Source organism: Acidovorax sp. ACV01, from assembly GCF_014851495.1.
GTDB classification, from domain to species: domain Bacteria; phylum Pseudomonadota; class Gammaproteobacteria; order Burkholderiales; family Burkholderiaceae_C; genus Acidovorax; species Acidovorax radicis.
This window is the reverse complement of the sequence record NZ_JACUZT010000010.1, coordinates 55,737-169,721: the sequence shown is the minus strand read 5'-3', so window position 1 is coordinate 169,721 and position 113,985 is coordinate 55,737. Positions and strand designations below refer to the sequence as shown.

At 65.2% G+C, this 113,985-nt stretch carries 102 protein-coding genes, 1 pseudogene and 1 riboswitch (2 of these 104 running past the window's edge); of the genes and pseudogenes, 66 read left to right on the top strand and 37 right to left on the bottom strand.

From position 1 onward, the window contains the following. The 3 genes from IB243_RS24215 to IB243_RS24205 all read right to left on the bottom strand — a co-directional run. Positions 1-157 carry the start of a hybrid sensor histidine kinase/response regulator gene (locus IB243_RS24215; RefSeq protein ID WP_192429736.1) on the bottom strand. Its footprint begins 1,634 nt before the window's first position, so the window shows 157 of its 1,791 coding nt (coding positions 1-157); its start codon is at positions 155-157; its stop codon lies beyond the left edge, outside the window. Positions 158-245: 88 nt separating this feature from the next. Next, positions 246-905 (bottom strand): response regulator transcription factor, encoded by a 660-nt coding sequence (locus IB243_RS24210; RefSeq protein ID WP_192429735.1) that lies wholly within the window; start codon positions 903-905, stop codon positions 246-248. A gap of 131 nt (positions 906-1,036) precedes the next feature. After that, positions 1,037-1,747, bottom strand: a complete 711-nt coding sequence (locus IB243_RS24205; RefSeq protein ID WP_225585301.1) for a TetR/AcrR family transcriptional regulator — start codon at positions 1,745-1,747, stop codon at positions 1,037-1,039. Between the two features lie 127 nt (positions 1,748-1,874). On the opposite strand from IB243_RS24205, the gene IB243_RS24200 reads away from it, so the two are divergent. From IB243_RS24200 to IB243_RS24165, 8 genes are all read left to right on the top strand, one after another. Then, complete coding sequence (locus IB243_RS24200) at positions 1,875-2,303, top strand: DUF2147 domain-containing protein (protein WP_057225884.1); 429 nt, start codon at positions 1,875-1,877, stop codon at positions 2,301-2,303. Between the two features lie 74 nt (positions 2,304-2,377). Then, positions 2,378-3,259 carry a TorF family putative porin gene (locus IB243_RS24195; protein ID WP_192429733.1) on the top strand — a complete coding sequence of 294 codons (882 nt, stop codon included), beginning with the start codon at positions 2,378-2,380 and terminating at the stop codon, positions 3,257-3,259. Between the two features lies 1 nt (position 3,260). After that, on the top strand, positions 3,261-4,880 hold the full coding sequence (locus IB243_RS24190; protein WP_192429732.1) for an FGGY-family carbohydrate kinase: 1,620 nt from the start codon (positions 3,261-3,263) through the stop codon (positions 4,878-4,880). After that, complete coding sequence (locus IB243_RS24185; RefSeq protein WP_192429731.1) at positions 4,877-5,518, top strand: class II aldolase/adducin family protein; 642 nt, start codon at positions 4,877-4,879, stop codon at positions 5,516-5,518. Before IB243_RS24190 ends, IB243_RS24185 begins: the two co-directional genes overlap by 4 nt. A 62-nt stretch (positions 5,519-5,580) precedes the next feature. Continuing rightward, positions 5,581-7,068, top strand: coding sequence for an aspartate aminotransferase family protein (locus tag IB243_RS24180; RefSeq protein ID WP_192429730.1), 1,488 nt, complete (start codon positions 5,581-5,583; stop codon positions 7,066-7,068). Between the two features lie 4 nt (positions 7,069-7,072). Then, positions 7,073-7,705, top strand: a complete 633-nt coding sequence (locus tag IB243_RS24175) for a hypothetical protein (protein WP_192429729.1) — start codon at positions 7,073-7,075, stop codon at positions 7,703-7,705. Positions 7,706-7,727: 22 nt separating this feature from the next. Beyond that, a complete protein-coding gene (locus tag IB243_RS24170) occupies positions 7,728-8,897 on the top strand; it encodes an MFS transporter (RefSeq protein WP_192429728.1) in 1,170 nt (389 codons plus the stop codon). 107 nt (positions 8,898-9,004) lie between these two features. After that, on the top strand, positions 9,005-10,069 hold the full coding sequence (locus IB243_RS24165; protein ID WP_192429727.1) for a hypothetical protein: 1,065 nt from the start codon (positions 9,005-9,007) through the stop codon (positions 10,067-10,069). Positions 10,070-10,092: 23 nt separating this feature from the next. Here IB243_RS24165 and IB243_RS24160 read toward each other — a convergent pair whose 3' ends face one another. Beyond that, positions 10,093-10,566: a DUF421 domain-containing protein gene (locus tag IB243_RS24160; protein ID WP_010466759.1), complete on the bottom strand. Its 474-nt coding sequence runs from the start codon at positions 10,564-10,566 to the stop codon at positions 10,093-10,095. A 130-nt stretch (positions 10,567-10,696) separates the two neighbouring features. On the opposite strand from IB243_RS24160, the gene IB243_RS24155 reads away from it, so the two are divergent. From IB243_RS24155 to IB243_RS24140, 4 genes are all read left to right on the top strand, one after another. Further along, positions 10,697-11,395: a DUF4197 domain-containing protein gene (locus IB243_RS24155; RefSeq protein ID WP_192429726.1), complete on the top strand. Its 699-nt coding sequence runs from the start codon at positions 10,697-10,699 to the stop codon at positions 11,393-11,395. A 20-nt stretch (positions 11,396-11,415) separates the two neighbouring features. Continuing rightward, complete coding sequence (locus tag IB243_RS24150; protein ID WP_192429725.1) at positions 11,416-11,856, top strand: YchJ family protein; 441 nt, start codon at positions 11,416-11,418, stop codon at positions 11,854-11,856. A 51-nt stretch (positions 11,857-11,907) separates the two neighbouring features. Beyond that, positions 11,908-12,561: an HAD family phosphatase gene (locus IB243_RS24145; protein ID WP_057270426.1), complete on the top strand. Its 654-nt coding sequence runs from the start codon at positions 11,908-11,910 to the stop codon at positions 12,559-12,561. A gap of 66 nt (positions 12,562-12,627) precedes the next feature. Next, positions 12,628-14,040 carry a patatin-like phospholipase family protein gene (locus IB243_RS24140; protein ID WP_225585300.1) on the top strand — a complete coding sequence of 471 codons (1,413 nt, stop codon included), beginning with the start codon at positions 12,628-12,630 and terminating at the stop codon, positions 14,038-14,040. 36 nt (positions 14,041-14,076) lie between these two features. Here IB243_RS24140 and IB243_RS24135 read toward each other — a convergent pair whose 3' ends face one another. Both IB243_RS24135 and IB243_RS24130 read right to left on the bottom strand, forming a co-directional pair. Then, a complete protein-coding gene (locus IB243_RS24135; RefSeq protein ID WP_057225912.1) occupies positions 14,077-14,763 on the bottom strand; it encodes a glutathione S-transferase family protein in 687 nt (228 codons plus the stop codon). Positions 14,764-14,897: 134 nt separating this feature from the next. Further along, positions 14,898-16,010, bottom strand: a complete 1,113-nt coding sequence (locus tag IB243_RS24130; RefSeq protein WP_225585299.1) for an AraC family transcriptional regulator — start codon at positions 16,008-16,010, stop codon at positions 14,898-14,900. A 101-nt stretch (positions 16,011-16,111) separates the two neighbouring features. On the opposite strand from IB243_RS24130, the gene IB243_RS24125 reads away from it, so the two are divergent. The 8 genes from IB243_RS24125 (at position 16,112) to IB243_RS24090 (ending at position 25,172) form a co-directional block, all read left to right on the top strand. Beyond that, positions 16,112-17,845 (top strand): AMP-binding protein, encoded by a 1,734-nt coding sequence (locus tag IB243_RS24125; RefSeq protein ID WP_192429723.1) that lies wholly within the window; start codon positions 16,112-16,114, stop codon positions 17,843-17,845. A gap of 14 nt (positions 17,846-17,859) precedes the next feature. Then, positions 17,860-19,467, top strand: coding sequence for a carboxyl transferase domain-containing protein (locus IB243_RS24120; protein WP_192429722.1), 1,608 nt, complete (start codon positions 17,860-17,862; stop codon positions 19,465-19,467). Positions 19,468-19,484: 17 nt separating this feature from the next. After that, positions 19,485-19,994: a DinB family protein gene (locus IB243_RS24115; RefSeq protein WP_192429721.1), complete on the top strand. Its 510-nt coding sequence runs from the start codon at positions 19,485-19,487 to the stop codon at positions 19,992-19,994. Continuing rightward, positions 19,991-20,776, top strand: a complete 786-nt coding sequence (locus IB243_RS24110; RefSeq protein ID WP_192429720.1) for an enoyl-CoA hydratase/isomerase family protein — start codon at positions 19,991-19,993, stop codon at positions 20,774-20,776. The genes IB243_RS24115 and IB243_RS24110 overlap by 4 nt, the downstream gene beginning before the upstream one ends. Positions 20,777-20,795: 19 nt before the next feature. Then, positions 20,796-21,515: a DUF4126 domain-containing protein gene (locus IB243_RS24105; protein ID WP_192429719.1), complete on the top strand. Its 720-nt coding sequence runs from the start codon at positions 20,796-20,798 to the stop codon at positions 21,513-21,515. Further along, a complete protein-coding gene (locus tag IB243_RS24100; protein WP_192429718.1) occupies positions 21,516-23,543 on the top strand; it encodes an acetyl/propionyl/methylcrotonyl-CoA carboxylase subunit alpha in 2,028 nt (675 codons plus the stop codon). A 207-nt stretch (positions 23,544-23,750) separates the two neighbouring features. Then, entirely contained in the window at positions 23,751-24,671 is a 921-nt protein-coding gene (locus IB243_RS24095; RefSeq protein WP_192429717.1) for a glyoxylate/hydroxypyruvate reductase A, read from the top strand. Between the two features lie 42 nt (positions 24,672-24,713). Further along, positions 24,714-25,172, top strand: a complete 459-nt coding sequence (locus IB243_RS24090; RefSeq protein ID WP_192429716.1) for a DUF3592 domain-containing protein — start codon at positions 24,714-24,716, stop codon at positions 25,170-25,172. A gap of 16 nt (positions 25,173-25,188) precedes the next feature. Here IB243_RS24090 and IB243_RS24085 read toward each other — a convergent pair whose 3' ends face one another. The 3 genes from IB243_RS24085 to IB243_RS24075 all read right to left on the bottom strand — a co-directional run bounded on the left by IB243_RS24085 (position 25,189) and on the right by IB243_RS24075 (position 28,170). Next, on the bottom strand, positions 25,189-26,241 hold the full coding sequence (locus IB243_RS24085) for a tripartite tricarboxylate transporter substrate binding protein (RefSeq protein WP_192429715.1): 1,053 nt from the start codon (positions 26,239-26,241) through the stop codon (positions 25,189-25,191). Between the two features lie 88 nt (positions 26,242-26,329). After that, on the bottom strand, positions 26,330-27,193 hold the full coding sequence (locus tag IB243_RS24080; RefSeq protein WP_192429714.1) for a 3-keto-5-aminohexanoate cleavage protein: 864 nt from the start codon (positions 27,191-27,193) through the stop codon (positions 26,330-26,332). Continuing rightward, positions 27,190-28,170 carry a 3-hydroxyacyl-CoA dehydrogenase family protein gene (locus IB243_RS24075; protein WP_192429713.1) on the bottom strand — a complete coding sequence of 327 codons (981 nt, stop codon included), beginning with the start codon at positions 28,168-28,170 and terminating at the stop codon, positions 27,190-27,192. Before IB243_RS24075 ends, IB243_RS24080 begins: the two co-directional genes overlap by 4 nt. Positions 28,171-28,258: 88 nt before the next feature. Here IB243_RS24075 and IB243_RS24070 point away from each other — a divergent pair, with 88 nt between their 5' ends. The 7 genes from IB243_RS24070 to IB243_RS24040 all read left to right on the top strand — a co-directional run bounded on the left by IB243_RS24070 (position 28,259) and on the right by IB243_RS24040 (position 33,910). After that, the gene (locus IB243_RS24070) at positions 28,259-29,170 is read left to right on the top strand and encodes a LysR family transcriptional regulator (protein ID WP_192429712.1); all 912 of its coding nucleotides are present in this window, start codon (positions 28,259-28,261) and stop codon (positions 29,168-29,170) included. Positions 29,171-29,361: 191 nt separating this feature from the next. Beyond that, positions 29,362-30,270: a hydroxymethylglutaryl-CoA lyase gene (locus tag IB243_RS24065; RefSeq protein WP_192429711.1), complete on the top strand. Its 909-nt coding sequence runs from the start codon at positions 29,362-29,364 to the stop codon at positions 30,268-30,270. Positions 30,271-30,296: 26 nt separating this feature from the next. Further along, positions 30,297-30,815: a YbaK/EbsC family protein gene (locus IB243_RS24060; RefSeq protein ID WP_029414366.1), complete on the top strand. Its 519-nt coding sequence runs from the start codon at positions 30,297-30,299 to the stop codon at positions 30,813-30,815. Continuing rightward, on the top strand, positions 30,812-31,078 hold the full coding sequence (locus tag IB243_RS24055) for a DUF1289 domain-containing protein (protein ID WP_192429710.1): 267 nt from the start codon (positions 30,812-30,814) through the stop codon (positions 31,076-31,078). The genes IB243_RS24060 and IB243_RS24055 overlap by 4 nt, the downstream gene beginning before the upstream one ends. After that, complete coding sequence (locus IB243_RS24050) at positions 31,075-31,728, top strand: 2-hydroxychromene-2-carboxylate isomerase (protein ID WP_192429709.1); 654 nt, start codon at positions 31,075-31,077, stop codon at positions 31,726-31,728. Before IB243_RS24055 ends, IB243_RS24050 begins: the two co-directional genes overlap by 4 nt. A 174-nt stretch (positions 31,729-31,902) precedes the next feature. After that, positions 31,903-33,564: an MFS transporter gene (locus tag IB243_RS24045; RefSeq protein ID WP_029414364.1), complete on the top strand. Its 1,662-nt coding sequence runs from the start codon at positions 31,903-31,905 to the stop codon at positions 33,562-33,564. A gap of 154 nt (positions 33,565-33,718) precedes the next feature. After that, on the top strand, positions 33,719-33,910 hold the full coding sequence (locus tag IB243_RS24040) for a hypothetical protein (RefSeq protein WP_057270410.1): 192 nt from the start codon (positions 33,719-33,721) through the stop codon (positions 33,908-33,910). Positions 33,911-34,087: 177 nt separating this feature from the next. Here the strand turns inward: IB243_RS24040 and IB243_RS24035 are convergent, their stop codons facing one another. Together IB243_RS24035 and IB243_RS24030 are read right to left on the bottom strand one after the other, a co-directional pair. Next, positions 34,088-35,209: an ABC transporter substrate-binding protein gene (locus tag IB243_RS24035; protein WP_192429708.1), complete on the bottom strand. Its 1,122-nt coding sequence runs from the start codon at positions 35,207-35,209 to the stop codon at positions 34,088-34,090. 130 nt (positions 35,210-35,339) lie between these two features. Beyond that, positions 35,340-36,455: an ABC transporter substrate-binding protein gene (locus IB243_RS24030; RefSeq protein ID WP_192429707.1), complete on the bottom strand. Its 1,116-nt coding sequence runs from the start codon at positions 36,453-36,455 to the stop codon at positions 35,340-35,342. Positions 36,456-36,639: 184 nt separating this feature from the next. On the opposite strand from IB243_RS24030, the gene uvrA reads away from it, so the two are divergent. The 6 genes from uvrA to IB243_RS24000 all read left to right on the top strand — a co-directional run bounded on the left by uvrA (position 36,640) and on the right by IB243_RS24000 (position 48,729). Further along, entirely contained in the window at positions 36,640-42,513 is a 5,874-nt protein-coding gene (gene uvrA, locus IB243_RS24025; protein WP_192429706.1) for an excinuclease ABC subunit UvrA, read from the top strand. A 200-nt stretch (positions 42,514-42,713) separates the two neighbouring features. Beyond that, on the top strand, positions 42,714-43,220 hold the full coding sequence (locus IB243_RS24020) for a hypothetical protein (RefSeq protein ID WP_057270406.1): 507 nt from the start codon (positions 42,714-42,716) through the stop codon (positions 43,218-43,220). Positions 43,221-43,547: 327 nt separating this feature from the next. After that, on the top strand, positions 43,548-44,732 hold the full coding sequence (locus IB243_RS24015) for a sigma-54-dependent Fis family transcriptional regulator (RefSeq protein ID WP_225585295.1): 1,185 nt from the start codon (positions 43,548-43,550) through the stop codon (positions 44,730-44,732). Between the two features lie 71 nt (positions 44,733-44,803). Further along, positions 44,804-46,606 (top strand): twin-arginine translocation pathway signal protein, encoded by a 1,803-nt coding sequence (locus tag IB243_RS24010; protein ID WP_192429705.1) that lies wholly within the window; start codon positions 44,804-44,806, stop codon positions 46,604-46,606. Positions 46,607-46,702: 96 nt separating this feature from the next. Beyond that, positions 46,703-48,358, top strand: a complete 1,656-nt coding sequence (locus IB243_RS24005) for an FAD-dependent oxidoreductase (RefSeq protein ID WP_192429704.1) — start codon at positions 46,703-46,705, stop codon at positions 48,356-48,358. Further along, positions 48,355-48,729 (top strand): ferredoxin family protein, encoded by a 375-nt coding sequence (locus IB243_RS24000; RefSeq protein ID WP_010466695.1) that lies wholly within the window; start codon positions 48,355-48,357, stop codon positions 48,727-48,729. Before IB243_RS24005 ends, IB243_RS24000 begins: the two co-directional genes overlap by 4 nt. Positions 48,730-48,970: 241 nt before the next feature. On the opposite strand, the gene IB243_RS23995 is transcribed toward IB243_RS24000, so the two are convergent. Genes IB243_RS23995 through IB243_RS23985 form a run of 3 tightly spaced genes read right to left on the bottom strand, consistent with a single transcriptional unit; the run spans position 48,971 to position 51,742 of the window. Next, positions 48,971-49,831: an ABC transporter permease gene (locus IB243_RS23995; RefSeq protein ID WP_192429703.1), complete on the bottom strand. Its 861-nt coding sequence runs from the start codon at positions 49,829-49,831 to the stop codon at positions 48,971-48,973. After that, positions 49,824-50,723, bottom strand: coding sequence for an ABC transporter ATP-binding protein (locus IB243_RS23990; RefSeq protein ID WP_192429702.1), 900 nt, complete (start codon positions 50,721-50,723; stop codon positions 49,824-49,826). The genes IB243_RS23995 and IB243_RS23990 overlap by 8 nt, the downstream gene beginning before the upstream one ends. Continuing rightward, the gene (locus IB243_RS23985; protein ID WP_056162776.1) at positions 50,720-51,742 is read right to left on the bottom strand and encodes an ABC transporter substrate-binding protein; all 1,023 of its coding nucleotides are present in this window, start codon (positions 51,740-51,742) and stop codon (positions 50,720-50,722) included. Before IB243_RS23985 ends, IB243_RS23990 begins: the two co-directional genes overlap by 4 nt. 417 nt (positions 51,743-52,159) lie before the next feature. On the opposite strand from IB243_RS23985, the gene IB243_RS23980 reads away from it, so the two are divergent. After that, complete coding sequence (locus IB243_RS23980; RefSeq protein ID WP_192429701.1) at positions 52,160-52,504, top strand: hypothetical protein; 345 nt, start codon at positions 52,160-52,162, stop codon at positions 52,502-52,504. 201 nt (positions 52,505-52,705) lie between these two features. On the opposite strand, the gene ctlX is transcribed toward IB243_RS23980, so the two are convergent. Next, entirely contained in the window at positions 52,706-53,662 is a 957-nt protein-coding gene (gene ctlX / locus IB243_RS23975; RefSeq protein WP_192429700.1) for a citrulline utilization hydrolase CtlX, read from the bottom strand. A 132-nt stretch (positions 53,663-53,794) separates the two neighbouring features. Here ctlX and IB243_RS23970 point away from each other — a divergent pair, with 132 nt between their 5' ends. The 3 genes from IB243_RS23970 to IB243_RS23960 all read left to right on the top strand — a co-directional run bounded on the left by IB243_RS23970 (position 53,795) and on the right by IB243_RS23960 (position 56,935). Further along, positions 53,795-54,226: an Lrp/AsnC family transcriptional regulator gene (locus IB243_RS23970; protein ID WP_057225953.1), complete on the top strand. Its 432-nt coding sequence runs from the start codon at positions 53,795-53,797 to the stop codon at positions 54,224-54,226. A 190-nt stretch (positions 54,227-54,416) separates the two neighbouring features. Beyond that, entirely contained in the window at positions 54,417-55,379 is a 963-nt protein-coding gene (locus tag IB243_RS23965; protein ID WP_192429699.1) for a tripartite tricarboxylate transporter substrate binding protein, read from the top strand. Positions 55,380-55,456: 77 nt separating this feature from the next. After that, on the top strand, positions 55,457-56,935 hold the full coding sequence (locus IB243_RS23960) for an NYN domain-containing protein (RefSeq protein ID WP_192429698.1): 1,479 nt from the start codon (positions 55,457-55,459) through the stop codon (positions 56,933-56,935). Between the two features lie 3 nt (positions 56,936-56,938). Here the strand turns inward: IB243_RS23960 and IB243_RS23955 are convergent, their stop codons facing one another. Then, complete coding sequence (locus IB243_RS23955; protein WP_192429697.1) at positions 56,939-57,997, bottom strand: PfkB family carbohydrate kinase; 1,059 nt, start codon at positions 57,995-57,997, stop codon at positions 56,939-56,941. A gap of 134 nt (positions 57,998-58,131) precedes the next feature. Between IB243_RS23955 and IB243_RS23950 the strand changes: the two genes are divergently transcribed. The 5 genes from IB243_RS23950 to IB243_RS23930 all read left to right on the top strand — a co-directional run bounded on the left by IB243_RS23950 (position 58,132) and on the right by IB243_RS23930 (position 62,706). Continuing rightward, the gene (locus tag IB243_RS23950; protein ID WP_010466676.1) at positions 58,132-59,145 is read left to right on the top strand and encodes a sugar ABC transporter substrate-binding protein; all 1,014 of its coding nucleotides are present in this window, start codon (positions 58,132-58,134) and stop codon (positions 59,143-59,145) included. Between the two features lie 81 nt (positions 59,146-59,226). Continuing rightward, positions 59,227-60,186, top strand: coding sequence for an ABC transporter permease (locus IB243_RS23945; protein ID WP_192429696.1), 960 nt, complete (start codon positions 59,227-59,229; stop codon positions 60,184-60,186). 2 nt (positions 60,187-60,188) lie between these two features. Then, on the top strand, positions 60,189-60,995 hold the full coding sequence (locus IB243_RS23940; protein ID WP_192429695.1) for an ATP-binding cassette domain-containing protein: 807 nt from the start codon (positions 60,189-60,191) through the stop codon (positions 60,993-60,995). A 3-nt stretch (positions 60,996-60,998) separates the two neighbouring features. After that, on the top strand, positions 60,999-61,451 hold the full coding sequence (locus tag IB243_RS23935; RefSeq protein ID WP_192429694.1) for an RbsD/FucU family protein: 453 nt from the start codon (positions 60,999-61,001) through the stop codon (positions 61,449-61,451). A gap of 13 nt (positions 61,452-61,464) precedes the next feature. Then, positions 61,465-62,706: an ROK family transcriptional regulator gene (locus tag IB243_RS23930; RefSeq protein WP_192429693.1), complete on the top strand. Its 1,242-nt coding sequence runs from the start codon at positions 61,465-61,467 to the stop codon at positions 62,704-62,706. Between the two features lie 107 nt (positions 62,707-62,813). Here IB243_RS23930 and IB243_RS23925 read toward each other — a convergent pair whose 3' ends face one another. The 7 genes from IB243_RS23925 to IB243_RS23895 all read right to left on the bottom strand — a co-directional run bounded on the left by IB243_RS23925 (position 62,814) and on the right by IB243_RS23895 (position 69,896). After that, on the bottom strand, positions 62,814-63,623 hold the full coding sequence (locus tag IB243_RS23925) for an HAD-IIB family hydrolase (RefSeq protein WP_192429745.1): 810 nt from the start codon (positions 63,621-63,623) through the stop codon (positions 62,814-62,816). Positions 63,624-63,729: 106 nt separating this feature from the next. Beyond that, positions 63,730-65,193, bottom strand: coding sequence for a hypothetical protein (locus tag IB243_RS23920; RefSeq protein WP_192429692.1), 1,464 nt, complete (start codon positions 65,191-65,193; stop codon positions 63,730-63,732). After that, complete coding sequence (locus IB243_RS23915) at positions 65,175-65,567, bottom strand: GtrA family protein (protein ID WP_081474705.1); 393 nt, start codon at positions 65,565-65,567, stop codon at positions 65,175-65,177. The genes IB243_RS23920 and IB243_RS23915 overlap by 19 nt, the downstream gene beginning before the upstream one ends. Beyond that, positions 65,545-66,510, bottom strand: a complete 966-nt coding sequence (locus IB243_RS23910) for a glycosyltransferase family 2 protein (protein WP_057225973.1) — start codon at positions 66,508-66,510, stop codon at positions 65,545-65,547. Before IB243_RS23910 ends, IB243_RS23915 begins: the two co-directional genes overlap by 23 nt. 81 nt (positions 66,511-66,591) lie before the next feature. After that, entirely contained in the window at positions 66,592-68,217 is a 1,626-nt protein-coding gene (locus tag IB243_RS23905; RefSeq protein WP_192429691.1) for a peptide chain release factor 3, read from the bottom strand. 150 nt (positions 68,218-68,367) lie between these two features. Further along, positions 68,368-69,150 carry an SDR family oxidoreductase gene (locus IB243_RS23900; protein ID WP_192429690.1) on the bottom strand — a complete coding sequence of 261 codons (783 nt, stop codon included), beginning with the start codon at positions 69,148-69,150 and terminating at the stop codon, positions 68,368-68,370. Positions 69,151-69,233: 83 nt separating this feature from the next. Then, a complete protein-coding gene (locus tag IB243_RS23895) occupies positions 69,234-69,896 on the bottom strand; it encodes a TetR/AcrR family transcriptional regulator (protein ID WP_192429689.1) in 663 nt (220 codons plus the stop codon). Positions 69,897-69,974: 78 nt separating this feature from the next. Between IB243_RS23895 and IB243_RS23890 the strand changes: the two genes are divergently transcribed. The 5 genes from IB243_RS23890 (at position 69,975) to IB243_RS23870 (ending at position 75,259) form a co-directional block, all read left to right on the top strand. Further along, a complete protein-coding gene (locus IB243_RS23890; RefSeq protein WP_192429688.1) occupies positions 69,975-71,072 on the top strand; it encodes a DUF2855 family protein in 1,098 nt (365 codons plus the stop codon). Between the two features lie 62 nt (positions 71,073-71,134). Further along, positions 71,135-71,214, top strand: a riboswitch (S-adenosyl-L-homocysteine riboswitch). Positions 71,215-71,282: 68 nt separating this feature from the next. Continuing rightward, positions 71,283-72,716 carry an adenosylhomocysteinase gene (gene ahcY, locus IB243_RS23885; protein ID WP_010466652.1) on the top strand — a complete coding sequence of 478 codons (1,434 nt, stop codon included), beginning with the start codon at positions 71,283-71,285 and terminating at the stop codon, positions 72,714-72,716. Positions 72,717-72,825: 109 nt separating this feature from the next. Next, complete coding sequence (locus IB243_RS23880; protein ID WP_192429687.1) at positions 72,826-73,824, top strand: TlyA family RNA methyltransferase; 999 nt, start codon at positions 72,826-72,828, stop codon at positions 73,822-73,824. Beyond that, a complete protein-coding gene (metF, locus tag IB243_RS23875) occupies positions 73,821-74,672 on the top strand; it encodes a methylenetetrahydrofolate reductase [NAD(P)H] (protein WP_192429686.1) in 852 nt (283 codons plus the stop codon). The genes IB243_RS23880 and metF overlap by 4 nt, the downstream gene beginning before the upstream one ends. After that, positions 74,672-75,259 (top strand): septal ring lytic transglycosylase RlpA family protein, encoded by a 588-nt coding sequence (locus IB243_RS23870; protein WP_192429685.1) that lies wholly within the window; start codon positions 74,672-74,674, stop codon positions 75,257-75,259. The genes metF and IB243_RS23870 overlap by 1 nt, the downstream gene beginning before the upstream one ends. A gap of 15 nt (positions 75,260-75,274) precedes the next feature. On the opposite strand, the gene IB243_RS23865 is transcribed toward IB243_RS23870, so the two are convergent. Continuing rightward, positions 75,275-76,162 carry a 23S rRNA (adenine(2030)-N(6))-methyltransferase RlmJ gene (locus IB243_RS23865; RefSeq protein WP_057225983.1) on the bottom strand — a complete coding sequence of 296 codons (888 nt, stop codon included), beginning with the start codon at positions 76,160-76,162 and terminating at the stop codon, positions 75,275-75,277. A 302-nt stretch (positions 76,163-76,464) separates the two neighbouring features. Here IB243_RS23865 and IB243_RS23860 point away from each other — a divergent pair, with 302 nt between their 5' ends. The 7 genes from IB243_RS23860 to mdtD all read left to right on the top strand — a co-directional run bounded on the left by IB243_RS23860 (position 76,465) and on the right by mdtD (position 82,844). Beyond that, entirely contained in the window at positions 76,465-78,417 is a 1,953-nt protein-coding gene (locus IB243_RS23860) for a serine/threonine-protein kinase (protein ID WP_192429684.1), read from the top strand. Positions 78,418-78,620: 203 nt separating this feature from the next. After that, positions 78,621-79,052 (top strand): 50S ribosomal protein L13, encoded by a 432-nt coding sequence (gene rplM / locus IB243_RS23855; RefSeq protein WP_008907237.1) that lies wholly within the window; start codon positions 78,621-78,623, stop codon positions 79,050-79,052. An 11-nt stretch (positions 79,053-79,063) separates the two neighbouring features. Beyond that, complete coding sequence (rpsI, locus tag IB243_RS23850) at positions 79,064-79,456, top strand: 30S ribosomal protein S9 (RefSeq protein ID WP_005798582.1); 393 nt, start codon at positions 79,064-79,066, stop codon at positions 79,454-79,456. A 162-nt stretch (positions 79,457-79,618) separates the two neighbouring features. Continuing rightward, positions 79,619-80,329, top strand: a complete 711-nt coding sequence (locus IB243_RS23845) for a DUF6776 family protein (RefSeq protein ID WP_010466642.1) — start codon at positions 79,619-79,621, stop codon at positions 80,327-80,329. Positions 80,330-80,484: 155 nt separating this feature from the next. Then, positions 80,485-80,883 carry a polymer-forming cytoskeletal protein gene (locus IB243_RS23840; protein WP_029414357.1) on the top strand — a complete coding sequence of 133 codons (399 nt, stop codon included), beginning with the start codon at positions 80,485-80,487 and terminating at the stop codon, positions 80,881-80,883. 60 nt (positions 80,884-80,943) lie between these two features. Further along, positions 80,944-81,309 carry an iron-sulfur cluster insertion protein ErpA gene (erpA, locus tag IB243_RS23835; RefSeq protein ID WP_192429683.1) on the top strand — a complete coding sequence of 122 codons (366 nt, stop codon included), beginning with the start codon at positions 80,944-80,946 and terminating at the stop codon, positions 81,307-81,309. A gap of 113 nt (positions 81,310-81,422) precedes the next feature. Then, complete coding sequence (gene mdtD, locus IB243_RS23830; RefSeq protein WP_192429682.1) at positions 81,423-82,844, top strand: multidrug transporter subunit MdtD; 1,422 nt, start codon at positions 81,423-81,425, stop codon at positions 82,842-82,844. A gap of 38 nt (positions 82,845-82,882) precedes the next feature. Here mdtD and IB243_RS23825 read toward each other — a convergent pair whose 3' ends face one another. Together IB243_RS23825 and IB243_RS23820 are read right to left on the bottom strand one after the other, a co-directional pair. Further along, positions 82,883-83,998: an anhydro-N-acetylmuramic acid kinase gene (locus IB243_RS23825; RefSeq protein WP_370540384.1), complete on the bottom strand. Its 1,116-nt coding sequence runs from the start codon at positions 83,996-83,998 to the stop codon at positions 82,883-82,885. 198 nt (positions 83,999-84,196) lie between these two features. Further along, complete coding sequence (locus IB243_RS23820) at positions 84,197-85,567, bottom strand: M23 family metallopeptidase (RefSeq protein ID WP_192429681.1); 1,371 nt, start codon at positions 85,565-85,567, stop codon at positions 84,197-84,199. Between the two features lie 205 nt (positions 85,568-85,772). Here IB243_RS23820 and tyrS point away from each other — a divergent pair, with 205 nt between their 5' ends. After that, positions 85,773-87,005, top strand: a complete 1,233-nt coding sequence (tyrS, locus tag IB243_RS23815) for a tyrosine--tRNA ligase (protein ID WP_192429680.1) — start codon at positions 85,773-85,775, stop codon at positions 87,003-87,005. Positions 87,006-87,103: 98 nt separating this feature from the next. Here tyrS and IB243_RS23810 read toward each other — a convergent pair whose 3' ends face one another. After that, positions 87,104-88,099, bottom strand: coding sequence for a LysR substrate-binding domain-containing protein (locus IB243_RS23810; RefSeq protein WP_057270382.1), 996 nt, complete (start codon positions 88,097-88,099; stop codon positions 87,104-87,106). A 131-nt stretch (positions 88,100-88,230) separates the two neighbouring features. On the opposite strand from IB243_RS23810, the gene IB243_RS23805 reads away from it, so the two are divergent. Then, positions 88,231-88,770 carry a DUF2917 domain-containing protein gene (locus IB243_RS23805; protein WP_192429679.1) on the top strand — a complete coding sequence of 180 codons (540 nt, stop codon included), beginning with the start codon at positions 88,231-88,233 and terminating at the stop codon, positions 88,768-88,770. Between the two features lie 105 nt (positions 88,771-88,875). Then, the gene (locus IB243_RS23800) at positions 88,876-89,253 is read left to right on the top strand and encodes a DUF2917 domain-containing protein (protein ID WP_192429678.1); all 378 of its coding nucleotides are present in this window, start codon (positions 88,876-88,878) and stop codon (positions 89,251-89,253) included. 161 nt (positions 89,254-89,414) lie between these two features. Here the strand turns inward: IB243_RS23800 and IB243_RS23795 are convergent, their stop codons facing one another. Beyond that, positions 89,415-90,023 (bottom strand): TetR/AcrR family transcriptional regulator, encoded by a 609-nt coding sequence (locus IB243_RS23795; RefSeq protein WP_010466633.1) that lies wholly within the window; start codon positions 90,021-90,023, stop codon positions 89,415-89,417. Positions 90,024-90,252: 229 nt separating this feature from the next. On the opposite strand from IB243_RS23795, the gene fabF reads away from it, so the two are divergent. Continuing rightward, positions 90,253-91,527 carry a beta-ketoacyl-ACP synthase II gene (fabF, locus tag IB243_RS23790; RefSeq protein ID WP_192429677.1) on the top strand — a complete coding sequence of 425 codons (1,275 nt, stop codon included), beginning with the start codon at positions 90,253-90,255 and terminating at the stop codon, positions 91,525-91,527. Between the two features lie 15 nt (positions 91,528-91,542). Here fabF and IB243_RS23785 read toward each other — a convergent pair whose 3' ends face one another. Next, positions 91,543-91,941, bottom strand: coding sequence for a BLUF domain-containing protein (locus IB243_RS23785; protein WP_192429676.1), 399 nt, complete (start codon positions 91,939-91,941; stop codon positions 91,543-91,545). A gap of 125 nt (positions 91,942-92,066) precedes the next feature. Between IB243_RS23785 and IB243_RS23780 the strand changes: the two genes are divergently transcribed. From IB243_RS23780 to IB243_RS23770, 3 genes are all read left to right on the top strand, one after another. Continuing rightward, positions 92,067-92,822 carry a Crp/Fnr family transcriptional regulator gene (locus IB243_RS23780; RefSeq protein ID WP_010466630.1) on the top strand — a complete coding sequence of 252 codons (756 nt, stop codon included), beginning with the start codon at positions 92,067-92,069 and terminating at the stop codon, positions 92,820-92,822. Positions 92,823-92,987: 165 nt separating this feature from the next. After that, positions 92,988-94,418 (top strand): bifunctional UDP-N-acetylglucosamine diphosphorylase/glucosamine-1-phosphate N-acetyltransferase GlmU, encoded by a 1,431-nt coding sequence (gene glmU / locus IB243_RS23775; protein ID WP_192429675.1) that lies wholly within the window; start codon positions 92,988-92,990, stop codon positions 94,416-94,418. After that, on the top strand, positions 94,415-95,251 hold the full coding sequence (locus IB243_RS23770) for an ATP-binding protein (RefSeq protein ID WP_192429674.1): 837 nt from the start codon (positions 94,415-94,417) through the stop codon (positions 95,249-95,251). Before glmU ends, IB243_RS23770 begins: the two co-directional genes overlap by 4 nt. A gap of 21 nt (positions 95,252-95,272) precedes the next feature. On the opposite strand, the gene IB243_RS23765 is transcribed toward IB243_RS23770, so the two are convergent. Next, positions 95,273-96,325, bottom strand: coding sequence for a GGDEF domain-containing protein (locus tag IB243_RS23765; RefSeq protein ID WP_192429673.1), 1,053 nt, complete (start codon positions 96,323-96,325; stop codon positions 95,273-95,275). 220 nt (positions 96,326-96,545) lie between these two features. Beyond that, entirely contained in the window at positions 96,546-97,034 is a 489-nt protein-coding gene (locus IB243_RS23760; protein ID WP_192429672.1) for an Lrp/AsnC family transcriptional regulator, read from the bottom strand. A gap of 137 nt (positions 97,035-97,171) precedes the next feature. On the opposite strand from IB243_RS23760, the gene glmS reads away from it, so the two are divergent. Then, positions 97,172-99,106: a glutamine--fructose-6-phosphate transaminase (isomerizing) gene (gene glmS, locus IB243_RS23755; protein WP_057270377.1), complete on the top strand. Its 1,935-nt coding sequence runs from the start codon at positions 97,172-97,174 to the stop codon at positions 99,104-99,106. Between the two features lie 635 nt (positions 99,107-99,741). Here the strand turns inward: glmS and IB243_RS23750 are convergent. From IB243_RS23750 to IB243_RS23735, 4 genes and pseudogenes are all read right to left on the bottom strand, one after another. Continuing rightward, positions 99,742-99,867: pseudogene (locus tag IB243_RS23750) on the bottom strand (IS3 family transposase); the annotation flags it as partial. Positions 99,868-100,290: 423 nt separating this feature from the next. Then, on the bottom strand, positions 100,291-101,205 hold the full coding sequence (locus IB243_RS23745; protein ID WP_192429671.1) for an HNH endonuclease: 915 nt from the start codon (positions 101,203-101,205) through the stop codon (positions 100,291-100,293). Beyond that, positions 101,192-103,411, bottom strand: a complete 2,220-nt coding sequence (locus tag IB243_RS23740; protein WP_225585293.1) for an AAA family ATPase — start codon at positions 103,409-103,411, stop codon at positions 101,192-101,194. The genes IB243_RS23745 and IB243_RS23740 overlap by 14 nt, the downstream gene beginning before the upstream one ends. Before the next feature lie 34 nt (positions 103,412-103,445). Then, positions 103,446-104,657 carry a hypothetical protein gene (locus IB243_RS23735; protein ID WP_192429669.1) on the bottom strand — a complete coding sequence of 404 codons (1,212 nt, stop codon included), beginning with the start codon at positions 104,655-104,657 and terminating at the stop codon, positions 103,446-103,448. Positions 104,658-105,170: 513 nt separating this feature from the next. Between IB243_RS23735 and IB243_RS23730 the strand changes: the two genes are divergently transcribed. The 4 genes from IB243_RS23730 (at position 105,171) to IB243_RS27510 (ending at position 111,591) form a co-directional block, all read left to right on the top strand. Continuing rightward, positions 105,171-106,202 (top strand): patatin-like phospholipase family protein, encoded by a 1,032-nt coding sequence (locus tag IB243_RS23730; RefSeq protein ID WP_192429668.1) that lies wholly within the window; start codon positions 105,171-105,173, stop codon positions 106,200-106,202. 61 nt (positions 106,203-106,263) lie between these two features. Continuing rightward, complete coding sequence (locus tag IB243_RS23725) at positions 106,264-108,132, top strand: hypothetical protein (RefSeq protein ID WP_225585291.1); 1,869 nt, start codon at positions 106,264-106,266, stop codon at positions 108,130-108,132. Further along, positions 108,129-109,508: an MBL fold metallo-hydrolase gene (locus tag IB243_RS23720; RefSeq protein WP_192429667.1), complete on the top strand. Its 1,380-nt coding sequence runs from the start codon at positions 108,129-108,131 to the stop codon at positions 109,506-109,508. The genes IB243_RS23725 and IB243_RS23720 overlap by 4 nt, the downstream gene beginning before the upstream one ends. 55 nt (positions 109,509-109,563) lie before the next feature. Further along, positions 109,564-111,591 (top strand): DUF2779 domain-containing protein, encoded by a 2,028-nt coding sequence (locus IB243_RS27510; protein WP_192429666.1) that lies wholly within the window; start codon positions 109,564-109,566, stop codon positions 111,589-111,591. A 187-nt stretch (positions 111,592-111,778) separates the two neighbouring features. Here IB243_RS27510 and IB243_RS23710 read toward each other — a convergent pair whose 3' ends face one another. Both IB243_RS23710 and IB243_RS23705 read right to left on the bottom strand, forming a co-directional pair. Continuing rightward, entirely contained in the window at positions 111,779-113,314 is a 1,536-nt protein-coding gene (locus IB243_RS23710; RefSeq protein WP_192429665.1) for an SAVED domain-containing protein, read from the bottom strand. A 29-nt stretch (positions 113,315-113,343) separates the two neighbouring features. Then, positions 113,344-113,985 carry the 3' portion of a CBASS oligonucleotide cyclase gene (locus IB243_RS23705; protein ID WP_192429664.1) on the bottom strand. 261 nt of this gene lie beyond the right edge of the window, so only the last 642 of its 903 coding nucleotides appear in the window; its start codon lies beyond the right edge, outside the window; the stop codon is at positions 113,344-113,346.

Sequence of the window (113,985 nt, the reverse complement as noted above, 5' to 3'; positions counted from 1 at the left end):
CCTCCCAGCCCAGCAGCAGGCCAAACAGCAGCCCCATGCTGGGCATCACCGTCATGCCCAGCCGCAGGCGCGCAAAAGAGGCTTCGAGCAGCAGCAGCCAGCCTTGTGTGCTGGGAGCGTCCTGGGCGCTGGTCGGGTCGGTGGCGGGCGCGGTCATGCCGGGGCGTGCGGGGCCCCACCGCGTTCCAGTGGGTGCAGCGTGGGGGGGTGGAATGCCATGCCACGCGGCACTGCGGTGTGCCCGATCACGGCGGCGGTGGCTGCTGCGGCAGCACCAGCAGGCGCCCGCGCAGCCGCGTGATGGCCTCCACCCGGGTGCGTGCGCCCAGGCGCTGCAGGATGGCGGTCATGTGCTCCTTGACCGTGCTCTCCGACAGCGCATATTGCTGGGCGATGCGCTTGTTGGGCTGCCCCTGCAGCACCAGCGCCAGGATCTCGCCCTGGCGCACCGACAGGCCCAGCTCGGCCGGGGTCACGGGCAACTCCCGGCTGCGCACCGGGCGCTGTGTGTTGGCGCCAGGAGTGAACCAGGCCAGGCCCCCCACCAGTGCCTCTATCGCCTGGGCAAACGTCTCTGGCGGCTCCTGCTTGTGGATGAAGCCGTGGGCGCCTGCGGCGCGCACCTGATCGATCACGGCGAGGTCGTCATCGCCGCTCATCACCGCCACGGCGGTGGCGGGGCACCGCGTGCGGATGCGGGCAATGAGGCTGAGCGCGGCGCCGTCGGCCAGCCAGAAGTCGATGAGCGCTATGGCCGGCGCTCCACGCGCCTCGATCAGTGGCTCCACATCGTCCGCATGCTCTGCGACTGCCACCTCCATGTGCGGCAGCCGCGAGCGCAGAAACTCGGCCACGCCGCGTGCTACGAGCGGGTGGTCGTCCAGGATGAGGGCGTAGGGTGACATGGCAGGCCAGTGGCGCTGCGGCCCCGGGCGCCGGGCGCCAGGATGCAGCGGGCAAATTCTGCCAAGTTTGGCGCAGCCGCGGTGGCGCGCAAACCCTACTGAGGTAGGGTTTGCCGCACCTCCACGGTTGATCAGGCCGCGCCAGGCTTTGGCCGGGTGCCGCCGGGCTTGGCGGGTGTGTGGGGTGGCTGCCCACTGTCCTGCGGCCGGACACGGGTGAGGTGGCTGGCGATCATGCCCGCCACGGTGCGGGCTACGGCTTTCACATCCAGCGGCTCGTCAAAAATCATCTCGACGGTGGCGTAGATCAGTTCCACCACGATGCGGCTGACCAGTTGCAGCTCGGCCGCATCGGCTTCGGGCAGGGCCTGGGCGAGCAGGCGGGTTTGTTCTTGCGTGACCGTGGCGTGGGAGGCCAGCCGCACCTGCTGCAAGGCGGGCACCGCACGCAGCGCCCGCATGATCCAGACCCCGCCCACGGTCTGTACCGTCGCTTCGTAGGTGTCAATGATCAGACCCTCGATCGCCAGCTCCAGGCTTTCCACGCCCCCGTTGAACACCTCCAGCGTGATCCAGCGGTCCACACGCGCGTTCTGGGCCTGCATCAGGCGCTGCCCCAGCTCGGACAGCAGCGCGTATTTGTTGGGGAAATAGCGATAGAGCGCGGGCGGCGTGAGCCCGGCGCGTTCGCACACCAGGTTGGTGGACAGCCGCTCGATGCCGACGTCGGCCAATGTCTGCGCCGTCACCTCCAGGATGCGCTCATAGGTCTCGGTGGCGCGCTGCTGTGCAGGCTGCTTCTTGGTGGCCAGCGAGGGTTGGGGGCTTCGGGTGGAGGGCATCGGACGGAGCAGCTGCGGCATCAGGGATTGTCCCAGTAAATTTTTTGGCATAAAAAAGTAGTCATAACTATATACTAGCCATGACTATCCAAATGGTTCTTGTCCTGGCCCAAGAAAGGCGTGCTTCATGAAGACCCTGACCCGCTTGCTGGCCCTTGTCTGTTGCTCGGTGACTGTGTCGGCGCAAGCCGCCGGGCCCGATGACGCCAAGGGCTTGTGGATCACTCCCGAGAACGACGCGGTGATCCGGTTCGCGCCCTGTGCCGATGCGCCCGGTGCGCTGTGCGGAACCATCGTCTGGGACAAGGACGCCGGCACGCCTGCCAGCACCTGCAATGTGCGGGTTGCACAGCTTGGCCGCTACGAAAAAGAGGCTTGGCGCGAAGGCTGGGTCTACGACCCGCGCGAAAACAAAAAGTACAAGGGCGTTGTGCGCGCCAATGCCGACGAGCTGCGCATCCGCGCCTTCGTGGGGGTGGAAGTCCTGGGCCAGACGGAGCAGCTCAAGCGCGTGCCCGCCTTGCCGGTCGCGCCGTCGTGCGAACCCGTTTCCTGATCCGCTTCCCACCCACCCATCTTTCGGACAAGACGATTTGTGAGCCTTCCATTCCTCGAACCAAGGAGCACTCCATGCACTTCACCCGCCCCATTCCCTGGGCCATCGCCGCCACCGTGCTGGCGAGCGCCGCGACGCCTTCGCTTGCCGAAGAGACCGCCAGCTTTTCGGTCAACACAGAAGTGAAGTTCACCACCGACCAGCGCAGCCGGGGTGTGTCGGACTCGTTGAACGGCCCCGGCATGAAGCTCAGCGTGCAAGCCGTCCACGAAAGTGGCTTGGTCGGGCTGGCTGAATTCGCCACGGTCAGCAGGAAGCAGTTTCTGGACGGAGCGGGCCTTGGGGTTACTCTGGCGGGGGGGTATCGTTTCGGGGACCCCGAGGGTTGGCACTATGGTGCGGGCCTGGCCGCCGAGTTGTTTCCGGGCGCGAAATTTCAGGCTCCCCATGGTTTTGACATGGGCACTGGCGCGCCCACGGACTGGCGCAGCACCAAATACGACAGCGCATTCGCCGTGGCCGAAATTGGCTACGGGGCGTTGGAGGCGCGGGTCATGAATGTGATCTCCAAGACCTACCGGGGGGCGAACACCGGTGGGGTTTGCGGCACCATGGTGTCGTTGATGGCCGATCCCACGCCAGGGTTGGCCTGCTATGCGCGTGGCGATCACAACTCGCGCGGCAGCTGGCTGTTTGACCTGGGCTACAAATACGCGCTGAACCCGACCACCACAGTGAACCTGCATGCCGGCTACCAGAAGATCGCCAACTTCAAGGAGGCGGACTTCTCGGACTATTCCATCGGGGTCACCCACAAGCGCTGGGGCTTCCACTGGAGCGCCGAGTGGATGACCACTCGCACCAGGGTGCGCGAACTCTATATCGCGCTGGATGGCACCCGACTGCGTGCCACCGACAACAACCGCCTTGTGGTTTCCGTCTCGCGCAGCTTCTGAGATGGGCCCACCCTTGGATACCGTGCCCGAGCAGGCCGATGGGCGGCTGGTGCTGGCCGTGGACCTGGGAACCTCAGGCTGCAAATGTGCCCTGGTATCGCTGGACGGCACGGTGCACGCCTGGGCCTTCCATGCGGTCCCGCTGCACGTGCAGGGCGCGTTGGCCGAGCAGGCCCCGCAGGATTGGTGGGCTGCGTTCCTGCACAGTGCAGGGGAGGCTCTTGGCGCGGAGACCAGCTTGAGGCAGCGTGTGGTGGCCGTTTGTTGCTCGACCCAGACGGAAGGCACCGTGTGTGTGGACCGCCAAGGCCAGCCGCTGGGGCGTGCGCTGACCTGGCTGGATTCGCGCGGTGCGGCCGCCATGGCACGCCGGGTGCGCGGGCGGGGGCCACGCATCGAAGGCTACGCGCCGCTCAAGCTGTGGCGCTGGCTGCGGCTGACTGGTGGGGCTCCTTCTCTGTCGGGGCGGGACTCGGCGGGACACATGGCCTACATCCGCGACGAAGAGCCCGAACGCTACGAGCGCACCTACAAGTTCCTCAACGTGCTCGACTACCTGAACCTGCGCCTGTCCGGCCGGTTCTGTGCCACGCAGGATTCTGCGGTGACTTCCTGGGTCACCGACAACCGCAATCCGCACCAGGTCCGTTACGACGCAGGCCTCATCCGCCTGCTCGGTATCGACGCGGCCAAGCTGCCGGAGATCGTGCACTCCACCGACGTTCTGGGGCCGCTGCTGCCGGACGTCGTGCAGGCCCTGGGGCTGAATCCCGGGACCCTGGTCGTCGCGGGCGCCGTGGACACCTCTGCGGTGGCGGTGGGTGCGGCCGTGGCCGATTTCGAGACCCATCTGTACCTGGGCACCTCATCGTGGCTGGGGGCGCACGTGCCCTTCATGAAAACCGATGTGCGCCACAAAATTGCGGCCGTGCCCAGCGCGGTGGATGGGCGCTACCTGGCCATGGCGCTGCAGTCCACGGCTGGTGCCAACCTGTCGTTCCTGCGCGACCGCATCCTGTACCACCCCGATGAACTCGCCAGCGACGAAGAGCATCCCGCCGTCTACGAGGTGCTGAACCGCATTGCCGCGCGTGTGCCTCCGGGCGCGCGGGGCCTGATCTACACCCCATGGCTGCTGGGTGAGCGCACACCGGTGGACGACCCGCGCCTGCGTGCCGGGTTGCTCAACATGTCGCTGGAGCACACCCGTGAGGACATCTTTCGCGCGTTTCTGGAAGGCGTGGCGCTGAACACGCGCTGGATGCTCGAACCCTTCGCGCGTCTGCTCGGGCGCAACGCGGGCACCGTCACGGCCGTGGGCGGCGGCGCGCAGTCTGACGTGTGGTGCCAGATCATGGCCGACGTGACGGGCCAGCCGATCCGCCAGCTGGAGAACCCCATCCAGACCAATGCCATTGGAGCCGCCTTCATCGCCGGAGTGGGCATGGGCGCGCTGTCGTTTGCCGACCTGGGCCCCCTGCGGCGGACGCGGACCATCTACGAACCCTCCAGCGCGCTGCGCCGCCTGTATGGCGACCAGTTCGAAACCTTCAAGGAAGTGCGCACCCGCCTGGCGCCGCTATACCACCGCATCAACGCACCCCAAGGAGCCGCTGCATGAACACGCAGAACATCCGCCAGACTGTCGTCGAACTGTGTGTCGAACTTTCGCGCCGGGGCCACTTCTCGGGCACCGGCGGCAACATCGCGCTGCGCATCGACGCAGCGCACATCGCCGTCACCCCCTCGGCGACCGACTACCTGACGATGACCGCGGCCGATGTGTGTGTGCTGCGCCTGGCGGACCTGCAGCAGGTGGAAGGTGAACGCACGCCCTCGGTCGAAAGTGGCCTGCATGCCCGCGTGCTGCGCGCGCGGCCCGACGTGCAGGCGAGCATCCACACCCACCAGCCCGTGGCCAGCGCCTGCGCATTGCTCGGACAGGCGCTCACGGTGCCGGCCGGGCCAATGCAGCGCTCGCTGGGCCGCCGCATTCCTGTGGTCGGCTATGCCCCCTCGGGCAGCGGCTGGCTATCGTCTCGGCTGGCGCGCGCGCTGCGCCCCGACACCAACGCCTACCTCATGCTCAACCACGGCGTGCTGTGCTGCGCCGCGACCACCTGGGCCGCCCTGCAGGCGGTCGAAGACCTCGAAGCCCTGTCGAAGACCTTGTTGCTGCACGCGATCTCTGCCCGTGCGGAGCGGGAGCCTCTCGCGCAACCGGCCCTGCAGCGCATCGTTGACGCGCTGGCAGCCTGACCCAACCCCCCGAACCTCAGCTACCCAGCTACCCAGCTACCCAGCTACCCAGCCACCAAGCCATGAGCAACCTTGCCTCTGTTCACACCGCCGCATCGGCCACCGCGCCTCGCCCCGCCATTTCGGCCTGGCCCGATGTCGGCCATCTCTATCGCCGCTTCGACGAGCTGGTCAAGCAGCCGATGCGGCCCATCCGCGCAGACAAGATGCCGCAGGTGATGCGGTATTTCGATGAGCGCTGCCAGGGGTCGCGGCGGTTGTCCGAACGTGCCAAGACCGTGATTCCCGGTGGTGTGCAGCACAACCTGGCTTTCAATCACCCGTTCCCGCTGGCCGTCGCACAGGCTGAGGGCGCCCACATGACCGATGTGGACGGCAACCGCTACATCGATTTCCTGCAGGCCGGTGGTCCCACGCTACTCGGCTCCAACCATCCGGTGGTGCGTCAGAAAGTGAACGAGGTGCTGGACTCCTGCGGCCCGGTCACCGGCCTGCTGCACGAATACGAAGTCAAGCTGGCCGAGCTGGTGTGCCAGTCCATGCCGGCGGTGGACATGGTGCGCCTGCTGGGCTCGGGCACCGAGGCCGTGATGGGCGCCGTGCGCCTGGCACGTGCCTACACCGGCAAGAAGTGGGTCATCAAGGTCGGCGGTGCCTACCATGGCTGGAGCGACCAGGTCGTCTATGGCATGCGCCTGCCCAAGACTGGCCGCATGGAAGCCGTGGGCATCCCGCGTGGCGCCACCGGCAGCACCCAGGAATGCAACCCGAACGACCTGGATGCGCTGCGCAGCAAACTGCAGATCAACCGCCTGCGCGGTGGCACCGCTGCCGTGCTGCTGGAGCCGCTGGGCCCCGAGAGCGGCACACGCCCGGTGCACCCCGACTACAACCGCCAGGTGCGCAAGCTGTGCGACGAGTTCGGCGCGCTGATGATCTTTGACGAGGTGGTCACGGGTTTCCGGCTGGGGGCAGGTGGTGCGCAGGCCTACTTTGACGTCCAGCCCGACCTCACCGTGCTCGGCAAGTGCCTCACCGGTGGCTACCCGATGGCGGGCGCCATCGGCGGGCGCCGGGACATCATGATGATGCTGGTGGGGGGCATCGGTACCACTGCCAAGCGTGCTTTTGTCGGCGGCACCTTGTCGGCCAACCCGCTGTCGTGCGTGGCCGGGTACTTCGCGCTGCTGGAGGCGCAGCGCACCGATGCCGCGGGTGTGGCAGGCCGCGCGGGCGACCGGCTGCGCCAGGGCCTGGAGGAAATCATCCACCGCCTCGGCCTGCCCTACGTGACCTACAACATGGGATCCATCGTGCACCTGCAGACCTCGGGCGTGTTGCTGCTGGACACCAGCAGCCTGTGGAAGCTGTTCAAGGTCAAGGACGAAGCCAAGCGCCGCAAGCACATGATGGAAGAGATGGGTGCGGCCTACACCGCGCATGGCCTCATCACGCTGGCTGGTAGCCGCATCTACACCAGCCTGGCCGACACCGACGAGGTGATCGATGATGCGCTGAACCGTTTCGAAGATGTCTTCAAGCTGGTCTGACACCATGGATTTCGAAGAGAACGTGCGCGCGCAGTGGCTCCCGCTGCGCGAGAGGCTGCAAGCCAAGCGTTTGCTGGACAGCGAGGGCGCGAGTTTGTCGCTGCGCATACCGGGCAGCGACGCGATGTGGTTTGGGCTCGCGTCCGGCGCCACGCCCCAACGTGTGCCTTGGCGGACCGCGCCGCACGACGCCCAGGTGCATGCCGCCGCCTACGCCAAACGCGGCGATGTGGGCGCCATTGCTGTCGGCGGAGGGGCTTTCGGACGCTGCCTGGCGGACTTTGGTGGCGCGATGCCGCAGGTGTTCGACGAACAGGCGCGCCACCTGGGCCCCATGGGACCGGCCAGCGCAGACATGGGCGATGCAGCGGCGGTCTTGCAGGGGCAAGGCAATGTGCTGCTGGTGCGAGGGCTACCGGTGTGCCTTGGCATGACCGCCACGCGCCTGGCGCTCAATGCCGAACTGTTCGAGAAGTGTGCCAAGGCCTACGTGCTGGCCGTGGCCGGGGGCGGGCGCGTGCGTGCCTTGCCCTGGATCGTGCGCTGGGTCGCCAACCGGCGACTTGCGAAAGATGAGCAGCGCGCGTTGGCGCGGTTCCTGCAGGGTCAGCTGCCCGAGGAAAGCAAAGGCTACTGACCCCCCACAGAAAGGGCTTCCCATGTCCTCCAATCACGATGTAAAGATGTCCGCAGCGCAGGTGGTTTCCGCGCTGGCGGTCGGCACCATTGCCGTGCTTATGGTGGGCGTGCAGCCCATTCTCCTGGGCGAACTTGTCGAAGCCCGGCAGGTCAGTCTGGAGGGCGTGGGCATTGTGGCCATGGCCGAGATCATCATGCTGGGCCTCGGCGTGGTGCTCGGCGACGCGCTATTGCCGGGTGCGCGGTTGCGGTCGATCACCCTCGTTGCCGGGGTGTGCGCAGCGGGCCTGGATCTGCTCACGCTGCTGGCCACGGGCGACGGCGCCCTGACGGGCGTGCGAGCGGCTGCTGGCCTGGCCGAAGGTGTGCTGATCTGGGGCACCACCGGCGTGGTCGTGCGCACCGCCAACCCGGCGCGCGTGGGCGGCATCTTCTTCGTTGCGCAGACCCTGGCACAGGCGTTGCTGGGCGTGGTGTTGGCCAATGCCATCATTCCCCACTGGGGCTGGCGTGGCGGTTTCGTGGCGCTGGGCTTGCTGGCGCTGCAGCCCTGTCTGCTGGCGTTTGTGCAACCGGCGCGCCTCTCGCCGCTGGCGCCGCCTGCGGTGTCGGGGTTTCGCTGGTCGGCGGCCACCCTTCAGCCATTGGCCGTGGTGTTTCTGCAGCTGGCCACGCTGGGTTCGTTCTGGGCGTACCTGGAGCCCTTGGGCAAGGCCGCTGGTTACGATGCGCGCAGCGCGCAGACCCTGGTCGCCGCCGTGCTGGCCATGCAGGTGGTGGGAGGCAGCCTGGCCGCGCTGGCCGTGAGGCGCCTGCCCGTGGTGTCCACGCTGGTGGCCTGCTCCGTGCTGCTCGCCATCGTCACCACTGCCGCTCACCAGTTGCCCAGTGGCAACACACGGGACTTTGCCCTGGCCTGTGCCTTGTTCGGTTTTGTTTGGCTTTTCATGCTGCCGTTTCATATTGGCCTGGCGTTCCGTGCCGACCCCAGCGGGCGCCTGGCCGGGCTGGTGCCTGCAGCACAACTGCTGGGCAGTGCATTCGGTCCGCTCACGGCCTCGTTCATTGTCGAAGGTGAAAACGCCAGTGCCGTGCCGTTGCTCAGCGCGGGTTTCGCCCTTGCAGCGGCTGCGCTGGTGCTGGTGGGGCGAGCGCCGCGCAGTGCGCCGGCGCTGAGGTCGCTGCCATGAGCGCCTTTCACCGGGTCATGGGGGTCACCCTACCAGGGTAGGGTTTCGCAAGGCGCGGTGCGCTGCACAGAATCCGTCCTCCATTCATCATCTGGAGGTTTCTGTACATGACCATAACAAGCGCCCCGGGCAGCTGGCACCACGCACGGCCCACTTTCCGCTGGACTTCTCTGGGATTGGCCGCCGTGCTGCTGGCGGGCTGCGGGGGCGGAGATGACGACAACGGCACGTCGCCACCGCCTTCGGCAGGGGTTTTCTCGGTGGGGGGCGTCGTAAGTGGCCTGGGCACGGGCAAGACGTTGACCCTGCAGAACCTTGGCATCGACGACCTGACCCTGAGTGCCAACGGCAATTTCGTGTTCGTCACCCGCACGGACAGTGGCGTGGCCTATGCCGTCACGGTCAAGACGCAGCCCAATGGTCAGCGCTGCACCGTGACGCAGGGCACCGGCACCGCTACCGCCAACGTGAGCACTGTGCAGGTGCGTTGCGAGAACCTGGCGGCAGCCACCTTCACGGTGGGTGGTTCGGTCTCTGGCCTGGCAAGTGGCACCCTGGTGCTGCAGAACAACGCTGGCGACGATCTTTCGCTCGCCAGCAACGGCGGTTTTACCTTTGGTACGGCGGTGGCGGGGGGCGCGGCATATGCAGTCACCGTGCGCACGCAGCCCGCGGGGCAGAGCTGCTCGGTGCGCAATGGCGCGGGCACGGTGGCATCGGCTAACGTGGGCTCGGTCGAGGTGAGCTGTGGTGCCGTGGTGGCCTTGCCCGAAGGCGACTGGAAGCAGGAGCTGTGTGTGCCGGTGCGCCCTGGCCAGTGGGGCCGCGCGCTGTGGCGCATCACGCGGCAGGCCGACAACCGGGTGACGGGGCAGATCGGCGTGGCCACCTACGCCGATGCCAACTGCACGGGCACTGGCACCGCGGCGGGGCCGCTGTCCGACGTGGGCAATCTGCTGTTCGACCGCAACGCGAGCACCGCCACCTTGACCGCGTTCTGGGGTCTGTGGAGCCAGCCTTCGGGCCTGAACTCGCGCATCGTCTGGGCCCGCAAGGGAACGCGCCTGTGCATGCTGGGCGACCAGACACCCACGGTGTTTCCTACAGCGGCCAGCGTGGAAAACTACGCCAACACCATCATTCCCAACAAGATCTGCTACACGCAGAACTAGTTTGGGCTGGGCGCCGGGGTGCCTCAGCCACCCCGGCGCCGCAGCACCACGGTGATCTGGCCGTTGGTTTCGATGGTGGCTCGCTCCACCTCGTGCAGGTCCAGGCAGCCGCTGGCGCGCAGCGCGGCTTCCAGGTCGTCGGTCGAGAGCAGCTCCTTGCGCATGAGTTCGGCGTTCACCTGGCCCTGCTGCACCAGCACCTGCGGGGTGCCGTCTATCAACCGCTCCATCCACGCAAACCGGAACGTCAGCTGTGCCAGCACCACATGGCAGCCGATGAGCGTGACCGCTGAGATGAGCCCGCCCACCAGCGAGTTGTCACCCGCGTTCATCGAGTTCTGCACCGCGTTGGACAGGATCAGCAGCAGCACCAGGTCAAACGGCGCGTACTGGCCGGTCTGGCGCTTGCCCGTCAGGCGCAGGAACACCAGCAGAAACACGTAGACCACCACGCCGCGCAGCACGAATTCCCACCACGGCACATTCATTTCCCACATTGCAGGGCTCCTTGTTGGAGGGTTGTGTCGAACACCAGTCTACGGTGCTGAGCGAAAATCCCCTGTGCTTGTTGCCTGCCTGCGTACCCGCCAGGCAGCGCCCCCCCTCTCCACCGAAAGAAAACGCTCGATGCAACGTCGCCAATTTCACCAAGCCAGCGTCCTGGCTGCCCTGCTGTGCGCCACCGGTCAGCAGGCCTGGGCCCTGTCGCTCGGGGATCTCTCCAACGCCGATGCCTCCGGTGGCCTCAAGGCCGCGCTCGGCCAGGGCGCCCAGGCGGCGGTCGCGCTGCTGGGGCGGCCCGATGGTTTTCTGGGCAACCCTCAGGTGCGCATTGGCCTGCCGGGCTACCTGGAAGACGCGGCCAAGGTCATGAAGTCGCTAGGGCAGGGCCGGCGCATCGATGAGCTCGTCACCTCCATCAACCGCGCGGCAGAGGCCGCCGTGCCCATGGGGAAGGATCTGCTGGTGGGCGCCGTGCAGAACATGACAGTGACCGATGCCAAGAACATCCTGACCGGTGGCAGCACCTCGGTCACGGCCTTTTTTGCCGAAAAGACACGCACCCCGCTCTCCGAGCGCTTCCTGCCTGTGGTGAATCAGGCCACCGAAAAGGTGGGCTTGACCCAGAAGTACAACACCTTCGCCGGCAAGGCCGCAGGGTTTGGACTGCTCAAGCCCGAGGAGGCCAACCTCGCGCAGTACGTCACCGGAAAGACGCTCGATGGCCTGTACTTCATGATCGGCGAGGAAGAGCGCCGTATCCGCCAGAACCCCGCTGGTGCGGGCAGTGCCATCGCCCGCAAGGTGTTTGGAACGCTGCGCTGATTTGCGCCCGTGTGAAACGCATGCCCTCCGTGTCTCTGACGAACTCCGAACCCTGCCCTTGCGGTCGTAACCAGGCCAAGCCCGGCAAAAGCGCCAAGGCTGCGGCGTTGTCCTATGGGGACTGCTGCGGCCGCTACCTCGACCACTGGGACGACGCTGCCGCGCCCGATGCCGAGAGCCTCATGCGGTCACGCTACACCGCCTTTGTCCTCGAACGTGGCGACTACCTGCAGGCCACCTGGCACACCAGCACCCGACCAGCGGCCCTCGATTTCGACACCGGCACGAAGTGGCTGGGCCTGGAGGTGCGCAGCCACCGCACCACGGGCGAAGACCGGGCCGAGGTGGAGTTTGTCGCGCGCTACCGCGTGGGCGGGCGTGCCGTGCGCCTGCATGAGACCAGCCGCTTTGTGCGCGAAGGCGGGCGCTGGTTCTATGTGGATGGTGACATCCACAGCTGAAATTTTGAATAAAAATGAACTCCAGCGCTTTACCCATAAGCGCTAATAGCTATGAAATTTGAAGCAATCTTGTTTGACTGCGATGGCGTGCTGGTAGACAGCGAGCCCATCACCAACGGTGTGCTGCGCGACATGCTCAACGAGGCGGGCTGGGCCATCACGCACGAAGAATGCATGGACTATTTCATCGGCCGGACGGTGCGCAGCGCCACCGTCCGCATTGAGGCCGAGACCGGTCGGCCACTCACCGACGAGTGGATGGCCAGCTTCTATGCGCGGCGCAATGCCGAACTGGATCGGCGCCTGGTGGCCATCGCGCACATCCACCCCGCCATCGAACGTGTACATGCCCACCATGGCGGGCGCATTGCCTGCGCCTCGGGAGCCGATCGCTTCAAGGTGGAGATGCAACTGGCCAAGGTGGGGCTCATGCGCTTCTTTGAAGGCCGCATCTTCAGCGGCCACGAGGTGCCCCAGACCAAACCGGCGCCCGACGTGTACCTGGCCGCCGCTGCCGCTCTGCAGGCCGATCCGGCGCGCTGCGCCGTGGTGGAGGATTCGACCATCGGCGTCCGTGCAGGCGTGGCCGCCGGGGCCACGGTGTTTGCCTATGCGCCGCTGGACGATGGCGAGGCCCTGCGTGCCGCAGGCGCATCGCAGGTGTTTCGCAGCATGGCCGAGCTGCCCGCACTGCTGGGCTGCTGACGCTGGCAAGGCGAGCCTGAAAGAAAAGCCTGCAACCCTGGGAGGAGCGCGATGCCGGTATTTCGCATGAAGCAGAGGATGTGGCGGTGCGCCGTGGTGGCCGCCCTGGTCTTGCTGGGGGGCTGCTCGTCGGTGCGGCCCTGGATCAACGAGCCCTTGAAGCCCGAGGACCAGGGCATCCCCGAGCGCAAGTCCGAGCGCGATCCCTCCATCCTTGTTGCCGTGACACTCTCTGGCGGCGGTGCGCGGGCGGCGGCCTTCGGCTTTGGCGTGCTGACCGAGATGCAGGCCACGCGCTTTGACTGGAACGGGCGCCCCACCACGCTGCTCGATGCCACCGATGTGATCAGCGGCGTCTCGGGCGGCAGCATCGTGGCCGCGTACCTGGCGGCGCACGGCATCGATGGGCTGCCGCGTTTCGAGCACGAGTTTCTGCGCCAGAACTTCCAGAACAGCCTGATCACGCAGGCGCTGCGCCCGGGCAACCTGGTGGACCTCACATCGCCCTGGCTCGGCCGCACCCACCTGCTGGCGCGGCGGCTGGATGAGCTTTATGGCGGGCTCACGTTTGGCGATGTGGCACGGCGCCCGCGCCACCCGCAGCTGTTCATCACGGCCACGGACATGTCACTGGGCTCGGGCTTCGAGTTCACCTGGGAGCAGTTCGCGCTGATCTGCTCAGACCTGCGCAAGGTGCCGCTGTCGTTTGCCGTGGCGTCATCATCGGCCGTGCCGTTGCTGCTGAGCCCGATGACGCTCAAGAACTACTCCGACCAGTGCGCGGAGCACAAGACGGTGTCCCGCGCGGGCACTCTGGCCGCAGGCGGCGACTACCGTGCCCGGCTGTACCGCGCGCACGAACTGAGCTACCTGGACGCGCAGCGCAGGCCCTACATCCACCTGGTGGACGGGGGCCTGGCCGACAACCTGGGTGTGCAGCGGCTGCTTGACCGAGCCCTCGCCGGCGGCGGGCTGCGCGAGACCTTCAGCGAGGTGGGCATTCCGCCGGGCACCATCCGCAAGCTGGTGCTGGTCACCGTGAATGCCGAGCGCGATCCGTCGGTCAACATCGACATGAGTGACGAGGTGCCCAACATGGTGCAGGTGGTGGACTCCCTGCTTTTTGGCACGGGCGGGCGCGCCACGCGCGAGACGCAGGAGTTCTTGCGCGACATCACGCAGCAGTGGCGCCAGTCGCTGGCCGCAGGCTCGACGGGCAGCAACGACGCCTTTGCGCCGGGTGCCGAGATCCACGTCATTCCCGTCAACCTGCGCGACGCCCCTGACGACGTGGCGCGCCGTCGCCTGCTGCAGGTGCCCACGGCGTTCTCGATTGCGCCCGATGAAGTGACCGACCTCATCGAGGCGGGCGGCAGCGTGCTGCGCCATTCGCCCGAGTTCCGCGCGCTGGTGCAATCGCTGGCCCGGCAGGCCCCGCCTTCACCTGCGCCTGTGCCCGTGCCGACAAAGACCGAGTAGCCGCGCGGGCCCGGCTGTCTGCCGGGCTCCACCGCATCACGGTCTTGTGTCGGGTGCCGGGGTGGTGGGCACGTCCTGGTCTTGGGCTGCCTCCATCTGCGCCGCCATGGCCCTTTGGTAGCCGGGGCGTTGTTGCAGGCGCTGCCAATAGGCCTGCGTGGCGGGGCCAAACTGAGGGGCCAGGTCCAGATGCTCGGCCAGCAGCAGGGCATAGCCCACCGATACATCTGCCGCCGTGAAGCGGCCCGCGCACAGATAGTCGCTGTGGTTGTGGGTCAGGGCGGTTTCCACGGCGCGCAGCCGGGCCAGGAACCAGCGGCTGTAATCTTCCACCACCTGGGGCTGCCGGCGTTCGGCAGGCTCGAACCGGCCATAACGCAGCACCAGCGTCTGCGGAAAGGTGAGTGTGGCTTCGCCCAAATGCAGCCAGTTCAGGTAGGCGCCAAAGGCCGGGTCGGGTGGGCGCACGTCCAGCCCCGCATCGGGGTGTGCGGCGGCCAGGTACTGGCAGATGGCGGCGGATTCGGTCATGCGCACCTGGTGTGGCGCCTTGCCCTGCACCAGCAGCGGCACGGTGCCCAGCGGGTTCTCTTCCAGGAACCAGCGCGCATGGGCCCGGGGCGGGAACGGCAGCATGTGCAGGGTGTAGGGCAGTTGCAGCTCTTCCAGCATCCACAGGGGCCGGAAGGAGCGCGCGCTCACGCAGTGGTACAGATGGATCATGGCGGGAAGGGGGCGAAAGGGCGGGGCGGTGGTGGGAGCGTGGGCCAGTGTAGTGGCGGGTGGCTGGGGGCGGCCCTCCTCTGGCGGCCATGCAGGGTGCAGATCGCGCCACCAAGCCATCCGCTATCACACCCTCAGGCTTGGCGGGCGTGGCGCCGGAACTCCGCAGGTGAATGGCCTGTCCAGCCCCGAAAGGCGCGGATGAAGCTTTTTTCGTTCACAAAGCCTGCGGCCTCGGCCACCTGCTTGATGGGACGGTCGGTGCGGTGCAGCAATTCCACCGCGCGGCTCTGGCGCACCTCGTCCTTGAGGCCCTGCAGCGTGGCGCCTTCTTCCTTGAGCTGCCGGTGCAGCGTGCGGGGCGACACATGCAGCAGGCTGGCCAGCGACTCGGCGCTGTGCTGGGGCAGGGCGTGCGCCAGTTGCCCTGCCACCGGAGCGCCCAGCAGCTGGCGCACGCGCTGCACCAGCAGCCGGTCGCGCCGGTACTGCAGCACCGTGAGCGGCAGGGCGTGCTGCAGCATCTGGCGCAGTGCCTGCTCGTCGCGCCGCAGGGGCAGGCTGAGGTAGCGGGCATCAAAGTGAATGGCCGTGCGCGGGGCGCCAAAGGTGACCGGCCCGCGAAACAGCACGGCATACGCCTCCGCATGGGGCGGCGCATCGAATGCGAACTCGGCGGCGATGAGGGGGATGCGCGAATCCACCAGCCAGCACGCCAGCCCCAGCGCATTGCGCAGCACCGACACCAGGCAGAACTCGCGCAAGGCGCCCAGGTCGCGCGCCTCTTCGATGGCCAGTGTGGTGGTGTCGCCCCGGGTGGCCAGGCGCAGGGCAATATCGTCGGCCAGAAGCCCGTGGTGGCGGCACCAGCGGGCCAGCGCCACCTGCAGGTTGGGCGAGCTGATGGACGCGCGTGCCAACATGCCGTAGCTGCCCCAGGGCAGGCGGCGGCTGAACCAGCCCAGGGCCTCGTCGTCCAGCTCCTGCATGGCGGCGTCGGAGATCTGCTCCATCTGCCAGGCGGTGATGCGGGCGTGGTCGTCCTGCAGCAGCTGCGGCGCAATCTGTGCCTGCGCCAGGGCGCGCTCGGGGCGCATGCCGCGCCGCTCGTACGCCAGAACAATGGCGCGTACAAAGGCGATGGGCGTGGCGGCGGGGGCGGACGTGGCCGAAGGGGGGCGGTCGGCGGTGGGGGTGGGTGGTTTCACGCCGCAGAGTGTGCCAGCCGTGGCACGATTTGCAACCATTGTGTCCACCCCCAGGGGGCGCAGGCTTCTATGCTTACGGATCGCCGCCCGCATATCCCAGTGGAGCAGGGCCGCATGACAAAGCCGAGGAGACAACACCCGTGACGAGTGCAGCCGCAACGAACTCCGCACCGCTGGTGGACAGCTACGCCCGTGGCGCCACCGACGTTCCCCTGATCGAACAGACCCTCGGCGCCTTTTTTGCCGACATGGTGGCCCGCCAGCCCGACCGCGAGGCGCTGGTCAGCGTGCACCAGGGCCGCCGCTACACCTATGCGCAGCTGCAGGCCGAAGCGCAGCGCCTGGCCAGCGCGCTGCTGGGCCAGGGCCTGGTGCCCGGCGACCGGGTGGGCATCTGGTCGCACAACAACGCCGAATGGGTGCTGATGCAACTGGCCACCGCGCAGGTGGGCCTGGTGCTGGTCAACATCAACCCGGCCTACCGCACGTCCGAGGTCGAATACGCGCTCAACAAGGTGGGCTGCCGGCTGCTGGTGAGCATGGCGCGCTTCAAGACCAGCGACTACCTGGGCATGCTGCGCGAGCTGGCGCCCGAGTGGCAGCACCAGCAACCCGACCAGCTGGGCGCTGTGAAGCTGCCGCACCTGAACACCGTGGTGTGGATCGACGACGGGGCGGGGCAGGGCGCCGACGAGCCCGGCCTGCTGCGGTTTTCCGACCTGCTGGCGCGCGGCGATGCACAGGATGCGCGCCTGGCGCAGATCGCCGCCACCCTCAAGGCCACCGACCCCATCAACATCCAGTTCACCAGCGGCACCACGGGCTTCCCGAAGGGCGCCACGCTCACGCACCGCAACATCCTGAACAACGGCTTCTTCATCGGCGAATGCATGAAGCTCACGCCCGAAGACCGCCTGTGCATCCCCGTGCCGCTGTACCACTGCTTCGGCATGGTGCTGGGCAACCTGGCGTGCTTCACGCATGGGGCCACCATCGTCTACCCCAACGATGGGTTCGACCCGCTCACCGTGCTGCAGACGGTGCAGGACGAGCGCTGCACCGGCCTGCACGGCGTGCCCACCATGTTCATCGCCGAACTGGACCACCCGCGGTTCGCCGAGTTCGACCTGTCCACCCTGCGCACCGGCATCATGGCCGGCTCGCCATGCCCCACCGAGGTCATGAAGCGCGTGGTGGAGCAGATGAATCTGCGCGAAATCACCATCGCCTACGGCATGACCGAGACCAGCCCGGTCAGTTGCCAGAGCAGCACCGATACGCCGCTGGCCAAACGCGTCTCCACCGTGGGCCAGGTTCAGCCGCACCTGGAGGTCAAGATCGTGGACCCCGACACTGGCGCCGTGGTGCCCATCGGCCAGCGCGGCGAGTTCTGCACCCGGGGCTATTCGGTGATGCACGGCTACTGGGGCGACGAAGCCAAGACCCACGAGGCCATCGACACCGAAGGCTGGATGCACACCGGCGACCTGGCCACCATGGACGACGAAGGCTACGTGAACATCGTCGGCCGCATCAAGGACATGGTGATCCGCGGCGGCGAGAACATCTACCCGCGCGAGATCGAAGAGTTTTTGTACCGCCACCCGCAGGTGCAGGACGTGCAGGTGGTGGGCGTGCCCGACCAGAAGTACGGCGAAGAACTCTGTGCCTGGATCATTGCCAAGCCCGGCACGCGGCCCACCGAGGACGACATCCGCGCCTTCTGCAAGGGCCAGATTGCGCACTACAAGGTGCCGCGCTACATCCGCTTTGTCACCAGCTTTCCAATGACGGTGACGGGCAAGATCCAGAAGTTCAAGATCCGCGACGAGATGAAGGACCAGCTGGGCCTGGAAGAACAGAAAACCGCTTGAAAGAGCCACAACGTATGACCATTCTCGACACCCAACTCAACGCCCGCTCGGCGGACTTCCTGGCCAATGCCGCCGCCATGCGCACGCTGGTGGACGACCTGCGCGCCCAGCTCGACAAGGTCGCCCAGGGCGGCGGCGAGGCCGCCCGCGCCAAGCACACCGCGCGCGGCAAGCTGCTGCCGCGCGAGCGCGTGCAGATGCTGCTGGACCCGGGCACGCCGTTTCTGGAGCTGGCGCCGCTGGCCGCGCTCAACATGTACAACAACGATGCGCCCAGCTCCGGCCTTATCGCCGGCATCGGCCGCGTGAGCGGCGTGGACTGCATGATCGTGTGCAACGACGCCACGGTGAAGGGCGGCACCTACTACCCGCTCACCGTCAAGAAGCACCTGCGCGCGCAGGAAGTGGCGCAGCAGAACCACCTGACCTGCATCTACCTGGTGGACTCCGGCGGCGCCAACCTGCCCAACCAGGACGAGGTCTTTCCGGACCGCGACCATTTCGGCCGCATCTTCTTCAACCAGGCCAACATGAGCGCGATGGGCATCTCGCAGATCGCCGTGGTCATGGGCAGCTGCACGGCGGGCGGCGCCTACGTGCCCGCAATGAGCGATGAATCGATCATCGTCAAGAACCAGGGCACTATCTTTTTGGGTGGCCCACCGCTGGTCAAGGCCGCCACGGGCGAGGTCGTCACGGCCGAGGACCTGGGCGGTGGCGACGTGCACACGCGCCTGTCGGGCGTGGCCGACCACCTGGCGCAAAACGACCTGCATGCGCTGCAGCTGGCACGCAATGCAGTGCGCAATTTGAATAAAAACAAGACTCCGGCGCTTGCTGATCAAGCGCCAATAGCTCCTAAATTTGTAGCAGAAGAGCTGTACGGCGTGATCCCGGTGGACACGCGCAAGCCTTTCGACGTGCGCGAGATCATCGCCCGCATCGTCGATGGCAGCGAGTTCGACGAGTTCAAGGCCCGCTACGGCACCACGCTGGTCACGGGCTTTGCGCGCATCGAAGGAATGATGGTCGGCATCATCGCCAACAACGGCATTTTGTTCAGCGAGTCGGCGCTCAAGGGCGCGCACTTCATCGAGCTGTGCTGCCAGCGCAAGATCCCGCTGGTGTTCCTGCAGAACATCACCGGCTTCATGGTCGGCCGCAAGTACGAGAACGAGGGCATCGCGCGCAACGGCGCCAAGATGGTCACGGCCGTCGCCACGGCGAGTGTTCCGAAGTTCACCATCATCATCGGCGGCAGCTTTGGCGCCGGCAACTACGGCATGTGCGGCCGCGCGTACTCGCCCCGCTTCCTGTGGATGTGGCCCAACGCGCGCATCAGCGTCATGGGCGGCGACCAGGCTGCGGGCGTGCTGGCCACCGTCAAGCGCGACGGCATCGAGGCCAAGGGTGGGCAGTGGAGCATGGAGGAGGAAGAAGCCTTCAAGGCCCCCATCCGCCGCCAGTACGAAGACCAGGGCCACCCCTACTACGCCACCGCGCGCCTGTGGGACGACGGCGTGATCGACCCGGCCGACACCCGCCGCGTGCTGGCGCTGGGCCTGGCGGCCACGCGCAATGCGCCCATCGAAGACACGAAATTCGGCCTGTTCCGCATGTGACCGGGCCGGGAGCCGCCATGGACGCCGTCGCCCACTTCACACAGCTCGCACGCTACAACGTGTGGGCCACTGCGCGCCTGCTCGATGCCGTGCGGGCGCTGCCTGAAGAGGCCTACCGGCGCGATGTGGGCCTGTTCTTTAAAAGCATTCACGGCACGCTCAACCACCTGCTGGTGGGCGAGCATCATCTGTGGTTTGTGCGGTTTGCCGAAGGCACCTCGCCCAAGGTGGCGCTGGACGCCGAGCTGGAGAGTGACCGCGCGCAGCTCGATGCCCGCTTGCGCGCGGGGGCTGCCCGCTGGGCACCGCTGATCGCGTCATTGTCTGCAGACCGCTGGGACGGCACGCTCGACTACACCACCATGCGGGGCACGGCGGCATCGTTGCCGTTTGCCGCCACGCTGGCGCATGTGTTCAACCACGGCACGCACCACCGGGGTCAGATCACCGCCGCATTGACCGCCCTGGGCCAGTCCAGCCCTGAGCTGGACCTTGTCTACTTCCTGCAAAACCCGCCCACGCCATGAGCCAGAACCTGTCCATCACCCACACCGGCGCCGTGGCGCGCATCACGCTCACGCAGCCCGAGATCCGCAACGCTTTCAGCGATGAGGTCATCGCCGAGCTGACGGCGGCCTTCACCGAAGTGGGCGCGCGCGCCAATGTGTGCGCGGTGGTGCTCGCCGCAGAGGGCCCCGCATTCTGCGCAGGCGCCAACCTGAACTGGATGCGCCGCATGGCCGACTACACGCGGGACGAGAACGTGGCAGACGCCGGCAAGCTGGCCGAGATGCTGCGCGTGATCTACGCATGCGAGAAGCCGACGATTGCCCGCGTGCAGGGCGATGTGTACGCCGGTGGCATGGGCCTGGTGGCCGCGTGCGACATGGCCGTGGCGGTAGACACGGCGGGCTTTTGCCTGAGCGAAGTGAAGCTGGGCCTCATCCCCGCCACCATCAGCCCCTACGTGATCCGCGCCATGGGGCCCCGCGCCGCGCACCGCTACTTCCTGACGGCCGAGCGCTTTGATGCCGTCGAGGCGCTCCGCGTCGGCTTCGTTCACGAGGTGGTGGCTGCAGACCAGCTCGACGCCAAGGTCGACGAGCTGCTCAAGGCCTTGACCAGCGCCAGCCCGAACGCCGTGCGCGCCTGCAAGAAGCTGGTGCTGGACGTGGCCGAGCGCGAGATCAACGCGGATCTGATCGCTGCCACCGTGCAGGGCATCGCCGACATCCGCGCCAGCGACGAAGGCAAGGAGGGCGTGCAATCCTTCCTGAACAAGCGCAAGCCTTCCTGGCTTCTGGGTTGATGGGCTGAAGGCACGCACCATGGACCAACTTTGGCTCAACATCGTGCAGTGGCTCCACACGCTGGGGCTCCACGGGGATGGCGGCACGGCGCGCGCCGTGGGCGATGCGGCGGCCACGGCCACCGCGCGGCTCGATATGCCCAGCCTGCTGGCGCTCGCCGCCGCGCTGGGCTGGGCCAGCGGATTCCGTCTGTACGCAGTCGTCTTCATCGTCGGCGGCATGGGGGCCATGGGCTGGATGCCCTTGCCCCCCGGTCTGCACGTGCTGCAGAACCCGCTGGTGCTGCTGGTGGCGGGCGGCCTGATGCTGGTCGAATTCTTTGCCGACAAGGTCCCGTGGATCGACAGCGCCTGGGACGCCGTGCACACCGTCATCCGCGTGCCCGGCGGTGCCCTGCTGGCCGCGGGCGTGTTCGGTGCCGATAACGCGACCATGGGCGTGGTGGCGGGCTTGCTGGGCGGGTCGCTGGCCGCCACGTCGATGGCCACCAAGATGACCACGCGCGCAGCGGCCAACACCTCGCCCGAGCCGTTCTCCAACTGGCTGCTGTCCTTCTTCGAAGACGGCCTGGTGGTGGCCGTGGTGTGGCTGGCCACGCAGCACCCGGTGGCCTTCGGCATCGCACTGGTGCTGATGGTGGCCGTGTCGGTGCTGCTGCTGGTGGTGCTGTTCAAGTTTCTGCGCGCCGTGGTGCGGCGCCTTTCCTCTTTCTTTTCTGGTTCTGCCAAGGTGGCCTAAATGTTCAAAAAAATCTTGATCGCCAATCGCGGAGAGATCGCCTGCCGTGTAGCGGCGACCGCTAAACGTCTGGGCGTGAAGACCGTTGCCGTGTACTCCGATGCCGACGCCCAGGCCAAACACGTGGCCGTGTGCGACGAAGCCGTGCACATCGGCGGCAGTGCGCCCAAGGACAGCTACCTGCGCTGGGAGCGCATCATCGAAGCCGCCCAGGCCACGGGCGCGCAGGCCATCCACCCGGGCTACGGCTTCCTGTCCGAGAACGAAGACTTCGCCCACGCCTGCGCGGCAGCAGGCTTGGTCTTCATCGGCCCACCCCCCTCGGCCATCAAGGACATGGGGCTCAAGGCCCAATCCAAACAGCTCATGGAAAAAGCGGGCGTACCCCTGGTGCCCGGCTACCACGGCAGCGACCAGGACCCGGCCCTGCTGCAGCGCGAGGCCGACCGCATCGGCTACCCCGTGCTCATCAAGGCCAGCGCGGGCGGTGGCGGCAAGGGGATGCGCGCGGTGGACAAGAACGAGGACTTCGCCGCCGCCCTGGCGTCCTGCCAGCGCGAAGCGATCAACAGCTTTGGCGACGATGCAGTGCTGGTCGAAAAGTACGTGCAGCGCCCCCGCCACATCGAGATCCAGGTGTTTGGCGACACGCACGGCGACGTGGTGTATCTCTTCGAGCGCGACTGCTCCGTGCAGCGCCGCCACCAGAAGGTGCTGGAAGAAGCCCCGGCCCCCGGCATGACGCCCGCGCTGCGCCAGCAGATGGGCGAGGCCGCCGTGGCCGCCGCCAAGGCGGTGAACTACGTGGGCGCGGGCACGGTGGAGTTCATCGTGGAGCAGCCGGGTGGCTACGAGCGGCCCGACCAGATGAAGTTCTACTTCATGGAAATGAACACCCGCCTGCAGGTGGAGCACCCGGTGACCGAAGCCATCACCGGCCTGGACCTGGTGGAGTGGCAACTGCGCGTGGCCTCGGGCGAGCCGCTGCCGGTGAAGCAGCAAGACCTGCGCATCACAGGCCACGCCATCGAGGCCCGCATCTGCGCGGAGAACCCCGACAACAACTTCCTGCCCGCCACGGGTGCGCTCAACGTGTATGCGTTGCCCGACTGCGTGACTTTCGAAAGAGGTGCCGTGCGCGTGGACTCCGGCGTGCGCCAGGGCGATGCGATCAGCCCGTTCTACGACTCCATGGTGGCCAAGCTCATCGTGCACGGCGACACGCGCGAGCAGGCGCTGGCGCGGCTGGACGAGGCCCTGGCGCAGACGCACATCGTGGGCCTGGCAACCAACGTGCAGTTCCTGCGCCGCGTGGCGCGCACCAATGCGTTTGCCAGTGCAAAGCTCGACACCGCGCTGATCCCGCGCGAGCAGGCCGTGCTGTTCCACCAGGAGTCGGTGGGCCTGCCCCTGGCCGCCGCGGCTGCCGTGGCGCAGACGGTGCTGCATGAGCGCGCTAGCGAAGGCGCAGACCCCTTCAGCCGCCGCGACGGCTTCCATTCCCATGCGCTCACGCGCCGCCGTTTCGAGTTCGAGTTTGGCGGCGAGCATGCCAAGGCCTGGCTCACCTACGAGCGCGACGGCACGCTGCACCTGGCAGTGGGCGAGGGCGATGCCGCTGTGGCAGGGCCGCTGAAGTTCGCGGAGCAAGCCGGCGGCATCGAGCTGCAGTTCGCCGGCCAGCGCACCCGCGCTGCGGTGTATGCGCAGGGCGAGGTGGACCATGTGTTCATGCCCGTGGGTGCCACGCAGATCACCGCCATCGACCTGCTGGCGCATGCGGGCGAGGCAGCGGCCGAAGGTGGCCGCCTCACGGCCCCCATGCCCGGCAAGGTCGTGTCGTTCGCGGTGAAGGCGGGCGACGCCGTCACCAAGGGCCAGCCGCTGGCGGTGATGGAAGCCATGAAGATGGAGCACACGATTGCCGCGCCCGCCGACGGCGTGGTGCAGGAGCTGCTGTATGCGCCTGGCGACCAGGTGACGGAAGGGGCGGAGCTGCTCAAGCTGGCGGTGACGGTAGCGGCCTAAGCCGCCGGCGTCACATCCCTTGGCCTTCCCCCGATAAAACCCGTTCACGCTGAGCTTGTCGAAGCCAGGGCACGTGGGCGCAGGTGTCACAGCCCTTCGACAAGCTCAGGGCGAACGGATGGTCGGGCGCAGCGGGTGCGCCCTGCTGCAGGCCGTGCAGGCCGTAGGTGACACCCAGCCAGTGCCAATGCAGTTACCCTCGACCGCATGAACATCACTCTTTGCTGTACCGACACCAAGATCGAGCCCTGGCTGCAAGGGCTTGCCGCTGCCTTGCCCCATGCCCACATCAGCGTGTGGCAGCCGGGGGCAGCGCAGGCCGACTACGCCGTGGTCTGGGCGCCGCCCCAGCAGTTTCTGGACGAGCAGCCTGCCTTGCGGGCGCTGTTCAACATCGGCGCAGGGGTGGACGCGCTGCTCAAGCTGCGCATGCCGCCGGGCTGCCAGATTGTGCGCATCGACGACGGCGGCATGGCGGTGCAGATGGCTGAATACGTGTGCCACGCGGTGGTGCGCCACTTCCGCGAGCTGGACGCGTACGAGGGCGACATGCGCGCGGGCCGCTGGGGCTTTCGCCGGCCGCGGGTGCGCTCGGAGTTTCCGGTGGGCGTGATGGGCCTCGGTGTGTTGGGCGAGCGCGTGGCCCGGGCGCTGGCGCATTTCGACTTTCCGGTCAACGGCTGGAGCCGCACCCCCAAGGCGGTGGACGGCGTGCGCGGCTTCAGCGGTGCAGAGGGCTTTCACGACTTTCTGGCCGCCAGCCGCGTGCTGGTCAACCTGCTGCCGCTCACGCCCGACACGCAGGACATCATCAACCGCGACACGCTGTCGCGCCTGCAGCCCGGGGGCTATGTGGTCAACGTGGCGCGGGGCGCGCACCTGGTCGAAGAGGACCTGCTGGCGATGATCGAAAACGGCCACATCGCGGGCGCCACGCTGGACGTTTTCCGCACCGAGCCTTTGCCGGTCGGGCACCCGTTCTGGACCCACCCGCGGATCACCGCCACGCCCCACACCTCGGCCCGCACCCTGCGGGAAGAGAGCATTGCGCAGATCACGCGCAAGATGGCGGCGATGGAGCGCGGCGAGGCGGTGGCAGGCACCGTGGACCCCGGGCGGGGCTACTGACCCGGCGCGCCGCTGGCAGCAACAACCCCTACCATCGCAGGCATGAGCTCTACATCCTTTCGCCGCTTCTTCGGCCTTCTCGGCTGGCTGCTGCTGGTGCCCGGCGCGCTGACTGCGGTAGCCGCCAGCTGGCTGCTGGCCACGAGCTTGCATCTGGTAGGCGACACACGCAGCGCCAAGGGCCGCGTGGTGGCGCACGAAAGCGTGGTGACAGGGTCCTCAAGCCGGCAAGCCCATGGCAAGAAAAGCGTCGTCGAGTTTGTGGCGAACGATGGCCGCACCGTGCGGTTCACGGACTCGCTGGTGCGGCAGCTGCAGGCGGTGCACGATGTGGGTGACACCGTTACCGTGCGCTATCCCGCCAATAGCCCTTCGCAGGCTGAGATCAGCAGCTCCAATACCCTGAAGATTTTCTTGGGCGCTGTGTGGCTGCTGTTCAGCGCCGTGGGCATGGCGGCGGGCTGGCTGCTTCTGCGCCTACGCCCCCGCGTTCCCGCCTAGATATCGCCAGGCGGCCTCAGTCCATCGTCACGCCCGCATCGCGCACCAGCTTGCCCAGGCGCTGCGCGTCGGCCTTGATCAGCGCGCCGAAGTCTGCGGCCGTGCCCGCCACCACCGGCGTGCCGATGGCCTCCCACTTGGCGCGGAAGGCGGGTTCCTTGAAGATCGCATTCACCGTGGCGTTGAGCTTGTCCACGGTGGCCTGCGGCGTGCCCGCGCGCACGGCGATGCCGTGCCAGCCGGTGATCTGGTAGCCCGGCACGCCCGCTTCGGCCATGGTGGGAACGTTGGGCAGCACCTTGGCGCGCTCGGCCGACGTGACCGCCAGCGGGATGAGCTTGCCCGACTGGAGGTGCGGCAGCGAGCTGCCCACGATGTCGAACATCACGTTCACCTGCCCGCCCAGCAGGTCGTTCAGCGCGGGGCCCGCGCCGCGGTAGGGAATGTGGCCCATCTTCACGTGGGCCATGGTGTTGAACAGCTCGCCCGCCAGGTGCTGCGGCGTGCCGTTGCCGGCCGATGCAAAGCTCAGCACCGGCTTGCCCGCCTTGGCCAGGGCGATCAGCTCCGGCAGGGTCTTCACGCCCAGCGAGGGGTGCACTTCCAGCACCAGCGGAAAGGCTGACAGCTGCACCACGGGCACCAGGTCGACCAGCGGGTTGAAGGGCATGCTGGCGTACAGCGACGGGTTCACCGCCATCGGGCCGCTGGCGGCCAGCAGCAGGGTGTGGCCGTCGGCGGGCGCCTGCTTGGCCACCTCGGCACTGCCGGAGTTGCCGCCCGCGCCGCCCTTGTTGTCCACCACCACGGTCACGCCCAGCCGGCTTTGCAGCTCGGGCTGCAGCATGCGCGCCATCAGGTCGGTGGGGCCTCCGGGCGGGTAGGGCACCACGAAGCGGATGGTCTTGGTGGGGAAGGCGGCCGGGGCCGTCTGGGCCACGGCGTGGCCTGCCGTGCCCAGGGCCAGGGCCCAGGTGGCGGGCATCGCAAGCGCCAGGCGGATGGCCGTGCGTCGCGTGGCCCGGCGGGCCTGGGGTACGGGGGCGTGGGCGGTGGGGTGTTGTTGCATGGTGTCTCCTGCGGATGGATGAAGGCCCGTCTGGCGCGGGCTGATGGGTTTGATGGCGTGATGAGAATGGCCAGAGCCGGGCCGAGGCTCAGCCCGCGCCGAACCGCTGGCGGATGTCCTGCGCCGTGGCCAGCGGCCGCCCCAGCGCGGCCGCGGCCTCGACCGCCTGGCGCACCAGGGCCGCGTTGTCCGGTGCGGTGCTGCCGTCCTTGCGCAGCAGGTTGTTCTCGAACCCCACGCGGGCATGCCCGCCGAAGGCCGCGGCGGCGGCGATGCAAGTGTTTTCGGCGGCGCCGAACGCGCACACGGCCCAGGGTTCGGGCCCGTCGTGGGCGGCCAGGAAGGGCAGCAGGTCGCGCGGGCTCGATGTCTGGCCTGCGCTGTAGCGGCCCAGCACGAACAGCAGAAACCACGGCGCATCGGGCACCACGCCGCTGGCGCGCAGCGCCTGCCAGCGGCGCAGGTCGGCCAGGTCGTACAGGATGACCTGCACCATGCAGCGGCGCTGCACCAGGCCCGTGAAGAAGCTCTGCAGGCCGGCCTCGCCGATCTCGGGCTGGTCGATCTCGCGCAGGCCGATGGACACGGCTTCGGGCTGCAGCGCCTCGACCATGGCGATCTGCGCTGGGGCGCGGTAGACGCCTGCGGCTTCGCTCGTGACCTGCACCACCATCGCATCGCCCACGGCGTGCTGCACCACGCGCTGGGCTTCGCGGTAGCCCTCCACATCCAGGCTGTGGCGGCCCTGCGCGTCGCGGATGTGCATGTGGATCATGGCCGCGCCGGCCTCCAGGCAGGCCTTGGCGGTGGTGGCCAGCGTGGCCGGCGTGGTGGGCACAGCGGGGTGGTCGGCCGGCAGCTTGTACGCGCCGTTGGGCGCCACGGTGACGATCAGCGGATCGGGCCATTGGCTGGGCGCACTGGCAGCGGTGGGCATGGGGTGGGTGCTCATGGCGCGGCTCCAGGGGTAGCCTGCGCAGTGGCGGGCTCGATGGTGGGTAGCTCGCTGGCCAGCAGGGCCAGCCCTTGGCGCAGCAGCGCGTCGTAGCGGGCGCGCTCGGCACGCTTGCGGTCCTCGGGCCAGTCGAAGAAGCCCTTGCCGGTCTTCATGCCCAGATCGCCTTTGGCCACGCGGTCGCGCAGCGCCTGGGCGGGCACGTCGGTGTTGGAAAGCGTGGGGTACATGGTGGCTGCGGCCGCGCAGTGCACCTCGATGCCCGCGTGGTCGCGCTGCAGCACCGGGCCGGCCGCCAGAAAGCGAAAGCCGAAGCCAAAGCGCACGGCGGCGTCCACGTCTTCGGGCGATGCGATGCCTTCGTCGATGAGTGCAAAGGCCTCGCGTGACAGCGCATGCTGCATGCGGTTGGCCAGAAAGCCCGGCTTGTCCTTTTTCACCAGCACCGGCACGCTGCCGCAGCGGCGCATGAAGCCGTGCAGCCACTGGCCCAGCGTGGGGTCGCTGCGCTCGCCCAGCACCACTTCCACCAGCGGCACCAGGTGTGCCGGCATGAAGAAGTGCAGGCCCAGCATGCGCTGCGCGGTGGGCAGGCCGTGCGCAATGGCGCTGATCGGAAAGCCCGAGCTGTTGCTGGCCAGCACCGCACTGGCCGGGGCGATGGCTTCCAGCTCGGCAAACAGCTGCTGCTTGGCGGCCAGCTGTTCGGTGATGCATTCGACCACCAGCACCACGCCGTCCCAGGCCACGTCCTGCAGGCTGCCGCACACCTCCACGGGGCCCGCGCTGGCAGCCAGGCCGGCGGCGTCGAGTTCTGCGGCAATGTGTGGCAGCAGCAGATCGCGCCGTGCGGTGTGCGGGTCCACCACCGTGACCCGGGCGCCGCCACGGGCCAGGACCACGGCCACGTCGGCGCCCATGGTGCCCCCGCCGACGACCACCGTGCGTGCATTGCGCGGCGAACTGATGTCCATGCTGGTGTCTCCTTGTGTTGTCTTGCGGTGCAGTCTAGGCAGGCCGCATTGCGCGGTCCAGACGTATTTTTTGATAGACTGATCGGCCATGAAGATCAATTGGTCGGCCCGCGAGGTCGATGTGTTCCTGGCGCTGGCCGACACGCTGAGCTTCCGGCGCACCGCGCTGCAGATGCACCTGTCGCAGTCGGCGGTGTCGGGTACGCTCGCGCGGCTCGAAGAGATGCTGGGCGCGCGCCTGTTCGACCGCACCACGCGCACGGTGCAGCTCACGCAGGCGGGCGAGGTGTTTGCAGAGCAGGCCCGCTTTCTGCGCCACCAGATGGATGAGACGGTGCGCCGCGTGCAGGCCGTGGCACAGGTGCAGGTGGGGCGGCTGGCGCTGGCGGCGCTGCCGTCGCTGGCGGCGGGCGTGGTGCCGCGCGCGTTTGCGCGGTTTGCGGCGGGGCACCCGGGCGTGCACCTGGAGCTGTTCGACAGCCTGGCGGGCCCGGCGTTCGACATGGTGCGCGCAGGGCGCGTGGACTTCGCGCTCACCGCCGCCAACCCGGCGTATGCCGACCTCGACTACACCCCGCTGTCGTCCGACCGCTTCGTGCTGCTGCTGGGCCGTGCCCACCCGCTGGCGCGGGGCCGCAGCGCTCTGGGCTGGGCCGACGTGGCGGAGCTGCCGCACATCTCCATGCCGGCGGGCACCAGCGTGCGCCAGTACGCCGACGAGGCACTGCTCACGCACCGCATCCGCTTCGCACCGCGCTACGAGGTGGAGCACCTGGCCACCATCGCGGCCATGGTGGCCGCGCAGCTGGGCGTGAGCGCGCTGCCCGAGCTGGCCGCGCAGGTCGTGCGCCGGCCCGAGGTGGTGACCCGGCCGCTCAAGCAGCCGTCGCTGCGCCGGCCCATCGGCCTGGTCACGCTGCGGGGGCGGCGCCTGTCGCTGGCGGCGGTGCAGATGGTGGCGCTGCTGCGCCAGGAGATGGACGAAGGGGCTGGTGCGTAGCGGCAGCGCCGGGGTGCCGCAATGGCACGAGCGGAGAGTGGTCTGGCAGGATATGAGGTGGTGCCCGGCCGCCGAAGCCCGGACAATGGGAGGCGTCTGCCCGGCCACGGCGCCAGGCCTCGCGCACAGCGAGCTGCGGGTGCCGACCCAGGCCCGCCCCGTTCCACGTTCTCTTTTTCAGGTAGCCCACCATGAGCATTCCTTCCCGCGTCAAACTCATCGATGTCGGCCCGCGCGACGGGCTGCAGAACGAGAAATCGCCCGTGCCGGCCGAGGTCAAGATCGCGCTGGTGCACCGCCTGCAGGACGCGGGCCTCAAAGAGATCGAGGTCACGAGCTACGTGAGCCCCAAGTGGGTGCCGCAGATGGCCGACAACCACGAGGTGATGCAGGGCGTGAACCGCGTGGCCGGCGTGCGCTACTCGGTGCTTACGCCCAACCTCAAGGGCTATGAAGCCGCGGTGGCGGACCGGCCCGACGAGATCGTGGTCTTCGGCTCGGCCAGCGAGGCGTTCAGCCAGAAGAACATCAACTGTTCCATCGCCGAGAGCATCGAGCGCTTTGCGCCCGTGGTCGAGGCGGCGTTGGCGGCTGGCATCGGCGTGCGCGGCGCGATGAGCTGCACCGTGGGCTGCCCGTACGAGGGCGAGATCGCGCCCGAGCGGGTGGAGTACCTTGCCAGCCTGCTCCAGGGCATCGGCGTGCAGCGCGTGGACGTGGCCGACACCATCGGCGTGGGCACGCCGCGCAAGGTGCAGCGTGCGCTGGAAGCCACGCTGAAGCACTTCGGCATCGACGACGTGTCGGGCCACTTCCACGACACCTACGGCCAGGCGCTGTCCAACACGCTGGCCGCGCTGGAGCTGGGGGTGTGGAATTACCAGTCCTCCGTGGCGGGCCTGGGCGGCTGCCCCTACGCCAAAGGGGCCACCGGCAACGTGGCGACGGAGGACGTGGTCTACATGCTGCACGGCATGGGCATCGAGACGGGCATCGATCTTGATAAGCTCATCGATGCGGGGGCCTACATCAGTGGGTTCCTGAACCGTAAACCCAATTCCCGCGCAGCGAATGCATTGCTCACCAAACGCGCGGGATAGCGCCCTCGGCGCAGGAGATGACGACCGTGTGTGGAGCTGAATTGAAGAATCTTCCCGAGGGCGTGCAGCGCGTGGCTGCGGCGCTGCAAAGCCTCAACCACCCCCACATGCCGCAAATGCTGGACGACGCTGCGCGCACCGCGCAGCAAGCGGCCGATGCGCTGGGCATCCTGGTGGGGCAGGTGGCCAAGAGCATCATCTTTCGGCGCAAGAGCGACGACGTGGCCGTGCTGGTGGTCACCTCGGGCGACCGGCGCGTGGACGAGAAAAAGGTCGAGGCCCATGTGGGCGGCAAGATCGGCCGGGCCGATGCCGACTTCGTGAAATCGCGCACCGGCTTTTCCATCGGCGGCGTCTCGCCCGTGGCGCACGCCACGCCGCCCGTCACGCTGATCGACCAGGACCTGCTGCGCTTCGACGTGGTGTGGGCGGCGGCCGGGCATCCGCACAGCGTGTTCCCGCTGCACCCCAGCGATCTTCAGCGGCTGACGGGTGCGCCCGTGGTGGATGTGGTGCAGGTGGTGGCACCTGGGTCCGTAGCATGAGTGCTATTAATTTGCTAGCTGCTCGAGCTCTACAAATAAGCGCTGAAGGTCATTTTGATGCCGAAAACATCGAGGCCGTGCCTTCGCCTTGCATCTCGGTATGCCGCATGTCGCCCGACCGCAGCCACTGCGAGGGCTGCTTTCGCACGCTCGACGAGATCCGCATCTGGTCACGCGCCGATGCCAGTTTGCGCCGCGGCATCTGGGTGCAGCTGCTGGATCGCGCGGGCATCGAAGTGACCCCCCAGGAGATCCGGCCATGAAGCACATCACCTTCTACCTTGACTTCGTTTCACCCTACGCCTGGCTCGCCTTCGAGCGGCTGCCTGAAGCGCTGGAGGGGTTGAGCTACAGCGTGGCCTACCAGCCCGTGCTTCTGGGCGCTTTGCTGCAGCAGCATGCCAACCCTGGTCCGGCGGGCATCGCACCCAAGCGTGCGTGGACCTACCGCCACGTGACCTGGCTAGGCCATGCGCAAGGCACGCCGCTGCAGATGCCAGCACGCCACCCGTTCAACCCACTGCCGCTGCTGCGCCAGGCCCTGGCCTGCAGCGATGATGGTTTCATCAACCGCTTTGTGGCCGGTACGGTGCTGCGCCATGTGTGGCAGGGCGGGCAGGATGCGCTGGATGCCGAGCGGCTGGGGGCTCTGGCGGCAGCGCTGTCGGAACAGGTCCGCCCGGGCCAGGACGCGAACAGCGAAGGGCCCAAGGCGCTGCTGCGTGCCAACACCGAAGCTGCACAGGCGGTGGGCGTGTTCGGCGTGCCTGCGTTCGCGGTGGATGACAAGCTGTTCTGGGGCTTGGACGGGTTGCCGATGCTGCGCGCCTACCTGGATGGAGACGCGTGGTTCGAGGGGCCGGACTGGGAGGCGGTTCGTCAGCTTCCATCGGGGCTTTCCGCCAAAAACTGAGCGGTTCTCGCATCCTGAAAGCGGGCGCAAGGGTTTCACCCTAAGTTGTCAGAGAGCGGTCAGTTTGGTGCAAGGTCTTGTTGGTTTCGCGTCAGAGCGTGGTCAGTGCCATCTCCAAGAATGCGTACAGCCCGCCGCAGTGCGGTCTGCACAACCAACAGGAGACTAGACACCATGGCAACCGTTCATCCCGCACCGCGGCCGATGTCGCCCGAAGAGAGGAAAGTTATCTTCGCTTCGTCGCTCGGCACCGTTTTCGAGTGGTACGACTTTTACCTGTACGGCTCGCTTGCAGCCATCATCGCCAAGCAGTTCTTCAGCGGTCTGGATGCCGGCTCGGCCTTCATCTTCGCGCTGCTGGCGTTTGCAGCGGGCTTCATTGTTCGCCCCTTCGGTGCCATCTTCTTCGGCCGCCTGGGCGACATGATCGGCCGCAAGTACACCTTCCTGGTCACCATCCTGATCATGGGTTTGTCCACGTTCATCGTGGGGATCTTGCCGACCTATGCGTCCATCGGCGTGGCGGCTCCCGTCATCCTGATCATCCTGCGCCTGCTGCAAGGCCTGGCGCTGGGTGGTGAGTACGGCGGCGCAGCCACCTATGTGGCCGAGCATGCCCCGCACGGCAAGCGCGGCGCCTACACCGCCTGGATCCAGACCACGGCCACTCTGGGCCTGTTCCTGTCGCTGATGGTGATTCTGGGCACCCGGACCGCTCTGGGCGAAGAAGCCTTTGGCGACTGGGGCTGGCGCATTCCATTCATCGTGTCGATCCTGCTGCTGGCCATCTCGGTCTGGATCCGTCTGTCGATGAACGAATCGCCTGCGTTCCAGAAGATGAAGGCTGAGGGCAAGACCTCCAAGGCCCCGCTGACCGAGTCCTTCGGCCAGTGGAAGAACCTGAAGATCGTGATCCTGGCACTCGTGGGCTTGACCGCTGGCCAGGCCGTGGTGTGGTACTCGGGCCAGTTCTATGCCCTGTTCTTCCTGACGCAAGCGCTGAAGGTCGATGGCGCCACCGCCAACATCTTTGTGGCTGTGTCGCTGCTGATCGGCACGCCGTTCTTCATCGTGTTCGGTTCGCTGTCGGACAAGATTGGCCGCAAGCCCATCATCCTGGCAGGTTGCCTGCTGGCCGCGCTGACGTACTTCCCCGTGTTCGGCGCGCTGACCAAGGCGGCCAACCCCGCCCTGGCCGAAGCACAGGCCAAGAACCAGGTGATCGTGACGGCAGACCCCAAGGAATGCTCGTTCCAGTTCAACCCCACCGGCACCTCCAAGTTCACCAGCTCGTGCGACATCGCCAAGCAGGTTCTGGCTGGCGCTTCGGTGAGCTATGAGAACGCCACGTCCGCCGCCGGCACGCCCGCCTCGATCAAGATCGGTGAGACGGTCATCTCCTCGTACACCAGCAAGGGTCTGCCTGCTGATGAAGCCAAGAAGAAGGACGGCGAGTTCAAGAAGGCAGTGGCCGATGCGCTGAAGGCTGCGGGCTACCCCACCAAGGCAGACCCCGCCCGCATCGACAAGGTCATGGTCACCGTGATCCTGACCTACCTGGTGCTGCTGGTGACCATGGTGTACGGCCCCATTGCTGCCATGCTGGTGGAAATGTTCCCGACCCGCATCCGCTACACGTCGATGTCCCTGCCGTACCACATCGGTAACGGCTGGTTCGGCGGCCTGCTGCCCACCACGGCATTCGCCATCGTGGCCCAGACCGGCAACATGTACAACGGCCTGTGGTACCCCATCATCATTGCGGGTGCAACCGTGGTGATCGGTGGCCTGTTCATCAAGGAAACCAAGGACGTTGACATCTACGCCAACGACTGATCGGTTCTGACCGGTGTGCAGGGCCCGCCCCGCAAGGGGTGGGCCCTGTGTTCCATCAAGGGGCTTGTGCTGCCCAGTACAACCCAAGAACAGGTTCTAGAGCGCCGCGCTCCAGGCCCCTTGATTGAACAAACCCATCCAAGGAGATATTGATATGTGGAAGATTGTTGTTGGCTTCGTCCTGTTTGCAGCGTTGTCGATGTACGTGATCATCAAGGCGGGCGACAAGGCCGACATGGGCGGTGAAAAACACGGTGCGGATGCCGTGCATGCCCCTGAGTCTGCTGCCAGTGCACCCGCCGCCATGCCCGCGTCGGCGCCGGCCTCCGCAGCCAGCGCGCAATAAGCTGTCGGGCTCCCTTCCAGGCAATAGAAAAAGGAAAAAGCCTGCAGCCGAAAGGCTGCAGGCTTTTGCTTTTTATGGTGATGTAGCGGTCCTGCCGGACCACTCCTTGCGCACCTTGCGAGGCTTAGCAGACCCCGGGCGTCGATCCCCTCGCGGGCACCGCGCGAGAGAGGGGATTCATCTCTTGAAGCGGCCGTCACTCCCGATGATGGAAAGGTCGGCAAACACCAGACCGCTGTGGTCCGTGGCGCTGTAGCTCAGCTCCACCCCGCCCAGATCCCATTTTTTGATGCTTTCCAGGCCTGCGTGCAGCTTGGCACGGTCTGGCTTGGGGCCGGCGCGCTTGATGCCCTCCACCAGCACCTTGGCGCTGACAAAGCCTTCCACCATGGCGGGTGTGAGATCAGAAATGTTCTTGGCGCGGGCCAGCTCCATGGCCTCCTTGACCACCGGGTAGTTCACCGACCGCTCGGACGGGAATACCTGGGTGACCACGACCCCCCGGGCCTGGTCGCCCAGCAATTTGACAAAGCCGCCCGAGGCATTGTTGGACAGCGTCACGATCTGCCCTGACACCCCCGCAGCGCGCAGCGCCTTGATGCCGTCCACCACAGCTGCACCGGTGCCAATGAAGACCACGGCCTGCGGCTGCTTTTGGGCCACACGGGGCGCAATGGCGCTGTAGTCGGGTTTGGCGCGGTCAAACTTCTCGATAAAGAGGGCTTCCAGCTGGTTGGCCTTGAAGCCCAGTTGGGCCCCTGCCAGCCCGTCAGCGCCAAACGTGTCGTCCACATGCACGACGCCGATGCGCTTGATGCCCAGTGTATTGAGGTGGGTGATGGCCTTTTCCACCTCGCGCTGGTAAGGCGCCCGCACGTTGAAGACGTATTTGTGCACGGGCTGATGCAGAACCATGGCTCCGGTGGAGGGGCCCACCAGCGGCACGCCGTGCTGCTCCAGGAGCGGCATGATGCCCTGGGTGTGGGGGGTGCCGCGCGTCATGAACAGCCCGATCACCCCTTTTTCCTCAATGAGGGTGTGGGTGTTTTGCAGGGTCAGCTTGGGGTCGAACTTGTCGTCCAGCGACACGATCTCCACTTTCTGGCCGCCGATGCCGCCCCGGGCATTGATGTGGTCGATGTACAGTGCCGCGCCCTGCATCGATTCAGCCACCGTGGCCGCGGCCGAGCCCGTGATGCCCACCGTCTGGCCGATAAGGATCTGGCCCTGGGCTCCGCCCACCATTGCGAAGACTGCGGCGAGGGTGGCGCCTTTGCGAAGCCATTGTGTGAGTCTCATGTTTGTCCCCAGGAAGCCTGATTGTTGGACGCGTCAATATAGATACAAATTGTGACGAAGAAACTGTAGAAACACGTAGGCCCGGACAAAACCGGGCCTACGAAACCCGCCGGCGGCGGGTGGATGGCTCTTAGCGGCGGAACCTGCCGTCCGTGCCGATGATGGACAGGTCGGCAAAGTCCAGACCTGTGTGGTCTTCCGGGCTGTACGAAATCTCCAGGCCGCCCAGGTCGAACTTGCGCAGGCTTTCGAGCGCTGTTTGGATCTTTTCGCGGCTGGGTTTGGGACCGGCGCGCTTGAGGCCTTCGACCAGCACCTTGGCGGCCGCATAGCCCTCCAGCATGGCGGGACTGATTTCGTTCAGGCCCTTCGCCCGGGCCAGCTCCTGCGCTTCCTTGACCATGGCATAGGTCACCGCGCGTTCATTGGGATACACCTGGGTCACGATCACGCCGCGCGCGTTGTTGCCCAGGCTCTTGATGAAGCCGCCCGATGCGTTGTTGGACAGCGTCACGATCTGCGCGGCCGAGCCCGCCGTGCGCAGCGCACTGCTGGCATCGACCACCGCAGAGCCTGAAGCAATGATCAGTACAGCCTGTGCGTCAGCCTTCGACACCTTGGCGGCAATGGGGGTGAAATCAGGCTTGGCTCGGTCGAACTTCTCCGACACCACGGGCGTCAGTTTGGCGGCGGTGAGTCCCTTTTGCGCACCGATCACGCCATCGGCGCCAAAGCTGTCATCGGCAAAGACGAGTGCAATGCGGGTAATACCCATGGAGGCCAGATGCGTCATGGCCTTTTCTGCCTCGCGCTGGTAGGTGGCGCGCACGTTGAAAATGTACTTGCGCACCGGCTGGTGCAGCACCATGGCCCCCGTGGAGGGACCGACCAGCGCCACGCCGTGCTTCTCCAGCATGGGGATGATGGCCTCGGTGTGGGGCGTGCCGCGAGTGAGGAACAGCGCCGACACATTGTTTTCCTCGATCAGCTTGCGCGCGTTTTCTGCGGCCAGCTTGGGGTCAAACTTGTCGTCCAGCGAAGTCAGCTCGATCTTCTGGCCGTTGACGCCGCCCTTGGCGTTGACGGCATCGATGTACAGCAGGGCGCCATCGGTGGTTTCTTTGACGCCAGCCGCTACTTGCCCGGAGAAACCTGCGGTTTGTCCGATCAGGATCTGGGCATGGCCCGTGCCGCACAGCGCGGCGGCCAGGGCTGCCGTGGCTCCCCATTGTGTCCATCTGTACATGGTCGTCTCCTTGCAATTGTCTGGCCACTCTAGACAAATGCACTCTGTTTGCGAACCGGCATAACCCGATGTTGTGACAGGACTTGTCAGTAGATGCGGATTCAGGGGGTATTGCGGCACGGACAGACGGGGCCTGCAGCGGTCCCTAGAATGTTCCGCCTCACCCTCGAAAAAGACTGCCCACATGACCCAGGGACTGATCCGTATCCGCGGCGCACGCCAGCACAACCTCAAGAACCTGGATCTGGACATCCGCACCGGCGAACTCACGGTGGTCACGGGCCCTAGCGGCTCGGGCAAGTCGAGCCTGGTGTTCGACACGCTGTATGCCGAAGGCCAGCGCCGCTATGTAGAGACCTTTAGCGCCTATGCGCGCCAGTTCCTCGACCGCATGGACAAGCCCGCCGTGGACAAGGTCGAGGGCGTGCCCCCGGCCATTGCCATCGACCAGACCAACCCGGTGCGCTCCAGCCGCTCCACCGTGGGCACGATGACGGAGCTGAACGACCACCTGAAGCTGCTGTTCGCGCGCGCCGGCCAGCTGTTCGACAAAGCAACCGCGCAGCCGGTGCGGCACGACTCGCCCGAAACCATCTATGCCGAGCTGGCCGCGCGTTGCGCCGCAGCCGGTGATCCGCGCATCGTGCTGACCTTCCCGGTCGAACTACCCGCCAACACGTCGGCCGAACAGGTCGAACAATGGCTGTCCGCCAGCGGCTTCACCAAGGTGCAGGCCGAGCGCGAGGTGGGCACGCCCACAGGGCCGCGCAAGGTGCTGGATGTGGTGGCCGACCGCTTCCGCTTGGGCAATGCCGAGAAGGCACGCGTGATCGAGGCCACCGAGGTCGCGCTCAAGCGCGGAACGGGGCGGCTCAACGTGTATCGGCTGGTGGACGACGGTGAGCCCGAGTTGTGGCGTTTTTCGACGGGCCTGCACTGCCCCGACAGTGACCTGCGCTACAGCGACCCCATTCCGTCCGCCTTTTCGTTCAACTCCGCCGTGGGCGCGTGCGACAGCTGCCGGGGCTTTGGCCGCGTGATCGGTGTGGACTACGGCCTGGTCATTCCCAACGACAAGCTCACCCTGCGCGCGGGTGCCATCAAGACCATCCAGACCCCCGCGTGGAAAGAAGCGCAGGACGACCTCATGCGCCATGCCGAGACGGCGGGCATACCGCGCGACACGCCCTGGTACAAGCTCACCGACGACCAGAAGAAATGGGTCATCGGAGGCACGCCGGGCTACAAGGACGGGCAGTGGAGCAAGCAGTGGTACGGCATCAAGCGCTTTTTTGAATACCTGGAGAGCAAGGCCTACAAGATGCACATCCGCGTGCTGCTGTCCAAGTACCGCAGCTACACGCCATGCCCCACCTGCGCGGGCGCGCGGCTCAAGACCGAAAGCCTGCTCTGGCGCATCGGCCGCAAGGAGGATGCCGATGCGGTGCTGGAGCCTGGCAAACGCTTCATGCCCGAAGGCGTGCAATGGTCGCGCGAACAGCTGGGGGCCTTGCCCGGCCTGTGCCTGCACGACCTGATGCTGCTGCCTATCGACCGCCTGCGAAAGTTCTTTGATCGCATGCAGTTGCCGGTAGGCGACGATGCCAAAGGCGGCGATGCGCAAGCGCTTAAATTGCTGCACGAAGAAATCACCACGCGCCTCAGATACCTGTGCGACGTGGGCATTGGCTACCTCACGCTCGACCGGCAAAGCCGCACGCTGAGTGGCGGCGAGGTGCAGCGCATCAACCTGACCACGGCGCTCGGCACCTCGCTGGTCAACACGCTCTTCGTGCTCGACGAACCCAGCATTGGCCTGCACCCGCGCGACATGCACCGCATCACCGAGGCCATGCTGCGCCTGCGCGATGCGGGCAACACCCTGGTGGTGGTGGAGCACGATCCGGCCGTGATGCTCGCGGCCGACCGCATGATCGACATGGGCCCCGGCCCCGGACGCCTGGGCGGGCAGATCGTTTTTGACGGCACCACGGCCGACCTGCGCCATGCCGACACGCTCACCGGCGCCTACCTGGGCGGCCGCAAGCATGTGGGCTTTGGCTTCAAGCGCATGGTGACGGAATCCACTCCGCGCCTCATCCTCGAAGGCGCGCGCGAGCACAACCTGCAGAACGTGTCGGTCGAATTCCCCCTGCAGCGGCTGGTCACCGTGACCGGCGTGAGCGGCTCGGGCAAGTCCAGCCTGATTCAGGATGTGCTGGCCCCCGCGCTGCTGCGCCACTTTGGCAAGGCCACCGACACGCCGGGCGCGCACGACCGCATGCTGGGTGCCGACCATTTGTCGGATGTCGTGTTTGTGGACCAGTCACCGATTGGCAAGACGGCCCGTTCCAACCCCGTGAGCTACGTCGGCGCGTGGGACAGCATCCGCGAGCTGTACGCCGTGGCGCCGCTGTCGCGCCAGCGCAGCTATACCGCCAGCAAGTTCAGCTTCAACAGCGGCGACGGGCGCTGCCCGACCTGCGGGGGCTCCGGCTTTGAGCATGTGGAGATGCAGTTCCTGTCGGACGTGTACCTGCGCTGCCCCGACTGCGACGGCAAGCGCTACCGGCCCGAGATTCTGGAAATCACCATCGAACGCGGTGGCCGCAGCCTCAACGTGGCAGACGTGCTCGCCCTCACGGTGGCCGAGGCAGCCGACCTGTTTGCGGGCGACCGCGATGTGATCCGCGCGCTGCAGCCCATTGTGGATGTGGGGCTCGAATACGTGGCGCTGGGCCAGCCCGTGCCCACGCTCAGCGGCGGCGAGGCGCAGCGCCTCAAACTCGCGGGTTTCCTGGCCGAGGCCGCGCGCAGCGCGTCCAAATCGCGCCAGACGGTGGCGCGCAAGGGCACGCTGTTCCTGTTCGACGAGCCCACCACCGGCCTGCACTTTGACGACATCGCCAAGCTCATGCGCGCGCTACGCAAGCTCATCGATGCGGGGCACTCGCTCATCGTCATCGAGCACAACCTCGATGTGATTCGCGCCAGCGACTGGCTCATCGACCTGGGCCCCGAGGGCGGCTACGCGGGCGGCCTCATCGTGGCCGAGGGCACGCCCGAAGATGTGCGCCAGCACGCCACCTCGCACACCGGCCTGGCCCTGCGCGACTACGAACTGACCCTGGGCATCGGTGGCCACTCGGTGCACGAAAAAGCTGCTGTGCTACGAAAACAGGAGCGTTCAGCGCTTATGGATAAAGCGCCAGTGGCCAAAAATGCCATTGAAATCATCAACGCTAAAGAGCACAACCTCAAGAACCTGAGCGTGGATATTCCGCGCGGCAAGTTCAACGTGGTCACCGGCGTGAGCGGCTCGGGCAAGTCCACGCTGGCGTTCGACATCCTTTTCAACGAAGGCCAACGCCGCTACCTCGAATCGCTGAACGCCTACGCACGCAGCATCGTGCAGCCCGCAGGGCGGCCCGAGGTGGATGCGGTGTACGGCATCCCACCCACCGTTGCCATCGAGCAGCGCCTCTCGCGCGGCGGGCGCAAGTCCACCGTGGGTACCACCACCGAGGTGTGGCACTTCCTGCGCCTGCTGTACGTCAAGCTTGGCACCCAGCACTGCACCAAGGACGGCGCCGCCGTGCAGCCGCAGACACCCGAGAGCATTGCGGCCCAGCTGCTCACGCAGTTCCGCGGCCAGCACATCGGGCTGCTCGCGCCGCTGGTGATGAACCGCAAGGGCGTGTACACCGAGCTGGCCGACTGGGCGCGCCCGCGTGGCCACACGCACCTGCGCGTGGACGGTAACTTCCTGCCCACCACCAATTTCCCGCGCATCGACCGCTTCAAGGAACACACCATCGAGCTGCCCGTGGCCAGCCTCGATGTGTCGCCCGAGAACGAAGCCGCGCTGCGCACGGCACTGGCCGACGCGCTCACCCATGGCAAGGGTGTGGTGCATGTGCTGAGCGACATGGCCAGTCTGCGCGCTGCGATGGAAAGCGGCCAGCCCACGGCGGGCATCGGCACGCTGCAGGCGTTTTCCACCAAGCGTGCCTGTCCCGTGTGCGCCACGAGTTATGCCGAGCTGGACCCGCGCCTGTTCTCGTACAACAGCAAACACGGCTGGTGCCCCGACTGCGTGGGCACGGGTGTCAAGCTCACCAAGGACCAGCGCAAGGTGTTTGACGATTCGGTGCAGGACGACAAGGAAAAGGGCCGTGAGCAGACCTTTGCCGAGCCCGAGGTGGAAGACCTGGCCGATACGGCTTGCCCGAGCTGCAGTGGCACGCGGCTGAATGCCACGGCCCGTGCGGTCAGATTTGCAGGCGTGGGCATCACCGACATTGCCGCACTCTCGGTAACCGATGTGCGCCGCTGGATCGAGACCCTGCGCATTGAAGGTGGCATGACCCAGCGCGAGGCCGACATCGCCCGCGACCTGGTGCCCGAGATCCAGAGCCGCCTCGAATTTTTGGAAGAAGTGGGCCTGGGCTACCTCACGCTCGACCGCGGCGCGCCCACCCTGAGCGGTGGCGAGGCGCAGCGCATTCGCCTGGCCGCGCAGCTGGGCAGCAATCTGCAGGGTGTGTGCTATGTGCTCGATGAGCCCACCATCGGCCTGCATGCGCGCGACAACCAGATCCTGCTCAACGCCCTGCACAAGCTGGGCGACAAGGGCAACACGCTGGTGGTGGTGGAGCACGACGAAGACACCATCCGCCGTGCCGACCACATCATCGACATTGGCCCCAGCGCGGGCAAACGCGGCGGGCGCCTGGTGGCGCAGGGCAGCGTGGCCGACATCACGGGGGCCGAAGACTCGCAGACCGGCCGCTACCTGCTGCACGCGATGAAGCACCCGCTGCAACTGCGCCGCAGCATGGCGCCCAGTGCCGTGAGCGCCGAGGCCACGGCCGCCTTTGCACAGTCCGAGGCGGCGGCTCCCACCGGCCGGCAGAGTGCGGCCGTCAAGAAGCGTGCGGCCCAGGCCGCATCGCTGGCGGCTGACGCGTTGACCGAGGCCAAGGAACGCGCCGCCATGCGCTGGCTCACCGTGCATGGAGCGCAGCTGCACAACCTGCAGAACGTGACAGCCACCGTGCCGCTGCACCGCTTGGTGGCGGTGACGGGTGTGAGCGGGTCGGGAAAGTCCACGCTGGCGCGCGACGTGCTGCTCGCCAATGTGCAGGCCTGGGTGCAGCAGCGCAGCACCAAGGCCGGACGTGATGCCATGGATGCAGGCAAGGCGCCGCCGCTGGTGGGTTGTACGGGCCTGTCGGGCTTCGAGAGCATTGACCGTGTGCTCGAAGTGGACCAGACACCCATTGGCAAGACGCCGCGTTCCTGCCCCGCCACCTACATCGGCTTCTGGGACACCATCCGCAAGCTGTTTGCCGAAACGCTGGAGGCCAAGGCACGCGGCTATGCAGCTGGGCGCTTCAGCTTCAACACCGGCGAAGGCCGCTGCCCCAGCTGCGAAGGCGCGGGCGTGCGCACCATCGAGATGAGCTTCTTGCCCGATGTGAAGGTGCCCTGCGAAACCTGCCACGGCGCGCGTTTCAACCCCGAGACGCTGGCGGTGACCTGGCGCGGCAAGAGCATTGGCGATGTGCTGCAGATGGAGGTGGACGAGGCCGTGGGCTTCTTCGCCACCATGCCCAGCATTGCGCACCCACTGCAGCTGCTGCAGGACGTGGGCCTCGGCTACCTCACACTGGGCCAGCCGTCACCCACGCTGAGTGGTGGCGAGGCCCAGCGCATCAAGCTCGTGACAGAGCTGACCAAGGTGCGAGACGAGGTGGGCCGACGGGGCCAGAAGGCGCCGCACACACTGTATGTGCTGGACGAACCCACCGTGGGCCTGCACATGGCCGACGTGGACAAGCTCATCCGCGTGCTGCACCGCCTGGTGGATGGCGGCCACAGCGTGATCGTGATCGAGCACGACCTGGATGTGATCGCCGAAGCCGACTGGATTCTGGACCTGGGGCCGGAGGGCGGCAACGCGGGCGGGCGCATTGTGGCTGCAGCAACACCTGAGGACGTGGTGGCCGCAGGCACGCACACGGGCAAGGCGCTGGCGACTGTGCTGGCACGCTGAGGCGCGCTGGCGGTGTGATGGTCGTGTGAGTGAGGGCGGCGGCAGGGTGCGAGCCCGGTGTTTGGCGCACACCCCTGTCGGCCCGTGTCCTACGCATTGCGCGGAACATGGCGCACGTGTTGTACGGGGTGGGCTTCCTACGATGGGTTTCAGGGGATCGGCTCCCCACCTTCCATCCACATCCAAGGACGCCCATCACCATGAACGCTTCTACTTTCCTCAAGACCTGTACCGCCCTCGCGGCCTCCTCTGTACTGCTGGTGGCCTGCGGCGGCGGCAATGATGACGACCCCACGCCCAGCAACGAACCTGGCGTGCTGACCGTGAGCAGCGCCACGCTCGATGGCCTCAACGGCGTGTATGGCAACGGAACGTTGAACCTCACGAACGTGGACAAGGAAAACCCCGTCGGCTCGGTGCCCGAGTTGTGTGCTTTCCGCTTTGATGGCGCCAACAAGGTAGGCTCTGCGGCGACCGCGTTTGGCGACATTCGCTATCGCCCGGATGCGACGGGTCTGCACCAGGTCTTCCTGACCTTTGACGGCAAGGAATACGCCAGTGGCGAGCCTACCGACACGGCAGTGGTGCGGGAGAGCAATCAGGTGCGCTTCAGTGGCAAGACACTGACGGCCTCCGACGGATCAAACGCCACGCTGCGTGTGACGGGCATCGTCCCCATGCGCCCCAACCGCCCTAGCGGCTGTTAAGCCCTGGGTTCGGCATGGGGTCGGCCCTGGGAATGGGCTGACGGCCTTGCCGCAGTGGGTGCCCCTTTTCTCTCGTGTAGCTTGTCTCCCTCGCCGGTCCCCGCGACCGGATTTGGCCCCGCTGCCCCGGCAGCGAGGGCTTTTTTTACGCCCTCCCGGGAAAGATGTCGGAGTGGTGTGGATGGCCGCCCCGTGGCGCAATGCGACGAGACTGCGCGGTCGCGTGGAGTGGTGTGTGAGGCTGCCGGACCACCGCGCCGGTTTCCTGCATATCCACATGCGAAATCCTGCGTTCGCATGCGGTGAAGAGCGCCTTAGTCTGGCGGCATGTCCAGCCTCTCACCGGCCTCTGCCGCCCCTTCCTCCCACCGCCTGCTCACGCTGCCCGAATCGCCAGCAGGTGGGGCTCCGACCATCCGGGCCAAGGCGCTGCTGTTCCATGACCCGCACTCTGTCCGGTTGCTGGTCCATGTGGACCGCATTGCGCGCAGCGATGCGTCGGTGTTGGTGGTGGGAGAAACCGGCACGGGGAAGGAGCTGATCGCACGCCACATCCATTCCCAGAGTGGCCGGCGGGGGCCGTTTGTGGCGGTCAATTGCGGTGCTTTCAGCGAGTCATTGATCGACGCCGAACTGTTCGGCCACGAGGCCGGGGCCTTCACAGGCGCCACGCAAGCGCGCGCAGGCTGGTTCGAGGCCGCGCAGGGGGGCACGCTGTTTCTGGATGAGATCGGCGACCTGCCCCAGGCGCTGCAGGTCAAGCTGCTGCGCGTGTTGCAGGAGCGCCAGGTTGTGCGCCTGGGCTCGCGCAAACCCGTCACGCTGGATGTGCGCCTCGTTGCGGCTACCAACATCGACCTGGCGCGCGCCGTCCAGGCACAGCATTTCCGTGCAGACCTCTACTACCGGCTCAACGTGGCCTCCGTAGGCTTGCCGCCATTGCGAGAACGGCCCGGCGACATCTTGCCGCTGGCCGAGCATTTCATGGCCCTTTACGCACAGCGCCTTGGGCAGTCACCGGCCCGCTTGTCAGCCGCCGCGCGGCAAGCGCTGCTGTCGTACGCCTGGCCGGGGAACATCCGTGAGCTGGAGAACGTGGTGCACTTTGCGCTGATCGTTGCCCACGTGGGGGTCATTGAGCCTGGCGATCTGAAGCTGGTGTCAACCTTGCAGCCTGCGCCGGGGTTCGCGGGCATGTTCATGCCCGCCCAGGTGCCACCACTGGGTCCGCCGCCCTCCGCGTCGGCCACCGAATCGCTGCAGGCGGCGTTGCAGAGCCTGGTGGAGCGGGGCGCCCCCCGGCTGTACGAATCGGTCGAAGCGGCGCTGGTGCGCTGCGCCTTCGAGCAATCGAATGACAACCAGGTGCAGGCCGCGCGGCTGCTGGGGGTCACGCGCAACACGTTGCGCACCCTGCTCAAACGCCACGGCCTGCTGGCCGAGCCCGCCCACTCTGGCAACCATCGCCCTCTGCCGCTTCAACCGCCCACCCACTTGCGCTACGCACAGTGAAGCTGCGGCGCTTCAGCGCCACGCAACCGCCGCCCAATCCATCCGCCACCACAACAACCCAGGGAGTTTTCATGCATCCATCTGAATCGCAACCCACGGCCTCTACACCGGGCGCTCCACACAACACACCGCGGCGCCACTTCCTGGGCCAGGCGGGCGCAGGGCTGGCGGGCCTGGCCAGTGGCGCCGCTGTGGCTCCCTCCCTCCTGATGGGCAGCGCGGCGGCGCAGGCACAGCAGGCGGGGACTGGCGGTGCGGCTGCCGCAGGCTACGACGCGCAGTTTTTGCGCAGGTCTGAACAATTGCGCATCGACCTCGCGCGCGCCAGTGCGGCCGTGCCGATTCCTCCGCACCCTGTCAACGGTGACGATGCGCTGTACGCCAACAAGATCGGCTCGGACACCCGGGGCCTGCCGCACAACGCCCGGGGCGAGGTGGACCTGCCGGCCTGGAACCTGGCCACGGCTGCGTTCGCATCGCGCGACCCGGCCGACTTTGAAAAGATCGTGCTGGGTGGCACACGCAAGCTGGTCAACCCCATCGGCACCTTGGCGGTGAGCCTGGACGGCCTCAATGCCGCCCAGTTTTCGCTGCCGCCCGCGCCCACCCTGGCGGGCACGCAGCGCGCGGGCGAGGCCGCCGAGATCTACTGGGTGGCGTTGCTGCGCGACGTGCCTTTCAGCGAATTCCAGGACGGCACGCGGCACGCCGATGTGATTGCCGCAGCCGATGAACTCAGCCGCGCGCCGGACTTTCACGGCCCCAAGGTCAACGGCAAGGTGACGCCGCAGACGCTATTCCGCGGCGCGGCGTGGTACGTGGACAGCAACGACCGCACGGGGCGCACTGGCCGTTGGGCTACCCCGCCGGGTGTGACCGACGGGCCTTACATTTCACAGTTTTTGTACCGCGATGTGCCCCTGGGACCCCAAACCTTGTCGGCCCGCATCCGCACCTACACACCGGCCAACGAGTTCCTCACGGGCTATGACGAGTGGCTCAACGTGCAGAACGGCAAGGCCCCCGCCGGGCGCATTGCGTTCGACCCCACGCTGCGCCACATCGCCACCACGCGCGACCTGGCGGCCTACGCGCATGCGGCGGTGGCGTTCAGTTTCGCGGCCAATCAGTTGCTGGGCACGCCGCTGTCGGCGGCGCAGCCGGGCTACGGCGGGCTGTTTGCGGGCGACAAAAGCCTGGCGCCCAGCAATCCGTACCTCAAGCTCAAGACCAGCGGCGGTGCCTCGGGCACCTTCGGCTCGGCCTACTTCCAGTCGGTTCTGTCGCTGGCCACATCGCTGGCCATCCGCGTCAACTACTACCAGAAGTGGTACGAGCAGCGCATCCTGCGCCCCGAGGCTTTTGGCGGGCTGGTGCACCACCGCCTGGCCAACCGGGTCAACGAGTACCCGATCCATGAGTCCTTCCTGGGCTCGCAGGCGCTGGAGCGCAGCCGCGCGAAGAACGGCACCTACCTGCTGTCACAGGTGTACCCGGAGGGCGCGCCCATTCATTCGTCCTACCCCGGCGGCGCGGCCATCATCGCGGCCGTCACCGCCACGCTGCTCAAGGCGTTCTACGACGAATCCCTGGTCATCGCCAACCCGGTGCAGCCCGACCCGAGCGACCCCACGCGGCTCATCCCGTACCAAGGCCCGGCGCTCACCGTGGGGGGCGAGCTCAACAAGCTGGCGCTGAATTACGGCTCGGGCCGCACGGCTGCCGGCATCCACTGGCGCTCGGATGCCGCTGCCGCCTATGCGCAGGGCGAGGCCCTGGTCGTCAGCCTGCTGCGCGAACAAAAGCAGACCTTCCGCGAGCCGTTCGAGGGCTTCTCGTTCACACGCTTCGACGGCACCCGCATCACGATCTGACGCGCCCGCCGCTGCCGTGGTCCGCGTGGCGGGCGCGGCAGCGGCGGTCTGCCGTCGTGCGCTGCCCGTTCTTGTTTCACCCCCTTGGAGTTTTTCATGACTGAAACCTTCGACACCCGCCGCGCCGAGCGCCTGGCGCACCCCACCCACGAAGCCGATGTGCTGGTGATCGGCGGCGGCCCGGCCGGCACCTGGGCCGCCATTGCCGCTGCAGCCCGCGGGGCGCGCGTGATCCTGGTGGACAAGGGCTTTTGCGGCACCTCGGGTGCCACCGCACCCTCGGGCACCGGCACCTGGTGGGTGCCGCCCGACCTGCAGGCCCGCACGGCGGCCAAGGCCCAGCGCGAGGCGCCGGGCGGCTTTCTGGCCAGCCACGAGTGGATGGACCGCGTGCTCGACCAGACCTGGCACAACCTGCAGCAGCTGGCCGACTGGGGCTACCCCTTCCCGGTGGACGATGCGGGCAACGAGCGGCGCAATTCGCTGCAGGGCCCCGAATACATGCGCCTGATGCGCAAGCGGGTGAAGGCGGCGGGCGTGCGCATCCTCGACCACCACCCCGCGCTCGAACTGCTGGTGGATGCCCACGGCCAGGTGCGTGGTGCCACGGGCGTGGCAGAGCCCGGCGACACGCCTTGGGCGGTGCACGCAGGGGCTGTGGTGCTGGCCAGCGGCGGCTGCGCCTTCCTCAGCAAGGCGCTGGGCACCGATGTGCTCACCGGCGATGGGCACCTGATGGCGGCCGAGGCGGGCGCAGCTTTTTCAGGCATGGAGTTTTCGAGCGCCTACGGCCTCGGGCCCACGTTTTCCAGCGTGACCAAATCGCTGTTCTACAACTGGGCGACTTTTCGCGAACCGGGCGGCGCTGTGATTGAAGGCGCGGGCTCGTCGCAAGGCCGCAGCATCATCGCGCGGCGCCTCATCAGCGAGCCGGTGTATGCCGTGCTCGACAAGGCCGACGGCGCGGTGCGCGCGTGGATGCGGCAGGCGCAGCCCAATTTCTTTCTGCCTTTTGACCGCCTGGGCCGGGACCCGTTCACCCAGCCGTTTCCCATCACCCTGCGGTTCGAAGGCACGGTGCGCGGCACGGGTGGACTGCAGTTGCAGGGGCTCGACTGCGCGACCCGCGTGCCGGGGCTGTACGCCTCGGGTGACGTGGCCTCGCGCGAGCCCATCTGCGGAGGCTTCACCGGCGGCGGCAGCCACAACGCTGCCTGGGCCTTGTCCACCGGGTTCTGGTCCGGGGCCGGGGCGGCCGACCACGCACTGGCGCACCGCAGCACGCCTGCCGCCGCGCCGGTGTGGCGTGCGGGGCAGGTGGGGTTGGCGGCGGCGCGCTCGCGCGTCAGCACCGCGACCCCGCAGCGCATTGACCCGCAAGCCCTGGTGGCGGCCGTGCAGGCCGAAGTCTTCCCGCTGGAGCGCAACTGGTTTCGCAGCCGCGATGGGCTGGAGCCTTCGCTGCAGCGCCTGGACGCGCTGTGGACGCTGGCCGAGCGCAGCGCCCCCGCCTTGCCTGAGACCCAGCGGCGCACACGCCAGGCCGTGGCCCTGCTGGCCCACGCGCGCTGGATGTACCAAAGCGCGTTGGCGCGCACCGAGACGCGGGGCATGCACCGGCGCACCGACTATGCCCAGATCGACCCGGCCCAGCAGCACCATCTCGTGGTGGGCGGGCTGCAGCAGGTGTGGGTGGCTCGCCTGCCAGCTGGCCGCGGCGCCTCCACCGAGTGTGAGGTGGCCGCCGCATGATCGAGCTGATTGACGCGGCCCGCTGCACGGGCTGCAACATCTGCGTGGCGGTGTGTCCCACGCGCGTGTTCGATGCGGCCCCTGCCGCGTCGGGCATAGACGCTGCGGGCCTGCCGGCCATCGCGCGGCAGGCGGACTGCCAGACTTGCTTCATGTGTGAGCTGTATTGCCCGGTGGACGCGTTGTACGTGGCGCCGCAGACCGTGCCCCTGGCAACGCTTGCCGAGGCCCAGACCGATGTGAGTCCTGCCGCGCAGTCGGCGGCCCCCCTGTGGGGCAGCTACCGCCGTGCGGTCGGTTGGGATGTGCGCGACGGCAGCACCGCACGGCTGGACCAGAGCTACCACTTGCTGGGCGCCGCGCTGCGCTGAACCCAACGGCAAAAGCGCGCAGCGCCCGCACCCCTGTCGCTGCACCCCAACAAAAAAGGCCACCGCGTTTGCACGCAGTGGCCTTTTTGCTGGGGTGATGTCGATGACTTTCGGGTGAATGCAGCTTTAGAGCGGATAACAAAACTCAGCGAAGCGGTTCTGGCTAGGCGCCGCGTCGCAGGCAGTACGAGTAGTACGACAAGACGCGGCAACGACGCCAGAAGAGTTTTGTTAGCCGCTCTTAGCGCGCCACGCCTTGCCAGGCGGTGAAATGCCGCTCCAGCTTCTGCAGAGCGAAGTTCAGGCTCACGCCAATCGCCGTGATCGCGATGATGCCGAAATACATGTCGCCGATGAGGAAGCTGTACTGCGCGTAGATGATGAGGTAGCCCAGCCCGGCCTTCGCGCCCACCATTTCCGCAGCAATCAGCACCAGCATGGCCGATGCGGCAGCCATGCGGATGCCGACGAAGATCGTGGGCACCGACGCGGGCAGGATGACCTTCACGAACAGCTGGCGCGGCGTGGCGCCCATGGTGCGGGCGGACTTGACCAGCAGCGGGTCTACCTGCCGCACGGCGGCGATGGTGTTGAGCAGCAGCGGCCAGGCGCAGGCATAGACCACGATGGACAGCTTGGACACTTCGCCGATGCCCAGCAGCAGCAGGAACACCGGCAGCAGCGCCAGCGGCGCGGTGTTGCGCAGCAGCTCGATCAGCGGGTTGAGCGCCTGGCCCAGCCGCTGGTACCAGCCGATGGCCAGGCCCAGCGGAATGGCGGCCACGATGGCGATCGACAGGCCGCCGAGCGAGCGCGCCAGGCTGATGGAGGTGTGCTCCCACAGCTGGCCGTTTTGCGCCAGCACCCAGCCCGCAGCCAGCACTTCGGTCAGGGGCGGCAGGAAGGTCGGGTCGGTCAGGCCCAGGCGGGGCGCCAGCTCCCACAGCACGGCCAGCGCCAGCACCAGGCCGGAGCGCCAGGCGCCGTTGGCCACGCGGCGGGCCAGGCGCAACCACAGGGTGGGCAGCGCCTGTGCGGCATGGGGCAGGGCGGTTGCGGGTTGCTGTTGCGCAGCGTGCGCGGGCAGGGCGATGTCAGACATGGTGGGACTCCTTGATCACGGGTTGGGCGGCGATGCGGCTGCGGCGTTCGTGGCGCGCGGACGCGACCTCGTCGTGCAGCAGGCCCCAGATGCGGTGGCGCAGCTCGCCGAACAGCGGCAGCGAGCGGATGTCGTCGGTGTCGGCGCGCAGCGATTCGGGGATGTCCACGATCTCCTTGATGCGGCCGGGGCGGGTGGTCATCACCGCCACGCGCTGGCCCAGCACCACGGCCTCGTCGATGCCGTGGGTGATGAACACGATGGTCTTGCCGGTGCGCTGCCAGATGTCCACCAGCTCTTCCTGCAGCGTCTCGCGGGTCTGCGCGTCCAGCGCGGCAAAGGGCTCGTCCATCAGCAGCACCTGGGGCTCGTAGGCCAGGCTGCGGGCAATCGCCACGCGCTGCTTCATGCCGCCCGAGAGCTCGTGCGGGTAGCGCTGCGCGAAGTCGGACAGCCCCACCAGCTGCAGGTAGTGCGCGGCTTTTTCGCGGCGCTCGCGCTTGCCCAGGCCCGCGACTTCGAGGCCGAAGGCCACGTTGTCCAGTGCGGTGAGCCACGGGAACAGCGCGTACTGCTGGAACACCACGCCCCGGTCCCGCGCAGGGCCGGTGATGGCCTTGCCGTCGATGAGCACCTGGCCGCTGGTGGGTGGCGTCAGGCCCGCGAGCAGGTCGAGCAATGTGGACTTGCCGCAGCCGCTCGGGCCCACCAGCACCAGGAACTCGCCGGGGCGGATGTCGAGCGTCACGTCCTGCACGGCCACAAAGCGCTTGGCCGGGCCTCCGTCGTCGGCGCGCACGGTGAACTCCTTGGTCACATTTTCGAAGCGGATCTTGGCCGGCGCGTTGGTTGCGGCAGTAGCCGTAGTGTGGGGATGAGTGACGCTGGTCATTTGCTGGCCGCCAGTTTGTCCACGCCGCCGTTGGCGTAGGGGTTGAACGCGTTGGTGTACAGGTCGGCGGCCTTGAGCTGGCCGGGCTTGACCACCTCGTCCTTCACCAGCCAGTCCACCCAGATCTGCAGTTCTTTGTCGGTGATGAGGCCACCCTTGCCGGCCACGCCAGTGCTCTTCCAGTACTGGATGGCGTCGGCGGTCTCGGCGCGTTTGCGGCCTTCGATGATCTTGGTGTAGCGCGCCCGCACTTCGGCCGGTGGTGTGTTGCGCGCCCATTCGATGGAGCGGGCCAGGGCCGATACCAGGTGGCGGCTGGTGTTGGGGTTCTGCTCGATAAACTTGTTGTGCAGCACCAGTGCGCCGCCGGTGAAGTTACCGAACAGGTCGCGGTCCTTGAACAGCGGCCGGATACCGCCGCGCTCCAGCGCCTTGTCGCGCAGCACGCCGCCGAGCGTGGAGACTTCGACATGCCCCTGGCGCAGTGCCTGCTCGCCGGTGACGGGCGGCGTGGCCACCAGCGTGACCTGCTTGGCCTCGGCGTTGGTAAGCTTGCCGCGCTCCAGGTACTCGCGCAGCATGAACTCGTGGTGCGCGCCCAGCGTGTTCACCGCCACCTTCTTGCCGATCAGGTCGCGCGGGCCCTTGATGGGGCTGTCGTCCTTCACGTAGTAGCCGTTGTAGGTGTTGTCGTCCGAGCCGTAGTAGCCCAGCACGGCCTTGACCGGCGCCTTCTTGGCCGCGAGCTTGATGATGGCGCCGTAGAAGGCGCCGCCGATGTCCACATCGCCGGTCACCACGGTCTGGATGTCCTGCGGGCCGCTGATGGTGTTGCCCACCCACTTGGATTTGAGCGGGGCGAGGTAGCCGAGGTCTTCGGCCAGTTCGATCCAGACCACCTGGCCGGCCCAGCCCTGGTAGCGGATTTCGGATTTCTCCAGGTTCTGCGCGGCGGCAGGGGCAGCCAGGCCCAGCGCCAGCGCGGAGACCAGCAGGAAGCGTTTCGACAGATCGAGCATGGGGAGTTCCTTCGTTGCAGTGATTCAGTGAGGTGTGCAGTGCAGTGCGTGTGCATTCACTCGGACCGGGCGCCGTTGCCGCGGCCTGAGACCCTGTGCCTTCCGCAACCCGCGTGCCATGGCGTAGAGGCTGCTTATGCGGAAATCGCGCATGGCTCCGGGGCGCTGCGCCTGCCCCGCCTTGCGCTGCGTCGCCTGGGTAAACGCACCTTGCGGCGTTGACGTGTATGGCAGTTGACAGCAGTCGGGGACGCCACGGCGGGGTGCGAGCGCCTGTGCACGGCTGCTGGATTTGCAGCAGGGCGTGTGCGCTTTGGCGCCCATTGCTGAAAAGCCAGCAGCGGCCGCGGGGCGCTGCAAAGCGGCGCAGCGGTGTGGCGGGTGCGCAGGGCGGCGGACGGTCGGCACAATGGCGCGATGACGACCCCACCCTCGCGCCACGCCGTGGTCTGGCTGCAGGCCGACGCGCCGCCCAAGCCGGCCGTGGGCGCGCCCTGCAATGGCTGCGGTTTGTGCTGCCTGGCTGAGCCCTGCCCGCTGGGCATGCTGGTGTCGCGCCGCCGCCATGGCGCCTGCGTGGCGCTGCGGTGGGACGACGCACATGCCCGCTATCTGTGCGGCATGGTGGCGGACCCGGGCGAGGTGACGGGCCTGCACCACCGCTGGCTGACGGCGCCGCTGGCCTGGCTGGCGCGGCGGTGGATTGCGGCGGGCGTAGGGTGTGATGCGGATGTGGCGACGACCGACGTGCCGCGCCCGTGAACTGGGTGGTGGCTGGCCTGGAAACGTTTGACGGGGCCGGCTGTAGGCGGTGCGCTACGTGGCGCTTGAAAAGATGATTGCTATTAAAAATATAGCATCTACCGCTGGTCTATCAAGCGGTAGAGCCTTTTTTTAATCAAAACCCAGTGTCTACGCAGCGCGGCGGCACCGCCGTGTGCTCGTCCACTGCGCTGCGGGCTGTCAGTGGGGCCGGGCGTCCACCGTGCTGCGCCGCGCCAGGTGCACCCCCGCCAGCATGCAGCGCACCGACCCGCCCGCCAGTTCGATGGTCGGCACGGCCAGCGGCAGCAGCGTGGCGCTGCGCTCGATGACCGCTTTCTGTGCACTGGTCAGGCTGGCGGCGGCGCGCGACGACAGGGCCAGCACGCGGCCCTGGGCGCCGGTCAGCTCCAGCGCGTTGCCGGCGAACTCGCCGATCTGGTGGGCGCTCAGCTCGACCACATCGCGGCCGGTTTCGCGCAGCCGCTCGCGCACGGCGTCGCGCCGCGCGGCGTCGGTGATCAGGTGGAACCCGCCCAGCGCGAAGTCGGTGGCCACGCAGAGCATCACGTTGGTGTGGTAGCAAGGCCGTCCCTGCGCATCGGCCGTGGCAAAGGCCATGGGCTCGTAGTTGAAGTGGGTGCAGAACCGCTCCAGCGCCACCGGGTCGGCGCGGTTCGATTGCGCGGTGTAGGCGATGCGGCCGATGTGGTCGAGCACCATCGCGCCCGTGCCTTCGAGGAATATGCCGTCCGCCTCCAGACCCGAGTAGTCGATCACGTCCTGCACGCGGTACTCGGCCTTGAGCAGGTCCAGCACGTCGCTGCGGCGCTCGCGCCGCCGGCTGGCGGCGTACATCGGGTACACGGCCACGTGGCCGCCGGCGTGGGTGGAGAACCAGTTGTTGGGGAAGACCGCATCGGGCGCGTGGCGCTCGCCCAGGTCGTCGAACAGGTGCACGCGCACGCCGGCTGCTTCGAGTTGCGCGGCGGCCTGCGTGACCTCGGCATATGCCTGGCGCGTAATGTCGTCCGGCGCTGCAGTGGTGGGCGCGGCCTGAAAGGCGTTGTCGTGCGCGGTGTCCGGGTTGGGGTGAAAACGGTGGGGGCGGACCATCACGACGGCGGATGGGGCTTGGGCGGACGCGGGGGAGGGCATGGCGGTCAGTGGCTTCAAGGTAGCAGCAGGGTGGCGGTGCGTGAATTTTCCGAACAGTGCCAGTCAAACAAAAGACTTCAAACTGATCGAAATGCAGCAAAATCTGGCGTTCTGATCACCCCAGGACCCACTATGAACAGGCTGGACGACACCGACCGCGAAATCCTCAGCATCCTGCGGGCCGACGCGCGCACGCCCGTGGCCACGCTGGCGCTCAAACTGCGCGTCTCGCGCGGCACCGTGCAGAACCGGCTGCACAAGATGGAGGAAAGCGGCGTCATCGTGGGCTACACCGTGCGCCTGCGGCCCGACTCCGAGCCCCAGCGCATCCGCGCCTGGATGAGCATCGCGGTGGAGGGCAACGCCGCGCCCGAGGTGATCCGCACGCTGCGCGGCGAGCCCATGGTGGGCACGCTGCACACCACCAACGGCCGCTGGGACATCGTGGCCGAAGTGCGCGCCGAGAGTCTGGAGGCGTTTGACGCGGCGCTGGGCCGCATCCGCCTGACGCCTGGCATTGCGAACACGGAAACAAGCATCCTGCTGTCGACTTACAAGGCTTGAGCCCCAGGGTTGGCAGACGGTTGGTGGTCGGCGATCGGCGATGTTCTGCACGCGACCGCCCAGCCAGCGCAGCGCCTGAAGCGGTTGGTGCCACATTGGCGACACCGGCTAGGGGGTTTCCGCATCACCGTCGTCAGGCCCGCTGCAGTCCAATGGCGAAGTCTTTATTTTGCTTTTCAGGAGCCTCGCCATGCAACGTCGCCAGATCATCCAATGGGGAGCCGCCAGCCTCGCCGCCCCCGCATTCGTGGCGCAGGCCCAGAGCTTTCCGAACAAGCCCATCAAGCTCGTGATCGCCTTCCCGGCGGGCGGCCCCACCGACATCACCATGCGTTCTCTGGCCGACAACGCCAGCAAGATCCTGGGCCAGCCCGTCATCGTGGAGAACAAGCCCGGCGCGGGCGGCACGCTGCCCGCGCAGGCCTTGCAGACCGCCGCTGCGGACGGCTACACCGTGGCGCAGATTCCGCTGGGCGTATTCCGCCTGCCCTACACCACCAAGATCAACTGGGACCCGGTCAAGGACATCAGCTACGTGCTCAACGTCACCGGCTATGCGTTCGGCCTGGTGGTGCCTGCCGACTCGCCGCTCAAGACCTGGACGCACTTCGTGGCCTGGGCCAAGGCCAACCCCGGCAAGCTCAGCTACGGCTCCACCGGCACCATGACCAGCCCCCACCTGACGATGGAGCTCATCGCCCAGCAACTGGGGCTGGAGCTGCTGCACGTGCCCTACAAGGGCAGTGCGGACCTGATGCAGTCCATCCTGGGCGGGCAGATCATGGCGGCGGCCGACTCCACCGGCTTTGCACCGCAGGTCGAGGCCGGCAAGCTGCGCGTGCTCAACACCTGGGGCGCCGAGCGCCTGGCCAAGTTCCCCGATGCGCCCACGCTCAAGGAGCTGGGGCTGAACTTGGTGCAGAACTCGCCCTTCGGCATCGGCGCGCCCAAGGGCACACCCGATGCGGTGGTCAAGCGCCTGCACGATGCCTTCAAGCAGGCGATGGAGCAGGAGAGCTACCGCACCGCTCTGGCGCGCTATGACATGGTGCCGATGTACATGAGCACGGCGGCGTACAAGAAGTTTGCGCAGGAGACCTTCACGCGCGAGAAGGCGCTGGTGGAGAAATTGGGCCTGGCCAAACCCACGTGAGGCCACGCCCCTCCGAGGGGGCAATGCGTTCCGTGTGATGATCCGTCCCAACATTGAACGGAACACCGCGAGCATTTATGGCATCCCCCTCCGACAGCATCAGCATGGCCCTGTTTTGCGACTTTGAAAACGTCGCCCTGGGCGTGCGCGATGCGCAGTATGAAAAGTTCGACATCAAGCCCATCCTGGAGCGCCTGCTGCTCAAGGGCTCCATCGTGGTCAAGAAGGCCTATTGCGACTGGGAGCGCTACAAGGGCTTCAAGGCCACCATGCACGAGGCTAATTTCGAGCTGATCGAAATCCCGCATGTGCGCCAGTCGGGCAAAAACTCGGCCGATATCCGCCTGGTGGTGGACGCATTGGACCTGTGCTACACCAAGTCGCACGTGAACACCTTCGTCATCATCAGCGGCGACTCGGACTTCTCGCCGCTGGTGTCCAAGCTGCGCGAGAACAACAAGCAGGTGATCGGTGTGGGCGTGAAGCAGTCCACATCCGATCTGCTGATTGCCAACTGCGACGAATTCATCTTCTACGACGACCTGGTGCGCGAAAACCAGCGCGCCCAGGCGCGCCGCCAGAGCCCTGGCAGCAACCCGCCACCTGCGCCCCGCCGCAGCCCCGAGGAGGAGCGCAGCCGCAAGGAAAGCCAGGACGCGCGCCGCACCCAGGGCGTGGAGCTGGCGGCCGAAACGTTTGAAGCCCTGCTGTCCGAGCGCGGCGACACCGGCAAGATCTGGGCGTCGGTGCTCAAGGAGGCGATCAAGCGGCGCAAGCCCGATTTCAGTGAGGGCCGATACGGCTTCCGCACGTTTGGCAATCTGCTGGAAGAAGCGCAGGCGCGCGGGCTGCTGGAGTTTGGGCGTGACGAAAAATCGGGTGCGTACGTGTACCGCAGCCACGGTCAGTCCACGGGGGCGGCGGCGCCAGCACGGTCCGAGGCAGGGAGCGAGCGGGTCCCCCAGGGCGCGTCGGTGCGGCACGACTTCCATGCGGTGGCCACTGCACCCGACCTGCCCACTGGCGGCAGCGATGGCCAGGGGCCTGCCGGGCGCAGCCGAGGTCGCCGCAGCGAGGGGGTAGACCGCGCGGACATGCGCAACGCACCCCGCAGCGAGTCGCACGAGCCCGAGCAGGCCGATGCCCCCGCAGAGCGCCCGGCAAGCCGGTATTTCAGCCAGCCAGTCGCGGCCGAGGTCGCGCCGCTACCGGATGCCTTTCCCGAGGCCGACGATGGCGCCTCGCCTCCGGCCGGACTGGCTCCCGCAGAACCCGATGGCGTCGATGCTGCAGCACCCCGCCGCAGCCGGGCTCGCAGCAAGGGCGATAGCAGCAGCGGCAACAGCGCAGGCGGTGCCGGCCGCAAAACCGCAGCGCCCCGTGCGCGCGGCGCGCGTGCCGTGGCGGATGCAAGCGATGCCGCGGGTTCGCAGCCGTCGGCAACCGCCGCGCCAGAGCCAACCGCACCCGACGCGGAGGGTGCAGCGCCCACCAAACCGTCCGCTGCGCGCCCGCGCAGCCGGACCCGCAAACCTGCGGACAAACCGGCCGAGTGACGGCTACTGGGCGGCTGCGGTAGGGGTAGTGGCCGTGCGCAGTAACGCCAACCGCTCGCGCACTTCCCCATAGCTGGGCGGCGTGCAGCCTGCCCGCTCCACGCAGTGGCTGGCGCTGGCCAGCGCGTGGTGCAGCACGGCGAGCAAACGGGCTTCGGTGACGGGGGCCGTCAGGCCACCAGGACGCAGTGCCAAGGCCTCTTCGCCGCGCTCCGGACCCGCCAGCAGGGCGGTGATCAAACCCGCCAGAAAACAGTCGCCTGCGCCCACGGTGTCCATCACCGTGAGCGGCATTTCCTCACGCGCATGCACGGCCCGCCCGTCGCGTTGCAGCAGCCAGGCGCCGCCGGGCCCCAGGGTCAGTGCCAGCCATTGGGCGGGCGTCTGGCGCAGCAGGTTGCGGGCACGTTGCAGCGCATCGGCGCCCGGCACCGCCAGCGCTTCCAGGTCATCGTCGCTCACCTTGATGAGGTGGGCCTGTTGCAACGCGGCCATCACATTGGTGCGGTAGGCGGGCGCGTCGTCCACGGCGGACAGGCGCAGGTTGGCGTCTACCACCACCATGCGCCCGGCAGCGCGCTGCGCGGCCAGCCAGGGCTGGTAGATGGCGGCGTCCTGCGCCACCAGAGCCAGGCAGCCCGTGGCCACCACCTGCAGGTGGGGCTGGGCGGCGCACGCGGCAATGAGCGCATCGGCCGTCACCTGGCGGTCGGCCACGCCGTCGCGGTAGAAGCTGTAGCTGGCCTTGCCCTCGGCATCCAGCGCGGCCAGTGCCAGCGCACTGGGCGCGCGCACCGGCGCAGGGGCGGCCAGGGCCACACCCGCCTCCTGCAAGCCGTGGGCCAGTTGGCGGCCCAGCAGGTCGCCCGACAGCGGATTCAGGTACAGCGTGCCCACGCCCTGCAGTCCCAAGGCCCGTGTGAGGTTGTAGACCGCACCGCCCGCGCAGGGCCTGAGGCGGCCGTCCGGCTCTTCGATCAGGTCAAACAAGGCCTCGCCCGCCGTGGCAACTTGGAGCTCGGTGGCGGGCCGGGGGGCAGGAGGATGAATAGGGAAAACCATAACTAAATCTACTTGATTTATTAACTTGTCGGCCACTATAGTTCGATCCCATCCACCCGACAAGAGTGGTTCACCTGCCAGCCGCAATGCCCGGGCCGACAGGACTCTGCCATCCCATTCCAGGAGACAACGCCATGCAACGCACCCCCGCTTTCGCGCTTTCTGTCCTTGCCCTCACCGGCGCCATGGCCTGTGGCCTGGCCCAGGCACAAACGTCCGAGCCCGTGATCGGCCTGATCACCAAGACCGACACCAACCCCTTTTTCGTGAAGATGAAAGAGGGGGCGACCGCCGAGGCCAAGAAGCTGGGCGCCAAGCTGGTGTCGGCCGCTGGCAAGACCGACGGCGACAACGCCGGCCAGGTCACAGCCATGGAGAACCTGATCGCCGCTGGCGCCAAGACCATCCTGATCACCCCCAGCGATGCCAAGGCCATCGTGCCCGCCATCAAGAAAGCCCAGGCGCGCGGCGTGATGGTGATTGCCCTGGACAGCCCCACCGACCCGATGGACGCGAGCGATGCCCTGTTTGCCACCGACAACTACAAGGCGGGCGAGCTGATCGGCCAGTACGCCAAGGCAGCTGCTGCAGGCAAGAAACCTGTGATTGCCACGCTGGACCTGTTCCCCGGCCACCCCGTGGGCGCACAGCGGCACAACGGCTTCCTGAAGGGCTTTGGCCTGCAGGCCAACGATGCCAAGAGCAATGAGCTGTCGCGCCCCGCCGAAGTGGTGTGCATGGCCGACAGCTTTGGTGACCGCGCCAAGGGCCAGACCGGCATGGAAAACTGCCTGCAGAAGAACCCCGACATCAACATCGTCTACACCATCAACGAGCCCGCCGCCGCCGGTGCCTACAACGCGCTCAAGGCCGCAGGCAAGGAGAAGAACGTGCTCATCGTCTCGGTGGACGGTGGCTGCGCGGGCATCGCCGACGTGGGCAAGGGTGTGATCGCCGCCACCAGCCAGCAGTACCCGCTGCGCATGGCCGCGATGGGTGTGGCGGCCGGTGTGGACTATGCCAAGACCGGCAAGAAGGTCAGCGGCTACACCGACACGGGCGTGACGCTGATCGCCGCCAAGCCACAGGCGGGTGTGGACAGCAAGGACGTGAAGACTGGCACGGACCTGTGCTGGGGCGCCAAGTAACACGTCCCTTTTGATGTGGGACCAGGCAGCCCTGCAGGGGCCTGCCTGAGTGCCCAATTTAGCCACCCGCCCGGAGCCGCCATGACATCGCCCGCTTTCAAACTACCGCCCCTGGCCACGCTGGGGCCGTTCATCGCGCTGATCCTGGCGTGCGCCTTTTTTGCCACGCAGAGCGAACGTTTCCTGTCGGCGCAGAACTTCGCCCTCATCCTGCAGCAGGTCATGGTGGTGGCGGTGATCGCCATCGGCCAGACGCTGGTCATCCTCACAGCGGGCATTGATCTGTCGTGTGGCATGGTGATGGCGTTGGGCGGCATCGTGATGACCAAGATGGCGGCGGACTACGGTCTCTCGGCCCCCGTGGCGATTGCCTGCGGCATGGCCGTGACCATGCTGTTTGGGCTGGTCAATGGCCTCCTGGTCACGAAGATCAAGTTGCCACCCTTCATCGTCACGCTGGGCACGCTCAACATCGCGTTTGCCGCCACGCAGCTGTATTCAGGCGCGCAGACGATCACCGACATCCCGGCCGGCATGACCGCGCTGGGCAACACCTTCCAGCTGGGGCAGACCGCCATCGTGTGGGGGGCCGTGCTCATGCTGGCCCTGTACCTCGTCACCTGGTTTGCTCTGCGCGAGACCGCGCCCGGCCGCCATGTCTACGCCGTGGGCAACAGCCCCGAAGCCACGCGCCTCACCGGCATTGCCACCGACAAGGTGCTGCTGGGCGTGTATGTGCTGGCGGGCCTGTTCTACGGCATCGCCTCGGTGCTGTCGGTGGCCCGCACTGGCGCGGGTGACCCGAACGCGGGCCAGACCGAAAACCTCGACGCCATCAGTGCCGTGGTGCTGGGTGGCACCAGCCTGTTTGGCGGGCGCGGCATGATTTTGGGCACGCTGGTGGGGGCGCTGATTGTGGGCGTGTTCCGCAACGGGCTCACGCTCATGGGCGTGTCGTCGGTCTACCAGATCCTGGTCACCGGCATCCTCGTGATCCTGGCCGTGGCCACCGACCAACTCTCGCGCAAAGGAGTGCGTTGATCATGACCAACTCCACATACACAACGAACGCCCCGCTGGTCATGCAGGCCAAGGGCCTGGTCAAGCGCTATGGGCAGGTCACCGCGCTCGATGGTGCCGACTTTGAACTGCGCGCCGGTGAAATCCTGGCCGTGATCGGCGACAACGGCGCGGGCAAGTCCAGCCTGATCAAGGCGCTGTCGGGCGCCACCGTGCCCGACGAAGGCGAGATCCTGCTCGACGGCCAGCGCATCCAGTTCAAAAGCCCCATCGACGCACGCCGCGCGGGCATCGAAACCGTGTACCAGGACCTGGCCGTGGCCCCGGCCATGACGATTGCCGAGAACCTGTTCCTCGGCCGCGAACTGCGCCGCCCCGGACTGCTGGGCAGCGCGCTGCGCATGCTCGACAAGAAAAAGATGCTCGAAGAAAGCGTGGCCCGCATGGCCGAACTGAAGGTCGGCATCCGCTCCATGACACAGGCGGTGGAGACCCTCTCGGGCGGCCAGCGCCAGTGCGTGGCCGTGGCGCGCGCGGCAGCCTTTGCGCGCCATGTGGTCATCATGGACGAGCCCACCGCCGCCCTGGGCGTGAAGGAGGGCAACATGGTGCTGGAGCTGATCCGCCGCGTGCGCGACAAGGGCCTGCCCGTCATCCTCATCAGCCACAACATGCCCCATGTGTTCGAGATTGCCGACCGCATCCACATCGCCCGCCTGGGCAAGCGCGCCGCCGTCGTCAACCCCAAGAAGATCAGCATGAGCGATACCGTGGCCGTGATGACCGGTGCCATGGCCGCGTCTGACCTGCCCGCTGAATGCCTTGCCTGAACCATGCTGAAAAATATCGACCCCCTGCTGACCCCCGACCTGCTCAAGGTGCTGGCCGAGATGGGTCATGACGACGCCATCGTGCTGGCCGACGCCAACTTCACTGCCATGAGCCTGGGCGCTGGCAAGCCCGTGCTGCGCCTGCCCGGCATCGGCATGGCGCGCGCCGTGCAAGCGGTGGCCAGCGTGTTGCCATTGGCGCAAGACGTGACGCACCCCGTGGCCTACATGCAGGTGGGCGGCACCGAGGTGCCGTACCGATCGGCCCTGCAGCGCGAAACCATGGACGTGCTGGCACGCGAGGGCGTGGCCAGCGAGCAGGCCGAAGGCGTGGAGCGTTTTGCGTTCTACGAGCGCGTAAAAAAGGCCTATGCGATCGTTGTGACGGGAGAGCTGCAGCCCTGGGGCAACTTCCTGCTGCGCAAGGGCGTCATCGGCGACACTCTGAGTGCCTGATTGATTCGCCGCCATGCTGGACACCGACGCTTCCCCCCTCCCTGTTGACAACGCTGCCGCCAGCCCCGCGCTGCTGCGCCAGCGCGGCTCCAACCACGTGGGGCTGCGCCAGTTCAACGAGCGGGTGGTGCTGCAGGCGCTGCGCACCCACGGCAGCCTGGCCAAGGCCGAGATGGCGCGCGTCACGGGCCTGACGGCGCAGACCATCGGGCTCATCACTGCGCGGCTCGACGAAGACCAGTTGCTGCGCCGCGAAGCCCCGGTGCGCGGCCGTGTGGGCCAGCCTTCGGTGCCCATTGGCCTCAACCCCGACGGCGCCTTTGCCATCGGCATCAAGATCGGCCGCCGCAGCGCCGACTGGCTGCTGGTGGACTTCACGGGCCACGTGCGTGAACGCGTGGTGCTGGACTACGCCTTCCCTGACATCGACGTGCTGCTGCCCGCCATCCGCAAGCACCTGCACCAGCTGCTCGACGGCCTGGGTCCGCTGCGTTCGCGCGTGGTGGGGGTGGGCGTGGCCGCGCCGTTCCAGCTGGGTGGCTGGCACCGCATGCTGGGCCTGACGGAGGCCCAGTCGGAGGCCTGGAACAGCATCGACCTTGCGGAGCAGGTGCAGCAGATGACCGACCTGCCCGTGAGCTTTGCCAAGGACACCTCGGCCGCCTGCGTGGCCGAGCTGCTGCAGGGGCGCGGGCGCGACATCCCTAGTTTTCTGTACCTGTTCATGGACACCTTTGTGGGCGGTGGGCTGGTCATCAACTCGCACCTGCACCGGGGCTTGCATGGCAACGCGGGCGCGGTGGCCTCGCTGCCGCTGTCACCAGCCCAGCCGGGCCAGGCACCGGCGCAGCTCATCAGCCAAGCCTCGCTGTGGGAGCTGGAGCAGCGCTTTCGCGAACACGGCCTCGACCCCATGGCCGCCTACGACAAGCGTGTGCTGCAGGCCCCGTGGCTGGAACACAGCCGGGGCTGGATTGCGCGCGCTGCGGCGGGCTTGGCGCACTGCATCGTCTCGGCCACCGCGTTTTTGGATCTGGACGCAGTGGTGGTCGATGGCGCCGCAGCCCCCGAGCTGCTGCAGGCCCTGTGCGAAGGCGCCCGCCACGCGCTGGCCGACTACAACTGGGAAGGCCTGCACCAGCCGCCCCGGCTGGAACTGGGCACCATGGGCTCCGACGCCCGGGCGCTGGGGGGGGCGCTGCTGCCCTTGCACGCCTGCTTTGCGCCGGATACGGACATCTTCCTCAAGGCCTGAGCAGGGCATGGGGCGGTGAAGATTTGCTATTAAAAATATAGCTATTGGCGCTTGTCTATCAAGCGCCAGGCCGTATTTTTACTCAAAATTTCTCGGCCGAGGTTGCATCAAGGGCAGCGCTCGCCCCGATCCCGGCCCGCCAGGATCGCCCGCGCCACCTCGGCAAACCCTGCGCCACGTTCGCCCTCTGTCACATAGCGTGGCAGGTGCTGCAGTTGTGGCACAAAGCGCGCGATGTTGGCCACCCCCACACTGTGGGGAAAGTGCTCGAACATGAGCTGGTCGTTGGTCGAGTCACCCACATATACCCAGCGGTCGATCTCTGCGTCGAGGTCGCGCCCCAGCAACTCGCGCACGATCCAGCGCGCGCCCTCCAGCTTGTTGTGCGCCCCGAACCAGCCGTTGATGTGGATGCTGCTCACGGTGGCGTTCATGCCTGCGGCGCGGAGGATCGCCACGCATTGGTCGATGCGCGCTTGGGGCAGGTGCGTGAACTCGCTGTGGTCGATGGCGATGTCCGTTTCGCGTCCGGGCGAGTCGGTCGCGCGGCGGGCGCCGGGCACCCTGGCTTCGATGTCGGCGAGCACTTGCTGCATGCGGGCGAAATGGGTTGCGCGCGTGGCTGCATCCTGTTGGTATCGTTTTGATAGCGCATCGCGATTGTCTGGTCTGCGTTGCAGGGCTACAGCACCATTCTCGGCCACGATGGCGTCCACAGGCCAGGCAGCTGCAAAGGGCTCGCTCCAGCCTACGGGGCGGCCGGTGATGGGAATCACTGCCAGTCCCCGGGCCTTGAGTGCTTCCATCGCTTGCAAGACGGGCGCAGGCACAGCGCCCTCGGTGGTCAGCGTGTCGTCGATGTCGGTGAGCACGCCGACGAGGCGGGCGGGTGGACTCCAGGCACTCAATGGGAGCATGGGGGAATGGGTAGGCATGGCGATGGCAAGGTGGGCGTTGGTGAAAATCACGGAGGGCTGCCGCTCGGGCTTGCGCTTCTCCCTGTGGGCGAAGAGATGCCCACTCCTAACCGGTACTTGGGGCCGTTTTCCCGCGCGTCAGGCTCGGGAATTTTTCTGCAACCCTTTCGGCGGACATGGGCACCATGTCCCCGTCACGGAACTCGAAAAGCTGCAGGGTGGCCGATGGGATCTGCTCCAGGCCACGGCCCTTTTCGTCCACGACGTGCAAATTGCCTGGCTGTGGCTTCGGCGCAAAAAGATCGGCGGTGTTTCGGGCGCGGATCAGTACAGAGCGTTTGTATCCATCATCGGTGCCTCCGAACTCTGGGACTACGAATATGGCCTGCCGCTCTTTGTCGAGCGACAGCGCAAAGCGATACAGCGTGTCCCAATACGCCAGGTTGGGCCTGAGCGCCTGGGTCTCCTGCGCATGCACACCCGCCAGGGCCGCAACAAGCGCAGCGCTTCCGACAAGGGCAGCAGCAGGGCGTGCCTCTCGGGGCCAGATGGCCGCCAGACAGGCCGAAAGCGCAATCCACGGCACGAACAGATAGCGGTCTGGACTGTGAATTCCCGGAAAGGCCGTCAGCGGTATCAGAGGCAGCAGGACGATGCCCAAGGACACGAAAAGCACAGGTCCATGGAGCCGTCGCTTTGCGGCTGCAAGGCACAAAAGGCCGAGAAATACAACGGCAAGGATGTTGCCGGGCGGTTTGGAGCCGAGGAGCAATTTGGGAACCCTGAGCAACTGGCGCAGGGCCTCGCCGGCATCAAAAACCCCCTGGCTGTAGCCACCCATGAGGCGCCCTAGCAGCAGGTAGCGCCACCCCATGTAGGCCAGTGCAATCAGCACGAACGGTATCACCGCGCGCACCCGTTGCCGCAGCGTGCCCACGGGCAGGAAGGGCAAGAGCACGACCAGGGGTACATAGACTTCCTTGCAGGTAGTCGCCAGCAGGTAGGCGAGGGCGGACAGCGCCAGCCAGTATCCGCGTCCGCCTTTGAGATACCGGGTCCAGCCCAGTATCGACAGCATGGCGAAAACGAAGCCGCTCGCGTAGTGCCCGTGCATCAGGCCCGCTGCGATGTGGGAAGTGGGCTTGCCGAGCAGCAGCGCGACGGCACCGATCAGCGCGGGCAGGGGCGCCAGCCACTGCCGCAACACGGCGTAGAACAGCGCTGCACCCAGCGCAACGATGAGCAGCAGGTGCGCATAGTGGCCCGCGGCGGCCATGCCGAACAGGCTCAGGTTGATGTCGTAGAACAGCAGGTTCCACGGAGCGACATTGGCGCTGGAGTGCCCCTGGGCAATGTGGGGCTCCAAGAAATATTGCCAGGGTGTGTGTTGGGCGGCGTAGCTCAGGTGGGCGCCGTCATCCCAGCGCCAAGATCCCTGGAGTGATGCGCCATGGGCCAGCAGGGTGAGCAGAGACAGAAGCAGTGTGGCGCCGAGATATTCGATCCAGGGGTGGCGGTCGATGCGCTCGCGCAGCGCGAGCCGCGCGGATCTCAGCGCTTGAACGTCCATCGCCAATGGAGGAGGAAAGTGAGCGCCGGAAGCGCGACGAAGACCAGTCCGAGCCCCACCAGGTAATGCCAGCCTGCCCAAGCCGCAAACCCGCTGACCAGCACGGTGATCGCAAGCCCGGCCAGGGATACAAGGAGAAAGCGCCCGTATTGCCCCAGTGATGCCTCTGTCTTGAAGTTCCAGCGGCGGTTTGCCCAATAGGAAAAGCTGTTGGCCGCCACAAACGCGATGGCGTTGGCGATGGACGGGTGAACCCCGAAGCGCTCGACGGACAGGACAACGACGGCCGTATGGATCAGCGTATTGATCACACCGATGCCAGAAAACTTGGCAATCTTGCCCGCCAAGGAGTCAGGAGCGATCCGGAAAGTCATAGAGGTCGCGAATAATATAAATGGGCCGCTGCTTCACTTCCCCGTAGATGCGGCCGATGTACTCACCGAGCACGCCAAGCCCCGCGAGCTGCAGTCCACCGAGGAACAGGACGGATGTGATCAGGGAGGCGTAGCCCGGCACATCACGCCCCAGGATCAAAGTCTTGAGCAACAGGAAGATGGCATAGACGAGGGCCAGGGCGGAAATGGTGGAGCCGATGTAAGTCCAGATGCGAAGCGGTACCGTGGAGAACGAGGTGATCCCTTCCAGGGCGAAGTTCCACAAACGCCATCCCGAGAATTTGCTGGCGCCCGCAAAACGGGGCTCGCAGACAAAAGTCACCGTCGTTTGCCGGAAGCCGGCCCAAGCGAACAGGCCCTTCATGAAGCGGCGGCGTTCTGGCAGTCTTTTAAGGGCTTCGACGACCTTGCGGTCCATAAGCCGAAAATCGCCGACGTCGGCGGGAATATCGACTTCGGAAATCTGGTTCTGCAAGCTGTAAAACCACCCGGCGGTCTTGCGGCGAGCCCAATGTTCCGCTTCACGGCTTTGCCGTTTCGCCAGGACCACTTCGTAGCCTTCGCGCCAGCGGGACACCATTTCTGGAATAGCTTCGGGCGGGTGTTGAAGATCAGCGTCCATCGGGATGACGACGTCGCCCCTCGCCAACTCGATGCCGCAAGTGAGTGCCGCCTCTTTGCCGAAATTCCTCGACAGGTCGGCAATGCGCAGGTGGGGGTTCTGCTCCCTCGCCAGCAGCAAGCGTGACAGGGTGTCGTCACTGCTTCCGTCGTTGATGCACACGACCTCATAGGTGTCCGCAGCCGATTCCAAAACAGGGACCAGGCGGGCAAGAAAAGCAGCGAGATTGCCGGCCTCGTTCTTCATCGGGCAGATGATCGTCAACGAGGCAGGACGGGGCTTCAGTGGTGGCTGTTCCATGGTGGAGGGCTGGGGGGAGTCGTGTCTGCGCAAGGAAAAACAAAGGGTCTGACTGCGCAATAACTTCCCATCTTGTGCGGGCTAGGCTCCTTGCAGCGCCAGCCCCGCATGCTCGCGCAGCGGGTGGAAGTAGATCTTGGGAAACCGCTCCTGCGCCAGACGCACGTCATACGGGCTGGTGCACAGATAGGCCAGGGTGTCGGCCGCATCGTGCGCCAGGCGCAGCGGATAGGCGTCGGTGAAGGCGCGCAGGTCGGCCGCGTTGTCCGCGGTGATCCAGCGGGCGCCCGTGTACTGGCAACCTTCCAGACGCACGTCGGCGTCGTACTCGGCCTTCAGGCGGTGCTGCACCACTTCGAACTGCAGCTGGCCCACGGCGCCCAGCAGCATGTTGCCGCCAGCGTCGGGCTTGAAGACCTGGATCGCGCCTTCCTCACCCAGCTGGGCCAGGCCCTGCTGCAGCTGCTTGGTGCGCAGGGGGTTCTTCAGCACCACGGTCATGAACATTTCCGGGGCGAAGAACGGCAGGCCGGTGAACTGCAGGTTGGCGCCGTCGGTGATGGTGTCGCCCAGCTGCACGCCGCCGTGAGTGGTAAAGCCGATGATGTCGCCCGCGTAGGCTTCTTCCACCGCCTCGCGGCGCTGGCTCATGAAGGTCACCACGCTGGTGGGGCGCAGTTCCTTGGAGGTGCGCTGCACCTTGAGCTTCATGCCCGGCATGTACTTGCCCGAGGCCACGCGCACGAAGGCGATGCGGTCGCGGTGGTTGGCATCCATGTTGGCCTGGACCTTGAACACCACGCCGGCAAAGCCCTCGTCCTCGGGCGCGATGGTCTTCACGACGGGCTGTTTGTTGACTTCGAGCGTGCTCACGCGCGGGCCGGGCGGCGGTGACATGTCGACCACGGCGTCCAGAACCTCCATCACACCGAAATTGTTCACCCCTGAACCGAAGAACACGGGTGTGAGCTTGCCGGCCAGGAAGTCTTCGTGGCTCCAGGCCGCCGAGGCACCTACGGCCAGCTCCATGCTCTCCAGCGCATCGTCAAAGGGCTGGCCAAAGCGCTTGCGCAGCCTGTCGGCCTCGGCCAGCGGCACCACTTCAAAGTCTTTCGGGCCGCGGTCGCTGCCGGGGGTGAACACCGTCATGGTCTGCGTGCGCAGGTTGATGATGCCGCCAAAGCTCTTGCCCTGGCCTACGGGCCAGGTGATGGGGCAGCAGGGCATGCCCAGCTCGCGCTCCACTTCGTCGAGGATGTCGAGCGGGTCGCGCACTTCGCGGTCCATCTTGTTCACGAAGGTGATGATGGGCGTGTCGCGCTGGCGGCAGACCTCGATCAGGCGGCGTGTCTGCGCTTCCACACCGTTGGCGGCGTCGATCACCATCAGCGCCGAGTCCACGGCCGTAAGCACGCGGTAGGTGTCTTCCGAGAAGTCCTTGTGGCCGGGGGTGTCGAGCAGGTTGATCACGTGTTCGCGATACAGCATCTGCATGACCGAAGAGGCCACCGAGATACCGCGCTGCTTTTCGATTTCCATCCAGTCCGACGTGGCATGGCGGCTGGCTTTGCGGCCCTTGACGGCACCCGCGATCTGGATCGCGCCCGAGAACAGCAGCAGCTTTTCCGTCAGCGTCGTTTTACCGGCGTCGGGGTGGGAAATGATGGCAAAGGTGCGGCGGCGCCGGGTTTCTGAGGCGTAGGACACAGGGGGTGGTTCCAGAAGGGGGGTCAGGGCGCGCTGCGGCAGGGTTCTGCGGCAGTCGGCGCGGCAGGCGCAGCGGCGCCCGGAAGCGGCGATTTTACCGGCGCCCGCTGCGAACCCTTTTCAGACCCTTCTTCAACGCCCTGTTTCTGTTCAGCTGAGTGGTACCTGCGCCTGGGTGTGCCGGGCATACATCTTCTGCATGCCGCCCAGCCAGCGTTCGTAGTCCTGCCCCTTGTTGCGGAAGTATTGCGCCACTTCGGGGTGGGGCAGCACCAGGAAGCGCCCGTCCTGCATGGCGGCCAGCACATCGCCCGCCACCTGCTCCGGCGGCAGGATGCCGTCGTGCGAGGCCGAGCCGCCGTCGCCGGTGACCATGGTGGTCTGCACCGACTGCGGGCACAGGCAGGCGACGCCCACGCCACGGCGGCCATAGGCGATGCGCAGCCATTCGGCAAAAGCCACGGCCGCATGTTTGGTGACGGCATAAGGGGCGGATTCGACGATGGTCAGCAGCCCGGCTGCCGAGGCTGTGACGAGGAAGAAGCCTTCGCCGCGCTCCACCATCTCGGGCACCACGGCACGCGCTGCCCACACGTGGGCCATGCCGTGAATGTTCCACATGGCCTCCCACAGCGGGTCTTCCAGCTCGATGCCTCCCGGACGGCCCAGGATGCCGGCGTTGGAGATGTAGGCATCGACCCGGCCATAGCGTTCGCGGGTGGTGGCGACCAAAGCCTGGATGTCGGCCTCCTTCGACACATCGCAGCGCACGGCCAGGCCTTTGACTTCGTCGGCCACGGCCTGGGCGGGCGCGAGGTGCAGGTCGGCCACGACCACGGCGCGGGCCCCGTCTTGTGCAAAACGCCGCGCGATGCTGCGGCCGATGCCGCTGGCGCCGCCGGTGACGATGATGACTTTGTCCTTGGCGTCCATGCAATGCTCCGTTGGTGGTTTTCGGTGAGGGCGCCAGTGTCGGGCGGCCCGCCGGGCAAGGCAGCCGCGCAGGCGACAGGTTCTCAGTCCGGTGGGCTCGGGGCCTGGCGGATGGCCGCACAGCACAGCTGCTCCACACCCTCGGCCCACTGGCGCATCTGCACGGCGTCAAGCTGCAGCAACAACACGTAGCGCCGCCCGCCCCAGGCCGAGAGGTGCAGCACCTGCAGCTGTTCCTGCCCAGGCGGGCAGGGCAGGTCGGAGCAGGCTGCAAACACCCGGCCCCAGGCGGCCACCAGTTCCTCGTGCACGCGGCGGTGGTGCCGAGGCTCTGCCATCTGCGCCTCCAGTGCCAGCATGTCGGGGTGGAAGGGCGGCAGCTCGGGCGCATCCACGCCGCACACCAGGCGCACCAGATGGCGGACGCGCGCGGTCCAGGGCAGGTCGGTGGGCTGCACGGCCTCGCGGTCGATGGCGGCGAGCAGGGACTCGATGCAGTGGCGCACATAGCCCGACAGCAGCGCTGTCTTGTTGGGGAAATAGTCGTACAGCGTGCCGACGGAAATGCCGGTTTCCAGCGCCACATTGCGTGTGGTGAGCTTGTCCCAGCCGTCACGTTGCCAAATCCGAACAAAGGCGTCGTAGATGGCCTGCACCGTGAAGCGCGCCCGGGCCTGGCGAGGGCGCTTGAGCGGCTTGGGGGCCGCGCTGGAGCCGGCAGCAAGGGCCTTGCGCGGCGGGTTCATCGGTTTCCGAACCCACGCGGCGGCGTGGCGCCATACAGTGCCCTGAGTGCTTTTTCATCCCTCAAACGGAGACCTTCCATGACGCTGCTGACCCGCCTGTTAACCGACAAAAATGCATTGAATCACACCCGCACCGAGGAACTCCCCCTTGCTCCACTGCAGCCCGGCGAGGCCCTGCTGCGTGTGGACCGCGTGGCGGTGACGACGAACAACATTACCTATGCCGCCTTTGGTGATGCGATGAAGTACTGGAATTTCTTCCCCACGGGCGAGGCGGGCTGGGGCCACATGCCCGTGTGGGGCTTTGCCGATGTGGTGGCCTCCGACGTGGAGGGCGTGGCCGTGGGCGAGCGTTTCTACGGCTACTGGCCCATCGCGAGCCATGTGCGCATGGAACCGGTGCGCGTGACGGCCCGGGGTTTCTACGACGGAGCGGAGCACCGCCAGTCACTCACCTCGGCCTACAACCAGTACACGCGCACCAGCGCCGACCCGGCGTACCGGGCGGGCGATGAAAACTACCAGATGCTGGTGCGGCCGCTGTTCATCACCTCGTTCATGCTGGCGGACTTCCTGCAGGACAACGGGTTTTTCGGCGCGCAGCGGCTGGTGTTCTCCAGCGCGTCGAGCAAGACGGCCTACGGAACCGCGTTCTGCCTGGAGGGGCCCGGACAGATCGAGCGTGTGGGGCTGACCTCGCCCCGCAACATCGCCTTCGTGCGAGGCCTGGGCTGCTACCAGCGCACGGTGGCGTACGGCGAACTGGAAGCGTTGGAGGCCGATGTGCCCACTTTGTATGTCGATTTCTCCGGCGATGAGGATCTGCGCTCGCAGGTGCACCACCACCTGGGCGATACCCTGGTGTACGACTGCTACGCGGGATCGGCGCAGAACACGCGCTTTCTGCGCAACACGGCCCTGCCGGGGCCGGCGCCCGTGTTCTATTTCGCCCCGGTGCAGATCAAGAAGCGCAATGCCGACTGGGGTCCCGAGGTGGTCAACCAGAAGTTCAATGCCGCCCAGCGCGCGTTCATCGACCGTGTCAGCCACGCCAGCCCGCCCTGGATGCGGGTGCGCGAACACCAGGGGTTCGCGGCGGCGCAGGCCTTGATTGCGGACATCCATGCGGGCCGCATCGATCCGCAGGAGGGCCATGTGGTCGTGCTTGTTCCGTAGCCCGACTGCAGGTGTGAAAGCAGGGGGGGCGTGGGCTCCAAGCACTTGCTTTTATAATCTGTCGATCCGAGGAGCGTTGCAGCGTCCCCAGCACAGGCGGGGCGTGAGGCTCGGAGTCATCTAGCAACGACGCTCATCCACTTCTCGTGTGGTGAGCTTTTTCACTCCCGCGACCAGTGGTTTTTCAAACATGCTTTGGAGCAAACCATCATGAACGCACGCGTCAACGCCCCGGTCAATACCGACTGCATCATTGCCGACATCGGCCTGGCCGCATGGGGCCGTAAAGAGATCCGCATCGCCGAAACGGAGATGCCTGGCCTGATGGCCATCCGCGAGGAATTCGCTGCCAAACAGGCCCTCAAGGGTGCGCGCATCACTGGCTCGCTCCACATGACGATCCAGACGGCCGTGCTGATCGAGACGCTGCAGGCCCTGGGCGCAGAAGTGCGCTGGGCTTCGTGCAACATCTTCTCCACCCAAGACCATGCTGCGGCTGCGATTGCTGCTGCCGGCACCCCCGTGTTCGCCATCAAGGGTGAAACCCTGGCCGAATACTGGGACTACACCCACCGCATTTTCGACTTCGGCCCCGCCGGCAGCGAAGGCGAAGGCCCCAACCTGATCCTGGACGACGGTGGCGACGCCACGCTGCTGATGCACCTGGGCCAGCGCGCCGAGAAGGATGCGTCGCTGCTCGACAACCCCACCAGCGAAGAAGAAACCTGCCTGTACGCCTCCATCAAGGCCAAGCTGGCCGTGGACCCGACCTGGTACACGCGCAAGAGCGCCCAGATCATCGGCGTGACCGAAGAGACCACCACCGGCGTGCACCGCCTCAAGGAAATGTCGGCCAAGGGCACGCTGCTGTTCCGCGCGATCAACGTCAACGACTCGGTGACCAAGAGCAAGTTCGACAACCTGTACGGCTGCCGCGAGTCGCTGGTGGACGGCATCAAGCGCGCCACCGACGTGATGATCGCCGGCAAGGTGGCCTGCGTGGCCGGCTACGGCGATGTGGGCAAGGGCAGTGCCCAGGCCCTGCGCGCGCTGTCGGCCCAGGTCTGGGTGACCGAGATCGACCCCATCAACGCCCTGCAGGCCGCGATGGAAGGCTACAAGGTCGTGACCATGGAATATGCCGCCGACAAGGCCGACATCTTCGTGACCACCACGGGCAACAAGGATGTAATCACCCATGACCACATGAAGGCCATGAAGGACCAGGCCATCGTCTGCAACATCGGCCACTTCGACAACGAAATCCAGGTCGCGTCGCTCGAGCAGTACGAGTGGGAAGAGATCAAGCCCCAGGTGGACCACGTGATCTTCCCGGACGGCAAGCGCATCATCCTGTTGGCCAAGGGCCGCCTGGTGAACCTGGGCTGCGGCACGGGCCACCCGAGCTTTGTGATGTCCAGCTCGTTTGCCAACCAGACCATTGCCCAGATCGAGCTGTTCCTGCACAAGGACCGCTACGAGAACGGCCAGGTCTATGTGCTGCCCAAGCACCTCGATGAAAAGGTGGCACGCCTGCACCTGAAGAAGGTCGGTGCCATGCTGACCGAACTCTCAGACGAGCAGGCGGCCTATATCGGCGTGTCCAAGCAAGGCCCGTACAAGCCCGATACGTACCGCTACTGATCCATTTTGATTTTTTGCTCCTGTTTTGGGAGCAAAAAGTCATTATGGATAAAGCGGTAGATGCCAATTTGGCTATGAAATCCATCGTCGATTGACGAGAGAGTGATGCATGCGCGCAGATGTTTTTTTGGTGGACTCCGGCCATGCGGCCACGCGCTCGCAAGCGCAGCGGCTGATTGCTGCGGGCGTGGAGTGGCGCCTGTCGCCGCTGGCGCCCTGGCAGAAGGTGGCCAAGAACGGCGATGACATCCCGTCCGTGGCCGAGGTGAAGTTGCTGGACGATGCCGAGGCCAAGTACATCTCGCGCGGCGGCCTCAAGCTCGAAGGGGCGTTGCAGGCCACGGGCCTATCTGTGGCCGGGCTGCGTTGCCTGGATGTGGGACAGAGCACCGGCGGCTTCACCGATTGCCTGCTGCAGCAGGGCGCGGTGCAAGTTGTCGGCGTGGACGTGGGCCATGGCCAGTTGCACGAGCGGCTGCGCAGCGATTTGCGGGTGGTGTGTGTAGAGGGTGTGAATGCGCGTTCGCTGACCGCCCAGGCGCTGCAGGACGCGTGCGAACTGGCGCTCTCCGAAGTCGTCGATGCTGAGGAGGACAACGAGACGCAGCCCGAGGCGCCCTACAGCTGGATGCGCAACGGCGGGCTGGTGGACGATGCCTACGATGACAGCGGCGACGCCAAGGAGCAGGACATCGAAGCCTTCAAGTCCGAGCGCGCCCAACGTGCCGAGGCCCGCGCGCAGGGCACGCTGCCGGTTCAGCGCCGGCGCCGTGCGGATTGTGCGGGTGTGGATACGACGCCGGTGTTCGACCTGGTGACGGGGGACCTGTCCTTCATCTCGCTGACCCTGGTGTTGCCTGCCATCGCCGCATTCCTGCGGCCTGATTGCCACTTGCTCATGCTGGTCAAACCACAGTTTGAATTGCAGCCGGGCCAGGTGGGCAAGGGCGGCATCGTGCGCGATGAGGCGCTGTACGCGGTGGTGGAAAAGCGCATCCGTGACTGCTGCACCGAACAGGGCCTGGCCGTACAGGCCTGGCTCGACAGCCCCATCCAGGGCGGCGATGGCAACCGTGAATTTTTTGTTTATGCGAGGAGGGCAACATGATTGCTGCCAATGCCCAGGGCACCGGTTTCCCGGTGAGTTTCGAATTTTTCCCGCCCAAGACGCCGGAAGGGGCCGACAAGTTGCGAGTGGCTCGCCAGCAGCTGTATGTGCTGCACCCTGATTTCTGCTCGGTGACGTACGGCGCCGGTGGTTCCACGCAGGAGGGCACTTTTGGCACGGTGCGTGAAATCCTGGCCGAAGGTGTGGGCGCCGCCTCGCACTTTTCCTGCATTGGCGCCACACGCCAGTCCGTGCGCGAGCAGCTGGCGATGCTCAAGGACATGGGCGTCAAGCGCCTTGTCGCGTTGCGTGGCGATCTGCCCAGCGGCTATGGTGCGGGCGGGGAGTTTCATTACGCCAGCGATCTGGTGGCCTTCATCCGTTCGGAGACTGGCCGGGATTTCCACATCGAAGTGGCCGCCTACCCCGAGGTGCACCCACAGGCCAAGTCGCCGGAGGCTGACCTGAAGGCCTACATCGCCAAGGTGCAAGCTGGCGCGGACTCGGCCATCACCCAGTATTTCTACAACAGCGATGCGTATTTCCGCTTTGTGGAAGACGCGCAGCGACTGGGGGCCAATGTGCCCGTGGTGCCCGGCATCATGCCCATCGGAAGCTCCACCCAGTTGATGCGTTTCTCGGACGCCTGCGGCGCCGAGATTCCCCGCTGGATCCGGCTGCGCCTGCAGGCGTTTGGCGACGACACGGCCAGCATCAAGGCCTTTGGGCTGGATGTGGTGACCGACCTGTGTGACCAGCTGCGCAGCGCGGGAGTGCCTGCATTGCACTTCTACACGATGAACCAGAGTGCCGCGACGCTGGAGATCTGTCGCCGGCTGGGAATCTGATGCGCCAGCCGCACGGCGATGCCGCCGAACCAGGCAAGGAGGGTGGACGCCGGGCGGCCTGGTGGTGGCGGGTGTTCGGGGTGGTCTGCTGCGTTTCGGTGTGGGGCTGCTCGTCCTGGGGGCGCGCGCAAGGGCTGTCAGCCGAGGCCGACGCACTGGCGCCACACCTGTTGAGCGTGCCGGGCGAGGCGATGTTGATCGATCCGCCGCGCCCTGCAACGGAGGACAGTGCCGAAAGCGAGCAGGCCTCCTCCCAACTGCGCATGCCAGCAGACCAGGTGGGATTGGCGTCCTGGTACGGCGCGAAGTTCCACAAGCGCCGCACAGCCAGTGGAGAGCCGTTCGACATGAAGGCGCTCACCGCCGCGCACCCCACGCTGCCGTTTGGCTCCCGCGTGTGCGTGCGCAGCCAAGCCACCGGCCGCTCTGTGGTTGTCCGCATCAACGACCGGGGCCCGCACACGGGCAAACGGGTGATCGACCTGAGCCGGGGCGCTGCCGAAGTGCTCGGGATGGTGGGCTTGGGGCTCAAGCCTGTGGAGCTTTTTGCCCTGGAGGAGGGCGAGCGGGATTGCCCCGCCCCCTGATCACTGACGTTGCCGTCAACCGCCCGATTCGAGCGTGTGTGTGGCGTGTTTGTCTTGGGCCAGCAATTCCACCATTTGCGGCAATGCGGTCTTCAACGCTGCCTTCAAGGTGAACGGCGGGTTGATCAGGAACATGCCACTGGCCGGCAGCCCGGGGCGCTTGACGTCACCCGCAGCCGTTTCGGTGAGCTTGCTGTTTTTGACCGTGAGCGTGGCGTGCAGCCAGCTTTTGCCAGCCTTGGTGGCCAGGGTCTTGAGCCGCCGCGGCAGGTCGTGGGCCTCGGGGCGCGGGATGATGGGGTACCAGAACGCATAGGTGCCCGTGGCAAAGCGCTTGAGCGAATCAGCGGCCATGTCGAGCACCTTTGCATAGTCGCTCTTGATTTCATAGCTGGGATCGCAGAGCACCAAAGCGCGGCGGGCTGGTGGAGGCAAAAATTTCTTGATCCCTTCAAACCCATCTTCGTGCAATACCGCCACTTGGCGGCCAGCCTCGAGCTGGGCCACGTTGCCGGCCAGTGCCCGCAGATCGGTGGGGTGAAGCTCGAAGAGCTTGAGCTTGTCGCGGTCGCGCAACAGGCGCTGGGTGATGAATGGGGAGCCTGGGTAAACCCGCAGTGTGTTGCCCTGGTTGAAGGCGCGGACCATGTCCACATAGGCCTGCAGGGCTGGCGTGAGGGCGGGGGCCGTGGGGGCAAATAGGCGCACGATGCCATCTGCGGCTTCGCCACTGGTGCTGGCGTAGTCGCCGTCGAGCCGGTACAGGCCTGCACCTGCATGGGTGTCCAGCACGGTCAGTGCCGCGTCTTTCTCGGTAAGGTGTTGCAAGGCGGCGATCAAAACCGTGTGCTTGAGCACATCGGCATGGTTGCCTGCGTGGAAGGCGTGGCGATAACTGAACATGGCTCTATGGTAACGAGTGCGCGCCAGGAGCAGCCGGGGAGAGGCCTGCGCCCGACCGCAGGCCCTTGGGCCACGAATCATGGTCCCATGCGAATTTGTCATGGGGCTGGGTGCTGCCTGGGACCATGGCACGGCACAATCACGCTTTTCTGACCAGGGTGTGTAACTTTTTTGGCAGACCGGAAGCCTTTTGTTTCTGTAGCGCATGCTGGCATGCTTCATGATTGCGTTTGGAGCGGCTTTGGCACCCGTTCGCTCACAATCTCCGTCGAAGCTCGCATGCACGCCACACCCTTTTCACCATGATCGCAAGTTTCAGCCAAGCCCCAGCCAGCGGTGTCAGCCATGTGGATGCGCTGCCGCCGGGCACCCGCCTTGCTGAATTCGAGATCCTGGCGCTCCTGGGGGTCGGTGGGTTTGGCATGGTTTACAAGGCCTTTGACCATTCGCTGCACCGGGCGGTGGCCATCAAGGAATACATGCCGTCGGCGCTGGCGGGCCGGGCGCAGGGTCAGTCGTTGTGGGTCCGGTCGTCGTCCGACCAGCAAACGTTCCAAGCCGGTTTGGCCTCTTTCGTAGGCGAGGCGCGCCTGCTGGCGCAGTTTGACCATCCTTCGCTCGTCAAGGTGTTCCGCTTCTGGGAGGCCAACAATACCGCCTACATGGTCATGCCCCTTTATAGCGGCATGACCTTCAAGCAGGCTCGTGCCCAGATGCGCACGCCGCCCCCCGAGATCTGGCTGCGCAAGGTGCTGTGGTCCGTGCTGGGTGCCCTGCGGGTACTGCACGACGGCAAAACCCTGCACCGGGATATTTCGCCCGACAACATCTTCCTGCAGGACATTGGCCCGCCGGTGCTGCTGGACCTCGGTGCTGCCCGGCATGCGATCAACGACCAGGACCGCAAACACACCGCCGTCCTCAAGGTCAACTACGCACCCATCGAACAGTACTCCGATGGCGACGAGGACCTGCGCCAGGGGCCCTGGAGCGACCTGTATTCCCTGGCTGCCGTGGTGCATGGCTGCCTGTGCAATGACACACCGCTGCCTGCGACCTTGCGCTCCATCCGTGATCGCATGGTGTCGTTCTCCCGCGTCGCCAGAACCGTCAAGCGGCAGTTTGGCGTGGAGTATTCCCCGCCCTTCGTTGCGGCGATCGCACAGTCGTTGGCGCTGAAGCCAGAGGACCGGCCGCAGAGCATCGACGCGTTCTTGCAGCTCATGGAGATGACCTCTGCGCCGGAGGGGAGCGAGCATTTCGATTTCCGGACCGACCTGGGCGATATCTGGGTTGAACCTGCCGACCAGCCTGGCCCTGGCCTGATAACGCCCACGGTGGATGTGACATCGGCACCCAGCATCGTGGCAGAGATGCATGCCCAGTCACTGCGCGCAATCGAGGATGGATCTCCCCACGATGCCGATGAGGACGGCCGCCCCGCAGGCCAGCCGAATGTGGGCGGAGACACCGTGATGTTGGGAGGGCCGGACACGGTGGCGGCAGAGGCGGGCGACACGGTCTTCATCGACGCGGGAGACACGGTGGTCGCCGATGACTCCCGCTATGACGATCTTGCGGGCAATCACAAGCAGGGCGCAACCACACGGCATGTGCCGGAGCCTCGGCTGCGTCAGATGGAGCGGGAGATTCCCCGCCCCCACAGTAAAACGGGAAAAAAGGCGCGGCGTTCGCCCGCCATGGTCTGGCTTGGAATTGCTGTTTTTGCCGTGGTGGCTTCTGCTGCCGGCTTGCGCTGGGTCCAGAGCAGCAAGGCTCCCCAGGACGACATCATCACCGAGATGGCGGAACCTCCTGCCGCCGCACTGCCTCCCCCAGTGGTCGAGGTTGCGCTGGCGAATCCGGCCACCGGGGCATCCGCTGCGGTCGATGGCGTTGCGAGCGATGCGGCGGCAGCGGCCTCCGTGCCAGCGTCTGCGTTGGTTCCTGCGTCTGCGCCGCGCACCCCACCCAGGGTCACTCGGCGTGTTGTCCCTGAACCCGCCCCTACCCCGATCGTGGTGCGTGAGGAACCACCGCCACCACCCCCGCCCGTGGTGGCCGAGCCCAAGCCCCGCCCACCTCCACGGGTACCCAGCCCGCAGGAGGCCTGCGCGGATGCCAATTTCCTGTCTCGCCCTATGTGCGTCCACCAGGAATGCCAGAAGCCTTCCCAGGCCAACCAGCCCATCTGCGTAGAGAACCGCCGCCGCTACGAGGCCGAAGAACAGCGCCGCCGCCAGACCCCCAACTAGCCGCTGCCGAGCGCCCGGGGATGTCGAAATGAGTTCCGCGATGAACCGGGCTTGCGCCACAGGTGGGCAACTTCGTATAATCGAGGGCTTCGCAGCGCTTTTGTGGTCCCGCGGCGAAGACTGACTCCCACCTAAGAGGCTTCCTTCAGAGAAGCACCGACCGTGGAAAAGGACCCGCCAAACCCTCTTTTGAAGAGAAACTCATGACTACTACTTTCAGCGCAAAGCCCGCTGAGGTCGTGCACGAGTGGTTTGTGATTGACGCGACCGACAAGGTCCTCGGACGAGTAGCCAGCGAAGTTGCTCTCCGTTTGCGCGGCAAACACAAGGCCATTTACACGCCTCACGTCGATACCGGTGACTTCATCGTCATCATCAACGCCGCCCAGCTCAAGGTCACCGGCACCAAGTCCCTGGACAAGGTGTACTACCGTCACTCGGGTTACCCCGGCGGTATCACGGCCACGAACTTTCGCGACATGCAAGCCAAGCACCCCGGCCGCGCGCTGGAAAAGGCTGTCAAGGGCATGCTGCCCAAGGGCCCCCTTGGCTACGCGATGATCAAGAAACTCAAGGTGTACGGTGGTGCTGAGCATCCCCACACCGCCCAGCAGCCCAAAGTGCTGGAAATCTAAGGAGCCTTGAGATGATTGGTGAATGGAACAATGGCACCGGCCGTCGCAAGTCCAGCGTCGCCCGCGTGTTTCTGAAAAAAGGCTCCGGCAAGATCACGGTGAACGGCAAGGACATCCAGTCCTATTTCGGCCGCGAAACCTCGATCATGATTGCCAAGCAACCCCTGGCGTTGACCAACCATGTCGAAACCTTCGACATCCAGATCAACGTGCACGGTGGTGGTGAATCCGGCCAGGCTGGCGCTGCCCGCCACGGTATCACCCGCGCCCTGATCGATTACGACGCATCCCTCAAGCCCGTCCTGAGCCAAGCTGGCTTCGTGACCCGCGATGCCCGTGAAGTCGAACGTAAGAAGGTCGGTCTGCACTCTGCACGCCGCGCAAAGCAGTTCTCCAAGCGTTAAGCTGGCTGGGTCCTGCGTGGATGTCAGCTTCCGGGCTGGCATCTCACCCTGCGAAAGCGTCCCCGGACTGCTTTACAGATCAAAAAACCGCCTCAGGGCGGTTTTTTCGTTTAAGGTGCGCTCTTTTCTCCGCGCCATCCTGATGATCCACCTGCTCCCACCATGCGCCTTCGCCTTCTGCGCCGTCGGCTGACGATCAGCGCCCCGCGGGTTGCCATCCGCAGTGCCTTGCCCTGGCCATTTCGCTGGCTGGCCCTGGCCGTGGTCTTCGGCTTTTGTGCCGCGGTAGCGCTGTGGGCCTTCGAGTTTGGAAAGTCCATCGCAGGTCTGGACACCGTATCCCGTGACGAATTGATTCAGTTGCGGGCAGAAGTAGACCGCTGGCGCGCCGAGGGCCAGGAGCAGCAGACGGTGGCCCACACGGCCGAGAGCCTGCTCGTGGCCGAGCGGGCGGCCAAGGAAAGCCTGATGGCGCAGGTTCGGCAGCTGGAGGCCGACAACCGCACGCTGCGTGAAGACCTGGGGTTCTTTGAAAAACTGATCCCCGCCGCAAAGACCGAAGGGCTGGCGATCCGCAGCCTGCAGGCCGAAGTGCTGGGTGGGATGCAGCTGCGGTGGCAGGTTCTGGTGATCCAGGCGGCGCGCAATGCCCCAGAATTCAATGGCCGGCTGGAGCTGGTGCTGACTGGCACCCAGGATGGCAAGCCTTGGACCCAGACCCAGCCAGCCCAGGGGCAGCCTCTGCAGGTCAAGCAATACCGGCGTGTTGAAGGTGTGCTCGATCTGCCCCCCAGCGCCGTGGTAAAAACCGTGACGGCTCGGGTGCTGGAGGGCACGACGGTTCGCGCCGTCCAGGCGATGGCCATCGACTAGGCAAGAGGGTTGTGGTCGGGCCGGGAGCAGCCTGACGCTCCTATTGGCTTCTAGACGCCTCGCACGCGCAGTACGGCAACCTTCTCTGGGCGCCCTCATCGTTTTCTATTTTGTATGTTCTGGATCGGAGCATGCGCTTTCAGGAGTTTTCACCCATGTTTTCCCGCAAAAAACAGCCGCCGATCAAAAGCCTGGTCGCGCAGGGCACCCGGATTGAGGGGGATGTGCACTTCGCAGAAGGCATGCGCATCGATGGCGAGGTGGTGGGGGACATCCGCGCGGGCTCCGAGCAGCCCAGCATCCTGGTGATTTCCGAAACGGCGCGCGTGGAAGGTGCGGTGCATGCCGACCACGTGATCATCAATGGCCAGGTGATCGGGCCCGTGCATGCCGCAGAACTGCTCGAACTGCAGCCCAAGGCCAAGATCACCGGCAATGTGCATTACAAGGCGCTGGAGATGCACCAGGGGGCCGTGATTGCCGGGCAGATGTGCCCGGTGGCCGTGCTGGTGGAGGAAAAGCCCCCACTGAAGTTAGCGTCAAACGGCCAGTGATCTGAATTCCCGAGCGGTCTGCAGTACTATTCACCGCAAACATTGAACCCGGAGTACCCCATGAGCGCTGTTGCCGAAAACATCCAGACCGAAATGCCTGCCCCCATCCTGTTCACGGACAGTGCGGCGGCCAAGGTGGCGGACCTGATTGCCGAAGAGGGCAACCCCGACCTGAAGCTGCGCGTTTTCGTGCAGGGTGGCGGCTGCTCCGGCTTCCAGTACGGCTTCACCTTCGACGAGATCACCAACGAAGACGACACCACCATGACCAAGAATGGCGTGTCGCTGCTTATCGACGCCATGAGCTACCAGTACCTGGTGGGCGCCGAGATCGATTACAAGGAAGACCTGCAGGGCGCCCAATTCGTCATCAAGAACCCCAACGCCACCAGCACGTGCGGGTGTGGCTCCAGTTTCTCTGCCTGAGATTCATGGGGGTTCCAGGTCGTGTCTGCGGCCTGGGGCAAAAAAGATCAGCCGCCCAACCGGGCGGCTTTTTTCATGGGGACACTCCGTTCCAATTTTTCTGAACAGCACTGATGCAGCAAGACAGATCCTTGACGGTGCTCTTGTGGTTGGTGGCCATCGGTTTCTTCATGCAGACGCTGGACGCCACCATCGTCAATACCGCGCTGCCTGCCATGGCCCGAAGCCTGGGGGAGAGCCCCTTGCGTATGCAATCGGTGGTGGTGGCCTATTCCCTGGCCATGGCCATGTTGATCCCTGCCTCGGGATGGGTGGCCGACCGTTTCGGCGCACGCCGCGTGTATCTGGCGGCGATCGTGCTTTTTGTGGCGGGATCGGTGTGCTGCGCCCTGGCGCAGAACCTCAGCCAGCTGGTGGCTGCGCGCGTGGTGCAGGGACTCGGCGGGGCGTTGCTGCTGCCGGTGGGGCGGCTGGTGGTCTTGCGCACTTTCCCGCGCGAAAGGTTCTTGCAAGCCATGAGCTTCGTGGCCATCCCGGGCCTGATCGGGCCGCTGATTGGCCCCACGCTGGGCGGCTGGCTGGTGGAGGTCGCATCCTGGCACTGGATATTTCTCATCAATGTGCCGGTGGGGCTGGTAGGGTGCATTGCCACGTGGCGCTATATGCCTGGCGAGCCCGCTAGCGTGATGCCGCGCTTCGACTTGGCGGGCTATCTGATGCTGGCTTTCGGGATGGTCGCCCTGTCTCTGGCGCTGGACGGGCTGGCGAGCCTGGGTTTGCGCCAGGCCGGTGTGCTGGTTCTGATGATTTTTGGCCTGGCCAGCCTGGTGGCGTACTGGTTGCACGCGGCACGGCGGCCGGACCCCTTGTTTTCGCCCCGGCTGTTTTCCGTCGATACCCTGCGCATCGGCTTGCTGGGCAATCTGTTCTCGCGGCTGGGCAGTTCCTGCATGCCGTTTCTGGTGCCGTTGCTGCTGCAGGTCACCATGGGCTATTCGCCCTTGCACGCCGGCATGATGATGCTGCCGGTGGCCGTGGCCGGGATGTCGATGAAGCGGTTCACCACGCCGCTGATCAACCGCTTTGGCTATCGGCAGGTGTTGGTCGGCAACACACTGCTTGTGGGGCTGGTGATGGCCAGCTTTGGCCTGGCCACTCCCACGCAGCCGCTGTGGGTGCACATCGTGCAACTGGCAGTGTTTGGCGCCGTGAACTCGCTGCAGTTCACCGCCATGAACACCGTGACCCTGAAGGATCTGGAGCACACCATGGCCAGCAGCGGCAACAGCCTGCTGTCGATGGTGCAGATGGTGGCCATGGGCATGGGGGTGGCCGCCGCCGGGGCGGTGCTGGTGGCGTTCACCGACTTCTTTCACGCTGCCGCCGTCCACCAGACCCTGATGGCATTTCAGGCCACGTTTGCCTGCATGGGGCTCATCACCGTGGCTTCGGCGGGCATCTTCTGGCAACTGCCACTGCAAGACCGCGCCAGAAGCCAGGTGGCCGCCACGGCGGATGCGACGGACCATGGTTGATTGTGGTTCGAGGGCGCAGCCACCAGCCCCCGCTCCGATCAGGCCGGGTAGACCGCGCCCAGCACCCGGGCGCCGGCTGCGCCTGTGACGCTGGCGAGATTGCCTGGCAATCCGTGCAGCGTCTGCCGGGCCAGCCAGGCAAAGGCTGCAGCTTCCACCTGCAAGGCGGGTAGGCCCAGTGCATCGGTGGCGGCAACCTGCACGCTGGGGCAGGTGGCCTGCAGGCGGGCCATCAAGTACGTGTTGAGCGCGCCCCCCCCACACACTGCCACAATTTTGCTATCTTGTTTGTAGCTATTAATGCTTGTGGAGCAAGCGCTAGCGGTGTATTCTGTCAAGGTTGCTTGCACGTCGACCGGGTTTGCATCTCCGAATGCCTGAAGGTGGTGTGCGAGCCACTGGGGGTTGAACAGATCGCGGCCCGTGCTCTTGGGGGGCGGTTTGCGCAAGAAAGGTTCGTCCAACAGCGAGGCCAGCAAGGTCGGCAGCACCCGGCCGCTGGCCGCCCAGGCGCCCCCCGCGTCAAAGGCATGGCCTGTGTGACGCTGGCACCAGTCATCCATCAGTGCGTTGCCAGGGCCGCAGTCAAACCCCAGCACATTGCCGTCGGCGCCCAGCACGCTGAGGTTGGAGATGCCGCCGATATTGAGCACGAGCACGGTCTCGTCCGCACGGCCGAACACGCCCTGGTGGAACGCAGGCACCAGGGGCGCACCTTGCCCGCCCGCAGCCACATCGCGGCTGCGGAAATCAGCGACCACGGTGATGCCCGTGCGTTCCGCGAGCAGGGCGGGGCTGCCCAGTTGTAGCGTGTAGCCTGTGCCATCGAATTCCTGGGGACGGTGGCGCACCGTCTGTCCGTGGGCGCCGATGGCGCGGATGGACGTGGCAGGCCGACCGCTTTGTTCGAGCAGCGTCTGCACCACCTGCGCGTAGGCCTGCGACAGGGCGTTGCCCGCCAGCGCGGCGCGGTGCAGTTCGTCGGTGCCAGAGGTGTTGAGGGCCATCAGTTCGGCCCGCAACTCGGGCGCGAAGGGCGCGCTGGCATGGTGGGTGACGACGCAGTGCGGGCCGGAAAAATCGGCCAGCACACCGTCGATCCCGTCGAGCGAGGTGCCCGACATCAGGCCGATGTACAACTCGGATGCGCTCACAGGAGCCGTGTGGACTGTGAAGGCGTGGACTGGAATGCCCCGCGTCCAGAGGCGCCAAGGCCTTTGCAACTGGCGCAGCGAAGGTCAGCGGCCGCCGCGCAAGGGCCGCCGCGCCGCGTATGCGGCGCTTCGCTTGCGTGCGCTGGCGGCGTCCCCCCGTGGGGGGAAGGCGCGAAGCGACTCAGGGGGGGCTTCACATCAATCTGCGCTGGCCTGCTCGATCAGTGCGGCGGCAGACAACTGGATGCGCATGTTGGCCGCAAGGCGATCAAATACAGGGCGCGAAGCCGCCGACACCGGGGTGGCTGCCTCGCTCTGGGCCACGATGGTCTGCGGGTCCTGGTGCACCCCGTTCACGCGGAACTCGAAATGCAGGTGCGGGCCGGTGGCCCAGCCCGTGGCGCCCACGGCGCCCAGGGTCTGGCCTTGTTCCACCGACTGCCCCTGGCGCACATCGATGCGGCTCAGGTGGGCATAGACGGTGACGTGCTGGTTGCGGTGCTTCACGAAGACCACATTGCCAAAGCCGTTCTGCACGCCCGCAAACTCCACCACGCCATCGCCCACGGTGCGCACTGCGGTGCCGGCGGGGGCTGCGAAGTCGGTGCCCAGGTGGGCGCGCCAGGTTTGCAGGATGGGGTGCAGGCGCATCTTGAAGCCACTGGTCACCCGCGAGAACTCGACCGGTGAGGTGAGGTAGGCGCGGCGCATGCTCTCGCCGTCCAGCGTGTAGTAGGCGCCCTTGGCGGCATTGGGCTCCTGGAACCAGATGGCTTGGTGGGTCTTGCCGTTGTTGACGAACTCGGCGCTCAGCACGCGGCCGCTCGAGAGGGGTTCCCCGTCGGCTTCCAGGGTTTCGTACACCACCGAGAAGCGGTCGCCCTTGCGCAGCGAGCGGCGAAAGTCGATGTTGCCCGAGAACAGTTCGGCCATCTGCACGGCGACGCCGTCGGGGATGTTGGACGCATCGGTTGCGGCAAACAGCGAGCTGTTGATGACGCCGCCCGACAGCCGGCTGCTGGCCGTCATCTTGGCGGTCTCGATGCGCGAGGTGAATTTGTTGTCGCCCTTGCGTTCCACGATGAGGCGGCGGAAGTTGCCGCTGTCGTCCGGCACCCAGCGCACGGTCATGCGGACCAGACGGTGGTCGTCGGTGGTTTCGGCCGAAACGACACGGCCGGTGCGGCCGAGCACGTTTTGTCGCACAGGAGTGTCACCGCGCATGAAGGCGGCAGCAGCCGGGTCGGCCACGCCCATGCGCTGCAGCAGCGATTCGGGGGTGTCGCTGCTGCGCACCTGCTCGGAGCGGAACAGCGAGAAGCCGGGGGCGTCAAGCTCGCCCAGTACGAGGTTCTCCGCCAGCGATTCGACGGGGTAGCTCACCATGCGCACCGGCAGTTCGGCCGGGTCGGGTGCAAAGGACGCCACGGCGAATGCGCCGCCGCCACCCGTCAGCAGGATGGCTGCAACGGCGGCGGTAATGCGTTTGGGATGTTGTTGGAGCGTGCGGGACAGTCGGTCAAGCAAAGCGGTGCTGGCGGTGCGGACCGTAGTGAGGCCGTGAATCAATGGTCTATCCCCAGGGTGAACGTGATTTCCTGAAACTCCCCCGGTGCGAAGACGGGGCGAGGCCAGGAGCACAGACTGTCAGGCTGCAGCCATTCGACAGAATGGTGAAAAACAGGTCGAAACGGCGGGCCCACTAGAATCCGCCTCAAGCAATGTGGGCTGAAGTATAGCGGTGCATGCTGTCTAGACATCCCAAAAAACCCTTATGAATCAATCTGCTGTTACAACAACCCCGGTCTCTGATGGTGTAAGACAGGCCCTCGAAATCTCGCTGCGCGGCGTGCAAGAGCTGCTGCCGCACGACGAATGGGTCAAGAAGCTGGCGCGCTCGGAGGCCACAGGCCAGCCGCTGCGCATCAAGCTGGGGCTGGACCCCACGGCACCCGACATCCACATCGGCCACACGGTGGTGCTGAACAAGATGCGGCAATTGCAAGATCTGGGCCACCAGGTGATTTTCCTGATCGGGGATTTCACCAGCCTGATCGGCGACCCCTCGGGCCGCAACAGCACGCGCCCGCCGCTCACGCACGAGCAGATCAAGGTGAACGCCGAGACTTACTACAAGCAGGCCAGCATGGTCCTGGACCCGGCCAAGACCGAGATCCGCTACAACAGCGAGTGGAGCGAGCCCCTGGGTGCGAGCGGCATGATCCAGCTGGCCTCCCGGTACACCGTGGCGCGCATGATGGAGCGCGACGATTTCCACAAGCGCTTCACCACCGGCCAGTCGATTGCGGTGCACGAGTTTCTGTACCCGCTGATGCAGGGTTATGACTCGGTGGCCCTGAAAAGCGACCTGGAGCTGGGGGGCACGGACCAGAAGTTCAACCTGCTCATGGGCCGCCATCTGCAGCAGGAATACGGCCAGGAGCCGCAGTGCGTGCTCACCATGCCGCTGCTGGTGGGCCTGGACGGCGTGGACAAGATGTCCAAGTCCAAGAACAACTACATCGGCATCGCCGAAGAGCCCAACACCATGTTCGCCAAGGTGCTGTCGATCAGCGACACGCTGATGTGGGACTGGTACACGCTGCTGTCGTTCAAGAGTCTGGCCGAGATCGCAGCGCTCAAGGCCGAGATCGCGGGCGGCCGCAACCCCAAGGACGCGAAGGTGATGCTGGCCAAGGAAATCACCGCGCGTTTCCACAGCGCTGCGGCGGCCGATGCGGCCGAGCAGGATTTCATGAACCGCAGCAAGGGCGGTGTGCCCGATGAGATTCCCGAAGTGTCTCTGTCGGGTGCGCCGCTGGGCATCTGTGCCTTGCTCAAGCAGGCCAACCTGGCCCCATCCGGCAGCGAGGCCAACCGCCTGATCGACGGTGGCGGTGTGCGGGTGGATGGCAGTGTGGTCAGCGACAAGGGCCTCAAGCTGGCCGCCGCCACCTACGTCGTGCAGGTCGGCAAGCGCAAGTTTGCACGGGTGACTTTGTCCTGATTTTTAAGTCAAATGGGCTGCTAGCGCTTGATGAATAAGCGCGAGTAGCTATCAAAATAAAAGCGCTGACCCTGCCGGGCTCAGCGCTTTTTTTGTGGTCAGTCCAGGTTGTCGTTCAAGTCCGGGTCGGGCACATCCCCGATCGCCTCGCGTGTGGCCTGGGCCTGCAGCTGCAGCCAGGCGCAAAACGCCTTGATCTCCGGCCGCTGCGCGCTGCGGGGCCCCACCATGAGCCAGTAGGCCAGTGGCGAGTCGATGCGGTGGCCGGGCAGCACCTCCACCAGGTCGCCAGCGGCCAGTGCATCGGCAATCAGCGGCATGCGCGCCAGCGCCAGGCCCTGGCCGGCGAGGGCCGCCTGCACGATCTGGTGGGCGTAGTTGAAATACAGCCAGCGCTCGGGCTGCAGCTTGGCCAGGTCCCGCGCATCAAACCAGCGGCGCCAGCTCAGCCATTCCAGGTGTTGGCTGCGGTGCGCGTCGCCCGCCTCGATCAACGTGAACTGGGTGACATCGGCCGGCGTGCGCAGGGGCTTGCCACTCTTGAGCAGCCAGGGGCTGGCCACCACGGCCAGCTGCTCGCCAAACAGGCGCTGCCCCCCCAGGGTGCCCGCGCCCGGCATGCTGTAGCGCAGGGCCAGGTCCACGTCCGAGGTTTCCAGGTCCACCGGCACGTCGCTCGCATCAATGCGGATGTCGATGCCCGGGTTGTCGCGCTGGAACTCCTCCATGCGCGGGATCAGCCACATCGATGCAAAGCTGGCCCAGGTGGTGATGGCCACACTGCGGCGCCCGGCCGTCTGGCGCACCAGGCGCACGGCGGCGTCCATGCGCTCGAGCGCCGGGGCCACGGCGCGCTGCAGCTGCGCGCCCGCGCTGGTCAGCTCCACCGCCCGCGTGTGGCGCAGGAACAGCGCCACACCCACTTCTTCTTCCAAGGCCTGGATCTGGCGGCTGACGGCCGACTGGGTGAGCGCCAGCTCATCGGCAGCGGCACGGAAGTTCAGATGGCGCGCCACCGCCAGAAAGGCGCGCCAGTGGCCGGTGGCCACGGGGCGGGTGCGCAGAACGGCGGGGGAGTATTCGGCAGAGGCCATGGCAGGTGTCCTGGAGGCGATTCATGCGTTGTCGGAATGAATAGCGTACCGCGTTTTCATTGGACTGTGTGCATGGCGAAGCGCAATATCCAGTCTCCGAAACACCTTTTACTGAAGCCAAGGAGCCTGTCATGTCCCCCCGCAACGTTCTGGAATCGCAACAATCCGTGCAAGCCAGCCTGGCTGGCCGTCCTGCGGCCGGTTGCTGGAAACTGACCACAGGCAAGGCTTTGTCGCTGCGCCCGCACACCCATGGTGTGCTGCAGATTGCGCAGGGGCAGGTCTGGCTCACCCTGAGCGGGCCTCTGGCGGATTTTCCGGGTGCGGCGGCAGACCACGTGCTGCGGGCGGGTGACCGGTTGGTCATCGCACCGGGCCAGCATGTGGTGATGGAAGCCTGGAACCCCTCGGGGCACGCCGATGCCGTGGCTTTCCGTTGGGACAGCGTGGTGGCGCCCGCCACGGCGCAGTCCGCCAGCCTGGCTGCCCGCGACTGGGAATGTGGTGTGGTGCAGCCGCTGCGCGACCTGGTGCATGCACTGGGCCAAGGCGGGCGTGCCCTGGGTGCAGCGCTGGCGGATGTGGCGGGCGCGGGCGGGCGTTTTGCCGCAGGCCTGGCCCGGTTTGCTCTGCATCGGATAGCAGCACCGCTACAGCGCAAGCCAGCTTGAAGCGTATATGCAGGAAAAGCATCAATAGGTGCCGTGCTTTTCATTGGACGTTGTTCTGCAAGCCGCGCACCATACGGTCTTACTAGGGTTAACCCGGAGAAAGCCATGACAACCTCTCACGCTCTTCATCTGTTTTCATCTTCCCGCGCTGTGGGTGCGGCAGCGGGTGGCACTGGCACGGTGGCCGCTGGCGCCGCGGTCAGCCTGGCCCCCAAGGCTGCGATGACCTTGCGCATCGCCGAAGGCCAGGCCTGGGTCACGCTGGGCAAGGGCCTGGGCGACAGCAGCGATGTGTTCCTGTGCGCCGGGCAGTCGCTGCCCGTGGCCGCAGGCCAATCGGTGGTGGTCGAGCCCCTGAATGGCCGCCGCCTGCAGTACCGCTGGGTGCACGGCGAGGCTGCCAGTGCCCGCCCTGCATCGTGGTGGCGCCGTGCGTCCGTTGGCAACGGGGCTCCCGCGTGGGGCGACGCCTGCTGCGCCTGAGGGCGCTGGCCTGATCCGGGAAAGGGGGGCTGACCTCGCCTCGGTTCTGGTGTGCAATAGAGCTTCAAAGAGCTGCTAGCGCTTGATCATCAAGCGCTAGCAGCTCTTTTTTTGATAGCGTTTTTACATGCGACACGTGCAGCGCCAGCGCCTCAAGCGGCTCAACCTTCGAGGCCTTGGTGCGGCGCTTCGCCCAACAGCCCGATCAACTGGGCCTGCAGCGTCGTCAGTATTTCATCCGACAACGCCGGCCGCGCCGCCGCAGTGGCGCGGGCCAGCACCAGCCCGCCGACCATGGTGGCCAGGACTTGCATGGCGCGCGCCCGGTCTTCTGGCGGTATAGGGGCGCTGCTGTCTGTCAGCAACTGCGCAAAACGCCCGATGTTGCGCTCGATGCCCTGGGCAAACACTTCTGACAGCTCGCTGCCGGCCCGGGCGGCATCCACCGCCAGCGCGGCGGCCGGGCAACCTGTGCCCGGCGAGTCGCGGTGCTGGGGCGAGAGGTAGCTCTTGATGCGCTCGCCGATGGTGGTGTTCGGGGTGGCTCCGTCCAGCGGGGCGATGGACCAGTCGAACGCCCGCGCACAGGCCTCTTGCACCAGCGCGTCCTTCGAGGCGAAATGCCGGTACAGCCCGCCATGGGTGAGCCCCGCGTCGCGCGTGATGTCGGCCACGCCCACGCCGGTCAGCCCCCGCTCGCGGTACAGGCGGGAGGCCGCGTCGAGGATGCCCTGCCGGTTCTCTGCGGCCTGTGCTTTGGAAACCTTCATGCTGCCTTTTATTGATTGCGACCGTACGCAAAAAGTGGTGATGCCTTTATGATGACGGCTGCAATCATAAAGGCGCGGATCGTTTCCGTGCGTCGCTGCAGTGCCTTGGAACCGGTTCTTGGTGCTGCGCCCAATCTGTCTGACGAGGTGAATGCATGAAAAAAATGATCCATGGCGGCCGTGGTGCCGAGGTGTGGAGTGGTGTGGGCTGCGATAAGGCGGTGGCCTGATGCGGCGCGTTGTGGTCACGGGCATGGGCCTGGTGTCGCCGCTGGGCTGCGGTGTGGAACTGGTCTGGCAGCGCCTGCTGGCAGGGCGCTCGGGCCTGTCGCGCCTGCCGGAGGCGGTCACGGACGGCATTGCCGCCAAGGTGGCGGGGCAGGTGCCCAGCGTCGCGGACGACGCGGAGGGGGGTTGGGACGTGGATGCCATCGTCTCGTCCAAGGACCAGCGCAAGATGGACCGCTTCATTCCCTTTGCGCTGGGCGCGGCGCAGCAGGCGCTGGCGCAGGCCGGCTGGCCGCCTGCCGATGAGCGGGCGCGCGAGCGCACGGCCACGGTGATCGCCTCGGGTATTGGTGGCTTTGGCGCGATTGCCGAGGCCGTGCGCACCACCGACACGCGTGGCCCGCAGCGCTTGTCGCCGTTCACGGTGCCGTCGTTCCTGGTCAATCTGGCGGCAGGGCAGGTGTCGATCCGCCATGGTCTCAAGGGGCCGCTGGGCGCGCCGGTCACCGCGTGCGCCGCCAGCGTCCAGGCGATTGGCGATGCCGCGCGCCTGATCCGCAGCGGCGAGGCCGACGTGGCCCTGTGCGGCGGCAGCGAGGCGGCCATTGACCGCGTGAGCCTGGGCGGTTTTGCAGCGGCCAAGGCCCTGGGCACGGCGTTCAACGACACACCCGAGCAGGCCTCGCGGCCGTTTGATGCGCAGCGCGACGGTTTTGTGATGGGCGAGGGCGCGGGCATGCTGGTGATTGAGGCGCTGGACCACGCCCTCGCGCGCGGCGCACAGCCACTGGCCGAGCTGGTGGGCTATGGCACGTCGGCCGACGCGTACCACATCACCTCCGGCCCCGAAGATGGCGATGGCGCAGCGCGCAGCATGCTGGCGGCGCTGGCGCAGGCAGGCCTCACAGCCCAGGATGTGCAGCACCTGAACGCCCACGCCACGTCCACCGGCGTGGGTGACCGTGGCGAGCTGGCCGCCATCCGCCGTGTGTTTGGCACGGGGGCGCAGGTGGCCATCAGTTCCACCAAGTCGGCCACCGGCCATCTGCTGGGGGCGGCGGGTGCGGTGGCGGCCATCTTCACGGCGCTGGCGCTGCGCGACCAGGTGGTGCCGGGCACGCTGAACCTGCACACGCCCGATGCGCTGGCCGAGGGGCTGGACATGGTGGCGCTGCGGCCCAGGCCGATGGCGCTCACGCATGCCATGCTCAACGGGTTTGGTTTTGGGGGCGTGAACGCGACCCTGATCCTGCGGCGCTGGCCCGAAGCCGCGTGACGGGCAGGGGCCTGTTCAGAGCACCAGTTCGCCGCGCATGGCTTCAAAAGCCGCGAGCGCTGCGTCCCCGTCCAGATGCTCCATGCGCGCCAGCGCGTCCACGTCTTCCACCGTGCTGAACGCGAGGCTGAACTGGTGGAAACGCCGCCCCGCCAGCGGGCCGTGGTGCAGCACCTCGACGTTGACGTGGCGAGGGTCGTTGCGGATGCGTTCGATGAGTTTGAGCACCGCCTTCTGCGGGCCTTCGAGCTGCTGGCAAAAGCGCTGGCCGTCAAAAATCAGCAACCCCGTCACGTCCAGCTCCGCGTTGACATGGCGCGCGCGCCCTGCGATCTCGGCCACCACGCTCAAGGGTTGATCGGGGGCGAGGGTGCTCACATAGAGAACCTCGTAGAGGACGGGGGATACGTTCATAAGTGAGGTCAATGTAGGGCGCGCGCGGCGGTTGCACAATGTCAAAAGACATAGATGTAACTGCTGCACCACCCCGCGCGTCGTGGTGCTGTCGCCCAGTGTGAATCGATGAGAATTGCGCCACCATGAATGTCACCCTGCCTGCCAACGCCTGTCCCCCGACCTGCCACGACTGCCGGCTGCGAAAGACCGGCGCGTTCACGGCCGTGAAACCCGAGGTGCTGGATTTCATTGAAGGCTTTCGCACGGACAGCCTGGCCGTGGAGGCCGGCGGCGCGCTGGTGCGCGAGAACCAGACCAATGCCAAGCTGTTCACGCTGTATTCGGGCTGGGCCTTTCGCTACAAGACCATGAGCGACGGGCGCCGCCAGATCCTCAATTTTTTGCTGCCTGGCGACCTCGTGGGCCTGCAGCAGGAATTTGGCGATGTCTCCACCCACGGCATCGAGGCGCTGACCGATTGTTCGCTGTGTGTGTTCCAGAACGACAGCCTGTGGGCGCTGTTTCGCGAGCACCCGCGCCTGGGCTACGACATCACCTGGCTGTCGGCCCACGAAGAAGGCCATGTGGACGACAACCTGCTGACCACCGGCCGCCGCAACGCCACCGAACGCGTGGCCATGCTGCTCATGCACCTGTACCGGCGGCTCGACCGCATCGGGCTGGTGGAGGACGGCGCGGTGGCGTTCCCGCTGAACCAGCAGCACATTGCCGATGCACTGGGGCTGTCGCTGGTGCACACCAACAAGACGCTGCGGCGCCTGTCGCTGCTGGGCCTGCATGAGCTGAAAAACGGGCGGCTGCGCCTGCTCAACACCCGCGCGCTGGCGCGCATCGCCGAGTACTACGACACGCCGCCCCGGCTGATGCCGCTGTTGTAGAGGTACTGCTGCGGCAGAAATTTGATCAAATTGGCCTCTGGCGCTTGTGTGGTAAGCGCAAGAAGCTATGGTTTGAATAGCATATTGCGCTGTGTTGGCCGCAACCGATAATCCACGCCATGCCCGCGCGCCGGGCTTTTGCTGCGCAACCCCACCTCCTTTTTCATGACCTCACTCGACATCCTCATCATGGCGGCCGGCAAGGGCACGCGCATGAAAAGCCGCCTCCCCAAGGTGCTGCAGCGCCTGGCCGGCCGCCCGCTGCTGCAGCATGTGCTGGACCAGGCAGCCCATTTACAGGCGCGCAGCGCCATCGTCATCACCGGCCACGGTGCACCAGAAGTAGAAGCTGCTACCGCAGGTGCAGCAGGCGCTGGCGCCTCTTTTGACCTCAAATTCGTGCGCCAGGAGCCCCAGCTGGGCACCGGCCACGCCGTGTTGCAGGCCGTGCCCCACCTGCGCGATGACGGCACGGTGGTCGTGTTGTCGGGCGATGTACCGCTGACCCAGGCCGACACCCTGCGTGCACTGGTGGCGGCCAGCGAAGGCGGCAAGCTGGCCCTGCTGACCGTGACCCTGCCCGACCCCACGGGTTATGGCCGCATCGTGCGCAATGCATCGGATGCCGTGCAAGGCATCGTCGAACACAAGGACGCCACCGACGCCCAGCGCGCCATCACCGAGGTCTACAGCGGCATCATGGCCGTGCCCGCGAAGCTGCTGCGCGGCTGGCTGGCGCGGCTGACCAATGACAACGCCCAGGGCGAGTACTACCTCACCGACATCGTCGCCATGGCCGTGGCCGATGGCGTGTCCGTGGTGGCGCACCGCATCACCGATGCGCTGCAGGTGGCGGGCGTGAACAGCCCGCTGCAACTGGCCGAGCTGGAGCGCGCGCACCAGCTGCGCCAGGCCCGGGCCTTGATGGAGCAGGGCGTGCGACTGGCCGACCCGGCGCGGTTCGATGTGCGCGATGACACCCGCACCGGTGTGCGCGGCGAACTGGTGTGTGGGCAGGATGTGGAGATCGACGTGAACTGCGTCTTCACCGGCCGCGTGGAGCTGGGCGAGGGCGTGAGCATTGGCGCGAACTGCTGCATTGCCAACGCACGCATCGCGGCGGGCGCCGTGATCCATCCGTTCACCCACATCGACGGCGAGAAGGCTGGCGCCACCGTGGGCGAGGGCGCGCTGATCGGCCCCTTTGCCCGCCTGCGCCCCGGTGCACAACTGGGCCGCGAGGTGCACATCGGCAATTTTGTGGAAGTGAAAAACAGCACGCTGGCCGATGGCGCCAAGGCCAACCACCTCGCCTACCTGGGGGACGCCACCGTGGGCGAGCGTGTGAACTACGGCGCGGGCAGCATCACCGCCAACTACGACGGTGCCAACAAGCACCGCACGGTGATCGAGGCCGATGTGCATGTGGGCAGCAACTGCGTGCTGGTGGCGCCGGTGACGATTGGCGCAGGCGGCACGGTGGGTGGTGGCAGCACCATCACGAAGAGCACGGCGCCGGGAGCGCTGAGCGTGGCGCGGGGCAAGCAGGTCAGCATTGCCAACTGGAATCGCCCCGCCAAACAAGCCAAGCCATGAGCGCGCCAGACGCCAGCGCCGGGGACGAGCTGCAGCAATTGCAGGGATTGCGCGCCGCGCTGGCCCGCAGCCAGCAGCAGGTGGCCCACATGGCGGCTGCGCAGGAGGAGTTCTTGCGCGCCGTTTCGCACGACCTGCGCGCGCCGCTGCGGCATGTGACCTCGTACGGCACGCTGGTGCGCGAGGTGCTGGGGGATCTGCCGCCCGAGGTGGCGCAGGGCGCCGAGGTGCAGGAGGCACTGGGCTTTCTGGCCACCATGGACCAGTCCGCCCGGCGCATGGGCCTGATGATCGACGGGCTGCAGGCCCTGGTGCGCGCCAGCCGCGCCCCGCTGCGCCTGCAGCCTGTGCCGCTGGCCGATGCGATGGCCCAGGCGCGCGCCACTCTGGCCCCTGCCGAGGCAGGGCGTGCCGTGGAATGGCGCGTGGATGCCAACCTGCCTACGTTGCAGGCCGACCCGGTGTTGCTGCAGGAGTTGCTGGTGCAGCTGCTGGGCAACGCGCTCAAGTTCACACGTCCGGTGGCCCAGCCCTGCATCACCCTGCAGGCCGATGTGGCGCCACGGGGCCAGCTGGCCTTTACGGTGCGAGACAACGGCGTGGGGTTTGACCCGGCGCGTGCGGGCACCTTGTTCGGTGTGTTCCAGCGCCTGCACCGCGAGACTGAGTTTGACGGCGTGGGCACGGGTCTGGCGCTGTGCCGTGCGGTGGCGCAACGCCATGGCGCACACCTCAGCGCTACGGCAATGCCGGGTGGGGGCTGCACGGTGCGTGTGCAATGGCCCGTGGAGTGTGCTGCGACGGAGGCTGACCCCGGGGCCACCAACCCCTGACGCTGAACCGGCGGCCGCCCGCTACACCGCTGGCACCAGGTCCGGCTCCATGCACCCTGCCACGCGGTTGCGCCCGCCGTTCTTGGCGGCATACAGCGCGGCGTCGGCCGCGTCGATCCAGGCGCGCAGGCTGCTGTGGCGGTGGTCGGCGGGGGCCACGCCAATGCTGCTGGTGACGCGTACGCCGGGCAGGCTGCGCAGGCGAACGCTCTCGGTCTGCTCGCGGATGCGGTGGGCAATGGCCAGCGCGTCCTTGGCCTGCATGCCGGGCAGCACGATGGCAAATTCATCACCACCGTAGCGCCCCGCGCAGTCGCCCGCGCGCACGTTGCCGCGCACCACATGGGCCAGTGCACGGATCACTTCGTCACCCACGGTATGGCCGTGGGCGTCGTTGATCTCCTTGAAATGGTCGATGTCCAGCATCAGCATGCAGGCCGGTTCGTTGCTGGTGTGGTGGCGGCGCAGCGCGGCCTCGGCCTGCTCTTGCCAGTGACCGCGCCCGAACAGACCGGTGAGTGCATCCACACGCCGCAGCTCGTCCAGCAGCTGGTTCTGCCGCGCCGATTGGCGGATGAGCTGGTAGCTGACCAGGCTGACCGACAGTGTGTGCAGTGCCATCACCGGCAGGCAGGCGATCATGACGCGCATGGAGGTTTCAGGCGCCCAGTGCAGGCCTGAGAGCGCCGCGCCCACCAGCCCTCCGGACAGCATCGCGGGCAGCGCGCGCGCCCACAGCCCGCGGATGCCGGTGGTGATCTTGTCCACCATGGTCAGTGTCAGCAGCAGCACGCTGGGCAACAGGTTGAAGTGCATCAGCGGCACAAAACTGGCGGCCAGGGCAGAGTCGATGAGCAGGTTGCGGGTCTCGGCACGGTAGGGGTCTTTGCTGTGGCGCGTCACCAGATAGGCCACATGCGGCCAGACGAATGCGGGCAGCGCCATGGTCAGCCAGGCGGTGACGCTGGCATGGCGCTCCCACAGCACCACGCCCACCACCATGCCGCCCAGCCCCATGCCCAGAATGCGCAGGGGATAGATACGTCGGGGCATCTGGCGGCGGGGTGTGGGCATGGGCGGAATGGGGGGGCGGCCCGCAGCGCCCCCCGATGGGCTGGGCACGAGGGGTGGTGGTGGCTGGGGAGCTTACATCTCCCCCAGGAGCGATACCAGCACGAAATGACCAGGCACCGCAAAGGGCAACTGCACGGGCAGCGGCGGCACGGTATCGCCATGGATTCGCTGCAGTGTGGTTGCCGTTGGGGTTTTCAAAATTGATAGCGTGCAACGATTTCTAATCAAGCGCTAGAGGCACTTTTGTATCGAATTTTGCCCGGCGCGTCGCGAAAAAAGCCTTCACATTGCGCACGTTGGCATCGCCTGTGAACAGGCGCTGCGACAGCGCCAGGTAGCCCGGCATGTCCCGGGTGTGCACCACCAGCACAAAGTCGGGCCCGGGCGACACGCGCCAGCACTGCTGCACGGCGTCGTCGGCCACGGCGTGGGCTTCGAATGCTTCGAGCTGCTCAGCGCCCTGGCGGTCGAGCGACACCTCGACGATGCATGCCAGCCCGTGGCCTTGAACAGCCGCCAGCCGGTCGGGCTGCAGGATGGCCACCTGGCGCTCGATCAGACCGACATCATGCAGGCGCTTGACGCGGCGCAGGCAGGTGGGTGGCGAGACATGCACCTGCTCGGCCAGCGCCTGGTTGCTTTGTGCGGCATCGGTTTGCAGGAGGTTGAGCAGCTGCAGGTCCGTGCTGTCGAGCGATATGGATTCCATAAATTTTTGTGATTTGAAAGAAAATTTCACAATGAATGATTAATGAAATTAAAGTTCAAAAATTAATAAATATCAATCAACAATTTCTTATTGGGCTGCCTAACATCGCCCATCGCTTTCAAACCAAGGCAAACACCATGTGCGGCATCGTCGGCGCGGTCTCCACGCGCAACATCGTTCCCATCCTCGTCCAGGGCCTGCAGCGGCTTGAATACCGGGGGTATGACTCGTGCGGCGTGGCCGTGCACGCCTCCAGCCTCGATGCCGCACGCCCGGCGGGTCTGCAGCGCGCCCGCAGCACGGCGCGTGTGGCCGAACTGCTGGACCAGGTGACCACGGAACGCATCGACGGCGCCACCGGCATTGCCCACACCCGCTGGGCCACCCATGGCGCGCCTGCCGTGCACAACGCCCATCCGCATTTCAGCCACGGCACGGGCGCTGACGCCAACGCCCAGAGCGCTGGCCGCGTGGCCCTGGTCCACAACGGCATCATTGAAAACCACGAAGAACTGCGCAAGGCACTGCAGGCACGCGGCTATGTGTTTGCGAGCCAGACCGACACCGAAGTCGTCGCCCACCTGGTGGACAGCCACTACACCGGCGACCTGTTCGATGCCGTGCAGGCCGCCGTGGCCGAGCTGCACGGCGCCTACGCCATCGCGGTGATGCACAAGGACGAACCCCACCGCGTGGTGGGGGCGCGCGCCGGTTCGCCGCTCATCCTGGGGGTTGGCAAAGACGCTGCCGGAGGGGCCTCGCAATCTCCTGAGCACTTCTTGGCCAGCGACGCCATGGCACTGGCCGGCGTGACGGACCAGATCGTCTACCTGGAAGAGGGCGACCTGGCAGACCTGCAACTGGGCCGCTACTGGATCGTGGGCAAGGACGGCGCCGCACTCACGCCCGCCCAACGCCCCGTGCGCACCGTGCTGGCCCACAGCGGCGCGGCCGAGCTGGGCCCCTACCGCCACTACATGCAAAAGGAAATCTTCGAGCAGCCGCGCGCCATTGCCGACACCCTCGAAGGCGTGGAAGGCATCGTGCCTGAGCTGTTCGACGGCGCGGGCCAACACGGCGAGCCTGGCGCCGCCGCCTGGCGCGTGTTCAAGGAGATCGACAGCGTCCTCATCCTGGCCTGCGGAACCAGCTACTACAGCGGGTGCACCGCCAAATACTGGCTCGAAGAAATCGCCGGCATCCCCACGCAAGTGGAAGTGGCCAGCGAATACCGCTACCGCACCAGCGTGCCCAACCCGCGCACGTTGGTGGTCACCATCAGCCAGTCGGGCGAAACGGCCGACACGCTGGCAGCGCTGCGACACGCGCAAAGCCTGGGCATGTCGCACACGCTCACCATCTGCAATGTGGCCACCAGCGCCATGGTGCGGGAGTGCAAGCTGGCCTACATCACCCGCGCGGGTGTGGAGATTGGCGTGGCCAGCACCAAGGCCTTCACCACCCAGCTGGCAGGCTTGTTCCTGCTGACGCTGGCGCTGGCCCAATCCAAAGGTCGGCTGAGCGAGGAGCAAGAAGCTGCCCACCTCAAAACCATGCGCCACCTGCCCGTGGCGCTGCAGGCGGTGCTGGCGCTGGAGCCCCAGCTCATCAGCTGGGCCGAAGACTTCGCCCGCATGGAAAACGCCCTGTTCCTGGGCCGGGGCCTGCACTACCCCATTGCCCTGGAAGGTGCCTTGAAGCTCAAGGAAATCAGCTACATCCACGCCGAGGCCTACCCAGCGGGTGAACTCAAGCACGGGCCCCTGGCCCTGGTCACCAGCGCCATGCCCGTGGTCACGGTGGCGCCCAACGATGCGCTGCTGGAAAAACTCAAGAGCAACATGCAGGAAGTGCGCGCGCGCGCCGGTGTGCTCTACGTGCTGGCCGACGCCGACACCCGCATCGAAAGCGGCGAAGGCATTCACGTCATCCGCATGCCCGAGCACTATGGCCCGCTGAGCCCGCTGCTGCATGTCGTGCCGCTGCAGTTGCTGGCGTATCACACGGCGTGTGCGCGGGGGACGGATGTGGATAAGCCCAGAAATTTGGCAAAAAGTGTCACTGTGGAGTGACGCGCTGGGGGCGGAGGCTTTTGATATTCTGGGTAATTAAAGTCGTAAACACGCAAATAAAGTCGTAAACCACACTCTCCCATCCATGCGTGTTTGGCGTGAAGCGCACTTTGGAAATAAAGTCGTAAACCCATGGGTGAGGGACCACAGACTCAGACCGCTTCAGGCTGATCTGAGTCATTCGCTAAGAGATGCTCGAGCGACTGCATCGGAGCAAACCGGTCATTGATTACCGACGACTGTGTCCGGCGGCTTCACCGTCCCCTGCGGTCGCTCGACACCTGTCAGCCGAGCGAGTCCGCTCGAGCGGACGATCCCGCGGAACTCGGCCGGCTCATGCCTAGCCATTGCCGCCGTAGCCAGCGGGTCGGCAGCGATGCGGGCAACCGAGAGCCCTTCGGGAGGAATTTAAGACGCCCTCCACCGACCCGAGCGGCAGGACACCCAGTTCAAGTACACGCCGATCGAGACGGCATCGTAGCTCGGGTCGCACAGGCGGACCTCGAAGTCATGGGATCAGCGCGACTTGACCCTCTTCGAATCATCCGCACTTGCCCTTAATGAAGGCTAGTGCATCTGCCAGTTTCGAGGACCACAGGACGAGCGCCAATGAGTCGCGGGCTCGACTGCATGTGGCCCTGAATGCCGTACTTGCGCTGCGCCCCTTTGCAAGTGAACTCGCCTTTTTCTACTTGCTCGATCACCGCCAACTTTAAGGCGGGCGGGTAATCGCGCTGCGTGCGTTTGATCTCTGATTTCATGACACTTCTCCCTTGTGAAACGCCCATGTGTCAACGCAGGGCGGGACGGGTCAGCCGGTTGAAACAAGGTGAAGAGTTTCGACCCGCCGAAAGGGCCCACTTTCGCACTAAGTTCCTCTGGCAACTTCTCGAGTTCGTCGAATGCGTTGGCACTTCCATTGCGACGTGCGTACTCAGCCGCTGCGGATACCCCAGCGGCCATCGCATCGGCTGAGGTACCGCCAATATTCTTGAACTTGTAGACGCTTGCAAGATTGGATACCAGCTTGGGATAGATGACGCCACTGGTGATGCCCCTTTCATCACATGGTCGCAGAAGGACTTGTCACAGTTCGACGTCACGTCCGCGCGTTGAGTCTTCTGAAATTCTCCCATCGCATCTCCATTCTTTTGCGCCAAATTCGTATGCCTGCGGCGCTGCAATCACGGTGCGGGGCTGATCAACCCCTCCAACTCGACCTTCAAGGCCGCCTCGGCTGTCTCAACGTATGCCATCGCCACTGCTGAGTACCACCGACTTGTCTCGCTCTTTTGTCGAAGCTTCTGCATCCGTAAATGGATCTGGGCCAACAGCGCGTCCCTCAGTCCTCCCGGTGGAGCGGTGGCTGCCAATCCGACATCGCTCCTCAAGTCCGAAAAATCGGACGCCAAATCCTCAAGCACAGTTCCGCGCTCTTGGACTAGCCGCAGACGATTGAGACCATAAACCTCAATGCTTGCCACGGCCATTGGATCCTTTACGCCATCCACTTCCCTTGCCACGACCACTGGCATTGACAGGTTGCCCATGAACCACTGTAAATGCTGTGCGGGGTCCTGTACTGTTGGGTCGATGAGCAACGCGCCTTCCGCCATCAGACTGTCGCTCGGCTTGCAGGCGCGCACTTTGCCGCTGATGGGGAAGGCGTCCTTTTTGCCTGAATTCTCTTTCTCATTTGAGACGACAACGTCGCCGTTTTCGCCTAGATCGACAATAAATTGCTTGCGACACCGGTTGCAGTCAGTACAACTAGGCAGCAGGTTCTCCCACGCGAGAGCTAGCCACCAATACCCCGGGTGCTTCTCTCCGGCTACGCAACCCTTTGGCCGGAAGTGCTCGACGTCCATCGGCTGCATCGCTGCGTATCGGCTCTCGCAGTAAGCACACTTGCCGCCAAAGAGTTTTTCAAGTGCCTCGACGACATCGGGGTGTTTGTACTGTTCGAACCCGAAGGCCTTCGTAGGCGGAGGATTGGCTCCGTAGTAGTCAATCGCAGACTGCCGCTCAGTCGCCGTAGCTCCCGCCGGAGCAACCAGGGACTGCGGAACTGGGACGCTGGCTCTATCAACGAACCGCATCACCATCTTTCTTATTCAACATTGCCAGAATTGCTTGAACCGCATCCTCGCGAACTGCCGAACTGTCTGCGAGCGGCTGAGCACGCCTGGCAGCAAGGTATCGCGCAACGGCCTCAGCTGCGAGTTGCTGACTAACAGTGTCCCCACGCGTCGTCACGGACGAAATTTCCGCAGCAATTTTGGCTTTTAGATCGCGACCTGGCGACGCCTGCTGGCCCGCGTCCTGGACTGCCTCTACATACTGGTCAAGAAGTCTGTCCATCTCAGGGGCTGTCGTGCTGACCAAGCCAAAGTAATCCGATGTCAAGAGCTGCTCTGCCCTTAAGCCAACGACGCTTGGTAGTCCCTGTTGCTGCGCGACGACTCCAGCCGCATCCCGATTGAGAACAATGACTTCGTTGTTTCCCATGCCGCGAAGACACAGTGGGTCGTGTGTGGTAACGATGAATTGAACCTGCGGGAGGGCTTTCCTGAGGGCCCCCATTACCTGCAGCTTCCAGCGAGGGTGCAGGTGGGTCTCGATCTCATCTATAAGCACGACGCCTCGAGCCGCCTCGAGACTTGTCCAGCGCTGAACCATCTGACACATGATGTCCACGGTCATGGCGAAGAGCGACTTGTAGCCATCGCTCATCTGGCTGATCGGCGTGTTGCGGCCATGCGCTCGGACCATTACTCTGCCGTCTATTGCCCGAAAGATGCGGTCTTGGGCTTGGAGCGAAAGAACGTCTGACATGGCTCGAGCCACGGCGTCAAACTCCTGTTCGGAACACTGTTGCAACCAAGGTGTCGCGTCCGCAATCGTCGCCAGCGGATCAAATAGCGTCTTGTTCTCCACAGACTTCGCCTGCTTGTTACTTTCAAAGTAGCGGCGCGCTCCGTATGCGAGCAGCGTAACAGCAGATGTTCCGCCCCCTTTAAAGCTTGAGGGTGTCGACGAATCAACGGTCAATTCCACAACCGTCCCATCGTCAAGCTCAACTCTCACCTCGGGAACCACCTGTCCCATTTTCCAGTCTTCGCTACCATGGCTCATGAAATCTGGGAGTCTGAGTCTCAATCTTCTACGTTCTGACGGCGCCGATAGCGTCAGGCATAGCGCCTGAAGCACGCTGCTTTTTCCTACTGCGTTCTCGCCCAGAAGCACGACACACGGGGATGAGAAGGTCTTTTCTCCAGATCTCATAAAGTCAAGAGTCAGATCCGATATTCCCTTGAAAGCTTTGATTTCGATTTTCCGGATCCGACTGTCCCCAGTTCGTTTGTCAAACGACAGCTGAGCAGCTGCCGCATCGCGATATGGACGCACACGAGTTGTGCTCCTGGACTCAGAGTAGGTCTGAAGCGCTGCAAGCAGGCGCTCCCTGGGCGCCAAAGCCAAAGCCTTGAAAATCTCGTCGATAGAACGCACCCTAGCCTGCCGTGCATAGTGCGGCACTTGCTCTTCAAGTTGGTCAAGGATGCCTCTCGCGGCCAGAATCGCAGCCCCTGGACGTGCCCGCCGCTCTTCCAACTCGACGAGCGGGGATTTCGAACTTTGCCTACTCAAGTCATTCCGCTCCAGCAACATGTCTTTCAAGACAGAAACGCTGCGAGCACGCTGCTCTTTGAGATTGAACCTCGAGTTCAGCTCCAGCAGATCCACCGTGCATTGCCCCTGCGAAGTAAGCGGAACGAGCTCCCCGGACACCAGAAGCGAGAGGTGCTTCAGCGGGTCGTCAACACATGGATCAAGCAACTCAACATTCTCAATGTCGTTCGCTTCTGACCATGTGCAAAGCACAGGGGCGAGGGTGCCGCTCACAGGGAATCTCGCTCCCTGAATCTTTCTGCATGCAGGGCACACGACAAGCAAATTCCGCCATTCATAGGCGAACCAACCATAGTGGTCGCTGCTAAATCGGGCCGAACCACGATTCGACGATGCCGGAACTTCAATACCTCGAGCCGGCCTGAAATGACTGATGTTGTCTTCGGTGGATAGGACTTCGTCCTCGCAGAATGCACAGCGCCTCCTGAACACCTGGTTGAGCGCGTCAACGACGCCTTCTCGGAGCAGCACCGTCTCATCGAATGGCGCACGCCGGCTTGTCCGTTCCCGGGACGGCAAACTATAGTAGTCCTCAAGCGCTCGCTTTTCGCTCCGCAGCGCTGGAGCGCGAAGCGATTGGGGAACGCTTACTAAGCGCCTGTTGATCTTCCTCATCTGTCACCAATCCAACGGCTTAGCGTAGTGAATTTCAAAGTCGTACGAACCGTGCACAGTGGTCTGAAGGCGGTACCGTGTCTTTGTCAGTCGGTAAACTCTTCCCTTCAAGTCGATAGCTCACCTGCAGCATCTCCAGCGTCTTGCTACCCCTCACCCGCTGCGCCAGCGTTGCGCTCAGGATCACGTGGTCAATGCCGGTGGTCTGCGAGCAGAAGTAATCCCCAGCAATTAGCTTGCCTTCGGCGTTCTTTTTTTTGTGCGGTACAACTTGGATAAGGCTGCCCTTGGGTGTGTCGTCGTTCCACTCGGTCGCCATCGCCACGACCTGATCGGGCATGTTGGCGCCGAAGCGCTTGGGATCTGCCCTGGGGTACTGCTCCATCTCGCGCAGCAAGGTTCGGTTGAAGTCTCCCAGAACCACGAAGTCCTTGCCGACGCGGTCATCTATCCAGCGTTCCAGCACGACGACCTGTTCGGCCAAGACCGGGCAGGCTTCCTTCTCACTGTCCTTGGAGGGGTTGTTGATCGGGACCGAGCGACAGCCAGCCTTCATGTGGACCACAAGAAAGTCGGTAGGCTTGCCGGACACGTCGCGCGTGAACTGAAGCCCAGGGCGAAGCGGTCTTGACCCTATGGCCGAAAGCTCGTTGAACAGCCGAAAATTCCGGGGTACCGGTGATCCTTCCTTCCAGGCCACACCGACCTGTTGCGGGATGGCCGGTGCGCCTGCTTGGCTGGCTGAGGTGATGACTTCCCAGCCAGGGGGCAGGATGGTCTTCACCGCCGCTTCATTGCTGACTTCCTGCAGCCCCACCAAGGTGACGCCATCTTTGTCCATGGCCTGGAAGGTTTCGCGCAGCACGGCGAGCTTGCGCTCGTACTGGGTCCAGTCGGCCAGGTCAGGGGCGACACGACATTTGCCGTCGGCGCTGTCTGCCTTGGAGGGACGGCTTTGCAAGGCCATGCCGATCACCGCCTTGCACTTGGGCTTGATGCGGTAGTCGATACCGTCATGGACATCGCAGTACGGCAGGCCTTTGAGAGCATCAGGGGCTGGCTGCTGGGCAGCCTTGAGCTCATCTTCGGTTTTCCAGTTGATGGCTGAACAGGCCTGGACCCAACGGGTGTGCACGGCCTTGTCCATCAGCCAACCGAGGTTCCAGGTAGCGATGCCCTCTCGGGCCGCCGCGAACGTCGGCACCAGGCAGGCGGCAACGAGCACGAATTGGGGTAGTCGATTCATGTTCCCTCTCCTGAACTGATGAATGTGGGCGTCTTCGCGCTTTGGGCAATTTCACAACCTGTCTGCGCAGGGGTACGAATTGCCAGCCTACACGTTATCACGCGTCTATGGCAGCGTCATCCCCAGTTCTGGATATGTGCCTGGTGCGCTACGCGTGCTTGAGTGACCGAGCTGGAGAAGATGCTGGGCAGCGTGTAGGCCGTCATTGCCGCCTGCCACACCTTGAGCTGCCTCGTGTGTGTGACCTGTGCCGCCTAGTGAGCGTGGCAAAGTCATAGAGACGTTGCCGACGACCGGTGGTGGTTCCGAGAGCAGCCATCCATGCGCAATTCATGAAGGACTGCAGCCGCTGCAAAAGATCTCAAGCGGCAGATTCCACGAAACAAGCGTCGTAAGCCCCAAGCATTTTTGCATCCAAGGAGGAGCCAATTTTGTTCAGGTAACAAGTTCCTTGCACGCCCCCCCCCAACTGCTGTAACGTTTCTTCATAAATTCAGTCGAGATGGAGGGACTATGACAGTGACGATCGCCGGCAAAGACTGCCGGATTGGACTTGCTTTGTCAGGTGGAGGATTCAGAGCTGCCGCTTTTCATCTGGGCATGTTGCGTAAGCTTCACGCACTAGGGCTTCTTCAAGGCATTGATCTTTTGACCTGTGTCAGTGGCGGAAGTATCGCGGGAGCAACGCTTGCTGCGAACTGGTCGAGTGGTGTTGATGCAGCACTCCACAAGCTCGACGAGTACCTCAGAACAAAGTCAATTGCGGTGGGGTCCGTGATCGGGGGCTTCCTGGATCCGTTTGAGTCCCGCTTGGACAAGTTGGCGGAGAGCTACGACAAAGATCTCTTCGGTGAGAAGTCGTTGTCCACTCTGCAACATGGCCCTCGGATCTACTTGAACGCGACGAACATTGCTACGGGGAACATGTTCTTCTTCGTCGCAGGTGGAGGGAGCGCTTCGAAAGCGGAGATGGGCGAGCATGAGCTTGGCGTTGTCGATGCGGGAACCTTCAGAATCAGCAATGCTGTTGCGGCATCTTCAGCATTCCCGCCTGTTTTCGGACCTCTGCGGCTGGATCCGGATGTCTACCCTCCGGCAGAGAAAGTGGGCTATGTGACGCTCACGGACGGAGGTGTCTACGACAACCTCGGTATCAATCCTGGTCTGCGTGTGGAACGAAACAAGCTCGACTATTTGATCACCAGTGACGGAGGAAAGCCGTTCACCAATACCTCGGAGCCTACAGAGGCTGGAGCCATGGTCCTCAAAGCTGCTCTGGACATTCTGATGGAGCAAGTGAGAGGGCTGCAGTTCGATCGCATGCAGCATCGGCACTTGGCGGGTAAGGGGCCAAAGCCACTGTGGTTCTCTATCGATAGCGTCGAGGGGCAAGCCAACCCGGGAGATGCCACCTTTGCATCCTCGATCAGCACCAACCTGAAGCGGTTGAACGGCGATGAAATGACTGTTCTCCAACGCCACGGAGGGGCACTCGTTGAAGCGCGCCTTCGTTCATACGCACCCGAGCTCCTCGCGGCGGTTTGATCCGATCTGTCCAGGTCGAATTGCGACCACATATGGTCGCGCAGTCTAGAGGAGCCCAGCCGTGACGATGATCAAGCCAGGCAAGCAGTCGTTCTTAGTGTTGGCCCAAGATCCAGGAGTGACTGGGCCCGCAGGAGAGCGGGTATTTGCGACTGTAGATGTCCCAGCAGAACGACTTGCCCTCGGGCCCACGGGATACCGGGTCAAGGTCGTTGACTTCGATGCTGAGGCCGGTGTGCTGTACAAGGCCCACGCATACCAAGAGGATGCGGAAGGCAGGCTAGAGGACATTTTTGCGGCCCAGCTTCCACCTCCCGGGAGCAAGCTCCGCAAAAAGGTGGAAGACCAATTGCTAGCCAACCCGGCGTTTCACGGGCAGAACGTCTATGCGTTGGTAATGCGAACGCTGGCGCGTTTTGAGTACGCGTTGGGACGGCGGGTGCACTGGGGTTTCGATGGTCATCAGCTCCATGTTGCCCCGCACGCCTTTGTGGATGCCAATGCGTTCTACTCCCGTGAAGACCGCGCGTTGATGTTCGGCTACTTCAAAGCCGATCAGGAGCCTGTGAAGCCTTTTGTCTTTACGAGTCTCTCGCACGACATCATCGTGCACGAGACTACCCATGCTCTGCTGGACGGGCTCCGCGCAGGCTTCATGAATTTCTCCGGACCGGATCAGGCTGCATTTCATGAAGGTTTCTCAGATGTTGTCGCGCTGCTGTCGGTCTTTTCCCTCAAGGAAGTCGTTGAACTGGCCCTGACTCAGTTCAATGATGTTACCAACCGCGTAGTCATCAAGAGCAAGGGCAAATCTCTGATTCATCGGAGGGCGCTCACTGCCAGCGCTTTGACCGACGGCGCCCTCATGGGACTTGCGGAGGAGTTTGGGCGGGCGCTTGGTGGGATGCGAGCGAATGCTTTGCGTCGATCAGTGCGAATCAAGCCCTCGCGCGACTTGCTCGACTCTCCAGACTTCCGAGAGCCGCATACCCGAGGGGAAATCCTAGCTGCCGCCCTGATGCGCACGTTCCTTCAGATCTGGCTGCGTCGCATTGAGGAGCTTGGGACCTTTGATGATGGTTACTACAACCTCGTGGAGGTTGCGGCCGAGGGGGCCAAGGTGGCAGACCACCTTCTCACCATGTCAATTCGAGCCCTCGACTATTGCCCGCCTTTGGACTTGGAATTCGGGGACTACCTTGCAGCGCTGCTCACAGCAGATGCTGAAATTGCCCCCGATGACAAGCGGTACCACTATCGAAACACTGTCTTTGAAGTATTTGGGTCCTTCGGAATAGTGCCTCCTGTGAGTAGAACGGACGCGAGTGGCTGTTGGCTCGGCTTCTCGCAGCACGCCTCTATCCAGTACCGGAGGACGAACTTTGAGTCCATGCTCCGCGACCCAGAAGAAGTATTCCGATTCATCTGGGAAAACCGAGACGCGCTGGGCGTCGACGAGCGGTCCTACACCCAAGTAGTCTCTGTACGCCCCAGCCTACGCATCGGGCCTGAAGGCTTCTTGTTGCGCGAGACCATCTGCGAATACGTCAGCCGCGCCAACATATTCGGGGCAGAGCTCAAGGTAGTTTGCAATGTGGATCCGCGACCACCTGGCGTGAACTCCAATATGGCGCTGACCGTCTATGGCGCAGGTACGCTTGTGTTTGACCAATATGGCCAGTTGAAGTACCACATCGCCAGGCAAATGAACGATGGTCAATGGCAGCGCAAACGGCTTGAGTACCTGGTCGGCGAGCCCACGGAGGACCCCGAAATAGGCAGTGCCTTTGCCAATCTACATCGGATGCGAGCGCACTGCGCTTCTTGTGATGACACAGGCAAACGGCAGAGAACTTCGTCCAGTCCGCGAGCCAAAAGCGCACAACCTGTATCGCGTCCGATCAAAGGCCATTTAGGAGGCTCGGTATGATCACGAACAAAGCGCGTGTGAAGACAGGCGCGGGCGCAAAGCCTCATGCTGTGACGAAATCCGCCAAGAGCCCGACTCATCTCAATCTGTTCGCCTACCAAGTAGGCTTTGGCGACTGCTTTCTGTTGCAGTTCGTGTATGGGGATGGTGACTCAGACAAGCGGCATGTGCTCATTGATTTCGGTACCACTGGAGCGCCAGAGGCAGACAGTGGAAAGCTAATGCAAAGAGTTGCGGAAGACATCAGGGAGAAATGTCGGGGATCGCAACTGGATGCTGTTGTGGCCACACACCGACATGCCGACCACATCAGCGGGTTCGCCACAAAATCCAACGGTAGTGGCTCCGGAGACATCATTCGGGCACTTCAGCCGCGCCTTGTACTGCAGCCATGGACTGAAGATTTGACATTAGCAACGGACGCTACGGGGCCACGCACAAAGAATGCGAAATCCACCGCTGGAAACACTCGTGCATTTAGCGCGCTTCAGGCCATGAACAACGTGGCGGAGCAGGTCGTCAAGTTGGCCGCTGAGAAGCCAGGAGGACTACCACGAGGCCTAGCTGAACGGCTTGATTTTCTTGGGCGGGATAACACCAAGAACCTATCTGCTGTTGAGAATCTGGCCGGCATGGGCAAGGCTGGAAAAAGCTCGTACGCGTACTACGGCATGGAGGATCCTCTTAAGGATTTGCTACCCGGTGTAAAGACTCACGTGCTGGGACCGCCCACGGTGGATCAAAGCGCGACCATCAAGAAGCAGCGCGCCACGGACAACGATGAGTTTTGGCATTTTCATGCTCGTGGAGTGTCCACGGCAAACTCAATCAACGGCAATGCGCATGGGCCATTTGCTGCGAGCTATGTTTTCGCCAAAAAAGGCAAGTTACCGCGAGAGGCACGCTGGGCAGCGAAGCACATCACCAATGCTCGCGGCAATCAGCTTCTTGGCATTGTCACCATGCTGGACAAGGCGATGAACAACACCAGTCTTATCTTGCTTTTCGAGGTGGGTGGAAAGCGGTTGCTGTTTCCTGGTGATGCGCAGATCGAGAACTGGTCATATGCACTTGAACAGCCCGGGGTTGCAGAGATGCTGGCAGGTGTTGATCTCTACAAGGTCGGGCATCACGGGAGCCTGAATGCCACGCCGAAGTCGCTTTGGAAGGGCTTTAACAAGCGTGGAAACCCGTTAAAAAAGGACCGCATGACCTCCGTTCTATCGACGATGGCAGGCAAGCACGGCAGCGAAGAGAAGCGAACAGAAGTTCCAAGGAAAACGCTGGTGGATGAGCTGAAACACGATACGCATTTTCACTCCACCCAAGAGCTTCCTATCGATGGGCTATACACACACGTCCGAATCGATTTCTGACTAGAGAGCTAATGCATAAGCCCAAGAGCTGGGATTTCCGGACGAAGCAACCGCGGTGTTCGATCACTTTCTATCTGTTATGAACCAATCTATCAGGTACCTCACCAAGTCTCGCTTCAAGCTAGCCGCAGAGTGCCCAAGGAAGCTCTACTACACGGGCAAGAAGGACTATCTTGATCGATCAATTGAGGACAGCTTCCTGGCTGCTTTGGCCGAGGGCGGCTACCAGGTGGGTGAATTGGCGTGTCTAGTCCATCCTGGTGGCATCCGTGTTGACGACCTCGACCACCACGTTGCTCTAGCTAAGACTGCTGAGCTCCTGCAGCAGGACGAGGTCACCATCTTTGAAGCCGCGATCGCATTTGGAAGTATGTTTGTGCGCGTTGACGTCTTGCGAAAAATGGGAACGCGCATAGAGATCATCGAAGTAAAAGCGAAGTCCTACAGCGCGAAAAAGGATGGTGACTTCACAGGAGCCAAGGGTCAATTGAAGTCGGAGTTCCTGCCGTACTTGCAAGACGTGGCTTTTCAGCGCTATGTCACACAGAATGCGCGGCCTGATCACCAGGTTCACGCATTCTTGATGCTTGTCGACAAGGAACAATTTTCGACAGTTGATGGACTCAATCAGCGATTCAAGGTGGTCGTGGAGGGACGGCGCCTCAGGGTCCAAGTGGAACCAGGCACGACGCTAGAGTCCTTAGGTCAGCTCCTGCTGGCCAAAGTCCCTGTGGACGTACAGGTTGACATGATCCTGTCTGACACCCTCATGGTCGGGCCGACGGAGCAGCTTCCCTTCCCTGAAGCAGTGGGGGCCTTCGCTCTTGCCTACGCCCAGGACACGCCGCTTCCCCCCGTTCCGTCGTCAGCTTGTAGCGGCTGCCAGTTCAAAGCTCCTAGCTGGCCATTGCCTGAACAGCCCAAGAGTGGCTTCCACGAGTGCTGGTCTCAGGCATTCAATTGGGGAGAGGCTGATTTCAGCGAGGCGACGGTTCTCGACCTCTGGAATTTACGCGGGAAGAATCAGCTCATCGAACAGGGAGTATTGAAGGCAAAGCAGGTCACGCTGGAGGACCTGAAATTCGACGGCGAAGATCCAGGCGTTAACGGTATGACGCGCCAGCACCGACAGTGGTATGTCTGCCAGCCGGAGTGGCCCGGTGGTGGCGAGTACTACTTCGATGGTGCGGGCTATCTATCTGCAAGGGCCGGATGGAAATTCCCTTTGCATTGCATTGACTTTGAGACAAGCGCCGTCGCCATCCCCTTCGCAAGCGGTCGGCATCCGTACGAGCTCACGGCTTTCCAGTTTTCGCACCATGTCGTCTACGAAGATGGCAGGGTTGAACACCGGAGCCAATGGCTTTGCGCGAAACCTGGTGTTGATCCGAACATTGATTTCGTTCGCGCGTTGTGTATTGCCCTTGACAAGGATAACGGCACCATCTTCAGATGGTCCGCGCATGAGAACACAGTACTGAACAAGCTGCGTGAAGAGCTTCTTGCATCGGCTACACCACCCCAAGACAAAGACGCGCTGGTGAGCTTTATTGAGTCCATCACGTCAAGGTCAGTTTCGCCCAAAGAGAAGTTTCACGGGCCAAGGACCATGGTCGACCTCTGCGAGATAGCAGAGAAGTTTTACTTCCACCCGTCTACAAATGGCAGCAACTCGCTGAAGAAGGTACTCCCAGCGCTGATGAAGAGTTCGACCGCTCTGCGTGAAATTTACGGTAAGGCAAACTACGGCGGAATGGGTGTCAGCCTGAACTTTGTGGAGCCCATTGCTTGGTGGCAAGAGCGTGATGGCGAGGTAATGGACCCCTACGCGCTTCTACCTCCAGTATTCGACGACGTTTCGCGCGATGAGGCCGATGCAGCCGATGAAGGCCTGTCCGAGGAACTGAAAGAAGGTGGTGCAGCAATGGCTGCGTATGCCCGACTCCAGTTCGAGGATCTGCCTGATGCTCGCCGCGCAAACCTAGAGAGCGCCCTCCTTAGATACTGCGAGCTGGACACACTGGCGATGGTGATGGCAATCCAGGCCTGGGACCACATGGCGGCGGCTACGGCCAAGTCCTGATTGGGGCATCACAAACATCTGTTCCGGCATTTCTTAAGTCCCGCCTTTGGCTTTGTAGAACGACCTCCGTGACGCGGAGCTTGACGTCAGGTAAAGCGCCTCACGGCCACCCCAGGGCGAAAATCACTTGCTTTGCCACGCGCTGTCCTCGATTCAAGCGTGCACCACATCGGCGGCGACAGCGACTCTAGCTTCCGGCTGCCATGGTGAGAGATGAGACGTACCCGCCGCCACGCTCGCCTTCGAAGTCGAATTCGTACAGCGTGACTGGTCGCAGGACTTTGATATGGCGACCAAGGAAGAACGCAAAACTGTATGGTGCCGCCATAAACAGATGCAATGCAGGACGAGCTGCAAGGCCTGCTATTGATCGTACATCCTTGAGGTGGTTAGCCAGACGGTCCGCCAATTGATCAGCGTGGGTGCCATTTAGCACGGCGCACTGCGATGCGCTACCCGTGAGGCCTGCGACGACCAAGCGACCAATGTTCGGCTGGCCCTGGAGAAACGCACGAACCTGCTGTTCTGTGGTCCGGGTGATGGATACCGCTACTGCCACCTCCGGCCCATTGGTTCCCATGTCGAACTCGCTGAAAGTCCAACCTGGCCAGTTGGCATCTACCGGCGCGTCATCGGCGGCCCAGATAGCAGAACCACCACGAGTTCGCTGCTCGATCTCCACAATCTTTCCGGATTTGGTGTCCAGCACGGTGCCCGCAGCGAACGCCAGCGTCAAGTGGGTGTCCATAGCAAGGCGAAGACGCTGCTCCCGCTGCCCAGCCGAACGGACAAATGCGGTCAGCTTGGGCAGAAGGTCTTTTTCCCACGTGAACTCGGGCTTCAGGTAGCGGTCGGAGAATTCAGGCAAAAGACTGAGGACTTCATCACAGCGCGCTTCAAGGCGGTCGAAGCCGTGCTCGAAGGACTTGACACCGAAGACCTTCGCCGGTGGCGGCGCTTGGTCTGCGAACAACTTATCGTCCCCGCAGGCCTCGCGGAACGACTTTGCGTCGAATTCGTTTCGGCCTTGTGCCAGCCAGTCATAGGGCAGTTGATCGTAGATCGTCGAACTGGTTCCTGGCTCGCTCGGCTTGAGCCCATAGAAATGCAGCGCCTCATCCATGCGCTGGCGGAAATCATCTAACGACTCCGACACAGAGGTCAGTGCGAGCCGTTCGCAGAACGCGCGTAGTTCTGCCTCATCGACCTTAAGATGCTGCCTCCAGGCTTCCCGCGCCACCCAGTACTTGCTCTGTTTCGTCGAGCCCTGGAAGAACTCATCGAGCTTCAATGTGTGGTGCTGCTGCTCAACCAGCTTGTGCAGGACATCATCCAGATGGATGCGGTGGTTTGTCATAAGCCGAATGCGCGAAGCAAATCCATCGGCCTGATCCGACAGGTAGGCATCCCGAGCACGCTGCAGCAGCGACGTTGTCGTGGCACCAGAGTACTTGGGGTCTGTCAGGTCTACGTGCGTGAACGTGCCATTGCCCACATGCCACTTGCACTGGAATCGCTCCACCTGCAGCCGCCGGCCAAACTGATCCAGCGGCCCGCGACTTGGGTCGTACTCGACCCAGACGTCATCAAAACCGCGTGGGCCCGACTCGAACCCGACTCGACGGACGGCTGTGGTGGAGCTCAATAGCCTTGTTGCGTAGGTCCAGAAGATGCGCGCCTGGAAGGCGTTGCCGTATCGAGGTGTGTTGACTGCTTGTGTCATCTGTCGTCGTGCACTTGTTTGAGTTAGGCTCAGCCGAGCGGGAACATTGGGCCGAACAGGTCTCGCCAAGCACGCAGCGCCTCACCGTTTTTGCCTTGTCGGACGAGGTGGATGGCCTGGTCGGCTTCCCTTGCGGCGGTTGTCAGCAGCTTCTTGGCCCGCTCAACGCGCGCCGCGTCCATTGAGCCGCTGATGGGCGGTCCAAGCTTCGCAGGATCCTCCCACGTGTCACCGATGCGATCAGCAAGGGTCGCAAAGAAGGACTGGATCTCTCTGTCGAACTGACCACCCCAACCGCCGTGCAGGCACTCGAGCGCCATCACTTCAATGAGGAAGGATGGCTTCACGGGTTTCTCGCCGTGCCTGGGGTTGTTGTTCCAGTACTTCACCATCCGCACAAGCCCCTTCCATTCACTCGAGTAGGCTTGGTGAGCATCTACGGCCTTCTGCGCGTGAATCTTGGGGTTGGTCTTGATCCACTTGCCGGTGTCACCATCGGGGATCTCGTAATTCTCGTCACAGGTAAATGCCGGGACGACATCAATGCTCAGCACCTTGTAGTCGGTCTTATCTTCGTCCTTGATCTCAATGCCGAAGTCGACATTGATGGATCGGCTCTGTCTGCGAACAGCCTTCTCGCCGTACTTCTCAACCAGCACCGCCTTGTAATC

Bases quoted from the DNA above. Each gene is read 5' to 3' on its own strand.
- IB243_RS24210 (WP_192429735.1), bottom strand. From the start codon at position 905: ATGTCACCCTACGCCCTCATCCTGGACGACCACCCGCTCGTAGCACGC.
- IB243_RS24205 (WP_225585301.1), bottom strand. From the start codon at position 1,747: ATGCCCTCCACCCGAAGCCCCCAACCCTCGCTGGCCACCAAGAAGCAG.
- IB243_RS24200 (WP_057225884.1), top strand. From the start codon at position 1,875: ATGAAGACCCTGACCCGCTTGCTGGCCCTTGTCTGTTGCTCGGTGACT.
- IB243_RS24195 (WP_192429733.1), top strand. From the start codon at position 2,378: ATGCACTTCACCCGCCCCATTCCCTGGGCCATCGCCGCCACCGTGCTG.
- IB243_RS24190 (WP_192429732.1), top strand. From the start codon at position 3,261: ATGGGCCCACCCTTGGATACCGTGCCCGAGCAGGCCGATGGGCGGCTG.
- IB243_RS24185 (WP_192429731.1), top strand. From the start codon at position 4,877: ATGAACACGCAGAACATCCGCCAGACTGTCGTCGAACTGTGTGTCGAA.
- IB243_RS24180 (WP_192429730.1), top strand. From the start codon at position 5,581: ATGAGCAACCTTGCCTCTGTTCACACCGCCGCATCGGCCACCGCGCCT.
- IB243_RS24175 (WP_192429729.1), top strand. From the start codon at position 7,073: ATGGATTTCGAAGAGAACGTGCGCGCGCAGTGGCTCCCGCTGCGCGAG.
- IB243_RS24170 (WP_192429728.1), top strand. From the start codon at position 7,728: ATGTCCTCCAATCACGATGTAAAGATGTCCGCAGCGCAGGTGGTTTCC.
- IB243_RS24165 (WP_192429727.1), top strand. From the start codon at position 9,005: ATGACCATAACAAGCGCCCCGGGCAGCTGGCACCACGCACGGCCCACT.
- IB243_RS24160 (WP_010466759.1), bottom strand. From the start codon at position 10,566: ATGTGGGAAATGAATGTGCCGTGGTGGGAATTCGTGCTGCGCGGCGTG.
- IB243_RS24155 (WP_192429726.1), top strand. From the start codon at position 10,697: ATGCAACGTCGCCAATTTCACCAAGCCAGCGTCCTGGCTGCCCTGCTG.
- IB243_RS24150 (WP_192429725.1), top strand. From the start codon at position 11,416: ATGCCCTCCGTGTCTCTGACGAACTCCGAACCCTGCCCTTGCGGTCGT.
- IB243_RS24145 (WP_057270426.1), top strand. From the start codon at position 11,908: ATGAAATTTGAAGCAATCTTGTTTGACTGCGATGGCGTGCTGGTAGAC.
- IB243_RS24140 (WP_225585300.1), top strand. From the start codon at position 12,628: ATGAAGCAGAGGATGTGGCGGTGCGCCGTGGTGGCCGCCCTGGTCTTG.
- IB243_RS24135 (WP_057225912.1), bottom strand. From the start codon at position 14,763: ATGATCCATCTGTACCACTGCGTGAGCGCGCGCTCCTTCCGGCCCCTG.
- IB243_RS24130 (WP_225585299.1), bottom strand. From the start codon at position 16,010: ATGGTTGCAAATCGTGCCACGGCTGGCACACTCTGCGGCGTGAAACCA.
- IB243_RS24120 (WP_192429722.1), top strand. From the start codon at position 17,860: ATGACCATTCTCGACACCCAACTCAACGCCCGCTCGGCGGACTTCCTG.
- IB243_RS24115 (WP_192429721.1), top strand. From the start codon at position 19,485: ATGGACGCCGTCGCCCACTTCACACAGCTCGCACGCTACAACGTGTGG.
- IB243_RS24110 (WP_192429720.1), top strand. From the start codon at position 19,991: ATGAGCCAGAACCTGTCCATCACCCACACCGGCGCCGTGGCGCGCATC.
- IB243_RS24105 (WP_192429719.1), top strand. From the start codon at position 20,796: ATGGACCAACTTTGGCTCAACATCGTGCAGTGGCTCCACACGCTGGGG.
- IB243_RS24100 (WP_192429718.1), top strand. From the start codon at position 21,516: ATGTTCAAAAAAATCTTGATCGCCAATCGCGGAGAGATCGCCTGCCGT.
- IB243_RS24095 (WP_192429717.1), top strand. From the start codon at position 23,751: ATGAACATCACTCTTTGCTGTACCGACACCAAGATCGAGCCCTGGCTG.
- IB243_RS24090 (WP_192429716.1), top strand. From the start codon at position 24,714: ATGAGCTCTACATCCTTTCGCCGCTTCTTCGGCCTTCTCGGCTGGCTG.
- IB243_RS24085 (WP_192429715.1), bottom strand. From the start codon at position 26,241: ATGCAACAACACCCCACCGCCCACGCCCCCGTACCCCAGGCCCGCCGG.
- IB243_RS24080 (WP_192429714.1), bottom strand. From the start codon at position 27,193: ATGAGCACCCACCCCATGCCCACCGCTGCCAGTGCGCCCAGCCAATGG.
- IB243_RS24075 (WP_192429713.1), bottom strand. From the start codon at position 28,170: ATGGACATCAGTTCGCCGCGCAATGCACGCACGGTGGTCGTCGGCGGG.
- IB243_RS24070 (WP_192429712.1), top strand. From the start codon at position 28,259: ATGAAGATCAATTGGTCGGCCCGCGAGGTCGATGTGTTCCTGGCGCTG.
- IB243_RS24065 (WP_192429711.1), top strand. From the start codon at position 29,362: ATGAGCATTCCTTCCCGCGTCAAACTCATCGATGTCGGCCCGCGCGAC.
- IB243_RS24055 (WP_192429710.1), top strand. From the start codon at position 30,812: ATGAGTGCTATTAATTTGCTAGCTGCTCGAGCTCTACAAATAAGCGCT.
- IB243_RS24050 (WP_192429709.1), top strand. From the start codon at position 31,075: ATGAAGCACATCACCTTCTACCTTGACTTCGTTTCACCCTACGCCTGG.
- IB243_RS24045 (WP_029414364.1), top strand. From the start codon at position 31,903: ATGGCAACCGTTCATCCCGCACCGCGGCCGATGTCGCCCGAAGAGAGG.
- IB243_RS24040 (WP_057270410.1), top strand. From the start codon at position 33,719: ATGTGGAAGATTGTTGTTGGCTTCGTCCTGTTTGCAGCGTTGTCGATG.
- IB243_RS24035 (WP_192429708.1), bottom strand. From the start codon at position 35,209: ATGAGACTCACACAATGGCTTCGCAAAGGCGCCACCCTCGCCGCAGTC.
- IB243_RS24030 (WP_192429707.1), bottom strand. From the start codon at position 36,455: ATGTACAGATGGACACAATGGGGAGCCACGGCAGCCCTGGCCGCCGCG.
- uvrA (WP_192429706.1), top strand. From the start codon at position 36,640: ATGACCCAGGGACTGATCCGTATCCGCGGCGCACGCCAGCACAACCTC.
- IB243_RS24020 (WP_057270406.1), top strand. From the start codon at position 42,714: ATGAACGCTTCTACTTTCCTCAAGACCTGTACCGCCCTCGCGGCCTCC.
- IB243_RS24015 (WP_225585295.1), top strand. From the start codon at position 43,548: ATGTCCAGCCTCTCACCGGCCTCTGCCGCCCCTTCCTCCCACCGCCTG.
- IB243_RS24010 (WP_192429705.1), top strand. From the start codon at position 44,804: ATGCATCCATCTGAATCGCAACCCACGGCCTCTACACCGGGCGCTCCA.
- IB243_RS24005 (WP_192429704.1), top strand. From the start codon at position 46,703: ATGACTGAAACCTTCGACACCCGCCGCGCCGAGCGCCTGGCGCACCCC.
- IB243_RS24000 (WP_010466695.1), top strand. From the start codon at position 48,355: ATGATCGAGCTGATTGACGCGGCCCGCTGCACGGGCTGCAACATCTGC.
- IB243_RS23995 (WP_192429703.1), bottom strand. From the start codon at position 49,831: ATGTCTGACATCGCCCTGCCCGCGCACGCTGCGCAACAGCAACCCGCA.
- IB243_RS23990 (WP_192429702.1), bottom strand. From the start codon at position 50,723: ATGACCAGCGTCACTCATCCCCACACTACGGCTACTGCCGCAACCAAC.
- IB243_RS23985 (WP_056162776.1), bottom strand. From the start codon at position 51,742: ATGCTCGATCTGTCGAAACGCTTCCTGCTGGTCTCCGCGCTGGCGCTG.
- IB243_RS23980 (WP_192429701.1), top strand. From the start codon at position 52,160: ATGACGACCCCACCCTCGCGCCACGCCGTGGTCTGGCTGCAGGCCGAC.
- ctlX (WP_192429700.1), bottom strand. From the start codon at position 53,662: ATGCCCTCCCCCGCGTCCGCCCAAGCCCCATCCGCCGTCGTGATGGTC.
- IB243_RS23970 (WP_057225953.1), top strand. From the start codon at position 53,795: ATGAACAGGCTGGACGACACCGACCGCGAAATCCTCAGCATCCTGCGG.
- IB243_RS23965 (WP_192429699.1), top strand. From the start codon at position 54,417: ATGCAACGTCGCCAGATCATCCAATGGGGAGCCGCCAGCCTCGCCGCC.
- IB243_RS23960 (WP_192429698.1), top strand. From the start codon at position 55,457: ATGGCATCCCCCTCCGACAGCATCAGCATGGCCCTGTTTTGCGACTTT.
- IB243_RS23955 (WP_192429697.1), bottom strand. From the start codon at position 57,997: ATGGTTTTCCCTATTCATCCTCCTGCCCCCCGGCCCGCCACCGAGCTC.
- IB243_RS23950 (WP_010466676.1), top strand. From the start codon at position 58,132: ATGCAACGCACCCCCGCTTTCGCGCTTTCTGTCCTTGCCCTCACCGGC.
- IB243_RS23945 (WP_192429696.1), top strand. From the start codon at position 59,227: ATGACATCGCCCGCTTTCAAACTACCGCCCCTGGCCACGCTGGGGCCG.
- IB243_RS23940 (WP_192429695.1), top strand. From the start codon at position 60,189: ATGACCAACTCCACATACACAACGAACGCCCCGCTGGTCATGCAGGCC.
- IB243_RS23935 (WP_192429694.1), top strand. From the start codon at position 60,999: ATGCTGAAAAATATCGACCCCCTGCTGACCCCCGACCTGCTCAAGGTG.
- IB243_RS23930 (WP_192429693.1), top strand. From the start codon at position 61,465: ATGCTGGACACCGACGCTTCCCCCCTCCCTGTTGACAACGCTGCCGCC.
- IB243_RS23925 (WP_192429745.1), bottom strand. From the start codon at position 63,623: ATGCTCCCATTGAGTGCCTGGAGTCCACCCGCCCGCCTCGTCGGCGTG.
- IB243_RS23920 (WP_192429692.1), bottom strand. From the start codon at position 65,193: ATGGACGTTCAAGCGCTGAGATCCGCGCGGCTCGCGCTGCGCGAGCGC.
- IB243_RS23915 (WP_081474705.1), bottom strand. From the start codon at position 65,567: ATGACTTTCCGGATCGCTCCTGACTCCTTGGCGGGCAAGATTGCCAAG.
- IB243_RS23910 (WP_057225973.1), bottom strand. From the start codon at position 66,510: ATGGAACAGCCACCACTGAAGCCCCGTCCTGCCTCGTTGACGATCATC.
- IB243_RS23900 (WP_192429690.1), bottom strand. From the start codon at position 69,150: ATGGACGCCAAGGACAAAGTCATCATCGTCACCGGCGGCGCCAGCGGC.
- IB243_RS23895 (WP_192429689.1), bottom strand. From the start codon at position 69,896: ATGAACCCGCCGCGCAAGGCCCTTGCTGCCGGCTCCAGCGCGGCCCCC.
- IB243_RS23890 (WP_192429688.1), top strand. From the start codon at position 69,975: ATGACGCTGCTGACCCGCCTGTTAACCGACAAAAATGCATTGAATCAC.
- ahcY (WP_010466652.1), top strand. From the start codon at position 71,283: ATGAACGCACGCGTCAACGCCCCGGTCAATACCGACTGCATCATTGCC.
- IB243_RS23880 (WP_192429687.1), top strand. From the start codon at position 72,826: ATGCGCGCAGATGTTTTTTTGGTGGACTCCGGCCATGCGGCCACGCGC.
- metF (WP_192429686.1), top strand. From the start codon at position 73,821: ATGATTGCTGCCAATGCCCAGGGCACCGGTTTCCCGGTGAGTTTCGAA.
- IB243_RS23870 (WP_192429685.1), top strand. From the start codon at position 74,672: ATGCGCCAGCCGCACGGCGATGCCGCCGAACCAGGCAAGGAGGGTGGA.
- IB243_RS23865 (WP_057225983.1), bottom strand. From the start codon at position 76,162: ATGTTCAGTTATCGCCACGCCTTCCACGCAGGCAACCATGCCGATGTG.
- IB243_RS23860 (WP_192429684.1), top strand. From the start codon at position 76,465: ATGATCGCAAGTTTCAGCCAAGCCCCAGCCAGCGGTGTCAGCCATGTG.
- rplM (WP_008907237.1), top strand. From the start codon at position 78,621: ATGACTACTACTTTCAGCGCAAAGCCCGCTGAGGTCGTGCACGAGTGG.
- rpsI (WP_005798582.1), top strand. From the start codon at position 79,064: ATGATTGGTGAATGGAACAATGGCACCGGCCGTCGCAAGTCCAGCGTC.
- IB243_RS23845 (WP_010466642.1), top strand. From the start codon at position 79,619: ATGCGCCTTCGCCTTCTGCGCCGTCGGCTGACGATCAGCGCCCCGCGG.
- IB243_RS23840 (WP_029414357.1), top strand. From the start codon at position 80,485: ATGTTTTCCCGCAAAAAACAGCCGCCGATCAAAAGCCTGGTCGCGCAG.
- erpA (WP_192429683.1), top strand. From the start codon at position 80,944: ATGAGCGCTGTTGCCGAAAACATCCAGACCGAAATGCCTGCCCCCATC.
- mdtD (WP_192429682.1), top strand. From the start codon at position 81,423: ATGCAGCAAGACAGATCCTTGACGGTGCTCTTGTGGTTGGTGGCCATC.
- tyrS (WP_192429680.1), top strand. From the start codon at position 85,773: ATGAATCAATCTGCTGTTACAACAACCCCGGTCTCTGATGGTGTAAGA.
- IB243_RS23810 (WP_057270382.1), bottom strand. From the start codon at position 88,099: ATGGCCTCTGCCGAATACTCCCCCGCCGTTCTGCGCACCCGCCCCGTG.
- IB243_RS23805 (WP_192429679.1), top strand. From the start codon at position 88,231: ATGTCCCCCCGCAACGTTCTGGAATCGCAACAATCCGTGCAAGCCAGC.
- IB243_RS23800 (WP_192429678.1), top strand. From the start codon at position 88,876: ATGACAACCTCTCACGCTCTTCATCTGTTTTCATCTTCCCGCGCTGTG.
- IB243_RS23795 (WP_010466633.1), bottom strand. From the start codon at position 90,023: ATGAAGGTTTCCAAAGCACAGGCCGCAGAGAACCGGCAGGGCATCCTC.
- fabF (WP_192429677.1), top strand. From the start codon at position 90,253: ATGCGGCGCGTTGTGGTCACGGGCATGGGCCTGGTGTCGCCGCTGGGC.
- IB243_RS23785 (WP_192429676.1), bottom strand. From the start codon at position 91,941: ATGAACGTATCCCCCGTCCTCTACGAGGTTCTCTATGTGAGCACCCTC.
- IB243_RS23780 (WP_010466630.1), top strand. From the start codon at position 92,067: ATGAATGTCACCCTGCCTGCCAACGCCTGTCCCCCGACCTGCCACGAC.
- glmU (WP_192429675.1), top strand. From the start codon at position 92,988: ATGACCTCACTCGACATCCTCATCATGGCGGCCGGCAAGGGCACGCGC.
- IB243_RS23770 (WP_192429674.1), top strand. From the start codon at position 94,415: ATGAGCGCGCCAGACGCCAGCGCCGGGGACGAGCTGCAGCAATTGCAG.
- IB243_RS23765 (WP_192429673.1), bottom strand. From the start codon at position 96,325: ATGCCCACACCCCGCCGCCAGATGCCCCGACGTATCTATCCCCTGCGC.
- IB243_RS23760 (WP_192429672.1), bottom strand. From the start codon at position 97,034: ATGGAATCCATATCGCTCGACAGCACGGACCTGCAGCTGCTCAACCTC.
- glmS (WP_057270377.1), top strand. From the start codon at position 97,172: ATGTGCGGCATCGTCGGCGCGGTCTCCACGCGCAACATCGTTCCCATC.
- IB243_RS23745 (WP_192429671.1), bottom strand. From the start codon at position 101,205: ATGCGGTTCGTTGATAGAGCCAGCGTCCCAGTTCCGCAGTCCCTGGTT.
- IB243_RS23740 (WP_225585293.1), bottom strand. From the start codon at position 103,411: ATGAGGAAGATCAACAGGCGCTTAGTAAGCGTTCCCCAATCGCTTCGC.
- IB243_RS23735 (WP_192429669.1), bottom strand. From the start codon at position 104,657: ATGAATCGACTACCCCAATTCGTGCTCGTTGCCGCCTGCCTGGTGCCG.
- IB243_RS23730 (WP_192429668.1), top strand. From the start codon at position 105,171: ATGACAGTGACGATCGCCGGCAAAGACTGCCGGATTGGACTTGCTTTG.
- IB243_RS23720 (WP_192429667.1), top strand. From the start codon at position 108,129: ATGATCACGAACAAAGCGCGTGTGAAGACAGGCGCGGGCGCAAAGCCT.
- IB243_RS23710 (WP_192429665.1), bottom strand. From the start codon at position 113,314: ATGACACAAGCAGTCAACACACCTCGATACGGCAACGCCTTCCAGGCG.